The organism is Arthrobacter sp. C9C5 (assembly GCF_013359735.1).
GTDB lineage: Bacteria > Actinomycetota > Actinomycetes > Actinomycetales > Micrococcaceae > Arthrobacter.
On record NZ_JABFMX010000012.1, the window covers coordinates 57,672 to 148,423 of the forward strand.

A 90,752-nucleotide genomic window follows, 5' to 3' on the forward strand; every position below is an offset into this window, starting at 1 on the left:
GCGTCGACATATTCGCTGATCTCGGCCGCCAAGGCCGCTCCGCCCTCGACCGGGAGCGCCCCGCCCTCGCAGAAATCGTTCTGCACGTCAACGATGATCAAGGCACGTGACATTCAGTCCTCCTCGTAGATGGTGGGGATGGCTGCTTCGCCGCGCTGGAGCCGGTTGACCACGGCCGGGAGCTCCTTCATGCTGTCCGCGTGGCGCTGCCGCGCCCGCACGACGCCCTCGGGCCCGGTCCAGCCGGGCAGCAGCTCGCCGTTCTTGATGAACTGCTGCAACAGCTGCCGGTCGTTGCCGTCGTCGTCCGGGTGGTGCCCGATGCCGACGATTTCCTGGCTGGCGGTGCCGCGCTCGTTGAGCCTGCGCAGCGCGTATTTGCGCCCGCCCTTGCTGGTCTTGTTCTTGGCCGCCTTGGCTACCGGAACGAAGGCGCCGGAGTCGTCGGTGCGGCTGACCAGCTTGTAGACCATGCTCGCCGTCGGCGCGCCGGAGCCGGTCACCAGCGAGGTGCCTACGCCGTAGGAGTCCACCGGGGCCGACTGCAGTGCCGCAATGGCGAATTCATCGAGGTCCGAGGTGACGATGATCCGGGTGTTCTCGTTGCCCAGCTGGTCGAGCAGCTGCCGGACCCACTGGGCCTGCGCCACGAGGTCGCCGGAATCCAGCCGGACCGCGCCCAGCTTGTCGCCGGCCAGTTCGACGGCGGTCCGGACGGCCGCTTCGACGTCGTAGGTGTCCACGAGCAGCGCGGTGCCGGCACCCATCGAGGCGATCTGTGCCTCGAACGCCTCGCGCTCGGTGTCATGCAGCAGGGTGAAGGAGTGGGCGGCCGTGCCCACCGTCTTGATCCCGTAGCGCCGGCCGGCCTCGAGGTTGGAGGTGCTGTCGAAGCCGGCGATCACGGCGGCGCGTGCGGCCGCGACGGCGGATTCCTCCTGGGTCCGGCGGGAGCCCATCTCGACGCAGGGCCGGGCGCCAGCGGCCGTGATCATGCGGGAGGCCGCGGAAGCGATGGCGCTGTCGTGGTTGAGGATCGAGAGGATGTACGTCTCAAGGATGCAGGCTTCGGCGAAAGTGGATTCGACGATCAGGATGGGGGAGTTGGGGAAATATGCCTCGCCCTCGGCGTAGCCCCAGATGTCGCCCGAGAAGGAGAAATTGGCGAGGTACTCCAAGGTTTCCTCGTTGACCACCTTGGTCCGGCGCAGGAAGTCGATCTCGGCGTCGCCGAAGCGGAAGTCGGCGATCCCCTCCAGCAGCCGACCGGTGCCCGCCACGATACCGTAGCGCCGGCCGTCCGGCAGCCGCCGCGCGAAGGCTTCGAACACCGACTTGCGGTGGGCGGCACCGGAATGCAGCGCGGCCTGCAGCATGGTCAGCTCGTAGTGGTCGGTGTACAGGGACGTGCGGGGATGGTCCCAGCCAGCTGAGGTACTCACAAATTCACTCTAGTGCGCCTCCCCATAGAATGGACAGATGACCCTCAGCGTTGCGCTCGGCCCTGACACCCAGGAGAGCACCCAGACCGGAACAGCGTCGTCGACCGACGTCCTGACCGCCCCGGACATCCCTTGGAACCTCGTGATCTGGAATGATCCGGTAAATCTGATGAGCTATGTGAGCTACGTGTTCCGCAGCTACTTCGGCTATTCCGAGGCGAAGGCCAACAAACTAATGCTGGAGGTCCATAAGAAGGGCCGCTCCATCGTGGCGCATGGCAGCAAGGAGCAGGTGGAGCAGCATGCAGTGGCGATGCACGGCTACGGCCTGTGGGCCACCGTGGAGAAGGCCAGCAGCGGCCACGGCGGCAACGGATCAGGCAAGGGCAAGGGAAAACGTGGCTAAGGCTTTCAAATACGGGCTCAAGGGCATCACGGGCTACCTGGAGCCGGCCGAGCGGGATCTGCTGCGCAGTCTTTTCGACGACGTCATTTCCATGCTGGAGCCGGAGGAACGGGCCAACCAGGATCCGCTGGCGGCGCTGGTCGGGCTGGACACCGAGGCCCGCGAGCCGTCGGACCGCGCACTGCGCCGGCTGCTGCCCAACGTCATGAAGGACGACGACAAGGCCTCCCTGGAGTTCCGCCGGTACACCGAGCGCTCGCTGCGGGAGAGCAAGATCGGCGCGTTGAAGGCTGCAGCCCTCGGCCTGGACAAGGACGAGCTGGTGTTGACGCCCGCGGACGCCCGGCACTGGTCCACCGCGCTCAACGACGTCCGGCTGGTGCTCGCCGAGCGGCTCGACATCCGGGACGACGCCGACGCCGAGCACGTCCACCGGATGCAGGACTGGTCGCAGGCCGAGGACGTGGAAAGCTACCTGGCCCTGGTCTACAACTTCACCACCTGGCTGCAGGAGTCCCTGGTCCAGGCGATGCTGGCCTCGCTTGAGGCCTGAGGCCGGCCGGCTCCTTTAGGACGCGTGTTCGTACCCGATGAGCCAGTGAAGTCCGTGGCGATCGATGACCTGGCCGTCCGAAGCGCCCCAGGGCTTCGGCGAGAGGGGGTCGACTACTTTGCCGTCTTCCGCGAGCCGGTCGAACCACTCGTGCAGAACCGCCGGTTCGGCCGTCCCCAGCAACGAGAGCATCACGCCTTCGAGCCGGACGCTCTTCTCGCCGGTTGCCGCATCCGATCCGGCCAGAGCGACGGCGCCGTCGAGCATTCCGTGGGCGATGGCGTCAGGCGGGCCGTCGCTGCGGTTGAACTCCGCATAGGTAAACAAGGTAACCTCGCCGCCGAAGACGTCCGCGTAGAAGCCGAGTGCTTCACGTGCCGTTCCGGGGAAGCTGACATAGATCTGCAGTGCCGTCATGTGCACATCCTACGAAGTCGGATATCCGACGACCATCAGCTGATGCTGGCGCCGCGTGTGACCCATTAGACACGAGTTGCTCGACACAATGTGATGGCCGCGCCTATGGCGAAGCCCTATCCTCGAATAATCATGACTTCAGCATCGAGCACGGATCCGGCAGCGGAAGCTGCGGCGGAGACCGCAGCGGGCAGCACCGGGGATTCCCGGCCGGGGGAGCGCCCGATCGGCGTCTTCGATTCCGGCGTCGGAGGCCTCACGGTGGCACGGTCGATCATTGACCAGCTGCCCAACGAATCCATCCTGTACGTCGGCGACACCGCGCACGGGCCTTACGGTCCGCTGCCCATCGCCGAGGTCCGCGCCAATGCGCTCGGCGTGATGGACGAACTGGTCGATTCCGGCGTCAAGCTGCTCACAATCGCCTGCAACTCCGCTTCCGCCGCCGTGCTGCGCGACGCGCGCGAACGGTATACCGCCCGCTACGGCATCCCGGTGATCGAAGTGATCCAGCCGGCCGTCAGGCGTGCGGTTGCGGCCACCCGCAACGGCCGCGTCGGCGTGATCGGGACCTCCGCCACCGTGGGCTCCCGCGCCTACGAGGACACCTTTGCGGCAGCACCGGACCTGGACATCACCTCGGTGGCCTGCCCGGCCTTCGTCTCCTATGTGGAGGCCGGCATCACCACCGGGCCGGAACTGCTCGCCGTCGCCCGCGAATACCTGGCCCCGCTCACCGCGGCCGGCGTGGACACCGTGGTGCTGGGCTGCACGCACTACCCGCTGCTCACGGGTGTGATCTCCTTCGTCCTTGGTGAGGACGTCACGCTGGTGTCCAGCGCGGAAGAAACTGCCAAAGACGTGTACCGTGCGCTAGCGTCGCGGGGCCTGGAGCGCACCGGCACGACCGCCCCGGAGTACAACTTCATCGCCACCGGCGACGCCGCGCAGTTCGAGCACCTCGCCCGCCGTTTCCTCGGCCCCGAGGTCCTCAGCGTCCGCCACGTGGACCACGTGGCCGCGCAGTACCCCACCGGCAGTCTCGCCCGGATCACCCCGGAAATGATCGCCGCCGCGCAGGCCGGCGCCGGCCGGCCGCGGATCTCCAACTTCGTATCCTCCGATTTTGTCGCCTCCGATGCTTCGCCGCTGGCCGGCCTCCGGAGGTCCGGCCTGTGAAGCTGACTATCGTGGGCTGCACCGGGTCCTTTCCCGGGCCCGGCTCGCCGGCGTCGTGCTACCTGCTGACCGCGCACGACGGCGAGCGGAGCTGGAAGATCGTACTGGACCTGGGCAGCGGCGCCCTTGGCGCCATCCAGCGGTACACCGACCTGGAGGACATCGACGGGATCTTCCTGACCCACCTGCACCCCGACCACTGCATGGACCTGTGCGGGCTGCACGTCGCGGTGCGCTGGAAGCCGGGCGGCTGGGGACGCGGCCGGATCCCGGTCTGGGGACCCGCCGCCACCGCGGACCGGATGGCCACCGCCTACGGCCTGGATCTGGACCCGGGCATGCACGAGGAGTTCGATTTCAGCAACTGGTCCGAGCGCAAGCCCGTGGCCATGGGCCCCTTCACCGTGACCCCGTTCGCGGTGAACCACCCGGTCGAGGAGGCCTACGCCCTGCGGGTGGAGGTCACCGAACCGGACAAGGACGGCACCCCGGTTACCCGGGTGCTGGGCTACTCGGGAGACACCGACTCCTGCGGCGGCCTCGAGGACGCGGCCCGGGACGCGGACCTGTTCCTCTGCGAGGCGGCGTTCGAGGAAGGCCGCGACGACGGCATCAAGGACGTGCACCTGACCGGCAAACGCGCCGGCGAAGCGGCCGTGGCCGCCGGGGCGCGGCGGCTGCTGCTGACCCACATCCCGGTCTGGACATCCCCGACCAAGGTGATGGCCGAGGCCAAGGAGGTCTTCGGCCAGCACGTGGCCGTTGCCGTCGCGGGCGTGCACTACACCGTCTGAACGGCCGTTCGAGGGAAGAAGCGCACCTGCCAAGTCGATATGCTGGAAGGCATGACTTCCGAAGCCCTTACTGCCCCCGTCATCCGCGCCGATGGCCGCACGCCCGACCAGCTCCGCCCTATCAGCATCACCCGTGGCTGGTCCAAGCAGGCTGAGGGCTCCGCCCTGATCGAGTTCGGCAACACCCGGGTGCTCTGCACGGCGTCGCTGACTGAAGGCGTGCCGCGCTGGCTCAAGGGCGAGGGTCGCGGCTGGGTCACCGCCGAATACGCCATGCTGCCGCGGGCCACCAACACCCGCTCCGCCCGCGAGTCCGTCAAGGGCAAGATCGGCGGCCGCACGCACGAGATTTCCCGCCTGATCGGCCGCTCGCTGCGCTCCATCATCGACACCAAGGCCCTCGGCGAAAACACCATCGTGCTGGACTGCGACGTCCTGCAGGCCGACGGCGGCACCCGCACGGCCGCCATCACCGGCGCCTACGTCGCCCTCGCCGAAGCGATCCGCTACGCACGCGAGAACAAGCTGATCGCCCGCAACGCGCAGCCGCTGATGGACACCATCGCGGCCGTCTCGGTGGGCATCATCGACGGCGTGCCGATGCTGGACCTGCCGTACGTGGAGGATGTCCGCGCCGAGACCGACATGAACGTCGTGGTCACGGGCTCGGGCAAGTTCGTCGAGGTCCAGGGCACCGCCGAGGGCGCGCCGTTCGACCGCGACGAGCTCAACAAGCTGCTGGACCTGGCCCTGCTCGGCACGGAGCAGCTCGCCGCCATCCAGCGCGAAACCCTGGCCGAGGCCCCGTGAGCGACGCTCCGTCAAGTAACCAGCCGAACCCGCCGGTCCTGGTCCTCGCGACCCACAACCAGGGCAAACTGCGGGAACTGCGCGAGCTGCTGCGCGGCCAGCTGCCCGGACTCGACGTCGACACGCAGGTGGTAGACGCTGGCGCCGTCGGTGCCCCGGACGTCGCCGAGACCGGCGTGACCTTCGCTGAGAATTCGCTGCTTAAGGCCCGGGCGGTGGCGGAGGCCACCGGCCTCGTCGCGATCGCCGACGACTCCGGCCTGGCGGTCGACGTCCTGGGCGGCGCCCCGGGCATCTTCTCCGCCCGCTGGGCAGGCCGGCACGGGGACGACGCCGCGAACCTGCAGCTGCTGCTGGACCAGCTTGCCGACGTGCCGGACGAGTACCGTGGCGCGGCCTTTGTCTGCGCGGCGGCACTCGCCGTGCCGGGCCTGGCCGGCGAGGAAGCGCGCGAAGTGGTGGAGTACGGCCAGCTGGAAGGCACGCTGTTGCGGGAGCCGCGCGGGGCGGGCGGCTTCGGCTACGATCCGGTGCTCCAGCCGAGCGGCCTGGACCGCAGCTGCGCCGAACTCAGCCCGGCGGAGAAGAACGCGATCAGCCACCGCGGCCACGCCTTCCGGGCGCTGCTGCCGGCGATCGTGGAGGCCCTGGCCGGCAGGTAGCGTCTGCCTTGGTAAACGCAAAAAGGATGGCGCCCCACAGTGTGGGGCGCCATCCTTTTGGGCCGGACTGCTTGTCCCGTAGCGGGCGCTACGGCGTCTTGCGCTCTTCCTCGGGCTCGTGCTCCTCGATGAATTCCTCGACCAGCCCGGTGCCGTACTTTTCGGCCTGGCGCCTGGCGATGAGGCCGCGGATCACTTCAATGCCGATCGGGATGACCGAGAGCAGCACGATCGCGATGAAGATAATGTCCAGGTTGTCGCGGACCCACGGCACCTTGTCGCCCAGCAGGTAGCCCAGCAGGGTCACGCCGCCGCCCCACAGCACGGCGCCGATCACGTTGTAGATGAAGAACTTGCGCTTGCTCATCTGGGCCACGCCGACGATCACCGGGACAAAGGTCCGGATGATGGGGACGAAGCGGGCCAGGATCAGCGCCTTGCCGCCGTGCTTCTCGAAGAATGCGTGGGCGCTTTCGACGTTCTCGCGCTTGAACAGCTTGGAATCGGGCTTGTTGAAGATGGCCGGACCGGCCTTGGAACCGATCAGGTAGCCGGCCTGGTTGCCGATGATCGCGGCAACGACGATCAGCGCGGCAAACGCCCAGATATTGAACTTGATCGTGTCCGTCGCGACGAGCAGCCCGGCGGTGAACAGCATCGAGTCACCCGGCAGGAAGAAGCCGATCAGCAGCCCGGTTTCGGCGAAGATGATGCCGCAGACCAGGACCACCACCCACGGGGCGAGGGCAGGGTCGGCCAGGAAGACCTGGGGGTTGAGCCAGTCGGGCAGGAACGAGGCCAGGCGCGGCTGGACCGGTCCGGCGCCTCCGAGGGTGGTCACGGCGAAGTCGTGCAGGGTGTAAGGGTTCACCTATCTAGGGTACTTGACCGGGTGCGGCCGGTTCCGGCGCTAAAGTTGGAGCGTGGGTTTGGACTTTACAGCGATCGACTTTGAGACTGCGAACGGCTTCCGCGGTTCGCCGTGCGCCGTCGGCCTGAGCAAGGTGCGCGGCGGCGTCGTCGTCGAAGAGGCCTCCTGGCTGATGCGGCCGCCCGCGAACCACGACGCCTTCGACCACAACAACGTCCGCATCCACGGCATCCGGCCCGAGCAGGTCGCCGGCCTGCCGCGCTTCGGTGAACTGTTCCCCGAGATCGGTGCCTTCATTGGCGACGACGTGCTGGCCGCCCACAACGCCGCCTTCGACCTGGGCGTGATCCGTTCCGGCCTGGAGGTCTCCGGACTGCCCGGCCCCGCCTACGACTACGTCTGCACCGTGATGCTGTCGCGGCGCTGCTACTCGCTGGTGTCCAATTCGCTGCCGTACGCCGCCGAGGAGGCCGGCGTGCCGCTGCTCAACCACCACGACGCCGCCGAGGACGCCCGGGCGTGCGCCGGCATCCTGATCGACATCGCGGCCCGCAACGGCGCCGCCAGCATCGCGGAACTGTACCTCTCGCTGGGGCTGACCGTTTCCCGCCAGCCTGCCTTCGATCCGCGCCGCGACCCGCTCTCCAAAGCCACCCGGTCCGCCCTCGAGGCGCTCGCCGCCGGGCAAGGCCCGGCTCCGGCGGCCCGCGCGTTCCGTCCCGCCTGGCCGGACGAGGGCGCCAACCCCGTGCCCAACGCCGGGGCCGAACCGGACCACCCGCTGTTCGGGCAGACCGTGGTGTTCACCGGGGAACTGGCGATTCCGCGGCCCGAGGCGAAGCTGCGCTCCGCCGAGCTGGGAGCCCGGCCCGAGAGCCGCGTCACCGCCCGCACCACGGTGCTGGTGGTGGGGGACGGCTTCGTCGCGACCGACCTGCGTTCGGGCCGGCTGACCGGCAAGGCGCGCCGGGTCCTGGAACTGCATGACCGCGGCCAGCGGATCGAGGTCCTCTCCGAGGGGGAGTTCCTGCAGATGGTGGGCGGCCACATCGCTGCCGCGGCGGCCCAGGCCGGCTAGGAGCTCCGCTCGCCCGCAGGTCATACGGCGCAACAATCATTTCGCCCGGGGTCGGTCCGCTCATAGCCTTAATCGATGAGCAAACTGATCTCTTCACCCGCCCGCGCAGCAGAGGCTCCCGCCGCTGACCCGCACGGCCGAATCGACTGGGGCAAAGTCTTTGCCTTCCCCAATCCGGTGAACGAGTACTCCGCGCGGATTACCGCGGCGCTCGTGGTGCTGCTGTCCCTCGTGACGCTCCTGACCGGCTCCGGCTGGGGGCTGGCGGTCATCGCCGCCGGATTCTGGCTGCGGGTGCTGTTCGGGCCGCGGATTTCGCCCTTCGGTGTGCTCTCGGTCAAGGTCCTGACTCCGCTGCTGGGGAAGAAGCGGCTGGTTCCCGGGCCGCCGAAGCGCTTCGCTCAGGGCATCGGAGCTGCCCTGTCCACGGCGGCCGCCATCCTCTTCGCCGCGGGCTTGGCGCCGGTGGCCTGGATCCTGCTCGGGGCCCTGATCGCGGCCGCCTCGCTGGAGGCCTTCGCCGGCTTCTGCCTCGGCTGTGCGATCTTCGGGCTGCTGCAGCGCCGCGGACTCATCCCCGAGGATGTCTGCGAAGCCTGCAACAACATTTCGCTCAGGCGCCCGTAACCGCCGCCAGTCGTGCGGCCATGCCCCTGATAACGTCGGGGGCCTCGAGGGCCGCCAGCCAGTCCGCCGGCAGGCATTCCTCGCCATAGTGCGCCCCCAGGATGTTCCCGGCGATCGAGGCGGTCGAATCGCTGTCGCCGCTGTGGTTCACCGCCACCGCGATCGCGGCCCGGAAGTGCTCCTCCGGGCTGTCGGCAGCCGCCGTCGTCGCCGGTGCGGTGGCCAGCACGGCATAAAGGCCGACGGCGAGCGCCTCCTCGGCCACCCAGCCTTCGCCGAGTTCCCGCACCAGTTCCTCCGCGCCGAGCAGGCCCCCGGAACCCTCGCTTTCGGCCCCGGGCGCTGCTGCGGCGGCTAGGCGCAGGGACGTCGTAAAGCGGTCGACCAGGGCGGCATCCGGCTCCTCACCCTTCGGCAGCGGGCCGTCCTGCAGTTGCGAGAGCGCGGCGCCAGCCGCCTCGTGCAGGTCCTTGCCACTGACCAGCGCATGGATCAGCAGGCTGAACACGCCGGCGCTCTGCCGGGCCGCGGGGTGCCCGTGGGTCAGCGACGCGGCGTCCGCACTCATCTTGTAGACCGCGTCCGCCGGGACGTAGGGAATGAGCCCGAACGGCGCCGAGCGCATCACCGTGCCGCAACCCTTGGAGTCCGGGTTGACCGGCCGGTACACGGTCCCCATTTCCCCGGTCGCGAGGCCGCTGAGGCAGGCATTGCCCGGGGCACGGCGGTGCCGGAGCACTGCGTGGCTGTCTATCCAGCGCGGCGGCTGGAAGGGTGCGGAGTCCGGGAGTGCCTCGCCCTGGCTGCCGAGCCAGCGCAGGTAGGCAAGCCAGAGGCAGGCATTTGTGTCCGCCGCCACGCCCGAGTTGGCCCACTCGAGTGCCTCCAGCAGGCCGTCCACCGTATACAGCGTCATCTGTGTGTCGTCGGAGAAGTGGCTGCCGCCCTCGAGCCCGGTGAAGTCCCGCAGTCCTTCCGGGCCGTAGGTGGCGCGGATCTCGTCGATCTTCGCGAATTCGACGGCGTAGCCCAGCGAATCGCCCAGCGCGCCGCCCAGCAGGCAGCCGTGGATGCGGGACTCATGGGACGGTGCCGGGGCTGCCGCCGCGGTGCTGCCGGGCTCAATGCTCATGCCTTCAAATTTACCCCGGTGCCCGGCCCGGACGGGAACGCGGCGCCGGCTGGGGCGGGTAGGGTGCTGGTGGTGCCAGGTTCGTCGTGGTGCCGCAGCCCCGGACAAAGGACGGACAAGGGAGAGTGATGCGCGAACCAGCGTGGCGCAAGACCGGCAGCACGCCCGACTACAGGTTTACGCTGGCCAACGAGCGGACCTTCCTGGCCTGGGTACGGACCTCGCTGGCCCTGATTGCGGGTGCCCTCGCCATCGACCAGCTGGCCCCCAACATCGCCCCGGGCCCCGTGCGCATCGCCATCTGCGTCGTGCTGGCGGTCCTCGGTGCCGGACTGGCCGCGCTGGCCTACCACCGCTGGGGCCGGATGGAAGCCGCGATGCGCAACGACCGGGAGCTGCCCTACTCCGGGCTGATGCTGGTCATGACCGTCGGCGTCGCCATCGCCGCGCTCACCATCGCCATCCTGATCTTGATCGCACGGTGACCGCGTCGCCACGGGACCCGGGGCTGCAGCCGGAACGCACCACCCTGTCCTGGGGCCGGACCCTGCTGGCCCTCGTCGTCGCGGATTTGTTCATCTGGCGCACCTGGGCGCTGTCCGGCGCGGGGGTTCATGTCGCGGGCCGCTTCGACTACCTCGGACTGTGTGCCGCCGCGGCGCTCGGATCCACCGTGGTCGTCTTTGTCTGCGTCCGGGTGCGCTCCCGGCAGCTGCGCCGCTCCACCGACGCGGCCCCGGCGGCGCTGATGTTCAGTGCGACGGCGGCTGTCCTGGCGCTCGCCGCGAGCACGGTGGCCGCGATCGCGCTCGGGACGTAGCCGCCGCCCGGCCCGGCGGGGCTCCAGCGAACATCCAGCCTCCGCTGGCAGACTCCAAGCAGACCATGACCGCCAGCCAAAGGATCTCCGCGCCATGACCATGCCAGTGCCAGCCTCCGAGCCGGACGTCGCCCAGCCGGCCCTCGTACCCGATGGCGGACAGCCAGGCCTCATCGCTCGGCTGTCCGCCGAGGCACTGGGGACCCTGTTCGTCGCGGTGGTGGGCCTGGGCGTGCCGCTGTTCGCCGTTCCGCAGTACAACCCGATGTCCGCCTCGCTGGCGGCGGGCCTGGCCCTCACGGCGGCCATGCTGGCCTTCGGCTACCTGTCCGGCGGCCATTTCAACCCCGCCGTCACGGTGGGCAATGCGATTGCCGGCCGGACCAGGCCGCTCGACGCCGCCGCCTACCTCGGCGCACAGCTGGCGGGCGCCCTGCTCGGGGCGCTGACGCTGTTCGGCGTGCTGCGCACGGTTCCCAAGCTCAACGGCACGCAGACGGCCTTCGACACGGTCGCGGCGGGTTTTGACAGCCGCTCGGTCATCCAAGCCCCGATGGCCGGCGTGCTGCTGGTCGAGGTGCTCGGCGCCGCCCTGCTGGTGGCGGTGTATCTCGGCACCACCGCGGGACGCAACCCGGCAAAGGCCGCTGCGCCCTTCGCCGTCGGACTGAGCATGGCCGTGCTGCTGCAGCTGGGCCAGAGCATTGGGAACGCCCCGTTCAACCCGGCACGTGCCACGGCGTCCGCGCTCTTCAGCAGCCCGGACGCCCTGGGCCAGCTGTGGCTCTTCTGGGTGGCGCCGCTGGTCGGCGCCGCGGTTGCCGGACTGGTATTCCGGGGGTTCGCGAGCACCTCGGTGCGGGCCGGCGGGGTTTCCGGCGGGCCGGAGCGGGCCGGCGGGGATGCCGACGTCGACGACGACAGTCTTGACGCGGCCCGCGAGCCCGGCGGGCACAACGCCGCGCCGGACGCGCGGGACGCCGCACCGGCAGCGCCGGCGACTCCCGCGACCCCGGCCGATGAAGCCCGCGACTTCTTCGACAAGCGCACCCCGTAACGTCCGTCACCCCTGCCGCCGGGCCGGTGCGCAATAGTGTCGGTGGCAGCCGATAGCGTAGTGGCATGCGGTTATTGCACACCTCGGACTGGCACCTGGGCCGGTCGTTCCACGGCGTCGGGTTGCTCGATGCCCAGCGCGCCTTCATCGACCAACTTGTCGGCGTCGTCCGTGAAGAGTCGGTCGACGTCGTCCTCATCGCGGGCGATGTGTACGACCGTGCGCTGCCCGGCGTCGACGTCGTGGGCCTGCTCGACGACGCCCTGGTGCGGCTGAGCGGCGCCGGGGCGAAGGTGGTGCTGACCAGCGGCAACCATGACTCGGCCATCCGGCTCGGCTTTGCCTCCCGCCTGCTCGAACGCGGGGGAGTGCACCTGCGCACCCGGCTCGCCGAGCTGGACACCCCGCTGCTGCTCCCGCTCTCGAACGACGCCGGGTCGAACGACGCCGGGTCGGAAGACGAGGGCGCCGGGCCGGTGCTGGCGATCTACGGCATTCCCTGGCTGGAGCCGCGGCTGGTCGCCGGGCAGCTGGGAGTCGAGACCGCCAGCCACTTCGAAGTGACCCGCGCCGCCACCGGGCTGGTCCGCGCCGACATCGCAGCCCGGTCCAAGACCCGGACCGTTCATTCGGTGGTGCTCGCCCACACCTTCGCCAGCGGCGGGATCAGCTCCGACAGCGAACGCGACCTGAGCATCGGCGGGGTCGGCGCTGTGCCGCTGGATCTCTTCGACGGCTTCAGCTACACCGCGCTGGGCCACCTGCACGGCCGGCAGTCGCTCTCGCCCGCCGTCCGCTATTCCGGCTCACCGCTGGCCTACTCGTTCTCCGAAGCGAGGCACCAGAAGGGCGGCTGGCTGATCGACGTCGATGCCAGCGGCGTCACCGCCGTCACCGAAGTCCTGTGGGAAGCGCCCCGCCGCCTCGCCACGTTGCGCGGCAAACTGGACGAGCTGCTCACGGACGAGGAGTTCGCCTGGGCCGAGGGAGCGTACTGCCAGATCACGCTGACCGACGCGCAACGCCCGAACCAGGCCATGGAACGGCTGCGGGCGCGTTTCCCCGACACCCTCGTCCTGGGCTTCGACCCCGAGGGCGCCGAGGCTTCCGCCAAGACCAGCTACAGCAGCCGGCTGGCCCAGGCCGGGGACGATCTCTCGATCTGCTGCGGGTTCCTGGAACATGTCCGGGGCCGCGCCGCCGACGAGGCCGAGTCCGGAGTCTTGGCCGAAGCCCTCGAAGCCGTCCGACTGGAAGGGGTGTCCCGGTGAGGATCCACCGCCTGGAAATTTCCGCGTTCGGCCCCTTCGCCGGCACGGAGCACATTGACTTCGACCGGCTCAGCACGCACGGTCTCTTCCTGCTCAACGGCGCCACCGGCGCGGGAAAGACCAGCGTCCTGGATGCCATCTGCTTCGCCCTCTACGGCTCCGTGCCCGGCGCCCGGCAGGAGGGCAAGCGGCTGCGCAGCGACCACGCGGACCCCGCCGCCGAGCCGCGCGTCACCTGCGAGTTCTCCGCCCAGGGCAGGCACTTCGAAGTATCCCGGACGCCCGCCTGGAACAAGCCCAGCGCCCGGGGCAAGAACGGCTTCACCGAGCAGAAAGCCAACACCCTGCTGCGCGAGCGGGTGGACGGCGAGTGGCTGGAAAAGTCCGGCCGCAATGACGAGGCAGGTGCCGAAATCACCGCCCTGCTGGGCATGGACCGGGAGCAGTTCACCCGGGTGGTGATGCTGCCCCAGGGCGACTTCGCCGCCTTCTTGCGCTCCAAGGCCTCCGACCGGCTGGTGCTGCTCCAAAGCCTTTTCGGCACCCAGCGCTTCGAAGCGGTGGAACAGGAACTGGGCCGGCGCGCCGCTGCGGCCCGCACCGAGGTGGAAAGCCTCAACAACAAGCTCGAACTGCTGCTGGCCCAGGCCGAAGCGGAAACCGCGGGTCTGGGCCTTGAGCTGGACGGGGCCCCCGGCCGCGACGACGCCGACCAGCTGCTGGCCTGGCTTGAGGCCAGCGCCGGCTCGGCCGCCGGGGAACGCCAGGCCGCCGCGGTCGAGGCCGAGCGGCTCGGCGCCGAGTTGGCGGGCCGCCTCGAGGGCACGGCGGCGCGCGCCGCGCGGCAGGCAAAACTTGCGGCGGCCGAGCACCGCCGGGCCGCCGCCGAGGCAGCAGCCCCGGAGCTGCGGGAGAAGGCCGCACTGCTGGAACAGCACCGGAAGGCCGAAGTGCTTGGCGGCCAGCTGCAGGCGGTAGACAGTGCCGAGGCGGCCGAGGAACGCGCGGCCGTGGCCGCCGCCGGCGCGGCCGCGGAACTGCGGGCCGCGGCGCTCACCGACCCGGAGCTGGCCGCGTTGCCGGCCGCCCTTTCGGATTCCGGCGGACCGGCCGACGAGACGCTTCTCGAAGGATCCGTGCTGCGGAGCGAGCTCGGCCGGCTGCGCTCCCTCCGGGCGGTCCTGGAGGAGCGGCTGCCGGACGAGGATCGGCTTGCCGTTCTGATTGGCCGCAGCGCCGAACTGCAGCTCACCCTGGACGGGCTGCACACAGCCAGCCGATCCGGCGCCGCTGCCCTGGACGCCCTGCGCGCCGAGTCCGCCGGACTCCTTGCCGTCCTGGCCCCGCTCGAAGAGCTTGCCGCCGAAGTCCAGCTGCGCACCAAGGAAGCCGCCGCCGCGGAAGAGCTGGTCGCCATCGTGGCCCGCCATGCCTCCGCCGCGGAGAAGTGTGCACGGATCACTGACCGCCACCGCGTGGCCCGCGACAGTCACCAGGACCGCCGGCAGCGCTGGCTGGACCTCCGGGAAGAGCGGCTCGCCAATGCCGCCGCGGAACTCGCGGCCCAGCTGCTCCCGGACGAGCCGTGCCCGGTCTGCGGCAGCGCCGAGCACCCCGCTCCCGCTCCGGCCGCGGCGTCCGCCCTGGCCATCGCCGAGGCTGAAAAGGCCGCGCAGGAGGACGCCGAGGCGGCCGAGGCTGTGCTGTCGGCGCTGGAACGTGAACTTGGCGAAGCCCAGCAGGATCTTGCCGTGCTGGCCGCCCAGGGCGGCGACACCGAGCCCGACGTGGCCCGCAGTGACGCCGCACGCGCGAAAGAGCGGTCGGCCGAAGCCACCCGCGCCGCCGCGGAGTTGGCGGCCAACCGGGCCCGGCGTTCGGAGCTGGAAGAGGAGATCCTGGCCGCGGAGCAGGCCCGGACGGCGGCCGCTTCCGGGATCGCGCAGACCGAATCCACCATTAGCGAGGTCCTCGGACAGGTCGAGGGCCTTGAGGCCGCCCTGGCGGGCCTGCGCGCCGGGCACGCGAGCCTCGGCAAGCGCCTCGTCTCCGTTCGCGGAACGACGGCTCTGCTCGAACGCGCCGATGCGGCCGCCGGCAGCCTTGAACAGGCCCGGGCGCGGACCGCTGATGCGCGTGCCCAACTTGAGCGGGCGCTCCCGGACGCCGGCTTCGAGTCGGCGTCCGCGGCCCGTTCGGTGCTCCTGCCGGCACCGGATGCGGCCGGGTTGGAAGCCGCCGTCCGTGCCGGGCAGGACGAAGCCGCCCGGCTTACGGAACTCTTTGCCGGGGAGGAACTCGCCCTGGCCGCCCGGGAGCTGGCCACGGACGGCCCCGTGGACGGCGCCGTGCTCGATCAGCTCCGGGCCGAATGTGCCGCGGCGGAACGCAACGCCCGGGATGCTGTACTGGCCTCCGGGCTTGCCGGGAAGTCGGTGCGGACCCTGGGCCGGATCTCCGCCGAGTATGCGGAGCACGCGGCTGCCGGCCGGGAGCCCCGGGAACGGGCAGCGCTGTGGACCGCCGTGGCCGAGGCGGCCCGCGGCGGCGGAGACAACAGCTACCGGATGAGCCTGAACAGCTACGTGCTCGCGGCCAGGCTGGAGCAGGTGGCGGCCGCGGCCTCGGAGCGGCTGATCGGCATGAGCGACGGCCGCTACACCCTGCAGCACACCGACGCCAAGGCGGCCCGGGGGCAGAAATCCGGGTTGGGCCTCGAAGTCGTGGACCAGTGGACCGGCCAGCGCCGCGACACCGCCACGCTCTCCGGCGGCGAATCCTTCATGGCGTCGCTCGCGTTGGCCCTCGGTCTCGCGGACGTGGTGCAGATGGAATCCGGCGGCGTGGACATCGAGACGCTCTTCGTGGACGAGGGCTTCGGCAGCCTCGACGAACAGTCCCTCGAACAGGTCATGGACGCGCTCGAAGGACTCCGCGACGGCGGCCGGGTCGTGGGCCTAGTGAGCCACGTCGCGGAAATGAAGCAGCGCATCACCACCCAGCTCCAAGTGGTCAAGGGCCGCAACGGATCCACCCTGCACATCTCCGACGACACCCCGGCCTGAGGCCCGCCGGCTCGGGTACAATCGGAGGGTTACCGGGTCGCGCGCATCGGGAGGAGGGACGATGCGCACTATCGAACGAACCCGGAATCATGAACCCTTCACCGTCTTCCACGACGTCCCTGTCCGTTGCGCCCGCGGCACCCCGCAGCGGCGGCCGCTTTGCCCGGCTGCCCCTGCTCGCCGGACGGAGTTTCATCCCGCTGGGGCTTTTCGCCCGTCTCCCGCTGGCCATGCTGACCGTCGGCGCCCTCACCCTCGTCACCGCAGTCACCGACTCCTATGCCGTGGGCGGCGCCGCTGCCGGCGCCGTCGGCATCGGCTCGGCACTCGGCGCCCCGGTGCTGGGCGCCGTCGCCGACCGGCTGGGCCAACGCCCCGTCCTGCTCTTCTCCGCAGTCTTTAACACGGTCGCCGTGACCGCCCTGATCCTCGCCGCATACCTGGTCCCGAGCGGCCGGGAGCTGGCCGCGGCCGTGCCGGTGCTTGCCGCGGCTTTCGTGGCGGGCGCCAGCTGCCCGCAGGTCGGCCCGCTGGCACGGGTCCGCTGGATGGCCCTGAGCGCCCGCGGCGGCGGACACGCTGAAGACCTGGACACCGCCCTGTCCTATGAGAGCACCGCCGACGAGCTGACCTTTGTGCTCGGCCCGGCCCTGGTGGGCATCCTCGCCAGCCTCCTCAGCCCCTGGTTGCCGCTCGCGCTGGCCGCCGCGCTCACCCTCACCCTGGTTCCCGCGTTCGCCGTGCACCCGACGCACCGCGCGGTGCCGCGCACACCGGCACGGAGCCGCGCGGCCTCGGACGCCGCCCGGCAGCAACGGAGGGCCCTCACCACCGGGCAGCGCGCGGCAAGCTTCGCCGCCGTCGGGCTGCCGGTCCTGGCCATGGTCTGCATGGGCACCTTCTTCGGATCGACCCAGACCTCCCTCAGTTCCTTCTCGGCGAGCTTCGCCACCTCGGAGCTGGCCGGACTGCTCTACGCGGTGATGGGCCTGAGCTCCGCCGCCGCGGCGCTCTCCGTGGCGTACTGGCCGCGGCGGTTCAGCGTCCACGCCCGCTGGCTGGCCTGCGCGGCGCTGATGACCGGGCTCGCGGCCCTGTTGCTCTTGCCCTCGGCGGCCCTGCCGATGATCCTGGTGCTGCTGGTCCTGGGCCTGCCGGTGGGTCCGCTGATGGTCACCGTGTTCGCGATCGGCGGCGTCGTGGCCCCGGCAGGGAAACTTGGCACGGTGATGACGGCGCTGGCCAGCGGCATTGTCGCCGGCACAGCGCTGGGCTCGTCCATCGCCGGCCAGCTGGCACAGAACTCCGGCTATTCGGCCGCGTTCCTGGTTCCGGTCTGCGCCGCGGCGGCGCTGTTGCTGCTCGGAGCGGCAGCCGCCGTCGTCCTCCAGCGACGGAACAAGACGACGGCGGCCGCCGCGTAGCCAGCCGGCTAGAGCTGGGAGCCGAGTTTGAAGCCGCGCTCCTCGCCTGGTTCACGGGTGTAGGCGAAGCCGTCGGCGCCGACGGTGACGGCCATTTCGCTGCTGTCGGTGCGGATCACGAGCGGCTGCGGCTTGCCGTCGAGGTCCAGGACCAGGGAGGCCTCGGTGTACCAGCTCGGGACCACGGGGTTGCCCCACCAGTCGCGGCGCTGGTTGTCGTGCACGTCCCAGGTCACCGTGGGGTTGTCCGGATCGCCGGTGTAGTAGTCCTGGGTGTAGATCTCCACGCGGTGGCCGTCGGGGTCCAGGATGTAGAGGTAGAAGGCGTTGGACACGCCGTGCCGCCCGGGTCCGCGCTCGATCCGGTCCGAGATCCGCAGTGCGCCCATCTTGTCGCAGATCTGGATGATGTTGTGCTTCTCGTGGGTGGAGAAGGCGATGTGGTGCATCCGGGGCCCGTCGCCGCCGGTGAGGGCGGTGTCGTGCACGGTCTGCTTGCGGTGCATCCAGGCCGCGTAGGTCACGCCCGCGGAGTCCTTGATGTCCTCGGAAACCCGGAAGCCCAGGTCCTCCAGGTACTTCCGGCCGCGCGGGACGTCGGGGGTGACCTGGTTGAAGTGGTCCAGCCGCACCAGTTCGCCGGCGCTGTAGAGGTCGTAGCGCTGGGTGAGGCGCTCCACGTGCTCGACCTCGTAGAAGAACTCGTAGGGGAAGCCCAGCGGGTCCTCCACCCGGACGGCATCGCCGATCCCGCGGGCGAAGCCGTCCTTGCGCCGCTCCGTGCGGCAGCCCATTTCGGCGAAGTAGGCCTCGGCCTTGTCCACGTCTTCAGGGGTGCGGACCCGGTAGGCGAACGCGGCGGCGGCGGCCACGGGGCCCTTGCGCAGCACCAGGTTGTGGTGGATGAACTCCTCGAAGGAACGCAGGTAGATCGCGTCCTCGTCCTCGTAGGTGACGTGCAGGCCCAGCAGGTCCACATAGAACGCGCGGGATTTTTCCAAGTCGGTGACCACGAGGTCCATGTAGGCGCAGCGGACAATGTCCGGCGCGGGGACCGTGGGGGTGATGATGTCGTTGGCCATGATGTGACTCCTCTTTGAGCTGGCGGGTGCGGTGGCGGACGGCGGTAGCGTCAGTGCTGCGTCAGTTTTGCGCCGTGGCGCCGAACTTCGGGGTGTGGACGCTGCCCAGGGTGATGTGGACGGCCTGCTGGTCGGTGTAGAAATCGATCGAACGGTAGCCGCCCTCGTGGCCCAGGCCGGAGGCCTTGACCCCGCCGAAGGGGGTGCGCAGGTCCCGGACGTTGTGGCTGTTGAGCCAGACCATGCCCGCCTCGAGGTTCTGCGAGAAGGTGTGCGCCCGGGTCAGGTCGTTGGTCCAGACGTAGCCGGCCAGGCCGTACCGGGTGTTGTTCGCCAGGGCCAGCGCCTCGGCGTCGTCCTCGAACGGGGTGATCGCCACGACCGGGCCGAAGATCTCCTCCTGGAAGATCCGGGCGTCCGGCTTCACGTCGGCGAAGACCGTGGGCGCGATGTAGTTGCCGTTTTCTTGCCCTGCGGGCATGTTCTCGGGACGCCCGCCGCCGGCCAGCAGCCGGCCCTCGCCCTTCCCGATCTCGACGTACCGGGCGACCTTCTCGTAGTGCTCCGGGTGCACCAGCGCCCCGACCTCTGTTTTCGGGTCGTGCGGGTCACCGACCACGATGTTCTTCGCGCGGGCGGCGTACTTCTCGCAGAACTCCTCGTAGATGCCGCGCTGGACCAGGATCCGGGAGCCGGCCGTGCAGCGCTCGCCGTTGAGCGAGAAGACGCCGAAGAGGGTGGAGTCGATCGCGGCGTCGAGGTCGGCGTCGTCGAAGATAATCGCCGGGCTCTTGCCGCCGAGCTCCATCGACAGGCCCTTGAGGTTCTCCGCGGCGTTGCGGAAGATCGTCTTGCCGGTGGTGGTTTCGCCGGTAAAGGAAATCAGCGGCACGTCCGGGTGCTTGACCAGGGCGTCGCCGGCTTCCTCGCCGAGGCCGTTGACCAGGTTGAAGACGCCGTCGGGCAGGCCGGCGTCCTTGAAGATCTTCGCCCAGAGCGAGGCGGAGAGCGGCGTGAATTCGGCCGGCTTGAGCACCACGCAGTTGCCGGTGGCCAGCGCCGGTGCGAGCTTCCAGGACTCCAGCATGAACGGCGTGTTCCACGGCGTGATCAGGCCGGCGACGCCGATCGGCTTGCGGTTGACGTAGTTGATCTGCGCGCCGGGGACCTTCATGGCGTCGTCGAACTGGGCCACGATCAGGTCGGCGAAGAAGCGGAAGTTCTCCGCGGCCCGCAGCGCCTGGCCCTTGGCCTGGGTGATCGGCAGGCCGGTGTCGAAGGTCTCCAGCTGCGCCAGCCGGGTCTCCTGGGCCTCGACGGCGTCGGCGATCCTGTTCAGGACGCGGGCGCGTTCGCGCGGTTTCATCCTGGGCCACGGGCCCTCGGTGAAGGCGCGGCGGGCGGCGGCGACGGCGAGGTCGACGTCCTCCTGCTGCCCGGCCGCGGCGGTGGCGTACGTCTCGTTGGAGACGGGGTCCAGGACATCGAAGGTCTTGCCGCTGACGGAGTCGACGAACTCGCCGTTGATGTAGTGCTGGATGCGGGTGGGCAAATCGTCCGGGATGTAGTGCTCAGCCATGGGTCAATCCTTTGCTTCGGCGTTGAAGTTGCGGTGTGCTGCGGTGTGCTGCGGTGCAGCTGTTATTTGGCGATCCGGAAGCCGTCAACCGGGGAGAGGTAGTCCCGGCCGGCCTCCATCAGTTCGGTGATTTTCTTCAGCCCGGCGTCGGTGGGCGTGATCAGCGGCGGCCGGACGTAGTCGGAGGAGATCAGCCCGGCCTCGGCCATCAGCCATTTGCTGGGCGCCGGGTTGGTCTCGACGAACAATAGGTCCACGAGCGGGTGGACGCCGTAGTGGATTTTCCGGGCGGTCTCGAAGTCGCCTTCGACCCAGGCCTGGTACATGTCCGCGGAGGCCTTCGGGGCGATGTTTGCCAGCGCCGAGATGAAGCCGACGCCGCCGATCGCCATCAGCGGCAGGCACAGCAGTTCGATGCCGGACCAGACCAGCAGGTCCTTGCCGGCCAGGTGCATGACGCGGGAGAAGTGCTCGAAGTCCTTGGTGGTCTCCTTGATTCCGACGATGTTGTCGAAGTCGCGGAACAGCCGTGCCACGGTTTCGGGGGCCATGTCCACCGCGGTGCGGGACGGCACGTTGTAGATCACGAACGGCATCTGCGGGAACTCGGTGGCAATCGTGGCGTACCAGCGGTACAGCGCCTCCTGCGTGGGACGGGAGTAGTACGGCGTGATGATCATCGACGCGTCCGCGCCGGCGTCGACGGCGGCCTGGGTCAGCTCCAGCGTTTCGGGGAGCTTCGCCGTGCCGGTGCCGGCCATGAACGGCACACGGTCGCCGATCGCCTCGGCGGTGGCGCGGATGGCGGCGGCGCGTTCCTCGACGGACTGGGCGCTGGGCTCGCCGGTGGACCCGCCGATCGTGATGCCGGAGGAGCCGCTGGCGATCTGCCATTCGACCATGTTCCGCAGGCTGTCGTGGTCGACGTCGCCGGACGCGGTGAACGGGGTGAACATCGCGGCGAGGGAGCCTTTGAGGTGCTGCTGGGGGTCGGAACGGAACTTCATTGTTTTTCCTTATCGTTCGGGGGAGGGGCGGCCGGGCCGGCCCGCTGTGGTCAGGGGGATGGCGCCCGGTGGGCGAGGTAGGCATCGAGGGTGGCGGCGCGGTGCGCGCGGGCCGCGCGTTCGACGTCGTCCGCCGGGGCGCCCGCCTCCAGCAGCCGGAGCAGTGACTCGTGTTCCTCGACCGACTGGCGGGCGCGGCCGGGCACGTAGCTGAAGGTGGAGGAGCGCAGCGCCTGCAGCCGGTTCCAGCCGCGGTGCACTAGGTCGAGGATGTGCGGGTTGGGGCAGTGCTCGAACAAGACGCTGTGGAAGTCCCGGTTCAGGCTGGTGAAGCGCACCGGGTCGAAGTTCGCCAGGCACTCGCGCATCAGTTCGTTCACCGCGCGGGCCCGGGCGATGTCCGCGGCGGAGATCAGCGGTGCGGACAACGCCGTCGCGGCGCCTTCGACGATCCCCAGGGTCTGCATTGTGTAGAGGTATTCGGTGGGATCGATGCCGGCCACGGTGGCGCCGACATTGCGTTCGAACACCACGAGGTTTTCCGCCTCGAGCCGCCGGATGGCTTCGCGGACCGGGACGACGCTGAAGCCCAGCTCCTCGGCGATCTTGGCCAGCACCAGCCGGTAGCCGGGGGAGTACTCGCCGCTGAGGATGCTGGCCTTGACCGCCGCGTACGCCTGCTCCGACTTGCTCGAGGTGGCGCCAGCCGGGCCAGCCGTGCCAGCCGGGCCAGCCGTGCCAGCCGTGCTCACGGTGCTGGTCATGGCTGGGACGGTCCGCGGTCCGCGGCCCACGCCTGGTATTTTTCCTGCCACTGCGCGTTCATCGGGTACAGGCCGTCCACGCTGTGCCCGGCGGCGACCATCTCGGCGATGAACGTCTCCTCGGCCTCCTGGACCAGGGCGTCGTCGGCCACTTCCTCGGCGAGTGCCGGCGGGATCACAAGGATGCCGTCCGCGTCACCCACGATGATGTCCCCGGGCTGCACCGTGGCGCCGCCGCAGGAAATGGTGAGGTCCACGTCCCACGGGATGTGACGCCGGCCCAGGACGGCGGGGTGCGCGTTCGCGAAGAACGTGGGCATGTCCAGGGCGCCGACGGCGGTGACGTCGCGGACGCCGCCGTCGGTGATGACGGCCACGGCACCGTTGACCTGGGCGCGCAGGGCCAGGATGTCCCCGACCGTCCCGGTGCCCTTTTCGCCGCGGGCCTCCATGACGAGGATCTCGCCTTCCCGGAGCGAGTCGATGGCGCGTTTCTGGGCGTTGAAGCCGCCGCCGTGGCTCTTGAACAGGTCCTCGCGGTTGGGCACGTAGCGCAGGGTCCGGGCCACCCCGACGACGGTGCGGTCCGGCCGGGTCGAATGCAGGCCGTCGATGCTGACGTTGTTCAGCCCGCGCTTGCGCAGTTGGGAGCTCAGGGTTGCGGTGGCGACGGACTCGAGCTTGGCCTTCAGCTCGGGGGTCAGCGCACTCTTCGGTGCAGTCGGTGCGGCCGCTGCGGCCGGTTCGGCGGCCGCCGCCGGCGTGCCGTACGCCTCGGCGCGCTGGGCCTCGTCGCTGCGCGGCTGCGCGCCGTAGCCGGCGAGCGGCACGGTGCCCTGGACCGCCGTCGTCGTCAGCCGGCCGGTGGTGAGACCCGACGCCGGGGCGTCCACCTCGACCTCCATCACGTCGCCCGGCTGGGCCACGGAGGCGCCGGCGGGCGTCCCGGTCAGGATGATGTCGCCCGGTTCCAGGGTGAGGAGCTGGGAGAGGTCCGCGACGAGCCGGGCGAAGGGGAACAGCAGCGTGCCGGTGCTGTCCTCCTGCACCAGTTCGCCGTTGAGCCAGGTGCGGACGCGGAGGGCCGCCGGGTCGACCTCGGCGGCCGGGAGGAGGCCCGGCCCCACGGGGGTGAAGCCGTCCCCGCCCTTGGAACGCAGGTTGGAGCCCTTGTCCGCATAGCGCAGGTCGTAGACGCCGAGGTCGTTGGAGGCGGTGACGAAGCCGACGTGGCGCCAGGCTTCGTCCGGGGAAACGCGGCGGGCCCGGCTGCCGATCACCAGCGCCACCTCGCCCTCAAAGGCCAGGAGTTCGCAGCCGGCGGGGCGTTCGACCGTGCCGCCGGAGAGGCTCAGCGAGGAGGACGGCTTCAGGAAGTAGGAGGGCTGCTCCGGGGTGCGCCCGCGCTGGGCGGCGCGGCTGGGGTAGTTGATGTGCACCGCGATGACCTTGCCGGCGGCGGCCAGGGCGTCCTGCGAAAGCTGCTCCATCGCATCTCCTCATTGAGTATGAAATCGTATACGATACAAAACTGCCCGAACCGGGGCGGCTTGTCAAGGGAAGGACCCCGGCCGGACCTCAGGCCAGCTGCGCCTCGATGCGGGCGGCGCTCGCCGACAGGGCGGCCGCAACCTCCTCCGGGTCCTGTGCGGCGCGGATGTAGACCACCGCCAGGGCGGCGGGGCGCCCGCCGGGGACCCTAACCGGCACGGCCAGCGAGGAGACGCCGGGAATGACCTCGTCATGGCTGGCCGCGAAGCCGCGGCGGCGCGCCTCGGCTGCCTCCGGCCGGTAGGGGATGCCGGGGGCGAGGTGGTGCCATTCCTGCTCCGAAAGCGCGGACTGGATCGCGATGCCGGGCGCGCCGGCACTGACCGGGTGTCGGGAGCCCGGGTGCTGGACCACGGCCGCCCCCGTGTGGCGCGGATCGACGGTGACGAGGGTGACGCAGTCCTCGCGGTCCCAGACGGCCACGAAGGCGCTCATGGTCAGGGCGTTGGCCAGCTGGGTGAGCTCAGGCAGCGCGGCGGTCTGCAGATTGCGGGCCACGCCCCGGGCGAGGACGGCCAGGCCCGGGCCGGGCTGGACCCTGCCGGCGTCGTCCCGGACCAGCAGCGAGTGGTCCTCGAGGGTGCGCAGGATGCGGTAGGCGACCGAGCGGTGGACGCCCATGGCGTCGGCGAGTTCGGCGATGGTGAGCGGCTCCGGGGCGTCGGCCAGGATCTCGAGGGCCCGGATGCCCCGGGACAGCGTCTGGGACGGCGGGGCCTGGGTGCTGCCGGCATTCGGGGTCATGGAGTCCATCCTAGGTCGGGTGGGAGAGTCTTGTGTTCCGGCTCACAGTGCAGTAGCGTTCTGGCACGACGTTCTATATAAGAACGGTGTGTTCGATTATAGAACTCTTAGTGAGAGCCAACAAGGGCCCCGGCCTGCCGGCATTTCCCGGGCGGGGCAACCCCTTCGGACACGCACCGGATGCAATGTGTGCTTTATCACAGTTTCCGTAGTAGTATCACAGTTACTAACTGACCGTTCGATCAGTAATTCACGAGGCATTAGTTTTCACTTCGCACCCACCCGGGCAGTACCTCTGCCCCCAGCAACGGAGTTCCAATGACCGCAACTTCAACCGTCGATTCAGAGGCGGGCCCCAGCAGCAAACATGAGGAACGCAAGGTCCTCGCCGGGACGCTGGTCGGTACCACTATCGAGTGGTACGACTTCTTCATCTTCGCCCAGTTGACAGCAACGCTGCTGTCCCCGCTCTTCCTCGCGCCCCTGAACGCCTCCAACCCGGGCCTGGCGCAGATCCTGTCCTTCGCCCTGATCGGCATCAGCTTCCTGTTCCGCCCGCTGGGCGCCATCGTTGCGGGCCACCTTGGCGACCGCCTGGGCCGCAAGGCCATGCTCGTCTTCACCCTCGTGATGATGGGCGCCGCAACGGCACTGATCGGCATGCTGCCGACCTACGCCCAGATCGGCGTCTGGGCCCCGATCCTCCTGATCCTGCTCCGCATCATCCAGGGCTTCTCCGCCGGCGGTGAATGGGGCGGCGCTGCCCTGATGGCCGTCGAGCACGCACCGATGAGCAAGCGCGGCCTGTTCGGCGCCTACCCGCAGATCGGCGTCCCGGTGGGCATGATCCTCGCCACCGGCCTGCTCTTCTTCCTCAACACGTCCATGTCCAAGGAAGACTTCGGCACCTGGGGCTGGCGGGTGCCGTTCCTGCTCTCGATCGTCCTGATCGTGGTCGGTTACCTCATCCGCCGCGCCGTGGCGGAGAGCCCGGTCTTCAAGGAAATGCAGGAGCGCAAGGAAGAAAGCAAGGCGCCCCTGGGCGAGCTGATCCGCAAGCACAAGAAGGCTGTCCTCTACTCGACGATGATCTTCATCGGCAACAACGCTGCCGGCTACCTGCTGATCGCCTTCTTCATCTCCTACGCCACCAAGACGCTGAAGATGCCTACCCCGCAGATCCTGCTGGCCACCACGTTGGCATCCTTCGGCTGGCTCATCTTCACCCTGGTCGGCGGCTGGCTCTCGGACAAGATCGGCCGCGTCAAGACCTTCCTGATCGGCTACGGGATCGTCTTTGCCTGGATGATCCCGATGTTCGCCCTGATCGACACCAAGGACATCGTTCTCTACGGCACGGCGCTGTTCGTCCTGACCATCGGCCTGGGCCTGTCCTACGGCCCGATGTCCGCGATGTACGCCGAGATGTTCCCGGCGAATGTCCGCTACTCGGGCATCTCCATCGGGTACGCCTTCGGCGCCATCCTGGGCGGCGCCTTCGCGGCGACTATTGCCGAGGCCCTGCTGCAGGGCACGCACTGGACCGGCTCCATCGGCATCTACATTATGATCCTCTGCGTCATCTCCGCCGTCGGCGTCATCCTGGCCAAGGAAACCCGCGGCCGTCCGCTGGGCGTCAGCCGCCACCACTAGGCTGCGGACCCGGTAGGGAAAGCACAACACAAGAGAGGCACGGACCGCGGTCCGTGCCTCTCTTGTGTTGTGCTGCGTTGCTGAGCAGCCCTGCCGCTTAGACGCCCAGGAAGCTGATGGCACCCTGCTTGAAGGCCCGGCTCGTCACGGCGTTCGTGTGGTTCCGCGCCGGCAGGATGAGCTGTTCCACCATCGCCCCGGCCTTGGCGCCGAGAGCGGCGAGCTCGGGCATGGACGCGGCCCGTTCGTCCTTCTCGCCGGCCACCAGCAGCACCGGCATCTGCGGGACCGCCTCGGCGGGGTCGAACGGCTCGTCCTTGATCGCCTCGATCAGGGACAGCAGGGCAAAGATATTGTTGCTGGGCAGCAGTTGCGCCATCTTCAGCAGCCCGGCAGTGGACGCGTCCGCGATCGGCGTTCCGTCCGCCAGGTAGCGCTGCGCGGCGACCAGGTCGAACTCCGCCAGCGGGTCTGCCACGTTGGGCCCGCCCAGCACCAGCCGGTGGACCAGCTCGTGCTGCGTGGCGCCGAATTCCCAGGCCAGCCGGGACCCCAGCGAGTAGCCGATCACGTCCAGGCCGCTGGCCGGATCGCCGTCGCGCAGCGGACGTGCGCCGGCGTCGAACGCGATCTGCAGCAGATCCGCGCGGATCCGGCTGGGGGAGTAGGAATCCCGGTCCTCCGGGGCGCCGCTGCGGCCGTGGCCGGGCAGGTCCACGGTGATGACGCGGCGGCCGGCCTCGGTGAGGGCCGCAATCCAGCCGGTGTCCTCCCAGTTGAGCTTGGAGGAGGAGGAGAAGCCGTGCAGCAGCAGGACCGGACGCAGCCCGGCGTCGTCCTTCGGATCATGCACCCCGACGTAAAGCTGGGGGTCGGTGCCCTCGACCGTGTGGGAATGCTGCTCGCCGGTGTGCCTGCCGCTCATGGTGTCAGTCCTCATCAAGTACGGCGCTCAGGCGGACCCGGCGCTTCGGTGCCTCTTCCTTCGGGACCGTGCCCACGATGCCGGCGGTGTTGTCCGGAACCTCGAACTCGATCAGGGGCTCGCCGACGTTGATCTTGTCGCCGGGCCCGCCGTAGATACGCACTACCTTACCTGCCTGCGGGCTGGGCAATTCGACGGCCGACTTGGTGGTTTCTACCTCCACGAGCGGCTGGTTCCGCTCCACCTGCTCGCCCGGTGAGACCAGCCATTCCAGCACGGTCGCCTCGATCAGGCCCTCGCCAAGATCCGGCAGCGGGAAGGAAATTTCAGCCACGTTTGTACTCCAATACTCGCTGGATGCCAAAGAGGATCCGGTCAATGTTCGGGATGTATTCATCTTCGAGGTCACCGGAGGGGTACGGGACGTCGAAGCCGGTCACGCGCTCCACCGGCGCCTTGAGCGTGTCGAAGCAGCTTTGCGTGATCAGCTGCGCCACCTCGGCGCCCAGCCCGGAGGTCAGCGGTGCCTCATGGACGACGACGGCGCGGCGCGTCTTGCGCACGGAAGCGGCCAGCGCCGCGGTGTCGATCGGCTTGAGCCAGCGCAGGTCCAGGACCTCGATCTCGATCCCGTCCTCGGCGGCGAGCTCGGCCACCTGGAGGCAGCGGGCCACCATGGCGCCCCAGGCCACGAGCGTCAGGTGCCTGCCCTCGCGCATGACCTTGGCGCCCTCGGGCGCGCCGCCGGAGGGATCGGCATTGCCGGGATCGACCTCGCCCTTCTGCCAGTACCGGGACTTCGGCTCCATGAAGATCACCGGGTCCGGCCGCGTGGCGGCGTACTTGAGCAGGTGGTACGCCTCGTGCGGGTTCGACGGCGAGACCACCTTGAGCCCGGGCACGTGGGCGAAGAGCGCCTCGAGGCTTTCGCCGTGGTGTTCGGGGGCCCGGATGCCGCCGAAGCTGGGCACGCGGAGCGTGATCGGCATCGGCATGGTGCCGCGGCTGCGGTAATTCATCCGGGCGATCTGGCAGACGATCTGGTTGATGGCAGGGTAGGCGAAGCCGTCGAACTGGACCTCGGGGATGGGGTGGAAGCCGGCCATCGCCAGGCCCACGGACATGCCGAGGATGCCGGACTCCGCCAGCGGGGTGTCGAAGACCCGCTGCGTGCCGTGCTTGGCCTGCAGTCCGTCGGTGATCCGGAAGACGCCGCCGAGCCGGCCGCAGTCCTCGCCAAAGATCACAGCCTTGGGGTTTTCCGCGAGCACCTCGTCGAGGGCGCGGTTGAGCGCCTGCTGCATGGACATCACCGTGGTGGCCGGGCTTTCTGCGTTCTTGGCAGTGCCCTTGACAGTGCTGTCGGCAGTGCTGTCGGCAGTGCTGTCGGCAGTGCTGTCGCCTTCGGCGTCCACGCCTTCAAGGATCGAGTTAGACATGTTCGGACTCCTCGCGCCAGTTGGCGGCCTGGGCCTGCAGGGCAGGGGTGGTTTCCTGGAAGACCAGGTCAAACATTTCGGTACCGGGACGGGATCCCAGGGCTTGGATGCCGGTGCGGATCTGCTCCTCTTCCGCCTTGGCGGCAGCCAGCGCGTCGGCGAAGAACGCCTCGTCCGCGGCTCCGTCCGCCAGCAGCCGCTGCTTGAGCCGCTCCAGCGGATCCGCGCCGGCGCCGTCGCGCTCCTCGTCGAGGGAGCGGTAGCGGCCGGGGTCATCGGAGGTCGAGTGCGGCCCGCGCCGGTAGGTCATGGCCTCGATCAGCACGGGGCCGTTGCCGGAGCGGGCGTGCCCGAAGGCGCGGCGGGTCGCCTCGACGACGGCGACGACGTCGTTGCCGTCGATCTGCAGCGCCGGCATGCCGTAGCCGGCCGCGCGGGCGGCGACGGAGCCGCCGGCCACCTGGCGGTCGGTGGGGACCGAGATGGCCCAGCCGTTGTTCTGTACGAAGAAGACCACGGGTGCCTTCATCACAGCGGCGAAGTTCATCGCCTCGTGGACGTCGCCCTGCGAGGAGGCTCCGTCGCCGAAGTACGTCAGCGCCACGCCGTCTTTTTGTTCCAGGGTCTGGCCATGGGCCCAGCCGACCGCGTGCAGCACGGATCCGGCGACGACGGCCTGGATCGGCGCGAGCCGGGACTCCACCGGGTCGTAGAGGCCGCCGTGCCAGGTGGCCTTGTGGGTGGACATGTAGCCCACCATGTCCACGCCCATGGTCCGGGCGACGCCCATCTCGCGGTAGGTGGGGAAGACAAAATCGCGGGTGGTGTCGACGGCGTAGCCGCTGCCCACCTGGGCAGCTTCCTGGCCGAGCTCCGGGGCGTAGCCGGGGATGATGCCCTGCCGCTGCCAGGCGATCGCGGAGGTGTCGAGGTGCCGGACCGCGACCATCAGCGAGTAGAGCTCACGCAGCTGGGCGGGGGTGAGCGGACCGGCGTCGTCGCCGGTAACCGCGAGGGGGAGTGTGTCCATGCCTGTGACCCTAGTCACGGGCCGAGCCCTAGGCAATCAGCTCAGGAAGCACTGACCATTCTGCCAAAAGCTGCCGGTCCTGGCGTCGTCATGCGTGGCAGTTTGTACAGCCCCGGCGGTCCCGGCGACTCGCCTACCCGGCGGTCCCGGCTACTCGGCGGCGCGGCGGCGGCTGAGCCGGGCGCCGATCCAGCAGGCGGCGGCGATGCCGGCGATCAGCGCCATGGTGCTGAAGAGCTGTTTGCTGCTGTCCGGGCTGCTGAAGCCCACGGCGAAGATCAGGGCCAGGAGCACCAGCCCGAAAATCGTGAGCCCCGGGAAGCCCTTCATCCGCAACGGCAGCGCGGTGCCCGTGCGGTCCGCCCGGCGGCGCAGGATCAGCTGGGACACCAGGGCCGAGCCCCACACCACGAGGCAGGTCGAGCCCACCAGCTGGAAGAGCGCCGGGAGGATCTTTTCCGGGAACAGCAGTTCGAGCACGGCGGCCAGGAAGCCGAACGCCACCGAGATGCTGACGGCGATGACCGGGACGCGGGCCGTGTTGAGCCGCGACAGGAAGCCGGGAGCTTCGCCGCGCACGGACAGCGAGTACGCCATCCGGGAGGCGCCGTACAGGTTGGCGTTGAGGGCCGAGAGCAGGGCAACGACGGCGACCAGGGTGATCGCCGCGCCGGCGCCGGGGATGCGGGCCAGGTCCAGGACGCCCGCGAACGGCGACTTGAGCGCTGCCGACGTCGAAGGCAGCACGGCGGCGATGACGAACACGGAGCCGATGTAGAACACCAGGATGCGCCAGACGACGGTGCGGATCGCGTGGCCCACGCTGCGTTCGGGGTTCTCCGTCTCGGCCGCGGCGACGCTGACGATTTCCGTGCCGCCGAAGGCGAAGATAACCACGAACAAGGCCGCCGCGATGCCGCCCAGGCCCGCCGGGGCGAAGTTGGAGGTGATGTTGCTCAGTCCCGGGCTGGGAACCTCCGGCAGCAAGCCGAACAGCAGGGCGGCGCCGATGGCCAGGAACAGCAGGATGGCGGCAACCTTGAGGATTGCGAACCAGAATTCGAACTCGCCGAAGTTCTTCACCCCGGCAAGGTTGATGGCCGTGAAGACGGCCATGAAGATCAGCGCGAGGCCCCACACCGGAACAACCGGCCAGATCGTGAACAGCAACCCGGCCGCACCGAGCGCCTCGGCTGCGATGACGACGACGAGCTGCAGCCACCAGAGCCAGCCCACGGTGGCGCCGGCGGTCTTTCCCATGGCTTTCTCGGCGTAGACGGAGAACGCGCCGCTGTTCGGGTTGGCGGCGGCCATCTCGCCGAGGGCCCACATCACGATGATGATCAGAGTGCCTGCGACCAGGTAGGAGATCAGCACGGCCGGGCCGGCGGCCTGGATTCCGGCCCCCGATCCGAGGAACAGGCCGGCGCCGATGGCGCTGCCGAGTCCCATCATGGTGAGCTGGCGGGGCTTCATACTGTGGCCGAGTTTCAGGGCCGGGCGCTCCGCGGTGGACTTCGTTGTCATGCTGGCGAACCTTCTTACGCTGGTGGATGCGTCCTTTTGGGACCATTCGAATTTACCGCCCCCGGAGTGCCCTAGCGCGCGGGCGGCGTGAGAGCATGGATGCAGTTTGTTGAATGGCCGGCCCGAATCGCGACGATTTGTGCGGTTGAATCCCTGCAGGCAAGGAAACTGACGTGAACCTGGACCCGCTGGACGCAAAGATTGTCCGATTCTTCACGGACTCCCCGCGGGCCTCCGTCCTGGAGGCGTCCCGGGTGCTGAAGGTCGCCCGGGCCACCGTGCAGTCGCGGCTGGACCGGATGCAGGACAGCGGCGTCATCGGTTCCTGGGTGCCGCAACCGGATCCCGCCCGCTTCGGCTACCCGGTGGTCGCGTTCTGCTCCCTGACCATCAACCAGGACCTCGGCCATGACGCCGTCGTGGAGGCCCTGGCGCGCATTCCCGAGCTGATCGAGATCCACACCGTGTCCGGCAGTTCCGATCTGATGGCCCGGATTGCGGCCCGCTCCAACCCGGACCTGCAGCGGGTGCTGGACGCGATGATCGCCACCCGGACCGTGCTCCGTTCCTCCTCGGTGATCGTGCTCAACACCCATTTCGAGGGCCGGACCCTGCCGCTGCTGGAAGCTGCCGCACAGGGGGAGTAGGCCGTTCCGCCGGCCCTGGGCCGCAACATTTTGCGCCGGACCGGCGTCGTCGTAGAATTAGTTCTAGTCAATTTGACTATAACTACTCCGGCGGTAGGGCCGGAACCGTCCGGGCAGTGTCCACAGGACCGGTCCGGACCCCGGAACGCGGGGGTCGATCACCGTCTACACCTCTCCAGCCAACGTCTCGGAGCGCCAGCTCGCGCCGCCGTCGCTGGCCATTTCCACGGTGATCTTCGCCTTGCGCCCGAGTGAGCGCTCCGGCCGCCCCACGCTGTGGATCCCGCTGGTGCGCCGGATCAGGGAGCCCTTCAAGGGCCTGTGGGCGCTGCCCGGCGGGCCGCTGACGCATGCGGAATCGCTGCAGGACGCCGCCTCCCGGAACCTGCGCGAAACCACCGGGCTGGCGCCAAGCTACCTCGAGCAGCTCTACGCCTTCGGCGGCCTGCACCGCTCGCCCACCCAGCGGGTGGTCTCGATCGTCTACTGGGCCCTGGTCCAGCCCACCGAGGCCGCGCTCGCGGACGAATCCGAAAACGTCCGCTGGTTCCGGGCCGACCGGCTCGGCGAGCTGGCGTTCGACCACAACACGATCATCGAGTACGCGCTCTGGCGGCTGCGGAACAAGATGGCCTACGGCTCCATCGCCTACCACCTGCTGGGCGAGTACTTCACCCTCGCGCAGGTCCGGGAGGTCTACGAGGCAGTCCTGGACCGTGAGCTGGATCCGGCCAACTTCCGCCGCCAGATCAAAGCCGCCCCGGAGATCCAAGAAACCGACGAATACCTCCAAGGCGGCAAGCACCGCCCGCCCCGCCTCTACCGCTTTACCGGCCGCCCCGGCCTCGATCCAGACAACAGGAGCACACCATGAGCAGCGTCAACACGGCGATCCAGCTGATCACGCGCGAGGCGGCCACAAGCCAGGCAACAGCCAACGCCACGGGCATTGCAGCGGCGGGTTCCACCTGCAGTCCGGCGCTCGCCCGGGGCCCCTGGGACTACGACCTCGCCGAGGCCCTTGCCGGTGTGCCCGCCTACGGCCCCGGAGCTTCCGCGACCGACGTCGCCCCGCCGTCCACGCCCCGCCAGGGCCAGCTCCCGGAGGAGTACCGCCTGGCCGGCGACGCCGAACTGGACGCCCGGATCAGGGCCGCCAAGGCGGCGCTGGGGGACCGGGCCGTCATCCTGGGCCATTTCTACCAGCGCGATGAGGTGGTGGAATACGCCGACTTCGTGGGCGACTCCTTCCAGCTCGCCAACGCGGCCCTGACCCGGCCCGACGCCGAGGCGATCATTTTCTGCGGCGTGCACTTCATGGCCGAAACCGCGGACATCCTGTCCCGGCCGGAGCAGGCCGTGATCCTGCCCAACCTCGCCGCGGGCTGCTCGATGGCGGACATGGCCGACATTGACTCGGTCACCGAGTGCTGGGAACAGCTGGAGGAGCTGTTCGGCACCGAACCCGACGCCGACGGCCGGGTGCCCGTCATCCCGGTCACCTACATGAACTCCTCGGCAGCGCTCAAGGGTTTCTGCGGCGAGCACGGCGGCATTGTCTGCACTTCCTCGAACGCCGCCACCGTGCTGGAGTGGGCGTTCGAGCGGGGCCAGCGCGTGCTGTTCTTCCCGGACCAGCACCTGGGCCGCAATACCGCCAAAGCCATGGGGGTGCCGCTGGAGCAGATGCCGATGTGGAATCCGCGCAAGGACCTCGGCGGCAACGACGAACAGGCCCTGCAGGATTCCCGCGTGATCCTCTGGCACGGCTTCTGCTCGGTCCACAAGCGCTTCAACGTGGCCCAGATCGAGAAGGCGCGCGCCGAGTTCCCGGGCGTGCAGGTCATCGTGCACCCGGAGTGCCCCATGGAGGTGGTCGACGCCGCCGATGCTGCCGGATCCACCGACTTCATCCGCAAGGCTATTGTCGCCGCCACCGAGCCCACCGTCTTCGCGGTCGGCACCGAGATCAACCTGGTCAACCGGCTGGCCGCCGAATACCCGCAGCACACCATTTTCTGCCTCGACCCGGTGATCTGCCCCTGCTCCACGATGTACCGCATCCACCCCGGCTACCTCGCCTGGGTGCTGGAGTCCCTGGTACGCGGCGAGGTGGTCAACCGCATCACGGTGGCGGACGACGTCGCGGCCCCCGCCCGCGTGGCGCTCGAACGCATGCTGGCGGCCCGGCCGTGACCAGGCGGCTCGTCGTCGTCGGCAGCGGGATCGCCGGGCTGTACGCGGCACTGCTGGCCTCGGAAGCGCCCGCCTCTGAGGTGGTGCTCCTGGCCAAGGGCGCGCTCGAGGAGAGCAACACTTTTTACGCCCAGGGCGGCGTGTCCGCTGTGCTGGCGCCGGGGGAGGCCGCACCGGGTGACTCCGTGGCGGCGCACATCGCCGATACCCTCGCCGCCGGGGCGGGGCTGAACAATCCGGAGGCGGTGCGGATCCTGTGCACGGAGGCCGTCCGGGACATCGCCGGGCTGCGCCGCTTTGGTGTGGACTTCGACGTCCGTGCCGACGGCGGCCCGGCGCTGGGGCTGGAGGCGGCGCATTCCGCCGCCCGCATCCTGCACGCCGGCGGCGACGCGACCGGGGCCCGCATCGCGCGTGCGCTCGGGGCCGCCGTGTTCCACCGCGCCGTCCAGGGCAGACTCCGGGTCGAAACCGGCGCCTTCGTGACCGAGCTCCTCACCGAGGGCGGCAACCCGGCGACCGGCGCCACGCCGGCAGCCGTCACCGGCGTCGCTTACCTGGCCGGCGGAGAGCCGAAGCGACTCGACGCCGACGCCGTGCTGCTCGCCACCGGCGGCGCCGGGCGGCTGTTCGCCCGCACCAGCAACCCCTCCGTCGCCACCGCCGACGGCCTCGCCCTGGCCTGGCGCGCCGGGGCCGCCGTCCGCGACCTGGAGTTCTTCCAGTTCCACCCGACCACGCTGGCCGCGGCCGAGGTGCCCGGCGGGCCGCCCGCGCTGCTGATTTCCGAGGCGGTCCGCGGCGAGGGCGCTGTGCTGCTGGACGCCGCCGGCTACCGCTTCATGCCCGACTACCACCCGGACGCGGAGCTGGCCCCGCGCGACGTCGTCTCCCGCAGTATCGCGCTGCACCTGGCGGCCGCCGGGCTCCCGGCGGACAGCCCGGTCTACCTGGATGCCCGGGGAATTGAAGCCAGCCGCGGGACGGGCTTCCTGGCCCGGCGGTTCCCCTCCATCACGGCAGCTACGCGCGCCGCGGGCTACGACTGGACCGCCGAACCGCTGCCCGTGTCCCCGGCGGCGCACTACTGGATGGGCGGGGTCGCCACCGACCTTCACGGGCGCACCTCGGTACCGGGGCTCTACGCAGCAGGGGAGGTCGCGCGCACCGGGGTCCAGGGCGCCAACCGGCTTGCCAGCAACTCGCTGCTCGAAGGGCTGGTGTTCGGGCGACGGGCCGTGGAGGACTTCCTCGGTGCTGAGGGGTCTTGGAACACCGCTGCTCCGCGTGCTGTCTCGGCCGCGAGCGGCCTCCCCTTGACGCACGCTTCCGCAGCGCTGTCCCGCGACATCACTGACGAAGGAACCTCCGCGGCGGCCCCCGAAGGTGTTGTGAAGTCAGGTCCTATTCCCGGGTCGTTTTGTCGGGATGCTCTTGGGCGGTTGATGACCGCGCACGCTGGGGTGTTGCGTAACGGCGGGCAGTTAGCGGAGGCAGAGGCCACCCTTGCTGCCTGGGCCGGCGTTGTGCGGCCCGAGATCGTCGCGGACGGAAGCCTGGATCAGTCCGAGCACGAGGACCGGAACCTGCTGCTGGCCGCACGCCTGCTGGTGGAAGCCGCGCGGGCCAGGACCGGCTCGGTGGGCGCCCACTTCCGTGCGGACGCAGACACCGCCTCCCGTGACGGCGCCGCCGTCGTCCCCGCAATGCTCGCAGCCCCGGCCCGCTCCACCCCGGCCGCCCCAACGTACGGGCACCGGCATGCCGCAGTATCCCGTCCGAAACAAAGGATTTCGTCATGACAGCACCCGCCACCGCCCGTCCGAGCGCCCTCCCGGTGACCGCCCTCGCCGGCACCCTCCCCGCGGCCGCCGTCGACGCCGTGCTGCGTGCCGCCCTGCAGGAGGACTCCCCGTACGGCGACATCACCTCGCAGACCCTCATCCCCGCCGACGCCCCCGCCACCGCGGTGCTGGCAGCCCGGGTGCCGGGGGTGCTCAGCGGCGGCGAGGTGTTCGCCGCGGCAATGAAGCTGGCGGACCCGGCCGCCGTCGTCGAGCTGCTCGTGGCCGACGGGGAGTCCTTCGGGGCCGGCGCGGCGCTGGCCCGGGTGACCGGTAACGCCCGCGGCGTGCTGCTGGCCGAACGGGTGGCGCTGAACCTGGTGCAGCGGATGAGCGCGATCGCCACCCGGACCGCGGAGTTCGTCGCGCTGGTCGCCGGCACCCGCGCGCGGATCACCGATACCCGGAAGACGACGCCGGGGCTTCGCGTGCTGGAGCGTTACGCGGTGCGCTGCGGCGGCGGAGCAAACCACCGCTTCAGCCTCTCCGACGCGGTCCTGGCCAAGGACAACCACCTTGCGGTGCTCACCGGGGGAGACCCGGCAAAGCTCACCGCGGTGCTGCGCGACGCCAAGGCACGGCTGGGGCACACCACGCATTTCGAGGTGGAGGTGGACAGGATGGAGCAGATTGAGCCCGTGCTGGCCGCCGGCGTGGACACCATCATGCTGGACAACTTCTCACTGATCGAACTCGCCGACGGCGTCGAACTCGTCGCGGGGCGGGCACGGGTCGAGGCCAGCGGCAACGTCAGCCTCGCGACCGTGGCCGGCATCGCCGCCACCGGGGTGGACGTCATCTCGATCGGTGCGCTCACCCACAGCGTCACCGCCCTGGACCTGGGCCTCGACATCGAATTGGAACCTGCCGCCGGGCCCATGGCCCAGGCCGCCGGGCCGGCGCTCGACTGAGGAATGCCGTGATCTTCCTGGACGCCGCCGCCACTACGCCGGTCCGCCGCGAGGTGCTCGAGGCCATGTGGCCGTACCTCAGCGGGGACTTCGGCAACCCCTCAAGCCACCATTCGCTCGGCGACGCCGCCGCTGCGGCGCTCGCAGGAGCCCGGGAAACGACGGCGAAGGCCTTGGGCTGCCGGCCGGGCGAGGTCGTCTTCACCTCCGGCGGCACGGAAGCGGACAACATCGCCGTCAAGGGCATCGCCCTGGCCCGCCGCGCTGCGGACCCGCGCCTGGACCGGGTGGCGATCAGCGCCGTCGAACATCCCGCGGTGGAGGAATCCGCCCGGTACCTCGAACGTGTCCACGGCTTCGTGGTCGACGTGATCCCGGTGGACCGCTACGGGCAGGTGACGGAGGAAGCGTTCGCGGCCGTGCTCCGGCCGGAAACCGCGCTGGCCAGCGTCATGTACGCCAACAACGAGGTCGGGACAATCCAGCCCGTAGCCCGGCTGGCGGCCCTGGCCCGCGGTCTCGGAATCCCGTTCCACAGCGACGCCGTGCAGGCCGCTGGCTGGCTGCCCCTCGACACGCGTGGCCTGGGCGTCGATGCGCTGAGCATTTCCGGCCACAAGCTGGGCGCCCCGAAGGGCTGCGGAGCGTTGTTCGTGCGCGGCCGGACCCGGCTGGAGCCGCTGGTCCACGGCGGCGGCCAGGAACGCGGCCGCCGCTCGGGCACCGAGAACGTTGCCGGCGCGGTGGCCCTGGCAACGGCGCTGAGCCTGGCCGGGACCTCGCAGCAGGCGGCCTCCGCCCGGGTCGCTGCACTGCGTGATGACTTCATCGGCGCCGTCCTGGCTGGAGTGCCCGGCGCCGTGCTGACCGGCCATCCGGACGAGCGGCTGCCCTCGGTGGCGTCGTTCTGCTTCCCGGGAACCAGCGGCGAGTCTGTGCTGCTGGAGCTGGAACGGCAGGGCGTGGTCTGCTCGAGCGGTTCGGCCTGCGCCGCGGGCTCCGACGAGCCATCGCCCGTGCTGCTCGCGATGGGAATCAGCGCCGAAGTGGCCCAGACCGCCGTGCGCTTCAGCTTCGATTCGTCCATCACCGCAACCGAGCTGCGGGAAGCGGCGGCCGCGGTGCGCACCGCCGTCGGCAGCATCCGCGCGCTCGGGTAGCCGGCAGCCCGCTGGATGCTAGCGGTGCCGGGCGCGGCGGAAGATCCAGTGCCGCAGCATCGTGAACCTTACGGCCGTGGCCAGGAAGCCGGACAGGGTGGTGGTCCAGAGCTCGTCGGCCACGGTGGCGTCCGGGTTGATCCAGTGCAGGATGCCGAGGCTGCCGCCGGTGATCAGCAGGGCGACGGCGATCACGATCAGCCCGTTGAGATGGTCGCGCTTCATCCGGTGGCGCTCGGTGATTTTGAACGTCAGCCGCCGGTTCAGCGCGGTGTTCATCAGCGAGGTGATGATCAGCGCGGCCGCGTTGGCCGGCTGGGGCCCGATCCACGGCCGCAGGAAGGCATACAGCGCCAGCGAAGACACGGTGCAAACGACGCCGACGCCGGTGAAGCGCAGGAGCTGGCGGACCACCGGATAGCGGAGTACGCCCCGGTGGCGGCGGCGCGGCGAAGCCGAGGGGGAAGAAGCCGGGGAGGCCGCTGTGGTATCCGGCGGGAACTGCCGGGAGGGCTGCGCTTGTTGTAGCTGCGACTCCATCCGTCTAGTACAGCTCGCCGACCGGAATGTCCACGGCGAGGCGGTTCGACGGCCCGGCGAGCGGGCAGGCCCACGCCTCGTTGTAGGCGCAGGACGGGTTGTAGGCGAAGTTGAAGTCCAGCACGAACTCGGCGTCGGGCCCCGAGCCCGTCACACCGTGGAAGGCGCCCTTGATGGTGTCCAGCAGGTAGCGGCCCGCGCCGTAGCTGCCGCCGGGCTGGCCGGCGGTGGCGTCGCGGAACGGCACGAAGATGCCGCCGCCGTAGCCGTTGAGCTTCCAAACCGCCAGCTGGCCCATTTCCGGCAGGTCGAAGGTGCCCAGCCGGACAAAACGGACGACGCCGTCGGTTCCGGTTTCGACGTTCATCTCCCGTCCGGCGCCCTCCTTCGTGATGGGGACGTGGAAGCGGTAGATCGGGTCGTAGTCCGCGGTCTTGAGGCCGCCGAAGCTCGCCTTGGCGTCGTCGGTCAGGGGCGAGGCGGGGTGCGTAGCGAACATCCGGTCGCGCTCCTGCCGCCAGTAGGAGTGGGCCTCGGCCGGGCTATCCGCGGCGATCTTACGCACGGTGGCGTAGAGCGCAAAGGTCCGGAGCCGCCAGTCCGCGATGTCGACGGCGGACATCCCTGACACGCCGTCCGGGCCGTCAATGTCCGCTCCATCAAAATGCTGTTCAGCCATCCCCCCAGCCTAGCCTTGTTTCGCTGCCGGAAACGCGGCGGGCCGTGCCCTCGGAGCGCCGTTGGGGGACCGTAGACTTCGCGCATGCACAACTTCGCCCCCGGGTCCGCCAGCCGCGCCGCCGCCTCGCTGGCCGAAGTCGTCCGGTTCCGCACCGTCTCCTCCCGGCTTCCGGCCGAGGTGGACGCCGAGGAGTTCGAGGCCTTCCTGGCGGCCCTGCCCCGGCTCTACCCCTCGGTCCACGCCGCCCTTGAGGTGGAACGCGTCAACGGGGCGGCCCTGCTGTTCCGGTGGCCCGGCACCTCGGGGGATCCCGGCAGCCGCCCTACGGTGTTGATGGCCCACTACGACGTCGTCCCGGCGGGGGACGAACAGGCGTGGACCCATCCGCCGTTCTCCGGCCACAGCGACGCAACCCATCTCTGGGGCCGCGGCACGCTGGACGACAAGGGCCAGCTGGTCGCCATCCTGGAGGCCGCGGAAGCCCTGCTGGACGAGGGCTTTGCCCCGGCGCACGACGTCTACTTCTCCTTCGGCAACAACGAGGAGACTGCCGGCGACAGTGCCGCAGCGGCCGTGGAGCTCCTGGCCGGCAGGGGAGTGCGGCCCTGGCTTGTGCTGGACGAGGGCGGAGCCGTGGCGCGCGGAGCGTTCCCCGGCGTGAGCCGGCCGGCCGCCGTCGTCGGCGTGGCCGAAAAGGGGATCCTTGACGTGGAGCTGCTGACCCGGGACCCGGGCGGACACGCCTCGACGCCGCCCCGGATGGGAGCGACGGCGCGGCTGGCGCGGGCGATCACCCGGATCGAGCAAAATCCCTTCCCGCAGCGCCTCCCGGAGGTGACCGCGGAGATGCTCCGGCGCTTCGGACCGCACGCGCCGGCCCCGCTGCGTGTTGCCTTCGCGAACCTGTCGCTGCTCAGGGTCCCGATGACGTGGCTCTTCGGCCGGCTGGGGAACGAAACCAACGCGATGACCCGCACCACCGTGGCCATCACCACCCTGGAGGGCAGTGCGGGCGCCAACGTGCTCGCCGCCACGGCCAAGGCGAACGCCAACATCCGGGTGGCCGTCGGAGACACGGTGGCCGGAACCGTGGAGCGGCTGCGGAAGGTCATCCGCGATCCGAAGGTGGAACTGCGGGTGGTGGAGGGCAACGAGCCCACGCCGGTGTCCGCCTCCACCGGTCCGCAGTGGCAGTTGCTGGAGGACTGCATCTCCGCGACCTTCCCGGAGGCGATCATCACGCCGTACATCATGATGGGCGGGACGGATTCGCGCCGTTTCATCGGGATCTGTGACTCCGTGTACCGGTTCGCTCCCTTCGCCATGGACGCGGCGGACCGCGGCTCGATCCACGCCGTCGACGAAAGAATCTCGCTCGAGACCCTGGGCCGCGGCGTCCGCTTCTACGAAACGCTGCTCCGGAGGCTCTGAACCGGACGGGGCCCCGGCTACGCTGGCACCATGACTGGCACGGTTCTTTCCCGCGGACTCCGGATTGCCGCCGCGCTGGCGCTCACCGCCGGGGCGCTCGCCGGTTGCAGCAGCGAAGGCAAGGGCGCGCCGGCCTGGACGGCGGGGAGCCCGGGCGGAAGCACGACGGCGGCTCCCTCCGCCGGTGCGTCGTCCCCGGCGGCCGCGGCGGGCGGCTCGGCCTCCGCGGGCGCCTCTGTTTCCGCAACCGCCTCCGCGACGTCGGGTGCAACGGCGGCGGCCTGGAAAACGTACTCCGATCCCGGCAAGAACGTGAGTTTCGACCTGCCGCAGGAGTGGATTGCCCAGTCCGTCACCCCGGCGCAGGGCTCACTTCCGCGGGCGCTCAAGATCGAGGTCAAGGATCCGGACGGCCGGTACCTGGCCACGCTGCAGACCGGACTCCGGCCGCAGGCGGCGGGCGTCTGCAAGGCGGGGGCGGCCAAGCCGTACGTGGTGGTCAGCAGCGTTCCGGTGGAACTGCCGCACCTCGGCGGGGAAGGAACCATCGACCCGCATGTGGTGTTCCGCGTGATCCAGGGCTACAAGTACTTCGGCTCCTATGGCATCACCAACGTGGTCGGCGGGGCGGGCGGCAAATCCTGCGCCCTGCGAAACGTCGTGCGCGGGCCCGAAGGCAAGGGCGACTACGCCTTCGGCGATCTGATTGAGCTCAAGGCGTTTGCTCCGGACCAGAAAGTCGCCCCGGCCCAATCCTTCGACACGCTGGGCGAGGCGGACAAATACGTCAACGAGGGCTCGGAATTCGCCAATGTCCAGCGGATGCTAATGTCGCTGAAGATCAAAAACTAGTCCCGCCCGCCGGCACCATGGCGGCCCGGGGACATTGCCCTCCCGCTGACAATCCAGCGGCTTCGCTCGCACCCTCCGGAGATTCATGGAACGCATCGTGTCCGCACGCCTGGCCTTCAAGACCGTGGCCGATACCAAGGTAGCGATGGCGGTGGCCGTCGCCCGCAACCCCGGCTACAGCGGGTTCGAGGAGTCGCTGTCCGTGACGGCCGGCGGCGAAGACGTGCCCCTGACCGAACTCTCGGACCACCACGGCGGTCGCTTCCACTACATGGAGTTCGCCGAACCCACAGAGGTGCTGGTGGAGTACGGCGCCACCGTCACCGGGTTTGCCCTTCCGGAGGAACCCGGACTGATGGAGCTCATCCGTTACGTCCGGCCCAGCCGCTACGCCGAATCCGACCGGCTGCTCCCGACGGCGTACGCCGAGTTCGGCGGCCTGGACGGCGGGGAGCTCCTGCACGCCGTGCGGAACTGGGTCTTCAGCGAACTGCGCTACGTCAGCGGGTCCTCGCGCGGGACGGACGGCGCCGTCGAGACGCTGCTGCACCGGCGCGGCGTTTGCCGGGACTTTGCCCACCTGGCCATCTCGCTGCTGCGATCCAAGAACGTCCCGGCGCGGCTGGCCGCCGTCTATGCGCCGGGGCTGAGCCCGATGGACTTCCATGCCGTGGCCGAAGCCCATGTCAACGGCGCCTGGCACGTCATCGATCCGACCGGCCTGGCGCCGCGGGAGAGCATGCTCCGGATTACGGCCGGCCGGGATTCCTCGGACACCGCCTTCCTGTCCACCGTGGGCGGCAGCCTCCTGCTGAAGGAACTGAAGGTCACCGCCACCGTCACCGGCGAGCTGCCGGTCGAGGACCCGGCGGCGCTGCTCGCCATCCGCTAAGGACCGTGCGCGGGGCACATCCACTCGGCCGACGGCGGAGCAGAACAGCTAGCGCGACGCCACCGAGGCCCGCAGCTTCTCCGTCAGGCGCAGTAGCTCGCGCTGTTCCTCGGCAGTGAGCGCCGGGCCCACCAGGGCGGCGATGTCGCGGACATGCTCCCGCCCGATCGTCTTCTGCAGTTCCCGCCCGGCGTCGGTGAGCCGGATGAGGACGCCGCGGCCGTCGTCGGGGGCGGGCCTGCGCTCCACGAGGCCGCGCTTTTCCAGCCGCTCCACCAGCCGGCTCAGGCTCGACTGGCTCAAGAGCACGTGGTCGTTGAGCTCATTCTGGCGGAGCCAGCCGGACGGGCAGCCGGAGAGCGTGAACAGCACGTCGTACTCGTTGAGGGCCAGGGACTTGAAGGCCGGGCCGGCCTGCAGCCGTCGCATCACGGCTACTTGGGCCCGGAACAGGGCCTCCCAGGTTTCCGCGGCCAGGCGGACCGGCGATTCGATCTTCGCAGACATCAGGCGTCCTGCGGGGCGGCCTCACGGGCCGCCAGCGAGGCGGCCACGCGACCGGCGTGGGTCGGCGGTTCGGGAACGTGGGCCGGAGTCTTCTCGGCGTATTCCTTGCGGAGCACCGGCAGGACTTCCTCGCCGAACAGGTCCAGCTGCTCCAGGACGGTCTTCAGCGGCAGGCCGGCGTGGTCGATCAGGAACAGCTGGCGCTGGTAGTCGCCGAAGTACTCACGGAAGGTCAGGGTCTTCTCGATGACTTCCTGCGGGCTGCCGACCGTCAGCGGGGTCTGCGAGGTGAAGTCCTCAAGCGAGGGGCCGTGGCCGTAGACCGGGGCGTTGTCGAAGTACGGGCGGAACTCCTTCACGGCGTCCTGCGAGTTCTTCCGCATGAAGAACTGGCCGCCGAGGCCCACGATGGCCTGGTCCGCCTTGCCGTGGCCGTAGTGCTCGTAGCGTTCGCGGTAGAGGCCGATCAGCTGCTGGTAGTGCTCCTTGGGCCAGAAGATGTTGTTGGCGAAGAAGCCGTCGCCGTAGTACGCGGCCACTTCGGCGATCTGCGGGGTGCGGATGGAGCCGTGCCAGACAAAGGGGGCAACGCCGTCGAGCGGCCGCGGCGTGGAGGTGAAGTTCTGCAGCGGGGTGCGGTGCTTGCCGGACCAGTTGACCGTGTCCTCGTCCCAGAGCCGGCGCAGCAGGGAGTAGTTCTCGATCGCGAGTTCGATCCCGTCCTGGATGTTCTTGCCGAACCAAGGGTAGACCGGGGCGGTGTTGCCGCGGCCCAGGACCAGGTCCACCCGGCCGTCGGCGAGGTGCTGGAGCATCGCGAAGTCCTCGGCGATCTTCACCGGGTCATTGGTGGTGATCAGCGTGGTGGCCGTGGAGAGGATGATCCGCTCGGTCTGCGCCGCGATGTAGGCGAGCGTGGTGGTGGGGGAGGAGGAGAAGAACGGCCGGTTGTGGTGCTCGCCGATGGCGTAGACATCCATTCCGATTTCTTCGACCTTCTTGGCAATGGCAACCGAGGCCTTGATGCGCTCGTGTTCCGTGGGGGTGCGGCCCGTGGTGGGGTCGGTAGTGATGTCGCTGACGCTGAATACGCCGATCTGCATGGTGTTCCTTTCCGGGGCCGGAGACTTCCGGGTGCTGCTTCTACTATAACCGATTTACATGCATTTGCATCTATCACCCTCTATAACGTCCGCCACGCCGGGATATTCCACCTCCTGCGGGGAGCCTGCGGGGCCCGGCCCTAGGATGCAATCAATCGGCTGGCCGCCAGATGCCCAGCCCGCCCGGAAGGTCGCCATGCGCCGCGTTGTCGCTTTTCTGTGCCTGGTGGAACTTACCAGCGGGATCCTGCAGGGCTACTACACTCCCATCCTCACCGACATCGCCCGGCACCTGGGGATTCACGACGCCGACGTCAACTGGTTCGAGGCCGCCCAGCTGACAGTCAGCGCCTTGGCCGTGCCGGTGCTCGCGAAACTGGGGGACCTGTACGGACACCGCAGGATCCTGCTCGTCTCCACCGTGCTCACCGCCGCCGCCTCATGGGGCGTGGCGCTGGCGCCGGATTTCTGGACGTTCCTCGCGGCGTGGTCGTTGCAGGGCTTCTATGTGGTCTGGCTGCCGCTGGAAATCGCCCTAATCTTCAGCCGGGTGCACGGGCTGCCCGACGGCGCCGCCCGCACCCGCCGCGCGGCCGGCGCCCTCGTGGGCGCGCTGGAATTCGGCGTCATCGCCGGTGCCCTCGCGGCCGGGGCCCTCGTGGAAGTCTTCGCCGGGCAACTGCAACTGGTGCTGATGCTTCCCGCCCTGGCCGTGACGGCGTGCTGGTTCGCCATCCGCTTCGGGGTGCCGGAGTCCACCGAACGCAGCGGCGGCAGGGTGGACACCCGCGGCTTCGCGCTGCTCGCCGTCGGGCTCCTGCTGATCACCTCCGGACTGACCTTCATGCGGCTGGGCGGCCCCGGAGCCTGGTGGGCATGGGCGCCGGTCGCGGCCGGCCTGCTGGTCTTCGTCCCGTTCACCCGCGTCGAGCTGGGCCGCGAGGATCCGCTGGTGGACATCCGGATGCTGCGGTCCAAGTCCATGTGGCCGGTGCAGCTGACCGCGGGGCTGTTCGGAGTATCCGTGCTGGGCGCCCAGGCCCCGCTCTCCACCTTTGCCCGGACCGATCCTGCACTGCATGGCTACGGCCTGGGGCTGCGCGCCGGCCAGGTCTCGATCATCATCGGCGTATACGTGCTGGCGCTGCTGGTGGGGGCCTTGCTGTACCCCGTGGTGACGCGCCGGCTGACCCCGCGCTGGACCCTGGTGGGCGCCGCCGCCCTCGTCGGGCTCGGCTACCTGCTCTTCCTGCCCTTCCACGGCAGCCTGGCCGAGGCGCTGGTCAACATGGCGGTGGCCGGCGTCGGCTCCGGGGCGCTCGTGGCGGCGCTGCCCTCGGCGGCGGCCGCCGCGGCGCCGCTGAACCGGACGGCGATGGCGACGGGCCTGACCAACACGACCAAGACCATCGGCGGGGCCTTCGCGTCGGCGGTGTTCGGCATTGCCCTGCTCAACCACGTCCTGGCCGACGCCGGCGCTGCGGCCGCCGCCGGGCAGACCGCGGCGCCGTTGGCGGGCTACCTCACGGTGTGGAGCATCTGCGGGGTCACCGGAGTGGCCGCGGCCGCAGCCTTGGTCCTGGTGCCGAGGCTGGCGTTCTCCGACCCCGCCCCGGCTGCAACCCCCGAAAGCACCGAGCCCGCTTCCGCCCCCAACTAGCTCGCAGTAGTTGGGGGAGGGAAGGCGCTAGTTGCGGAGCGCCGGGGCCTCATCCGGTTCGTCGGCCTCGTCCTGCTCATCGAGCCGGTCGACGTCGGCCGCGGCGTCAGTGGGCGCCGGCTGGGCCCGGCGGCCGTGGGCGGGCCTGCCGCCCTGGGCCAGTGCCTTGCGTTCGCGCCGGCCCTCCACCAAGCGGTACAGCACGGGCACCAGGATCAGCGTCAGGGCGGTGGAGGAAATGAGGCCGCCGATCACCACAATGGCCAGCGGCTGCGAGATGAAGCCGCCGCCGCCGGTCAGTCCCAGTGCCATCGGGGTCAGCGCGAACACGGTGGCCAGCGCGGTCATCAGGATGGGCCGGAGGCGCTGGCGTGCGCCGTGCGTGATCGCTTCCGCCACACTCATGCCGGGCTCGCCGCCCCGCGGCTGGCGGTATTGGTTGATCAAGTCGATCAGCACGATCGCATTGGTCACCACGATGCCCACCAGCATCAGCATGCCGATCAGCGAAGGCAGCCCCAGCGGAACGCCCGTCACCAGCAGCAGGGCAATGGCGCCGGTGGCCGCGAACGGGATCGAGACCAGTAGGATCAGCGGCTGCACGAGGGATTTGAACGCGGCGACCATGATCACGTAAACAATCGCGATGGCGGCCAGCAGTGCCAGTCCCAGCTGGCCGAAGGACTCTGCCTGCTGCGTGGTGGCCCCGCCGATCTCTGCCGTGACACCCGGCGGCAGCTGGACCGACTTGAGCCGGGCCTGCACCTCGGTGCTTACCGCACCGAGGTTTCCGCCCGACGGCGTGACGGAGACGCGTGCGGTCCGCTGGCCGTTGCTGGCGGTAATGGAGACCGGAACCTCCACCTGTTCCACCGAGGCGATCGAGGACAGCGGGACCGGGCCCCGCGCCGTCGGTAGCGGAAGGTCGCGCACGGCGCCGATGCTGGTGAAACGGGTGCCCTCGCCGATCCGGACCGGGAAGTCGTTCGTGCCGATGCGGACGGTGCCGGCCGGGACCGGGCTGATCGTGGAGGCCAGCACGCCGGCGACCTGCTGTTCGTTCAGGCCGGCCGCAACGGCCTTGGCGCGGTCCACCTTGACCTGGACCACGGGCTGGCTCGCGGCCAGGTTGGTGCTGACCTCGGACGAGCCGGGGACCCCGTCCATGGCCTTGACCATGGCGTCGCTGGCGGTCTTGAGGTCGGCGGAACTGGCGGCCTTGAGCGTGATGTCGACAGTCGATGTCGTGCCGAATCCGCCCTGCTGCGAACCGACGGTGATCTTGCCGGCGTCGGAGATCTTGGCGAGCTCCTTGCGGACGGCGTCCTGCAGCTTGCCCTGGTTGGCCTTCTCCTCGGTCACGACGGTGAAGCTGGAGTTCGCCGCCCCGGTGGACTGCAACGCGGAGAAGCCCGTCTGGGCGTTGCCGGTGGTGACCTGGACATCCTTGATCCCGTCGATGCCGCGCAGGGCCTTCTCGACCTTGACGGCCGCGGCGCTGCCCTCGGCCAGGCTGGTGCCGGCCGGAAGGGCCTGCCGCACGGTCATGCTGTTTTCGCCGGAACGGCCCAGCAGGTCGGTGGCGAGCAACGGCGACATCGCCGCGGTGCCGCCCAGGACCAGGACGGCCGCCACCAGGGTGATGACGGGGTGCCGCTGGGTCTTGGTGAGGATCGGGAGGTAGCCGCGCTGCAGGAAGCTGCGCTGCTCGGCCGCGTGGGCCTTCGCGGCGGTCTCGCGGGCTGAGGCTTCGGAGACGTAGCCGCCGGCCTTGTCCGCGGGGGTCCGCAGGAACCAGTACGCCAGCACCGGAACGATGGTCAGCGAGACCAACAGCGAGGAGACCAGGGCGATCGTGACCGTGAGGGCGAAGGGCCGGAACAGCTCACCGGCGAGTCCGGCCACGAACGCGATCGGCAGGAAGACCGCCACCGTGGTGAGGGTGGACGCGGTGATTGCGCCGGCGACCTCACGGATGGAGGTCAGGATGGCGGTGATTTTCTGCTCGCCGTAACTGAGGTGGCGCTTGATGTTCTCGATCACCACGATCGAGTCGTCCACCACGCGGCCGATAGCGATCGTCAGCGCGCCGAGGGTCAGGATGTTCAGCGAGTATCCGGTCGCGGAGAGCCCGATGAAGGTGATCAGCAGGGACAGCGGGATGGACACGGCCGTGACCAGCGTGGAGCGCACCGAGAGCAGGAACAGCAGGATGACGGCGACGGCGAAGCCCAGACCCAGCAGGCCCTCCGTGGTGAGGTCCTTGATGGACTTCTCGATGAACGGCGCCTGGTCGAACACCGGGGTGAACTTGGCGTTGGACCCCAGCTCGGCCTCAAGCTGCGGGATGGCGTCCTTGACCGCGTGGGAGATGCCCACCGTGTCGCCCTCGGGCTTCTTGGTGACCGAGACGGCCAGGGTTTCCTTGCCGTTGGTGCGGGTGATCGAGGTGCGGGCGTCCTCGGCGATGCTGACGTCCGCCACGCTGCCGATTGTCGCGGCGTCGCGGGCACCTCCCAGCGGCAGGGCCTTGACCGCGTCGAGGGAATCCACCGGGCTGCCGATCTGCAGCGAGAGCGTCTTGCCCTGTTCCTCGATGCTGCCGGCCGGGACCAGCGTGCCGTTGTTCTTTAGCGCGTCGGAAATCGACTGGATGGTCACGCCGGAGGCAGCCATGGCCGCCGGCCGCGGCAGGATCTTGATGTGCTGGGTGGCCCCGCCGGTCACTTCGGCGCCGCGCACGCCGTCGAGCTTCTGCAGCCGCGGCACGCTCAGGCGGGCGAGGTCCGCGTTGAGCTCGCTCAACGGCTTGTCCGAGGACACCGCAAGATAGACGATCGGGAAGTCACTGATGCTGCCGGCGATCGCCTGTGGCTGGACGTCCTTCGGCAGCGCCTGCTTCGCGTTGGAAATTGCGCGGTCGATCTGGTTCCGGGCGCGGTCCAGGTTGGAGCCGTAGGTGAACGCCAGGGTGATCTGCGAAACGCCGTTGCGTGACGTCGACGACGTCGACTCCAGCCCCTCGACGCCGTTGAGCGCCGTCTCCAGCGGCCCGCTGACCTGCTTGTCTACGACTTCCGGCGAGGCCCCGGGCATCGAGGTGATGACGGTGATCTGCGGGAACTCGATGGACGGGATGAGCTCCTGCTTGAGCGAGGTCATCGTGATCACGCCGAAGACCGACGCGAAGACGGTGATCAGCGCGATCAGCGCCCGGTTTCCTAGCGAAAGCTTGGCCAGCCGGAACATCTCATGGTCTCCTGATGGGTCGACGGACGTACGTCACAGCGTGACGTCACAGGGATTGAACGTACCGCAGCCCGGAAGGGTTTCAGCGGGTGGCGGTGACCGGCTCCAGCTGGAGTGCCGCGGCCGTCTCCGCCTCGAGCTTGGCGGCAAGGTCCGGGTTCTCGTTGAGCTTGACGCCGTAGCCGGGCATCATCTCCTTGAGCTTGGACTGCCAGCCCTTGAAGTTCTTGGGGAAGGACTTCTGGAGCAGTTCGATCATGATCGGCACGGCGGTGGAGGCCCCCGGGGAGGCGCCAAGCAGGGCGCCGATGGTGCCGTCGCGGCCGGCGATGACCTCGGTGCCGAACTGCAGCACGCCGCCCTTCTTCGGATCCTTCTTGATGATCTGGACCCGCTGGCCGGCGGTGATGAGCTCCCAGTCGCCGTCCTTGGCCTCCGGGTAGTACTCCCGCAGGGCCTCGACCTTGGCGCCGTGCCGCTTGGCGACTTCCTTGACCAGGTACGCGGTGAGATCCATGTTGTCCTTAGCCACGGCCAGCATCGGGATGATGTTGGAGGGCCGGATGGACAGCGGCAGGTCCAGGTAGGAGCCGTTCTTCAGGAAGTTGGTGGAGAAGCCGGCGTACGGGCCGAACAGCAGTGAGCGCTTGCCGTTGACGTACCGGGTGTCCAGGTGCGGGACGGACATGGGCGGGGCGCCCACGGAGGCCTGGCCGTAAACCTTGGCGCTGTGCTGGCCGGCGAGGGTTTCATCCGTGCAGCGGAAGAACTGGCCCGAGACCGGGAAGCCGCCGAAGCCCTTGCTTTCCGGGATGCCGGAGGCCTGCAACAGGTGCAGCGCCCCGCCGCCGGCGCCGACAAAGACGAACTTCGCGTGGATCGAGCCGTGCTCGCCGGAGCGCGGGTGCTTGAGTGCAAGGTCCCAGCCGCCGTCGGAGGCACGCTTGATGCCGGTGACATCGTGGCCGTAGTTGATTTCCACGCCGTTGTTGCCGAGGTAGCCGGTCAGTTCGCGGGTCAGGGCGCCGAAGTCGACGTCGGTGCCTTCGGCGGCGCGGGTGGCGGCGATGTGCTGCTTCGGATCGCGGCCCTTGACGATCAACGGCGCCCACTTGGCGATCTGGGCGTGGTCCTCGGAGTACTCCATCGAGCGGAACAGGGGGTTCGGCTTGAGCGCCTCGTAGCGGGTGCGCAGGAACTTGACGTTGGCGTCGCCCACCACGAAGCTCATGTGCGGCACGGTGTTGATGAAGCCCTTGGGGGAACCGATCAGGTTGTTGGTGACCAGGTGGGACCAGAACTGGCGGGAAAGCTGGAACTGCTCGTTGATGTGCAGGGCCTTTGCCGGGTCCACCGAGCCGTCTTTGGCTGCGGGGGAGTAGTTAAGCTCACACAGTGCGGCGTGGCCGGTGCCGGCGTTGTTCCACGGATCGGAGCTTTCCAGGCCCGGCTGGTCCAGGCGCTCGAAGAGCGAAATGGTCCAGTTCGGCTCAAGCTGCTTCAGGAAGGCGCCCAGCGTGGCGCTCATGATGCCGCCGCCAATCAGGACGACGTCGGCATGTTGGGTCTTGGAAATGAAAGTCACAATCAGTCTCCGATAGCAGCGGCTCTGGCTGTCACAGAATATCCCCGCACGGCCCACTAACTGAAATTGGGCCGTCCCGTCAAGGCTTTAGTTCGACGTTCGTGAAAACTTCGTTCAGGACCGGCGACGCCGGGTACTTCAGCACCCGGTCGGACAGAGCCAGTGCCGAGATTGGGAACGCAATCGGCACAGCGGGCACGGTCGCGGCAATCTGCGCATTGATGGTCTGGTACTGCTCGGTCCGGTCCTTGCCGTCCGGCAGGCCCCGGGCGCGGGAGATTTTCGAGAACACCTGGGGGTCCTGGTAGCCGAACTCGCCGGTGTTTTCACCGAAGAGCGGGCCCACGAAGTTGTCCGGATCCGCGTAGGACCCGTTCCAGCCGAGCAGATGCAGGGCGTGGTCGCCGGGGGAGGTGACCTTCTGGAGGTAGCCGTCGGACCATTCGACCGGAACGGGTTTGATGTTGAGCCCGACGGCGGTGAGCTGGCGGCTGATTTCCGCGTAGACCTTTTCCGGGGTCGGAAGGTAGGGGCGTGCGACATTGAGCGGGTAGTAGAACTTCAGTTCCTCGCCCTTGTAGCCGGCCTCGGCGAGCAGCTCCTTGGCCTTGTTCTGGTCGTAGCCCAGCGAGGGGGCATTGTTGTTGAAGCCGCTCAGCTTCGGCGGGACGAACTGCGAGGCCGCCGCGGTGTTGTCAATGAAGAACTTCCGGATCAGGGTGTCCTTGTCCAGGGCCATCTCGATCGCCTGCCGGACCTTGAGCTTGCGCAGCACCGGTACTTCCTGGTTCATGCCCAGGTACATGACGGAGAAGGGATCGCGCTGGATGATCTGTTTGCCGCGCTTGACCAGCTGGTCGAAGTTGCCCACTGTCACGGAATCGTAGGCATCGATTTTCCCGTCAAGCAGGGCCTGAAGCCGGGCCTGCGGGTGGTCGTAGGTGACGAAGTTGATGGTTCTGATCTGTCCCTTGTCGCCCCAATAGCCCTTGTTGCTGTTCAGGGTGACGGTGTTGTTGTCCCAGGAGTCGAAGACGTAGGGGCCGGTGCCCACAGGGTGCAGGGCGTAGGCGGACACCGGCTGGCCCTCGCGCTCCTGGTTAAGCACGTCGGCAGACTGTGCGGCCAGGGCGTGCGGCGAGGAGATCGCGAAGGCGGGCAAGGTGAGCGCCTGGAGGAACCCGGTGAAGGGCTGGGTGAGATCGACCCGGACGCTGTTTGCCGCCAGTGCGGTGCAGCCCTTGTAGATGGACAGCGAGGCCTGGTCCGCGTGCGCCATGAACACGCCCTTGAACGTACTGCCGGGTGCCTGCTTGCGGAGGGCGGCGGAGAAATTGAACCAGCGCTTGAAATTGGTGCACACGGCCGCCGCATTGAACGCAGTGCCGTCCTGGAATTTCACGTTCTCGCGGAGCTTGAAGGTGTAGGCGCGGCCATCGTCGCTGGTCGTCCATTCGGTAGCCAGCAGGGGTGTGGGCTTGCCGCTGGTCTGGTCGACGCCGATCAGGCCTTCGAGGATCTGGCGTGTGATGCGGTAGGAGTCGACGTCGGACACGAGGGCCGGATCCAGGCCGAGCGGACGCGAGGCCGTGCCAAAGGTGAAGGTGGCGGTGGGCCCGGCGTCGGAAGCGCTGGCGGAGGAGGGCGACGGTGCGGGGCCCGGTGTTCCGGTGCACGAGGCCAGCGGCAGCAGGAGCAGGACTGCGCCAAGGCCGGCTGCGATGCGGCGCAACGCCTTTCGGGGGCCGGCACTGATAGGCGCGGTACTGCTGGGCACTGAAGGAATCACCTCTGGGAACTTGTTGGCCGCCGGCTGCGGAACAGCCCCAGTCTAGTTGACCGTCACAGGGGTTTCCCGGTAGCCCGCAACAGGTGAAGGCCCGCACCATCCGGTGCGGGCCTTCATTTCTCCAGGTGGATCCAGGGAGTCAGGCTGGATCCGGGTGAGGAGGTCTTGGTGATGCTTACTTGGGCATCAGGACCGAGTCGACCATGTAGACCGTGGCGTTGGCGGTCTTGACGCCACCGCAAACCACGTTGGCGCCGTCGACCTTGAGCGCGTCCTTGCTGCCGGTGACGGTCACGGAACCGCCCTGGACGGTCTTGTGGGTGCCCACGATCTCAGACGGGCTGATCTTGCCGGGAACAACGTGGTAGGTCAGGATCTTGCTCAGCAGGGCATCGTCCGTCTTGAGCTTGTTGATGGTGGCGGCGTCGATCTTCTTGAACGCGTCATCCGTCGGAGCGAAGACAGTGAATTCGCTGCCGTTCAGGGTGTCCACCAGGTTGACCTTGGGGTTGAGCTTGCCCGAGACGGCGGCCGTCAGGGTGGTCAGGATCGGGTTGTTGGAGGCGGCTACGGCCACCGGGTCCAGCGCCATGCCGGCGACGGAACCCTTACCGTCGGGAACCTGCGAGGCGTAGGCGGCGCAGCCGGAGCCGACGAGGTCTGCCGCCGGGTCCATCGCTGCGGCGGAGGAGCTCATGGACGGTGACGGGGCCATGCTGGAAGACATGGCGGACTCCGACGGCGTGGAAGCGGGAGCCGAGGAGCTGGATGTCGTGCTGGAACCGCCGCAGGCAGTGAGGCTGAGCATGGCTGCAGCAGCGATACCTGCAACGGCGAAAGTCGTGCGCTTGATGGTCTGCATTTCGATTCTCCTTTGTTGTGCCGATTTCATTGCCTGCAGCGAACATCTTTGCCGCTGTGGCCTTTCTCCGACTGTCGGGCACCGACCCTTGGTTGGTGTCTCAATGGGTATTCGCGGGCTCGGCGGAAAGGGATGGGTGGGAATCGAAATTCTTTTTTTTGGGCCCGGTTTAAGTCGGCGGGAGGGGCGTGCGGTTGGGCCGGGATTCCCGGCGTTTTGGCGGGTGCGGGTGGTTCGGTCCTCGGGCTAAAATGCGAAACCCCGGTCCGAAGACCGGGGTTTCGCATTGTGCGCAAGGGGGGACTTGAACCCCCACGCCCGAAGGCACAGGAACCTAAATCCTGCGTGTCTGCCAATTTCACCACTCGCGCGCGGCGCCGTCGTTCGCGGGGCCGAAAGGCCCTCGACGGCGGATGCCAGGCACCAGTCTACAGTTCTGGCCCGCAGCCCGGCGTCGGAGATGCGGGATGCCGGGGGCTCCGTCGCTGCCGGCGCCTGCCCGCAGGACAGTTAGGCGTCCAGCTTCAGGTCGCGGAGCAGCTTGGCGACGTGGCCGGTGGCGCGCACGTTGTATTGGGCCAGGGTGACTTTGCCGTCCGGACCGACCACCACGGTGGAACGGATAAGGCCCTCATAGGTGCGGCCGTAGTTCTTCTTCTCACCCCATGCCGCGTACGCCTCGGCCACCGCGTGGTCCGGATCGGAGAGCAGCGGGAAGCTGAGTCCCTCGGCCGCCGCGAAGCCCGCGAGCTTCGCCACCGGGTCCGGGGAGATGCCGACGACGTCATAGCCCGCACCCTGCAGGGCCGCCAGTGAGTCGCGGAAGTCGCAGGCCTGCTTGGTGCAGCCCGGCGTGGCAGCCGCCGGATAGAAGTAGACCACCGCGTTCCGGCCGCGGAAGTCCTGCAGGCCGACCTCGCGTCCGGCCGAGTCCAACAGCTGGAAGTCCGGCGCGTCGTCTCCGGGAACGAGTCGTTCAGGCATGTTTATCTCCTTGACAAATTTAGGGAATTCCAGCCTAGTGAGCACGGGCGCGGCCCACGAATCGGACAATCGCTATACTCTTTGGTATGCCTGATATGGATCGCTGGCCCACGGGCCGCCTATTGTCCACGGCAGCACGCCTTGTAGAACACTCCTGGAACGAGAAGCTGGGGGCCATTGGCCTGACCCATGCCGGGGTCATTGCGATGGAAGTGCTCTCCGCTCAAGGACCCATGACCCAAGCGCAATTGGCGCAATTGGTCCGCGTCCAGGCCCAGACCATGGGCAAAACCCTGAGCCGGCTTGAAGCCCACGGTCACATCTCCAGGGAGCGCAGCGCCTCCGACCGCCGCAGCCACGTCGTCACCCTGACCGACCGCGGCCGCGAAGCCGTCGTTGCGGCCGCGGACATGGAGCGCTCGGTGCTCGCTGCCGCTTCGATCGATCCCGACTCCCTGCGGCACGAGTTGCAGTCCGTGGTCCGGGAACTGGCCAACCGCATGTCCACGACGGAAGCGAAATCGATCGTCACAGCGGTAGAGCCTATTGTGTCCGCCGAGGCCAACTAGGCCGCCGGCGCCAACTAGGTAGGGCACTGCCGGTGCTTGCACCGGACTGCGCTAGCCCGGCCCGGCAAACGAGTACCCACTACTGGGTTCAAGCCGACCCTGCTGGGCGAGCATGGGGCCATGACTAGGTACGTTCTCGAAGCCAGGTCCTTGGAGCATCACTGCCAGTGTTGCGGCGAATATGCCGCAACGGTGTTCTGCGAAGACTGCGACCCCCACGTAGAAGCGCCGGCGAAACCCTAGCTGCCCTTCGCCAGCACCCGTCCCGCCACGGTCCGAGGCCGGCTTTTTGACGCGGGGCTGGACACGGCTGTTCCCTGATCCGGCCGGGCCCGTGTCCATCACCCAAGCGGGAGCCGGCCGGACATAGGATCAAGGAATGGATGCGCACCTGACTGAGGAGCTGGAAGGGCAGACCTCGATCAACGAGCTGCTCGACGAGCCGCTGGGCACCAAACCGATTCAGCTCGCGTTGCCCATCCATTTCCAGCTGGCTGAGGCCGGGCGGCGCTAGCACCGGGCCAGCCCCGGAAGGGTGGGAGGGCCCTCCGGAAAACCCCTCGGCGCCTGCCCAGGGAACGTAGGATGTCTAGGATGAGAACGCGTAGGAGTGCCTCTTGGGCTGTCACGGCCATGGCCATCCTTGCCTTGACTGCCTCCACCGCCCTCGCCCTCGCCGCCCCGGCCGACGCCGAACCCTGCGGTCCGGTCGTTTTGGTACCCCTGGGCCGATGCGAGCCCTCAGCCACGCCCGCCCCGAAGCCTTCGAGCACCGTCAAGCCCTCGGCTACGGCTCCGGCCGCACCGTCGGCTCCGCCGGCCGCTCCGGCACCATCCTCCGCGGCACCCTCCAGCCCCGCACCGGCCCCGTCCGCGAAAACCGCCGTCCGGGCGGCGCCCTCCAAGGCGCCGGTCCACGCATCGGTTCCTGCCTCGGTCCCGGCCAGGGCCACTGCCGCGCCCTCGACGGCGGGTGGGACGCCGTCGTCGGTGCCAGCCGCCGTTTCGGAGGCAGCCGCGGTCGTTGCCCAGGTTTCACAGGGTAGCGGCACTGCCCTGCGGGCGGGGGCGTTCCTGCTGGCGGTCGGAGGCCTGCTCCTGTCAGCGTGGGCACTTTTGGGGCTCAGCCGCCGCGGGGACCGGGCTCCCTAAGAAGGCCCGGACAGCGATGCGCGCCCCGCTCCAGGTTAGGAAGTTGCCGTCTGCACCGGCAGGAAACGCGCAGGAAGCGCCAAGGGCTCCCGCAATTTGCGGCTAGACCCGATTGTTCCGGGTTAAAGTTCTTTCGGACCCGGGGCTGGCCGAGCACGAGCGTTTCCCGCTCTCGCCCGTCCGCCGGCCGACGTGGCGCGCCAGTACCAATGCTGGGCGGAACGTGGCCTGCCGGCGGGGTACAGCGCCCGCGTCCCGTAGCACCCGTCGCAGAAGAAATGCAGAAAACGGCGCCCGAATCCCGCACAGGCTGCACCCCCGCCTGTTTACTGGTAGCGGGGGCGGTGAGTTGTGTGCTGGCTCCGAACGGATCGTCAGCCCCCCAGACTCGCCGAGAAGAAAGCTGGACCATGATCGAGGCATTCGGCCTTACCAAGACCTACGGGAAGCGCACCGCCGTCGACGGCGTCACGTTCACCGTCCAGCCGGGGCAGGTGACCGGCTTCCTGGGCCCCAACGGGGCCGGCAAGACCACCACCATGCGCATGATCCTGGGACTGGACCGGCCCACCTCGGGGCGGGTGCTGGTGAACGGGCGGCCGTATGCCAGGCATGCTGCGCCGCTGACCGAGGTCGGTGCCCTCCTGGATGCCAAATCTGTGCACCCGGCCCGCAGCGCCTTCAAGCACCTGTCCGTTCTGGCAGCCACCCACGGAATACGCCGCAGCCGTGTCGAGGAAGTCATGGCGATGACCGGGATCACGGAGACGGCGCGCAAGCGCGTCAAAGGGTTCTCGCTCGGGATGGGCCAGCGCCTGGGCATTGCTGCCGCGCTGCTGGGGGATCCCAGGACGGTCATCTTCGACGAGCCCGTGAACGGACTCGATCCGGAAGGCGTCCAGTGGGTCCGGAACCTGGCCAAGGGCCTCGCCGCCGAGGGCCGGACGGTTTTCCTGTCCTCGCACCTGATGAGCGAGATGGCGCAGACCGCCGACCACCTGATCGTCATCGGCCGGGGCCGGATCATCGCGGACGCGCCCGTAGCCGAGATCCTTGCCCAGGGGCAGGACAGGGCGCTGGTGCGCAGCGACCAATCAACCCAGTTGCAGGCGGGGCTGGCAGCCGGCGGGATCCTCTTTCGTGAACTCGAACCGGGCCTCCTGGAAGTCTCTGGGGCCGAACCGCGGAAGATCGCCTGGATAGCGCGGGAATGCGATGCACTGATTCACGAGCTGACCCCGGTCCGGGCGACGCTCGAAGAGGCCTTCATGGAACTGACCCGCGACGACGTCGAATACCGCTCTGCCGCATTGGCCGGGGCCGGAGAGGGAACCCGATGACCACCTCAGTAACCGCGAGCAACAGTGCCACCGCCGTCCGCCGCCGCGACAGCGGGACCAGGCTCACCTTCCTACGGGCGGTGCGTGCCGAGTGGATCAAGCTGGCGTCGCTGCGTTCCAGCTACGTCATCCTCGCCATCGCCCTGCTCGGCATGGTGGGGGTCGGCATGCTAAAGGCTTTCTCCGTGGCAGACATGGCTGCCGGGTTCGCCGTCTACGGCGGGCCCGCTGGAGCTGAGCAGGAGGGCATCCTGAAGGAATTCGGCATATTTGCCCGCGAAGTCCCCGCAACCGGGATCATGGTCGCCCAGTTCCTGATCGCCTCCCTGGCCGTGATACAGATCGGGTCCGAATACAGCACCCGCATGATCACCACGACGCTCACCGCCGTGCCACGCCGGATGACCGCCGTGCTGTCGAAAACGCTCGTCATCGCCGCAGCCGCCTTCGCCACCGGCATCCTCGGAGCTCTCATCTCGTACGCGGTGGCCCAGCCGATATTGCAGCCACAGGGTCTGGGCTACGCACTCACCGCCGACGGTGTGGTCCCGAGCATCCTCAACGCGGCCGTCTTCCTGGCTCTGATCGCCGTCCTGGGCCTTGGCATTGGTGCCGTGCTGCGCAACAGCGCCGGCGGCATTGTCGCCACTCTGGGCATCCTGATGATTCTTCCGATCATCGTTGCCATCTTGTCGGGCCTGGGGGACGCTTTCAAGGACGTCGGCCTGTTCCTGCCCGCGTCTGCCGGGGGCGACATGGTCGCAATCCGGACCTCACCCGGGCGGTTGACCCCGGTCCAGGGCGGTCTTGTTGTGCTTGCTTGGGCGGCAGCCGCAGTGGGCGGCGGACTCGCGTCGGTGAAGTACCGCGATGCCTGACAGCTAGGCCTGGCCTGGCCGCCGCCGGCGTCGCGTCTGTTGACGCTCCCGGCGGCCCTTGATGTCAGGCCCCGCCGCTCCAGGCAAAACAAAAAACCCCGTCTTTTCGGTTAGACCGAAAAGACGGGGTTTTCGCTGGTGCACCCCCCGGGACTCGAACCCGGAACCCATTGATTAAGAGTCAATTGCTCTGCCAGTTGAGCTAGAGGTGCAGCTGTTGTTTTCGTTCCCCCGGGCTTTTTATTTCCCGCGGTGTTCTCCGCAACGACATGAAACTCTACACGAGTTTTAGTGCAGTGTGAAATCGAGCGGCCGACGGCGCTCCCCGGCTAGTTGGGCAGCGCCAAAACCAGCACAAAATCAGGGTTTTGGCCGTTGCTGAGCGCCCATAGGCGGCCGTCCGGGGCAAGTGAAACGTCGCGGATCCGGCCGTATGTGCCTGTGAAATAGGCCACAGGGTCGCCGGCAACTTCGCCGCGCAGCGGCACCGCCCAAAGCCGCTGGCCCCGCAAGGCGCCGAGGTAGGCCGTGTCGCCAACGATTTCGAGCCCGCTAGGCGAGGAATCCGCCGTCGAGGGCCACACCACTTTGGCGTCAAGGAACCCTTCGCGGTGCGGGGCGCCCGTCACCTCGGGCCAGCCGTAGTTGCCGCCGGGGACGATCAGGTTCAGTTCATCGTCTCTGTCCGGACCGAATTCGCTCGCCCACAGCCGGCCCGCGCTGTCCCAGTCGAGCCCCTGGACGTTCCGGTGCCCGAGGCTGTAGACGGGGTTCGAGCCGAAGGGGTTGCCGGGAGCGGGCCTCCCGTCCGGGGTGAGGCGGAGGATCTTGCCGCCGAGGGCGTTGCGGTCCTGTGGCTGGTCGCGGCGCCGGGAGTCTCCGGTTCCGACGTAGAGGTACCCGTCGGGGCCGAACCGGATGCGGCCGCCGTTGTGCGTGGAGGCCTTGGGAATTCCGGTGAAGATGACTTCGGGCGCGCCCAGATCCGGGAGGCCGTCCTTAGCGAGCCGGAAGCGGGCGATCCGGTTGTCCGCCTCGGCCGTGACGTACGCGTACAGATACCGGCCGGACGCAAGGTCCGGAGAAAGGGCCAGCCCCAGCAGTCCGCCCTCGCCGCCGGGGGCGACGCCGGGCACCTTGCCGACCGTCGCTGCGGGACCGCCGCCCGGCGGCACGGACTTTAGCAGCGCGCTGTCCCGTTCCGAGACAAGGGCAGTGCCGTCCGGCAGGAATACCACCGACCAGGGCAGCGTCAGCCCGGCGTCGATGCGGCCGGCAACTCTCAGGACGTCCGCAGCGGGCTGGCTGCTGCTGGCCGGGCTGCTCGTGGCCGCGGGAGCGGTGGGGCTGCCGGTGCAGCCGACCGCGGCCAGGGATGCAGCCAGAACCGCCACCGCCACCACCGCTGCCCGGGCCGCGCGCCGCGGCGACCGCCGCTGCATTGCTACAGCCGGGAACGGCGTGGCGGCCGGAAGCCCGCCGCTTCCGCATGGGCGGCAGAAAGGAACCAGACCTCGGCCCGGGTCTCCTCATAGGAGGGGCTGGTTTCGTCGTGGTAGATCATCGAGGAGGCGTTGCCCTTGACGGTGAAGCCCTCCGGTCCGCTTCCATCCGGGGCCGGCGCGGCAGATCCCTCGCCGTACGGCTGCTCAACGGCCAGATGCCCGGCGGGCGCCGCGGTGTGGCTGGCCGAGCCCTCGGTGAGTGCGGCCGACGATGCTGCCTGTGCCGTCTCCAGGTCGGCAGCCTCGGCCGCTGCGGACTCCGCGCCGGGGAGGGTGGGGGCGTGCGGCTCGGTGTATTCGGCGTGGTGCACGGGGGCGTGCGCTTCCGGCGCTTCGGCGTGGGCGCCGTGGGCCACATGATCGCCGTGGGCCCCGTGCGGAAGGTCGTGGTGCGTGGCGGCATGCGCCTCGGCCGGCGGTGTCTCCGACCACTGGGTCTCCCACTCGGCGCTGCCCGCCGCTGCGCCTGCTGCGGTGCTGCTCTCGGCGAGGGCGCCCTCCTTAGGCGTGCTCTCAGCGATGGTGCTCCCCGCCTGCGTAGCCGCCACGTCGTCGGCAGTGGTCGGCGGCTCTGGCTCGGCGTTGCTGAAGCCGGCGGCGGACGGCATTCCCGTCGTGGCGGCCGCGGCGGCCGACGCGGCGGCTGTCCCGCCGGACAGGGCGCCGTCGTGGCCTGCCCGGTCCCCGGCAGCCCGCGGGGAGGCGGTTCCGGCCGCGGTGGACGTCGGGGTTCCACCGCCACCGCGGGCGTTGTTGCGGTTCAACTGCCACCACACGACGCCGACAATCACCACGATGACGATGAGCCAGATAATCCAATCCATAGCCGAATCCTTCTGTCCAGGCGGCAAGGTTGCCGCTGTTTGACGTTACGTCCGGCCCGACGCGGCTGTCCAGCGTTCCGGACCCGCCCCGTGTAGCCTCGCTTCATGGATTTCAAGAGACTGCGGATTCTTCGCGAGCTGGCGGACCGCGGCACCGTGGGGGCCACCGCCGAGGCCATGCGGGTAACGCCGTCCGCAGTCTCACAACAGCTCAAGACCCTGCAGGACGAGCTCGGCGTGGTGCTTGTTGAGAAGTCCGGCAGGGGAGTGCGGCTGACCGAGGCGGGGCTGGCCATGGCCGGTGCCGCCGCGGAGGTCTCCACGGCCATGGCCCGCGCCGAGGCAACCATCGACACGTACCGGCTCGGCTGGCAGACGCACATCAAGGCGGCGTTCTTTCCGAGTGCCGCGGAAATGTTCCTGCCGGGACTGCTGCACCGCGTGAAGGAGATCGACGGACTCCGCTTCGAGGCACATTTCGAGGACCCCGGCGTCGCCGGCTTCGCTGCCCTGGCCGCCGACTACGACATTGTCCTGGCCCACAGCGTCGACGGACCCGAGGTCTTCGCCCGCCAGGGCCTCCAGGTGATCCCCCTGATAGACGAGCCGCTGGACGTGGCGGTGCCGGCGGGCCACGAACTGGCCGGCAAGGCGACGCTCAGCGCCGAGGACGTCGTCGGGTTCCCCTGGATGGGCGTGCCCGACGGTTTTCCCTTTGATACCGTCCTGCGGCAGATCGAGATGCAGGCCGATTCCCCGGCCCTGCGGGCGCAGCTCTTCCCGGACCTGCGGGTGCTGGAGGCCCTGGTCAGTGCCGGGCACGGGCTCAGCCTCCTGCCTCGCTACACCGCATTGAAGAACCAAGGGCGGGGCTTCTTGCTCCGCCCGCTCCGCGGCGTCAAGGCCAGCCGAAGCATCGTGGCCCTGGCCCGGCCCGAGGCCGCCGCCCGGACCACCATCCAGCAGGTGCTGGCGCTGCTCAAGGCGGAGGCCCAGGCGGTCGCCGAAGCCCCCGAGCTGCGTGACGCGGCTCACAGTATTTGAGCCTGGACGGCCACGAGGTCCAAGGGATGAGACAGGCGTCCACTATTTGGGCGAAATATTCCCGGTTTTGCGCTTAATGAGCCAATCCGGCTCGTTGCTGCCGACGACGGAGCCCTAGACTTTGAGCCATGAGTGAGGACACCGAAACAGCGACAGAGACCAAGCCGGACATCAAGCCCCGCAGCCGGGTCGTTACCGACGGAATCCACGCCGCCCCCGCGCGCGGCATGTTCCGGGCGGTCGGCATGGGCGACGACGACTTCGCAAAGCCCCAGGTGGGCGTGGCGAGTTCGTGGAATGAAATCACTCCCTGCAACCTTTCGCTGAACCGGCTCGCCCAGGGCGCCAAGGAAGGCGTCTTCGCTGGCGGCGGGTTCCCGATGCAGTTCGGCACCATCTCCGTCTCCGACGGCATCTCCATGGGCCACGAAGGCATGCACTTCTCCTTGGTGTCCCGCGAGGTCATTGCGGACTCGGTCGAGACCGTCATGCAGGCCGAGCGGATCGACGGCTCGGTGCTGCTGGCCGGCTGCGACAAGTCCCTGCCGGGCATGCTGATGGCGGCCGCCCGCCTGGACCTGTCCAGCGTTTTCCTGTACGCCGGCTCGATCATGCCCGGCTGGGTCAAGCTCGAAGACGGCTCGGAGAAGGAAGTCACGCTGATTGACGCCTTCGAGGCCGTGGGCGCCTGCGCCGCGGGCAAGATGAGCCGCGAGGACCTGGACCGCATCGAAAAGGCCATCTGCCCGGGCGAAGGCGCCTGTGGCGGCATGTACACCGCCAACACCATGGCCTGCATCGGCGAGGCCCTCGGCATGTCCCTTCCGGGTTCGGCCGCCCCGCCCTCGGCCGACCGCCGCCGCGACGTCTTTGCGCACAAGTCCGGCGAGGCCGTCGTCAACCTGTTGCGCCTTGGCATCACCGCCCGCGACATCATGACCAAGAAGGCGTTCGAGAACGCGATCGCCGTAACCATGGCCTTCGGCGGCTCCACCAACGCGGTGCTGCACCTGCTGGCCATCGCCCGCGAGGCCGAGGTGGAGCTGACCCTCGAGGACTTCAACCGGATCGGCGACAGGATCCCGCACCTGGGCGACCTCAAGCCGTTCGGCCGCTACGTGATGACCGACGTCGACAAGATCGGCGGCGTCCCGGTCATCATGAAAGCACTGCTCGACGCCGGCCTGCTGCACGGCGATTGCCTCACCGTGACCGGCAAGACGGTGGCCGAGAATCTCGCCTCGATCAACCCGCCGGACCCGGACGGCAAGGTGCTCCGCGCCATGGACAACCCGATCCACAAGACCGGCGGCATCACCATCCTGCACGGCTCGATGGCTCCGGAAGGCGCCGTCGTGAAGAGCGCCGGCTTCGACGCCGACGTCTTCGAGGGCACCGCCCGCGTTTTCGAGCGCGAACAGGGCGCCCTGGACGCGCTGGACAACGGCGAGATCAAGGCCGGCGACGTCGTCGTCATCCGCTACGAAGGCCCCAAGGGCGGCCCGGGCATGCGCGAAATGCTCGCGATCACCGGCGCGATCAAGGGCGCCGGCCTCGGCAAGGATGTCCTGCTGCTCACGGACGGCCGCTTCTCAGGCGGAACCACCGGCCTGTGCATCGGCCACGTTGCACCCGAAGCGGTCGACGGCGGCCCCATCGCCTTCGTCAAGGACGGCGACCGGATCAGGGTGGACATCGGGGCCCGGACGTTCGACCTGCTGGTGGACGACGCCGAGCTCGAGGCACGCAAGGTGGGCTGGGAGCCGCTGCCGGCCAAGTTCACCAAGGGCGTGCTCGCCAAGTACGCCAAGCTCGTCCACAGCGCCTCCACCGGTGCCTACTGCGGGTAATACCTTCCCCAAGGATGCGGCGCGAGCGCCGCATCCTTGGGGCCCCTCGGTATTCCCCTTATTAAGCCCTGCCGCCGAAAGCTGCCGGGTCACCAAGGTAGAGTCGAGGATCCCAGCTGGTGGACGGCGTAGTCCACATAGTGAGACACGGCGCATGCTCGTTGACACCTGTCTTACTAAGAGGGAAAACTGAACGCATGATCGAGATCGTTACCGGCGGCGCCCGCGCAGCTGCAGTCGTCGTACTTACCAAGCGCGTGGCTCCATAGCCCGACTGGTAACGAACCGTCACGCGCAAACCCCTCGAAGAGCCGCCAAGGCTGAGGGGTTTTTTTATTACCCGTAGTTCCACGATCACAGAAGATCCACCAAAGGAAGAGTCCGATGAGCAAAGGATCGCCGATCAGCCCCTCGCTGATGGCCACAAAGTCCGCTGGAGCCCACAAGGCTCCGGAACGCATCGAACGCCCGGCAGACGCCGGCGTCGAGCATGCTGCTGCCTCTCCCGTCCTTGGGCCGAACAACGTCGTACCCCCGACGGTGATGACCGGCTCGCAAGCAATCGTCCGCTCGCTCGAAGAACTCGGCGTCCAGGACATTTTCGGTTTGCCCGGTGGCGCGATCCTGCCCACCTATGACCCCTTGATGGCCTCCAAAATGAACCACATTCTGGTCCGTCACGAACAGGGAGCCGGCCACGCCGCGCAAGGCTATGCCATGGTCACCGGGCGGGTTGGCGTCTGCATCGCCACCTCGGGCCCCGGTGCCACCAACCTCGTTACCGCCATCATGGATGCCCACATGGACTCCGTGCCGATGGTGGCCATCACCGGACAGGTCGCCAGCGGAGTCATCGGCACCGATGCCTTCCAGGAGGCGGACATCGTCGGCATCACCATGCCGATCACCAAGCACTCCTTCCTGGTTACCGACCCCAACGACATCCCGCACGTGATGGCCGAGGCGTTCCACCTAGCCTCGACCGGCCGTCCCGGCCCCGTCCTCGTGGACGTGGCCAAGGACGCCCAGCAGGGCCAGATGACCTTCTCCTGGCCGCCCAAGATCGACCTGCCTGGCTACCGGCCGGTGGTCCGCGGCCACAGCAAGCAGGTCCGCGAAGCCGCCAGGCTGATCGCGGCCGCCAGCAAGCCTGTGCTGTACGTCGGCGGCGGCGTCGTCAAGGCCCACGCGTCCGCTGAACTGCTGGAACTTGCCGAACTCTCCGGCGCCCCCGTGGTGACGACGCTGATGGCCAGGGGCGTCTTCCCGGACTCGCACCCGCAGCACGTCGGCATGCCAGGCATGCACGGCACGGTGTCCGCCGTGACCGCGCTGCAGCAATCCGATCTGCTGATCACGCTCGGTGCGCGCTTCGATGACCGGGTCACCGGCATCCTGAAGTCCTTCGCCCCGAACGCCAAGGTCATCCACGCGGACATCGACCCGGCGGAGATCTCCAAGAACCGCACCGCCGACGTGCCGATCGTGGGCTCGGTCAAGGAGATCATCCCGGAGCTCAGCGATGCCCTGCGCCTCCAGTTCGAAGCCTCCGGCACCCCGGATCTCAGCAACTGGTGGGCCTTCCTGAACAACCTGAAGGAGACCTACCCGCTCGGCTGGACCGAACCGGAGGACGGCCTCAGCGCGCCGCAGCGCGTGATCGAACGGATCGGTGCCCTCACCGGCCCCGAGGGCGTCTACGTCGCCGGCGTCGGCCAGCACCAGATGTGGGCCTCGCAGTTCATCAAGTACGAACGCCCGCACGCCTGGCTGAACTCCGGCGGCGCCGGCACCATGGGCTACGCCGTGCCGGCCGCCATGGGCGCCAAGGTGGGGGAGCCGGACCGCGTGGTCTGGGCGATTGACGGCGACGGCTGCTTCCAGATGACCAACCAGGAACTCGCCACCTGCGCCATCAACAAGATCCCGATCAAGGTGGCGGTCATCAACAACTCCTCGCTGGGCATGGTGCGCCAGTGGCAGACCCTCTTCTACGAGGGCCGCTACTCCAACACCGACCTCAACACCGGCCATGACACCGTCCGGATCCCGGACTTCGTCAAGCTGGCGGATGCCTACGGCTGCGCCTCCTTCCGCTGCGAACGCGACGAGGACATCGACGCCACTATCCAGAAGGCACTGGCAATCAACGACCGCCCCGTCGTGATCGACTTCGTCGTCAGCCCCAACTCCATGGTGTGGCCGATGGTCCCCGCCGGAGTCAGCAACGACCAGATCCAGGTTGCCCGCAACATGACCCCGGACTGGGAAGAAGAGGACTGAACATGACCCGCCACACACTCTCCGTTCTGGTCGAAGACAAACCCGGTGTGCTGACCCGCGTGGCCAGCCTCTTCGCCCGGCGCGCCTTCAACATCAACTCCCTGGCCGTCGGCCCGACCGAGGTTCCGGGCATCTCCCGGATGACGGTCGTCGTCGACGCCGACGGCGAGCTGATCGAACAGGTCACCAAGCAGCTGAACAAGCTGATCAACGTGATCAAGATCGTCGAGCTCACCCCCGAATCTTCCGTACAGCGCGACCACATCCTGGTCAAGGTACGTGCGGATGCCGCAACCCGGCTGCAGGTAACCCAGGCAGCCGACCTGTTCCGCGCTTCAGTGGTCGACGTCTCCACAGAGTCGGTGGTCATTGAGGCCACGGGCCACCCCGACAAGCTCACCGCACTGCTTTCGGTGCTGGAGCCCTTCGGCGTCCGCGAAATCGTGCAGTCCGGCACCCTGGCCGTCGGCCGCGGGTCCCGCTCCATGAGCGACCGGGCCTTGCGCTCCGCCTAAGCGGCCGTGCCAGGCCTGCAGCAACCCAGCTCCACTCCCGAATTTCCCCAGACAACACCAAAGAATCCACTCAAAGGAGACACCCCAGTGACTGAAATGTTCTACGACGACGACGCCGACCTGTCGATCATCCAGGGCCGCACCGTCGCCGTTATCGGTTACGGCTCCCAGGGCCACGCCCACGCCCTCAGCCTGCGCGATTCCGGTGTTGACGTCCGCGTTGGCCTGAAGGAAGACTCCAAGTCCCGCGCCAAGGCCGAGGCCGAGGGCCTGCGCGTTCTCAACGTCGCCGACGCCGTCGCCGAAGCAGACCTCATCATGATCCTCACCCCGGACCAGGTCCAGCGCCACGTCTACGCCGAGGACATCGCCCCGAACCTGCAGGCCGGCGACGCCCTGTTCTTCGGACACGGCTTCAACATCCGCTACGGCTACATCAAGCCGCCGGCCGACGTCGACGTCGCCCTCGTCGCACCCAAGGGACCGGGCCACATCGTGCGCCGCGAGTTCGAAGCCGGCCGCGGCGTGCCGGACCTGATCGCCGTCGAGCAGAACGCGTCCGGCAAGGCCAAGGAACTGGCCCTGTCCTACGCCAAGGCGATCGGCGGCACCCGCGCCGGCGTCATCGAGACCACCTTCACCGAAGAGACCGAAACCGACCTCTTCGGTGAGCAGGCTGTGCTCTGCGGCGGCGCCTCGCAGCTGATCATGTACGGCTTCGAGACCCTCACCGAGGCCGGCTACAAGCCCGAGGTTGCCTACTTCGAGGTGCTGCACGAGCTCAAGCTGATCGTCGACCTGATGGTCGAGGGCGGCATCGCCAAGCAGCGCTGGAGCGTCTCTGACACCGCGGAATACGGCGACTACGTCTCCGGCCCGCGCGTCATCACCCCCGAGGTGAAGGAAAACATGAAGGCCGTCCTCAAGGACATCCAGGACGGCACCTTCGCCAAGCGCTTCGTCGACGACCAGGACGCCGGAGCCCCCGAGTTCAAGGCACTGCGCAAGAAGGGCGAGGACCACCCGATCGAGGCCACCGGCCGCGAACTGCGCAAGCTGTTCTCCTGGATCAAGAACGAAGACGACTACACCGAAGGATCAGTGGCCCGCTAGATCCCGGTGGTGGTGGGCGGCGGTGTCCTTGAAGGCTGCGTTGTTGCGTGAGGAACGAGCGCAGCAGCCGAAAGAACACCGCCGTTCACCACCCAACGTTCCAAAATCCCCACCTGAATACAAGAGAGCTAAAGAGGTCACCGGTGACTAGCACCAAACCTGTCGTACTCCTCGCTGAGGAACTTTCGCCCGCCACAGTCGAGGCCCTCGGGCCGGACTTTGAAATCCGCCAGACCGACGGAGCCGACCGTTCCCAGCTGCTCTCCGCGATCGCCGACGTCGACGCGATCCTGATCCGCTCCGCCACCCAGGTGGACGCCGAGGCCATCGCCGCCGCGAAGAACCTCAAGGTGATCGCCCGCGCCGGCGTGGGCCTGGACAACGTCGACATCAAGGCCGCCACCCAGGCCGGCGTCATGGTGGTCAACGCCCCGACGTCGAACATCGTCTCCGCCGCCGAACTCACCGTCGGCCACATCCTCAGCCTCGCCCGCCACATCCCGCAGGCCTCCGCCGCGCTCAAGGACGGCGAGTGGAAGCGCTCCAAGTACACCGGCACGGAGCTCTTCGAGAAGAAGATCGGCATCATCGGCCTCGGCCGGATCGGCGCCCTCGTCGCGGCCCGCCTGAAGGGCTTCGACACGAAGATCCTCGCGTACGACCCCTACATCACCTCCGCCCGCGCCGCCCAGCTTGGCGTGCAACTGGTGACCCTGGACGAGCTCCTGGCCCAGTCGGACTTCATCACCATCCACATGCCCAAGACTCCCGAGACCGTCGGCATGCTCGGCGCGGAAGCCTTCAAGAAGATGAAGACCAGCGCCTACGTCGTCAACGTCGCCCGCGGCGGCCTGGTGGATGAGGAAGCCCTGTACGCGGCACTGGAGTCGGGCGAGATCGCCGGCGCCGGCGTCGACGTGTTCGTCAAGGAGCCTAGTACCGACCTGCCGTTCTTCAAGCTTGACAACGTCGTGGTGACCCCGCACCTGGGCGCTTCCACCGATGAAGCCCAGGAAAAGGCCGGCGTCTCCGTCGCCAGGTCCGTCCGCCAGGCCCTCGCCGGCGAACTGGTGCCCGACGCCGTGAACGTAGCTGGCGGCGTCATTGCCCCGGACGTGCGCCCCGGAATCCCGCTGATCGAGAAGCTGGGCCGGATCTTCACCGCGATGACCCACGCGTCGCTGACCCAGTTCGACGTGGAGGTGGCCGGCGAGATCTCCTCGCTGGACGTCAAGGTCCTCGAACTCGCGGCCCTCAAGGGCATCTTCGCCGACGTCGTGACCGAACAGGTCTCCTACGTCAACGCGCCCGTGATCGCCGAGCAGCGGGGGATCAACGTCCGGCTTATCACCACCCCGGACACGGAGTCCTACCGCAACGTCCTGACCCTGCGGGGGGCCCTGAGCGACGGCAGCCAGATCTCGGTGGCCGGCACGTTGACCGGACCCAAGCAGATCCAGAAGCTCGTCGGAATCAACGGGTTCGAGGTCGAAATCCCGATCAGCGAACACCTCGTGGTGGTGGCTTATTCGGACCGCCCGGGCGTGATCGGTACGATCGGCCACATTCTCGGCATGAACAACATCAACATCGCCGGCATGCAGGTGGCGCGGCAGGCGGAGGGCGGCCAGGTGCTCGCGCTGCTGACCATCGACAGCTCCGTGCCGCAGCAGGTACTGGAAGCGATTAAGGCCGGAATCGGCGCCGATATGGTCCGCGAGGTCGACCTCGAGGACTAGGTCCCCAGCGTGGGCGCCTGCGGCGGCAACACCGTCGCAGGCGGGCCACGAATGAGCGGCCGGTCTGCGTACAATGGCAAGGTCCGAATTTCGGATTTGGCCGGCAGACCGGCCTTTACTTTTGCACACCCGGCCGGGGACGCCTTCATTTCCGAGCGGAATGAACAGCGGTGTGCGCACGCAATCCAGCTTTCAGGAGCCCAATGAACGCCGTCCAGAGGTTCATCAGAAGCAGAGTGCTTTTGCTGACCGCGTCCATTTTGATCGTGGCCATGTGCCTGTCCGTGCTGGTGCAGGGCCAGTCGCAGGCCGCGCTGAACCGCACCGTTGACCAGAACTCCCGGGGGCTTTACGACGTCCTCGTCCAGGCCAAGTCCGACGACAACGGCGGCCTCATGCAGCCGGAAATCGCCACCGGCCAGGGCGGCATCAGCTTCGAACAGCTGGACTCCATCCGCAAGCTTTCCGGCACCTCGGTCGCGGCTCCGATCAGCCTCGTTTCCCGGGTTTCGCAGAACCTCGAAACCCCGCGCCTCGACGCTACCGACTACCTCGGCTACAACGCCGGCCTCGCCGGCACCGCCGGTGACCCCAGCGCCACCGATCCGTCCAAGTGGCCCGCCGCCGAGTCTGTCCTGAGCGACACGGCTAAGAAATACCGCCTCACCGCCAGTGCGGTGAAATCGGACGGCAAATCCGAGCAGACCCTGTTCAAGACGACCGCCGAGGGCTCCCTCGGCAAGGCCAAGCTCATCGAAGAGGAAGTGGCCGGCGGCAAGAACGTCCGGATCGCGGGACCGGACGGCGAGACCGGAATTAAGTTCCCCGCGCCGGCCGGCGGCTCGGAGCACAACCTGTTCAACCTCTCGGTTTCGTTGCCGCTGGCCCCGCAGGTGACCGAGTCCGTCGTCGCCGTCGATCCGGTCTCGGAGCGCGCGCTCCTGGGCGGCTCCGGCGACTTCCTCGCGCCGCTGGAGAAGGCGCCCCCGGCTGACGCCCGCAACGCCGGCGCGATCGGCCGCCACTTCGAGAGCCTCTTCACCAGCGGCATCAGCATGGAACAGCTCAAGGAAGGCCCCGACTTCCTCGGCGTCAAGCTGAAGTACTGGGCGCCGCTGATGACGCAGTACCAGCAGGCCAAGCGCGCCGGTCAACTGACCGAGGATTCGCAGGCGATTCCGCTGATTGTCCGATCCGGCACCTCCCTTGACCTCAAGTACTTCGTCAAGATCGAGGAAATCGACGACGCCGGCAACGTCACCAAAGACGTCGGGACCGTGACCCGCTCGCTGGACAAGGACTACCTGCCGTTCGTCTCCAAGTCCCCGTTCGCCCTCGAGTGGCCCGGGTCCAAGGACCTGTCCAAGCTGCTCGGCGACACCGGCAGCTTCGGCCAGGGACTCTACAACCCCGCGACCTGGAGCACCGATTTCGCCGCCGCGCCCAAGTACAAGGACGGGCAGACAGCCGGCAACGGCGCCGTCGACAAGTCCGCGGTCCCGGGCGACTGGGTCACCGTCAACCGGCTGCCGGAGAAGGGTGCCAACGACGCCCCGGTGGACCAGACGCAGCGCACACCGGTCGACGAACGGTCCTACCGCGACAACCTCGCGACCGGGAAGAAGCCGGCCACCCCGCTGGCCATGGTCTACGGCACCTTCGACCCAGCCAAGGTCCAGGAAGCGGCCGGCGACGTCAACCGGCTTCCGCTTGGCGGCTACGACCCGACGCCGTTCACCCTGACCAAGGACGCCGACGGCAAGGACGTCGAAAAGACCGCGCTCAAGCCTTCGCTCAGCGGTACCGGCCTGGTCAGCCAGTCGGCCGGCGCCATCACCGACTACTACGGCCTGGCCGCGGCCCGCGGCTATGAGAAGAACGCCTCCGTGATCGACGCCGTGCGCGTCCGTGCCAAGGTCGGCGGCAGCTGGAAGCAGGCCCAGCCCGAGGTCGAAAAGCTCGCCAGCGAGATCCGCGACATGGGCCTGCAGGCGACCGTGGTTGCTGGCTCGGCCCGCGAAGATGCCAGCATCTTCGTGCCCGGCTACTCCAAGGACGACGCCGGCAAGGAATCGCCGCTGGGCACCGTGCAGCAGTCCTGGGTGCGCCAGGACGCCGCCGACGCAGTTTCCGGCTCGCTGACTGGCACCAACCTCACCCTGCTCTTCCTGACCCTGTGCGGGGCCGCCCTGCTCACCGGTGCCTCGACCGTCAGCTATGTCCGCAAGCGCCGCCGGGAGGCCGGAACGCTCCGTGCCATGGGCTGGACGCAGCGCAAGATCCGGTCCTGGGTGCTCGCCGAGTTCGGCGTCGGCGCGGCATTGCTGGCCGTGGCCGGGATCGCCCTGAGCCTGCTCAGCTGGAACCCTGCCACCGCGATCGTCTCCGCGTCGGTCCTGGTCCTGTACTGCGGCGCCGCCTACTTCGCCGCCCAGCAGCTGCGGCACCGGGAGGTCATCGACCAGGAACCGCAGCACGATGAGCGGCTCATCCCCGTCGATTCGCCGCTGACTTTCGCCAGCAGGCAGCTGAGCACCAACAAGTTCAACACCGGCTCCCTGGCCGTCGCCGTCGGCGTCTTCGGTGCCGCGGTGGGCGGACTCGCCGCGTTGCTGATCGACATTCCGCGTGCCGCCGGCGCCAGCGCCCTCAGCGGACTGGCCGCGGCCAGCATCGCGATGCCGAGCATCATTCTTGGTGTCTCCGGAGTCGCCGTGGGCCTGCTGCTGACCATGGTCACCGGCCGCTTCGAACTGGGAGCGAAGCGCCAGTACCTCGGCATCCTTCAGGCGATGGGCTGGAACCCGGACATGCTGGGCCAGGTCCGCTTCTTCGAAAATGCCATGGTGGGAGCCATCGCACTGCCGCTGGGTGTCATTGGTGCCCTGGGCATTGGCTTGCTCCTCGCCCCCTATGCCGCACTCTGGGCCGGAATCGCCGGACTCGTGGCTGTACTTTGCTGGATTCCGATTGCAACGAAAGTGGTCCAATGACTAACGAGCTGAACCTGACCAGGGCGGCCCGGAACCGGATGCCGGAGAGCACCGGGACCGGCGGCCACCAGACCCGCGCCAACACGATCGTGAAGGCCACAGACCACGCCACGCCACTGGAACTGAGTAACATCACCATCCACTACGGCGGCGGCAAGGGCGGCGCGGAGGCGGTCAACGTCGTCGACGACTTCAACATGACGCTGCACGCCGGCGAAATGCACTGCGTCGCCGGCCGCTCCGGCTCGGGCAAGACCAGCATCCTGACCGTCGGAGCGGGCCTGACACTGCCGACGTCGGGCCGGGTGTTCTGGGAAGGCGACTCGCTCGAAACCATGGGCGACGACGAAATCGCCGACCGCCGCCGGGCGCTGATCGGGTACGTCGACCAGGGCGGCGCCCTGATTGACGGCATGAGCGCGCTTGAGAACGTACTGCTTCCGGCTGTGCCCGACGGCGAGGTGGAACAGCGCCGCGACATGGCCAAGGACCTCCTGGACCTCGTCGGCCTGGGCCGGCGCATGCGCCACCGTCCCGCCCAGCTCTCCGGCGGCGAACGCCAGCGCGTCGCGATCGCCCGGGCCCTCATCCTCGGCACCCGCGTGCTGGTGGTCGACGAGCCCACCGCGAGCCTGGACCGCACCTCGGCCAACCGCATCATCAGCATCCTCAAGGACACGACGTCGGATGGCATCGCCGTCCTGGTCGCTTCACACGACCACGAACTTGTCCGCCAGAGCGATACCCTGACCGAACTGATCTAGGTTAATAACGTGACGCCTTCCGAAAAAACCCCGTTCTACATCACCACGGCCATCAGCTACCCCAACGGCGTGCCGCACATCGGCCACGCCTATGAGGTCATTGCCACCGACGCGATGGCGCGGTTCAAGCGGCTGGACGGCTACGACGTCTTCTTCATGACCGGCACCGACGAGCACGGCCTGAAGATGCAGCAGACGGCGGAAAAGGAAGGCATCCCGGTCAAGGAGCTTGCCGACCGCAACTCGGCCGCGTTCCGCCAGATGAGCGATGACCTGGGCATCTCGCTCAGCCGCTTCATCCGCACCACGGACCCGGACCACTACGAGGCGGCCAAGGCGCTCTGGCAGCGGATGGAAGCCAACGGAGACATCTACCTCTCCAAGTACGCCGGCTGGTATTCGGTCCGCGACGAGCGCTACTTCGTCGAGGACGAGACCGAGGTCCGTGACGACGGGCTCCGCTACGCCTCCGAAACCGGCACCGAGGTGACCTGGACCGAGGAGGAGAGCTACTTCTTCAAGCTCTCGGCCTACCAGGACAGGCTGCTGGCCCTCTACGCGGACCAGCCGGAGTTCGGCGCCCCGCACAGCCGCTTCAACGAGGTCATCAGCTTCGTCAAGGGTGGCCTCGAGGACCTTTCGATCAGCCGCACCTCCTTCGACTGGGGTGTGCCGGTACCGGGCAACCCGGACCACGTGATGTACGTCTGGGTCGATGCGCTAACTAACTACCTGACCGGCGTTGGCTTCCCGGACACGGACTCGGAGAGCTTCCGGAAGTACTGGCCCGCCGATGTCCACGTGATCGGCAAGGACATCTCCCGGTTCCACGCGGTCTACTGGCCGGCGTTCCTGATGTCCGCCGGGCTGGAACTGCCGAAGCGTGTGATGATCCACGGCCACCTGCACAACCAGGGCATCAAGATGTCCAAATCGCTGGGAAACGTGGTGGCGCCGGCTGACTGGGTGGCGCAGTACGGACTGGACCAGGTCCGCTTCTTCCTGCTCCGCGAGGTGCCGTTCGGCGCAGACGGCAACTACAGCCACGCCGCGATTGTCGGCCGGATGAACTCGGATTTGGCGAACAACTTCGGCAACCTGGCGCAGCGCTCCCTGTCCATGGTGGCCAAGAACTGCGAGGGCCGCGTTCCGGTCCCGGCCGGCTTCAGCGCAGAAGACGCCGCGCTGCTGGGCCAGGCCATGGGCCTGCTGGGCATCGCCCGCGCAGCGTTCGAGAAGCAGGAATTCAGCCGCGCGCTCGAGGCCATCTGGAACGTGCTTGGCGACACCAACGCCTACTTCGCCGAACAGGCTCCGTGGGTGCTGCGGAAGACCGACGTCGAACGCATGAACACCGTTCTGTACGTCACCCTCGAGGTGCTGCGGATCGTCGCCATCCTCACCCAGCCGGTCATGCCGGCGGCGACCGCGGCCATCCTTGACAGCCTGGGCCAGCCTGAAGGGCAAGCCCGCGACTTCGCGGCGCTGGACACCCCGATCGAGGCCGGGACGCCGTTGCCCGCCCCGGCCCCGGTGTTCCCCAAGTACGAGGAGCCCGCAGAGGCGTAGCCCTAGCCACGGATTCACGTTCCACCGTCGAGGTGACAGTTCGTGGCAATGTTCCCGCCGAATATTGCCACGAACTGTCACCACGCCTTGATTACGCGGGCACGCTTCCGGATATTGAGACAATTTGACCAGCATGTGGATGCCTTGGCTACCCTGAAAACATGAGCGCATCCACGATTGATCTGGCAGTCATCCCCGGCGACGGCATCGGCCCGGAAGTTACCGCCGAGGCACTAAAGGTCCTGGAGAAGGCCGCCGCCGCCGAAGGCATCGACCTGAAGCAGACCCACTACAAGCTCGGCGCCCAGCACTGGCTGGAGACGGGCGAGACGCTGCCGGCAGAAACCCTCGCCGACCTCCGTACCCGGGACGCCATTCTCTTTGGCGCGGTGGGTGCCGCCCCCGGCGACACCCGGATCCCTTCCGGGATCATCGAACGCGAACTGCTGCTCAAGCTGCGCTTCAGCCTGGACCACTTCGTGAATCTGCGCCCCTCCCGGCTGTACGCCGGCGTCGGCAGCCCGCTTGCCAACCCGGGCGACATCGACTTCATCGTGGTCCGCGAAGGCACCGAGGGCCCCTACGTCGGCAACGGCGGCACTCTCCGGGCCGGCACCCCGCACGAGGTGGCCACCGAGGTCTCGCTGAACACCGCCCACGGCGTGGAGCGTGTGGTCCGTGATGCCTTCCGCCGTGCCAACGAGCGCCCGCGCAAGAAGCTGACCCTGGTGCACAAGCACAACGTCCTGGTCTTCGCCGGGCACCTCTGGAAGCGGACCGTGGAAGCAGTGGCGCAGGAATTCCCCGAGGTCAGCCACGACTACCTGCACGTGGATGCCGCCACGATCTTCATGGTCACCGACCCGGCGCGCTTCGACGTCATCGTCACGGACAACCTCTTCGGCGACATCCTTACCGACCTTGCGGCCGCTATAACCGGCGGCATCGGCCTCGCAGCCTCGGGCAACATCAACATGGACCGCACCGCGCCGTCCATGTTCGAGCCGGTCCACGGATCGGCCCCGGACATTGCCGGCCAGCAGAAGGCCGATCCGAGCGCGGCCATCCTGTCCGCAGCGCTGTTGCTGGACCACCTGGGCTACGCCACCGCGGCTCGCAAGATCGAGGCGGCCGTCGCCGCCGACGTCGAAAGTCGGGACGGCAGCTTCCGGAGCACCGCCGCCATCGGCGACGCGATCGCCGCCGCCCTCTAGCAGCCAGAACCACAGGGCGCCGCTGCCGACGATGCGGCGCCCTGCGGCTCCGGTATCGGCCCCGGGATCGGGCGTAAGCTTGTTGCGAATCACCAAAATGCTGCCGTGGTCCGAGGATGAACCACGTTCATACACCAGGCAGCCGACCGTGGAGGAACCATGACCCAGACTGCCCATGGCGTCGAATTCAGCCAGCGGCTCTCGGCAACCCCGAAGTCCGCTGAAGAACGTGCCGCCATCCTGGCCAACCCGGGATTCGGCGACTATTTCACCGACCACACCGCGATCGTCGACTACAGCGTCGATGCCGAGGGCAAAGGCGGCTGGCACGATGCGCGGATCGAACCCTACGGTCCCATCACGCTTGATCCCTCCGCAGCGGTCCTCCACTACGGCCAGGAGATCTTCGAAGGGCTCAAGGCCTACCGCCATGCCGACGGCTCCATCTGGACGTTCCGGCCCGAAGCCAACGCCGCGCGCCTGAACAAGTCTGCGCGCCGGCTCGCCCTCCCGGAGCTTCCGGAGGAATACTTCCTGACGGCCATCCGCGAACTCGTGTCCGTGGACCGGGAATGGGTTCCGTCCGGCGACGGCGAAGCCCTCTACCTGCGCCCCTTCATGATCGCTACCGAGGCCTTCCTAGGCGTCCGAGCTGCGCGCGAAGTGTCGTTCCGCGTCATCGCCTCGCCGGCCGGCAACTACTTCGGCGGAGAGCTCAAGCCCGTGTCGATCTGGATCTCCCGCGAATACGCCCGCGCCGGCCGCGGCGGCACCGGCGCCGCGAAGTGCGGCGGCAACTATGCCGCTTCCCTCATCGCGCAGCAGGAAGCTGAGGCCCACGGCTGCAAGCAGGTCCTGTTCCTGGACCAATTCAACGACAACGCCGTCGAGGAACTCGGCGGAATGAACGTCTTCTTCGTGATGAAGGACGGCTCGTTGGTCACCCCCGCGCTGTCCGGGACCATCCTGGAGGGCGTCACCCGCTCCTCCGTGATCCAGGTCGCCCGGGACATGGGCCGCGAGGTCACCGAGCGCAAAATCACCCTGGATGAGTGGCGCGACGGCGTCGCCTCCGGCGAGATCACCGAGGTCTTCGCCTGCGGTACCGCGGCCGTCATCACCCCGATCGGCGTGCTCAAGGACGATACCGAGTTCATCGGTTCCGAGGACGCGAAGGCCGGCGAGACCACCATGGCTATCCGCCAGCAACTGCTCGGCATCCAGACCGGCACCGTCGAGGACACCCACGGCTGGCTGACCCGCCTGGCGTAGCCTGCACCAACCAGAACGACGGCGGTCCGCACCCTCAGGGTGCGGGCCGCCGTCGTCGTCAGCGCGATCGCCGAGGCGCTGTTGCCCGCCGTGATTGTCGTCCTGCTGCTCCTTTGAGCGTCCCCGGTGGGAAGATGGAAGGGTGATTCCCGATGATGCCCGCGCCCTGGTCCGCAGCACCGAGCTGACGCGGTTCCGCCTTGCCCCGAACCCGGGCCCGATGAGCCTGCACGGCACCAACTCCTACGTGGTGGCGGCCCCCGGGTCGGCCGGCGTCGTGGTGGTGGATCCGGGTCCCCTCGACGAAGACCACCTCCGCGAACTGACCCAGTACGGCGCCGTCGAACTGATCCTCATTACACACCGCCACGCCGACCACACCGCGGCCGCGGCACGCTTCGCCGAACTCACCGGCGCCCCCGTCCGCGCTGCAGACCCCGCACACTGCCACGGGGGAGAGCCGCTTCGGGAGAGGGAGGTGCTACACGCCGCCGGGGTGGAAATCCGCGTGCTGGCGACACCTGGCCACACCTCCGACTCGGTCTGCTTCCACCTCCCCCAGGACGGTGCCCACGGCGCCGTCCTCACCGGGGACACGATCTTAGGTCTAGGCACCACCGTCCTGGACTACCCAGACGGCAAGTTGGGGGATTACCTCGATTCCCTGGACCGGCTGGAAAGCCTGGGCCCGGCCACCGTCCTGCCCGCTCACGGCCCCATGCTTCCGGCGCTGGACAGCATCGTCCGCGCCTACCGGGACCACCGGCAGGACCGCCTGGCCCAGATCCGCAACGCCATCGCCGAGCTCGGAGCGGAGGCTGGCGTCGAAGAAGTGGCCGACGCCGTCTACGCCGCCGTCGACCCGGCTGTCCGGCGCGCGGCGGAACTGTCCGTCGCCGCTCAACTGGATTACCTGCGTTCACGTGGCCCCGCCTGAAACACGCGTCCGGGGGCTTGCCGCCTGAGACGGTACGCTTGGAACCATGCGTATCGCCCGGTTTGTAGTCGATTCTGATCCCATGTACGGCATTGTTGAGGGCCAGCCCGGCAGTGAGGAAATCACTGTCATCAATGGCGACCCCTTCTTCCACGGTGTGGAGCGGACTGCCGTCAAGCACAAGCTGGAGGACGTCCGCCTCCTCGCCCCGATCATCCCGCGCAGCAAGGTCGTCGGCGTCGGGCGCAACTTCGTGGAACACGCCCACGAGCTCGGCAACGAGGTGCCGGCGCAGCCGCTGCTCTTCCTCAAGCCCAACACCTCGGTGATCGGGCCCAACGACCCGATCATCCTGCCGGAGTTCTCCGACGAGGTCTCCTTCGAGGCCGAGCTGTGCGTCGTGATCGGCCGGATCTGCAAGGACGTCCCGGAGGAGCGCGTCGACGACGTCGTCTTCGGCTACACCTGCGGCAACGACCTCACCGCCCGGGACGTCCAGAAGACCGATCTGCAGTGGGCACGGGCGAAGGGCTTTGACACCTCGGCGCCGCTGGGCCCGTGGATCGAGACCGAACTGGACACCGAGGACCTGCAGATCCAGGGCCGGCTCAACGGCGAGCTCCGCCAGGACGGCAGCACCAGCCAGATGATCCGCGGCGTCCGCGAACTCGTTTCCATCGTCTCGCAGGCCTTCACCCTGCTGCCCGGCGACGTCATCATGACCGGCACCCCGGCCGGCGTCGGCCTGGTCAAGGCCGGAGACCGGTTCGAGGTCGAGATCGAGGGCATCGGCCGCCTCTCCAACCCGGTGGTCCGCCGCTAACTGCTCCACGCGGAAGAAACCGCGCCGATTTCGGACAGCCGCACCGTGGATCCACGGTGCGGCTGTCCGTTTGTGTAGCGGAATCCGACGCCGGGCACGCGGTAAAGTTGGTACCACTATGACTACTCCCACCGCGCCCGACGCCGTCTCCAGCACCGCCACCACGGAATTGACCCGTGAAGTCACCGCCGAAACCCCGGTCCGCGTCCGGTTCTGCCCGTCGCCGACCGGCACCCCGCACGTCGGCCTGATCCGCACGGCCCTGTTCAACTGGGCCCACGCGAAGCACACCAGGGGCACCTTCGTGTTCCGAATTGAGGACACGGACGCGGCGCGCGACTCGGAGGAGAGCTACCAGCAGCTGCTCGAGGCGCTCAAGTGGCTCGGCATCAGCTGGGAGGAAGGCGTGGAAGTGGGCGGCCCACACGAGCCGTACCGCCAGTCGCAGCGCCTGGACCTCTACAAGGACGTCGTCGCCAAGCTCCTTGAGGCCGGCTACGCCTATGAGTGCTACTCGTCTCCGGAGGAAGTCGAAGCCCGGCACCGCGCCGCCGGCCGCGACCCCAAGCTGGGCTACGACAACTTCGACCGCAACCTGTCCGAGGAACAGCTCGCCGCGTTCAAGGCCGAGGGCCGTAAGCCGGTGCTGCGCGTGCGGATGCCGGATGAGGACGTCACCTTCACCGACATGGTCCGTGGCGAGATCACCTTCAAGGCCGGCAGCATCCCCGACTACGTGATCGTCCGTGCCGACGGCTCGCCGCTCTACACCCTGGTCAACCCGGTCGACGACGCCCTGATGGGCATCACGCACGTGCTGCGCGGCGAGGACCTGCTCTCCTCCACGCCCCGCCAGGTGGTGCTGATCCGCGCGCTCATGGAGATCGGCGTCGCCAGCTACATGCCGGTATTCGGGCACCTGCCGTACGTCATGGGGGAGGGCAACAAGAAGCTCTCCAAGCGTGACCCACAGTCCAACCTCTTCCTGCTCCGGGACCGCGGCTTCATCCCGGAAGGCCTGCTGAACTACCTGTCCCTGCTGGGCTGGAGCCTGTCCGCGGACGAGGACATCTTCACCGTGGAACAGCTGATCGAAAACTTCGACGTCAACGACGTGCTCGCCAACCCCGCCCGCTTCGACATCAAGAAGGCCGAAGCGATCAACGGCACGCACATCCGCATGCTGGACCCGGAGGACTTCCGCGGCCGTTTGGTTCCCTACCTGCAGTCCGCGGGCCTGGTCGGGGAGAAGCTGACGGCCCGTGACGAGGAGATCCTCGCGGAAGCAGCGCCGCTGATCCAGGAGCGCATCTCGCTGCTCGGCGAAGCGCCCGAGATGCTGGCCTTCCTGTTCAAGGGCGACGACGCGATCGACGTCGCCGACGACGCACGCAAGGGCCTGCCGGAGAACCTGGCTGAAGTCCTCGACGCGGCCTTGGCGGCGCTGGAACCCGTGGCCGACTGGACCGCGGAAAACATCCAGGCCGCCCTGAAGGAGGCCCTGGTGGAAGGCCTGGGCGTCAAACCGCGCCTGGCGTTCGGCCCCGTCCGCACTGCCATCTCCGGGCGCCGTATCTCGCCGCCGCTGTTCGAGTCCATGGTCATCCTGGGCAAAGATTCGTCCCTGGGCCGCCTGCGCGCGTTCCGCGGCTGATGAACGGCGGGTCCGGGTCCGGGAGCGGGATCCTCGCCGCCGGGCTGGACGGCATCCGCGGGGTGCTGTTCGACATCGACGACACCCTCGTGGACCTCGAGTTCGCGATGACGACCGCCCTGCGCGATGTCAGCGAGCACCTCCTTCCCGGTCTCGACGAGGCCGGCTGGGAGCGGTTCGGACGGATCTTCACGCGGGAGACGACCCATTTCTACGACCGCTACCTGGCCGGCGAACTGAGCTTCAACGAACAACGGCTACTGCGCGGCCGGGCCGCGCTGGGGCACTTCGGCGTCGAACTCGAGGAGGGGGAGCAGGCCCACCACTGGGTGAGCTCCTACGCCAGCCGCCAGCACAGCTACGTCCGTGCCTTTGACGACGTGGCACCGCTGCTGGACGCGCTCGACGCCGCCGGCGTTCCGTACGGAGCGGTGAGCAACAATGTGCACGACTACCAGCGGGTGAAGCTGGACGCCGCCGGGCTTGGCCGCATCGGCGTCCTCGTGGGCACGGACACGGTCGGCGTGCCCAAGCCGGATCCCGCGATCTTCCTCGAAGGAGTGCGCCGGCTCGGAACCGGCGCCGGCGAAACGCTGTACGTCGGCGACAACCGGCTTCTCGACGCGGAAGGCTCGACGGCGGCGGGCCTGCTGGGCGTGTGGCTGAACCGCGGCGGAGAGCCCGCCGCTGGCTTTTCCGGGCGCGAGGTCGGTTCGCTGCTGGAACTGCTGGCCTGAGCTTGGCGGCGCCTGTCGCCACAACAAAACGGCCCCGCCGGAGGATCCATTCCTCCGGCGGGGCCGTTTGCGTGGCGGGCTAAGCCGTTTCCTGCCCGAGACGCCGTTCCTGTGCCAGTCGCCGGTGCCGCAGGGCCAGGTAGGCGCCGACGGCACCCAGCCCCAGGAGCGCCACGAGACCCAGGGCCACTGCCACGTCAGCCTTGATCATGTTCGACGGGGACACCGCAGCTGCGCTGGAGTACAGCGTTCCGGTGCCGGCAGCCAGCCGGGCGTTCCCGTCGGCGAGCTTGCCGGCGCCGGTGGATAGCTGGGTGGAGCCCGAGGCCAGCTTGGTGCTGCCCGCGGAGAGCTGCGATGCGCCGCTGGCGAGGGCCGTGGAGCCCTTCAGCAGCCCGGGGTTGGACGGATCAGCAGGGTCTCCCGCAATTCCGGCGTTCAGTGCCAGGGTGCCGTCGGCCAGCCGAGAGCTTCCGTCGGTCATTTTGGCGGTGGCCTTCAGCAGTCCGGGGTGTTCGGGGTCGCCCGGAACCCCGTCCATGCCAACGCGGATCTTCGCGGTACCGGCCGCCAGCAGTTCGGTGCCCAGGACGACGCCGGGGCTGTTGGGGTCGCGGCTGTTGAGCTTACCGGCCAGGGTGGCGAAACCGGCGGTGAGCTTTCCCGTTCCGGCATGGAGCTGGCCCGCGCCGGTGTTCAACTGGGCGCTCCCGTCCTGCAGCTGGCCCGCGCCGGCCTGGAGCTGGCCCGCGCCGCCCTGGAGCTGGGACGCCCCGGCATCCAGCCGCTGGGCGCCGGCGAGAATCTTCGCAATCTTGTCCTTGACCACGGCCAGCGGGACGAGGCCTTGGACGGGGTCGTTGGCGGCCGCCTGCAGCAGTTCCAGGGCCTGGGCCAGAGCGGCGGTTCCGGTGCCGGCTTCGGGGTTGTTGTTGGCTCCGCGGTAGCCCTTCAGCTGATCGGTGCCGGCCTTCAGCTGGTCGGTCCCGGCTTTCAACTGGGTGGCGCCCGCAGCGAGTCGGCCGGTACCGTCGGCCAGTTTGGCCGCTCCGGTGTCGAGCTGGGTGGCACCATCGGCCAGGTTGTTCGGGGCCGCACTGGAAGCGGTGGGGGTCAGGGCGGCGGAGAGCTGCACCGCCCCGGCGGCGAGCTTCTGCGCGCCGTCGTCAACCTTGTAAACGCCGGGTGCCAGCTTGTTGTTGACGTCGGTTTGGATCTTGACGGCACCCGTGGCCAGCCGGCTGGCTCCGGCCTCCAGCTTCTCCGCTCCGGGGGCGAGCTTTTCGGCAATCCCCGCCTGGATCTTCGCGGCGCCGTCCGAGAGTTTGCCTGCGCCAACGTCGGCCTGTCCAGCGCCGGTGGCAAGCTTGCCTGCGCCGTCCTTCAGCTGCTGTGCCCCCGCAGAGGCCAGTCCGGCACCGTCATTGAGCCTCGCGGATCCGTCCGTGATGCGTCCGGTGACCAGGGTGTAGAACCCCAGTAGGGCGATCAGCAGGAGGGCCAGGATGGCGATGGCGATTTGTTGCGCCCGGGTGCGGGTTGGGGCGGTGGCGGCACGGCTCTGTGACACGGGTTGTTCCTCTCGACGATCTCGCCGGCGGCGGCTCTGCTACCGGCCCCCCGCAACTGTGATGCAGCTAACATCCAAAATTGGCCGTTGTTCTGCCCGCAACTGAGTGGGGGAGGGGTTTGTTACTCGTTGGTAACTTACCGAGCGTAAACTTGGCGGGGCCGGATTGGCAAGGGTTTTTGCGGGTGAATCCCAACAAGCGATGCCTGGAGGGCCGGGAGTGGCGTGCCGGCCGGGGCGCTGGCCGAGGTGGCGGCGCCGATTTGTGCAAGGGAAAACTCTCGGGTAAAGTAATTACTCGTGCTGAGGCGCTGGGAGCGCGGGTTTGGACCTGCGAAAACGGCCCGAAAGTTCCATTGGGATATGGTGTAATTGGCAACACTACGGTTTCTGGTACCGTCATTCTAGGTTCGAGTCCTGGTATCCCAGCTCTGAATAAGCCGCGGATTTCTGCGGTGAATCAGGGGTTTCGAAGCGGCCTGGCCGATTTGGAACACACGCCGAGTTTATGAAATACTGACTTGGCTTGAATGGCAGAGATGCTGTTTGGAAAGTACAGGGCCCCATCGTATAGCGGCCTAGTACGCTGCCCTCTCACGGCGGTAACGCGGGTTCGAATCCCGCTGGGGTCACCATCGAAACGGTCCCGGGCATCAGCCCGGGGCCGTTTTTCGTTGTCGCGGCCAACGGCCCGGACGCCGGCGGCCCTGCCCGGGCCGGCCCAACTGGCATGATGATGCAGTGAGCTCCAACGAAAGCACCGGCCTCCCCGGACAGCAGACCCCCGCCGCACGCCAGGTTGCCGCCGTCGAGCTGCTCGAGGCGGTCCGGCGGGAACTGTCCGCGGTGTCGTTGCCACTGGCGCTGCCCGGGGCCGATACCGCGCGGCTCGACATCCGCCAGGTCCTGGCCCAGCTGGATGACTACATCCTGCCCCGCTACCGCAGCCTGGACGCGCCGTTGCTCGCCGTCGTCGGCGGTTCAACCGGCGCGGGCAAGTCCACGCTGGTCAACGGCCTGGTGGGCCACCCGGTGACCCGGGCAGGGGCGATCCGCCCGACCACCCGCCAGCCCATTCTGTTGCACCACCCCGGCGACGCCGAATGGTTCGAGGACCAGCGGGTACTGCCGAGCCTGAGCCGAATCCGCGGAACGGTGGTCGCCGCGCCCCTGCCCGCACACCAGGCAGGCCCCACCCCGGACGCCGCCGCCGTCACCTCCCTGGTGCTCGCAGCGGACCCGGCCGTGCCGCAGGGCATCGCTCTGTTGGATGCCCCCGACGTCGACTCCATCTCGGATGACAACCGCCGGCTCGCCGGCCAGCTCCTCGCGGCCGCCGACTTGTGGGTGTTCGTCACCACCGCCAACCGCTACGCCGACGCCGTACCTTGGCGCCTGCTGCTGGACGCCGCCTCGCGCGACATCATGGTGGCCGTGGTGCTTGACCGCGTGCCGGCGGCGGCAGAGGAGGAGGTCAGCGCGGACCTCCAGGCCATGCTCAGCCGCGAAGGACTGGGCGCCGCGCGGCTCTTCGTCGTGCCCGAGGTGGCGCTGGACGCCATGGGGATGCTGCCCGTTGACGCCGTGGCGCCGCTGCGCAGCTGGCTTCAGGAACTTGCCGCCGACGCGGCCGGCCGCGCGGCGATTGCCCGCCGGACGCTCAACGGCACGGTCAAGGCGCTGGGCGGCCGGGTCGACGCCGTCGCAGACGCTGTGGCCGCCCAGCACCGCGCTGCCGGGCTGCTGGCCAAGGACGCCAGCGGCGCCTACGAGGACGCCGTCGGCCGGATCCTCGACGCAACCCGCGACGGCGCCCTGCTGCGCGGGGAAGTACTGGCGCGCTGGCAGGACTTCGTGGGAACGGGCGAGTTCTTCCGCGTCATGGAGCAGAACATCGGCCGGCTGCGGGACCGGATGGGCGCCTTCTTCCGGGGCGAACCCACCCCGGCCGTGCGGGTGGAGACTGCGATCGAGACAGGCCTGCAGGCTGTCATCCTGGACGAGGCCGCCAACGCCGCCGAAGACGCCGACCAGCGCTGGCGCTCCGACCCGGCCGGCCGCCAACTGCTGGGCACCGATGACCTCTCCGGCACCAGCGAGGGCTTCGCCGACGCCGTGGCCGCCGAGATCCGGGCCTGGCAGGGCAGCCTGATGGAGCTGATCCGGACCGAAGGCCAAGGCAAACGCAGCCAGGCCCGCTGGCTCTCCTTCGGCATCAACGGCCTTGGTGCGGCACTGATGATCGTGGTCTTCTCGATGACCGCGGGCCTGACCGGGCTGGAGATCGGGGTGGCCGGCGGCACCGCCGTCGTAGGCCAGCGCGTGCTCGAAGCCGTCTTCGGCGAGGACGCCGTGCGCCGGCTGGCCAAGACGGCGCGCGAAGACCTGCAGGTACGCTGTGCGCGGCTGTTGCAGGCAGAGCAGCAGCGTTTCCTGGCGCGCCTGGAGGTGCCTGACAGTGTGCCTCCGGCGATCCTCGCGGAGCAGGCCGCTGCGCTCGGCCGGCTGGCGGCCTCGGCATGAACCGCCACACTGCCGCCAAGCAGGCCTCGCAGTTGCACCGCCGGCTGGATGCCCTGAATGAAGCCCGGGAACTGGCCGCGGGCGCCCTGCCCGAGGAGACCCTGGCCGAGGTGCTCGAGGTCCTGGAACGGGCGAGTTCCCGGCGCTCGCTCTCGGCGGATCACACCGTGGTGGGCTTCTTCGGCGCGACCGGCAGCGGAAAATCATCGCTCTTCAACGCCGTCAGCGGCGAGGAAATCGCCACCGCGGCCGCCCGGCGTCCCACCACCTCCGAACCCCTGGCCGGCATCTGGGGTGCCGAGGGCAGCGACGGACTGCTCGATTGGCTGGACGTCCGTACCCGGCACCACGCCGCGGCAGTCCCCGGATTCGCCGACGAGACCACCGGGCTGATTCTGCTGGACCTGCCGGACTTCGACTCGACCCGCGCCGAAAACCGGGAGATCGTGCAGCGCATGGTGGGCCTCGTGGACGTCCTGGTGTGGGTGCTGGATCCGCAAAAGTACGCCGACGCCGCGGTGCACAATGACTTCCTCACCCCGTTGGCCTCGCACGCGGCCGTCACACTCGTGGTACTCAACCAGGTGGACCGCCTGCCCGAACATGAAATCCGGCCGGTGCTGGAGTCACTGAAGGGCATCCTGGCGCGGGACGGCCTGGGCAAAGTGCAGGTGCTGGGCGCCTCGGCCGTTGTCGGGACCGGCGTGGACAAGGTCCGGGCCGCCATCCGCCAGGTGGTCATGCAGCGGCTGGCGCTCTCGCAGCGGCTCGCTGCGGATGTCGACCGGGCCTCGGCGCGGCTTGCCGAGGCCTCCGGTGCGGGCGAGGCTGCGGGCGTCAAGGGCGGCACCCGGGACCGGCTGGCCGGGGAGTTGGCCGTCGCCGCGAATGTGCCGGTGGTGGTCGAAGCCGTCGCGAGGTCCTACCGGCAGGAAGCCACGCGCCGCACCGGTTGGCCGGTGACGCGCTGGCTGGTCAGGTTCCGGCCCGATCCGCTGCGGCGGCTGAACCTGCGACGGACCCAGGCGCGGCCGGAACTGAACCGTACCTCGCTGCCGCCGGCCGGGGCCCCGGAGCGGGCCCGCACCGACGCCGCCGTGCGGGAGTTTGCGGACGCCGCGTCCGACGGCGCCCCGGGGCCCTGGCGCGCGGTCATCCGCGGCGCCGCCCGTGAGGGCAGGGAGCAGCTCCCGGACGCACTGGACCAGGCGATTGCCGGCACCGATCTCAAAGCCGGGCGCAGCTCCTGGTGGTGGACCGCCTTCAACGTGGTCCAGTGGCTGGGGCTGCTCGTCGCGCTCGGTGGCCTGGGCTGGCTGGGGGTACTTGCCGCGCTGGGCTACTTCCAGCTACCGGTGCCGGAGATTCCGCGGATAGAGGGCTGGCCGGTCCCCACCGTCATGGTGGCCGGGGGAGTGCTGCTGGGCATCGTGCTCGCCCTCGCGGCGAAATTCATTGCCGGCGCCGCGGCGCGGGCCCGTGCGGCGGCCGCCAGGAGGCGGCTCCAGGCCGCGGTCGCCGCCGTCGCGGAGGAACTGGTGGTGGATCCGGTGGAACTGGAGATCAGCAGGCTCAAGTCCTTCAACGCCGCCTTGAAATCCGCGGCAGGCTGACGAACCTCAGCCGGTCGCCAGGAGTTCCGCGGCATCGCGGACCTTGACCAGGGTCCGCAGGTTACGCGTGGTGGTGCTGGCCTTGTACTTGGCCTTGGCGGAGAGCTTGCTGAAGGGGCTGTCGAGGGTGCCGCCGGCGGGAGCCAGCCAGGCCACGGCTTCGGGCCCCAGCCGCGTCAGCTCCACCCCGTCCAGGGCACTGCCGGCGACGTAAAGCTCGGAAAGTATCCCGGTATCCGAGGAGAGGGTGACGTAGCTGTGCGTCACGGTGTCGTCCGCCGGATAGGGGCAGGCGTCGACGAGTTCGGCAACGCGGCCGGCGGCCAGCACCACCACCCAGGCGTCGTAGCCGAAGGTTGCCCGCAGGCAGGCCTCGAACTCGGCCTTCACCCCGGCCGCCGGAAGCTCACTGGCCAGCACCACGTTGCCGCTGGCCAGGAGCGTTTTCACGGCCGAAAACGGACGAGACTTGAGGGCCTCTTTGAGCTCGGCCATCTTGATGTTGACCCCGCCCACGTTGACGCCGCGCAGAAAGACCGCATAGCTGTTCATGGCCACAGCCTAGCTGTGTTGTCCAGCATTCCCCCGCGCAGGGGGCGTCAGTCGTTGGTCTTGCGCAGCGCCTCGGTTAGGACCCGGGCGGCGTTGCAGACCACTTCCGCGTGCAGGCGGCCGGGCTGGCGGGTCAGGCGTTCGATCGGGCCGGAAATGGAGACGGCGGCGATCACGCGGCCGGACGGGCCGCGGACGGGCGCGGAAACGGAGGCGACCCCCGGCTCGCGTTCCCCGAGGCTCTGGGCCCAGCCCCGGCGTCGTACTCCGGCCAGGACGGTGGGCGTAAAGCGGGCGGCCTGAAGGCCTTCGAGCAGGCGGTCGTGGTCTTCCCAGGCCAGCAGCACCTGGGCGGCGGAGCCCGCCTTCATGGAGAGCTGGGTGCCCACCGGGATGGTGTCCCGGAGGCCGATGGGCCGCTCGGCGGAGGCGACGCAGACGCGCCAGTCGCCCTGGCGGCGGAAGATCTGTGCACTCTCGCCGGTGGCGTCGCGCAGCTGCATCAGCACCGGGCCGGCGGAGGCGATCAGCCGGTCTTCGCCGGCTGCGGAGGCGAGTTCGACCAGGCGGCTGCCGAGCACGAACCGGCCCTGGATGTCGCGGCTCACCAGGCGGTGGTGGACGAGCGCCAGCGCGAGGCGGTGCACCGTTGGCCGCGCGAGGCCGGTGGCGGCAACGAGCTGCGCCAGGGTGGTGGGGCCAGCCTCGAGCGCGTCGAGTACATGGGCCGCTTTATCGATGACGCCGACGCCACTAGAATTGTCCATGTAATGATATTGCCGTCTCAATATCTGAGATGCAAATCATTGCGCTGGCATATTCGGCGGCAGTGCTGATTCAGTGGAGATCAACAAACCAGCCGGAACGGGACGCGTCGCGAAGCAGCATAGACGGTCACGCGGCGAAACAGCAGTGAAGGGAGCAGGCCGTGGCAAAGACATTGGCCGAGAAAGTCTGGGACGCACATGTGGTGCGCAAGGGGGACGGCGAAGGCGCCAACGCCCAGCCCGATCTCCTCTTCATTGACCTTCACCTCGTGCATGAGGTGACGTCCCCGCAGGCTTTCGAGGGCCTGCGCCTCGCCGGACGCAAGCTGCGCCGGCCCGACCTCACGATCGCCACCGAGGACCACAACACTCCCACGCTGGCCATCGACAAGCCAATCGCGGACCTCACCAGCCGGACCCAGATCGAGACCCTGCGCAACAACTGCAAGGAGTTCGGCGTCCGCCTGCACTCCCTGGGTGACGCCGAGCAGGGCATCGTGCACGTGGTCGGCCCGCAGCTGGGCCTCACCCAGCCCGGCATGACCGTCGTCTGCGGCGACTCGCACACGTCCACGCATGGGGCTTTCGGGGCGCTCGCCATGGGCATCGGCACCTCCGAGGTGGAGCACGTCATGGCCACCCAGACGCTCTCGCTCAAGCCCTTCAAGACCATGGCGATCAACGTTGAGGGAACGCTGCGCCCCGGCGTGAGCGCCAAGGACATCATCCTGGCCGTCATCGCCAAGATCGGCACCGGCGGCGGGCAGGGCTATGTGCTGGAGTACCGCGGTTCCGCCATCCGGGCGCTGTCCATGGAAGCCCGGATGACCATCTGCAACATGTCCATCGAAGCCGGCGCCCGCGCCGGACTGGTCGCCCCGGACCAGACCACCTATGACTACATGCACGGCCGCCCGCACGCGCCCCAGGGCGCTGACTGGGACGCCGCCGTCGAATACTGGAACACGCTGCGCACCGACGACGACGCGACGTTCGACGCCGAGGTGGACCTCGACGCCGACACGCTGGAACCGTTCGTGACGTGGGGGACCAACCCGGGTCAGGGCGTGTCCCTGTCCGCCAAGGTGCCCTCGCCCGCTGACTTCGGCGACGAGAACGCCAAGGCCGCCGCGGAACGCGCGCTGCAGTACATGGGCCTTGAAGCAGGCACGCCGATGAAGGACATCCGGGTCGACACCGTGTTCCTGGGCTCCTGCACCAACTCCCGGATGGAGGACCTCCGGGCGGCGGCGGACATCATCCGCGGCCGAACCAAGGACCCGGACATCCGGATGCTGGTGGTGCCCGGCTCCGCCCGCGTCCGGCTCGAGGCCGAGGCCGAGGGCCTGGACAAGGTCTTCACCGACTTCGGTGCGGAGTGGCGCTTTGCCGGCTGCTCGATGTGCCTGGGCATGAACCCGGACCAGCTGGAAGTGGGGGAGCGCTGCGCCTCCACATCCAACCGCAACTTCGAAGGACGCCAGGGCAAGGGCGGCCGCACCCACCTCGTTTCGCCCGTCGTGGCGGCGGCGACGGCGGTGCGCGGCACGCTGAGCTCTCCGTCGGACCTGGACCCCGTGCCCGAGGCCGTCAGCCGCCGCACCGCCGCGGTGTAGCGCCCACCCTGACCGCACCGATCCACACAGCCACGAAGGATCCGCCATGGAAAAGTTCACCACCCACACCGGAATTGGTGTCCCGCTGCGCCAGAGCAACGTGGACACCGACCAGATCATCCCCGCCGTCTACCTCAAGCGCATCACCCGGACAGGGTTCGAGGACGCGCTCTTCTCGGCCTGGCGCAAGGACCCGGCGTTCATTCTCAACCAGGAACCGTTCAGCGCCGGCTCCGTGCTGGTCGCCGGACCCGACTTCGGCACGGGCTCCTCACGCGAGCACGCCGTCTGGGCGCTGAAGGACTACGGCTTCAAGGCTGTGCTGTCCTCCCGCTTCGCGGACATCTTCCGTGGCAATTCCGGCAAGCAGGGATTGCTGGCCGCCGAACTGGCCCAGGACGACATCGAACTCATCTGGAAGGTGCTGGAAAACGCTCCCGGCACAGAGGTCAAGGTTGACCTGGTCTCCAAAACGGTCGAATGCGGCAATGTGGTCGCGCCGTTCGAGATTGACGACTACACGCGCTGGCGCCTGCTCGAGGGACTGGACGACATCGGCCTGACCCTGCAGCACGAGGAAGACATCACCGCCTACGAGGCCACGAGGCCGGCGTTCAAGCCCACGACGCTGCCAGCCAAGCTGTCCTAGGGCGGTTCCTGCAGTTATAAGAGTGCCGCCGTCGGGTTTGTGACCCGACGGCGGCACTCTCGCGTGGGTGTCTGCGGCCCAGGGCTAACTCCTGATTCCTAGTCTTCGACGTCCTGGACGGTTCTGGATAGCAGGCAGAACTCGTTGCCCTCGGGATCAGCCAGTACCACCCAGCTCACGTCCGGGCCTTGGCCCACGTCTGTGCGCCGCGCCCCGAGGGCGAGCAGGCGTTCCAGCTCCTCAGCGGTGGATACACGGTCAGCCCGCAGGTCGAAGTGCAGCCGGTTCTTGACCGTCTTGCCCTCGGGCACCGCGATCACATCGATGGAAGGCCAGGACTTGTCCTGGGGCGCGATGCTGATGACGTCGCTATCCTCTTCGACAACATGCCAGTCGAGGACGGCGCACCAGAAGTCGGCCACTACCTTTGGCCGGACGGCGTCGATTGCAATAGTAGCTAACTGGCTTGGCATGGCCCCACGATAGCCCAGGGGATGAAGCCAGAGGCCGTTCTCCCTCATTTCGCGCGTGACTTCATCCCTTGTATGCGCGGCTGACGTACGTGCGGTGGTGAACGGGTACCGCGCCCCCAGCTGGCAGTAACCGCCGTCCGGACTGGCCCCGCAGATCGGCTTTCGTTGTTCAGCATCTGAAGTAGTGGTTTCTTCGGGGTGTTTGGCATGGGTCGAGGTGGGGTGGCGGGATGAACCAGGGGATCCCGGCGCGGATCTGGATGGTCCATTGTTCCTTGTGGGTCAGGTGGTGATGGCGGGAGCAGAGGAGTGTTCCGTTCTCGGCGGACGTGGTGCCGCCTCTGGACCAGTAGGTGATGTGGTGGGCTTCGCACCAGGGTGCCGGGATGGTGCAGCCGGGGAAGGCGCAGC

81 protein-coding genes and 4 tRNA genes (1 of these 85 only partly in view) are annotated in these 90,752 nt (G+C 68.6%); 51 read left to right on the plus strand and 34 right to left on the minus strand.

The genetic code is table 11. The annotated features are described in order from the left end of the window. Positions 1-113, minus strand: the start of a protein-coding gene (locus HNO80_RS10965; RefSeq protein WP_175322892.1) for an isochorismatase family protein. Its footprint begins 541 nt before the window's first position; the window shows 113 of its 654 coding nt (coding positions 1-113); its start codon is at positions 111-113; the stop codon falls past the left edge of the window. Next, a complete protein-coding gene (locus tag HNO80_RS10970) occupies positions 114-1,442 on the minus strand; it encodes a nicotinate phosphoribosyltransferase (RefSeq protein WP_349627336.1) in 1,329 nt (442 codons plus the stop codon). A 37-nt stretch (positions 1,443-1,479) separates the two neighbouring features. On the opposite strand from HNO80_RS10970, the gene clpS reads away from it, so the two are divergent. After that, on the plus strand, positions 1,480-1,848 hold the full coding sequence (clpS, locus tag HNO80_RS10975; RefSeq protein ID WP_175322893.1) for an ATP-dependent Clp protease adapter ClpS: 369 nt from the start codon (positions 1,480-1,482) through the stop codon (positions 1,846-1,848). Further along, the gene (locus HNO80_RS10980; RefSeq protein WP_175322894.1) at positions 1,841-2,401 is read left to right on the plus strand and encodes a DUF2017 domain-containing protein; all 561 of its coding nucleotides are present in this window, start codon (positions 1,841-1,843) and stop codon (positions 2,399-2,401) included. Before clpS ends, HNO80_RS10980 begins: the two co-directional genes overlap by 8 nt. Positions 2,402-2,416: 15 nt before the next feature. Here the strand turns inward: HNO80_RS10980 and HNO80_RS10985 are convergent, their stop codons facing one another. Further along, the gene (locus HNO80_RS10985) at positions 2,417-2,818 is read right to left on the minus strand and encodes a VOC family protein (protein WP_175322895.1); all 402 of its coding nucleotides are present in this window, start codon (positions 2,816-2,818) and stop codon (positions 2,417-2,419) included. Positions 2,819-2,911: 93 nt separating this feature from the next. On the opposite strand from HNO80_RS10985, the gene murI reads away from it, so the two are divergent. From murI to rdgB, 4 genes are read left to right on the plus strand one after another with little or no spacing between them, the layout of a single operon-like run. Continuing rightward, complete coding sequence (gene murI / locus HNO80_RS10990) at positions 2,912-3,997, plus strand: glutamate racemase (RefSeq protein ID WP_249777297.1); 1,086 nt, start codon at positions 2,912-2,914, stop codon at positions 3,995-3,997. Further along, positions 3,994-4,791, plus strand: coding sequence for an MBL fold metallo-hydrolase (locus tag HNO80_RS10995; protein ID WP_175322896.1), 798 nt, complete (start codon positions 3,994-3,996; stop codon positions 4,789-4,791). The genes murI and HNO80_RS10995 overlap by 4 nt, the downstream gene beginning before the upstream one ends. Before the next feature lie 51 nt (positions 4,792-4,842). After that, complete coding sequence (rph, locus tag HNO80_RS11000; RefSeq protein ID WP_217500816.1) at positions 4,843-5,601, plus strand: ribonuclease PH; 759 nt, start codon at positions 4,843-4,845, stop codon at positions 5,599-5,601. After that, positions 5,598-6,263: an RdgB/HAM1 family non-canonical purine NTP pyrophosphatase gene (rdgB, locus tag HNO80_RS11005; RefSeq protein WP_175322897.1), complete on the plus strand. Its 666-nt coding sequence runs from the start codon at positions 5,598-5,600 to the stop codon at positions 6,261-6,263. The genes rph and rdgB overlap by 4 nt, the downstream gene beginning before the upstream one ends. Before the next feature lie 88 nt (positions 6,264-6,351). Here the strand turns inward: rdgB and HNO80_RS11010 are convergent, their stop codons facing one another. Then, complete coding sequence (locus HNO80_RS11010; RefSeq protein WP_175322967.1) at positions 6,352-7,119, minus strand: VTT domain-containing protein; 768 nt, start codon at positions 7,117-7,119, stop codon at positions 6,352-6,354. A gap of 67 nt (positions 7,120-7,186) precedes the next feature. On the opposite strand from HNO80_RS11010, the gene HNO80_RS11015 reads away from it, so the two are divergent. Further along, the gene (locus HNO80_RS11015) at positions 7,187-8,212 is read left to right on the plus strand and encodes a 3'-5' exonuclease (RefSeq protein ID WP_175322898.1); all 1,026 of its coding nucleotides are present in this window, start codon (positions 7,187-7,189) and stop codon (positions 8,210-8,212) included. A 75-nt stretch (positions 8,213-8,287) separates the two neighbouring features. After that, entirely contained in the window at positions 8,288-8,839 is a 552-nt protein-coding gene (locus HNO80_RS11020; RefSeq protein WP_175322899.1) for a DUF4395 domain-containing protein, read from the plus strand. Here HNO80_RS11020 and HNO80_RS11025 read toward each other — a convergent pair. Further along, complete coding sequence (locus tag HNO80_RS11025) at positions 8,826-9,971, minus strand: ADP-ribosylglycohydrolase family protein (protein ID WP_175322900.1); 1,146 nt, start codon at positions 9,969-9,971, stop codon at positions 8,826-8,828. The two genes, HNO80_RS11020 and HNO80_RS11025, sit on opposite strands and share 14 nt — an antisense overlap. A 128-nt stretch (positions 9,972-10,099) precedes the next feature. Between HNO80_RS11025 and HNO80_RS11030 the strand changes: the two genes are divergently transcribed. The 6 genes from HNO80_RS11030 (at position 10,100) to HNO80_RS11055 (ending at position 17,608) form a co-directional block, all read left to right on the plus strand. Continuing rightward, positions 10,100-10,456: a YidH family protein gene (locus HNO80_RS11030; protein ID WP_175322901.1), complete on the plus strand. Its 357-nt coding sequence runs from the start codon at positions 10,100-10,102 to the stop codon at positions 10,454-10,456. Next, on the plus strand, positions 10,453-10,791 hold the full coding sequence (locus tag HNO80_RS11035; RefSeq protein ID WP_175322902.1) for a DUF202 domain-containing protein: 339 nt from the start codon (positions 10,453-10,455) through the stop codon (positions 10,789-10,791). Before HNO80_RS11030 ends, HNO80_RS11035 begins: the two co-directional genes overlap by 4 nt. Before the next feature lie 94 nt (positions 10,792-10,885). After that, positions 10,886-11,848 carry an MIP/aquaporin family protein gene (locus HNO80_RS11040; RefSeq protein ID WP_175322903.1) on the plus strand — a complete coding sequence of 321 codons (963 nt, stop codon included), beginning with the start codon at positions 10,886-10,888 and terminating at the stop codon, positions 11,846-11,848. A gap of 65 nt (positions 11,849-11,913) precedes the next feature. Next, positions 11,914-13,119: an exonuclease SbcCD subunit D gene (locus HNO80_RS11045; protein ID WP_175322904.1), complete on the plus strand. Its 1,206-nt coding sequence runs from the start codon at positions 11,914-11,916 to the stop codon at positions 13,117-13,119. Beyond that, positions 13,116-16,184, plus strand: coding sequence for an AAA family ATPase (locus HNO80_RS11050; protein WP_175322905.1), 3,069 nt, complete (start codon positions 13,116-13,118; stop codon positions 16,182-16,184). The genes HNO80_RS11045 and HNO80_RS11050 overlap by 4 nt, the downstream gene beginning before the upstream one ends. An 89-nt stretch (positions 16,185-16,273) precedes the next feature. Further along, complete coding sequence (locus tag HNO80_RS11055) at positions 16,274-17,608, plus strand: MFS transporter (protein ID WP_175322906.1); 1,335 nt, start codon at positions 16,274-16,276, stop codon at positions 17,606-17,608. Positions 17,609-17,616: 8 nt separating this feature from the next. Here the strand turns inward: HNO80_RS11055 and hpaD are convergent, their stop codons facing one another. From hpaD to HNO80_RS11085, 6 genes are all read right to left on the minus strand, one after another. Beyond that, positions 17,617-18,690: a 3,4-dihydroxyphenylacetate 2,3-dioxygenase gene (gene hpaD, locus HNO80_RS11060; protein WP_175322907.1), complete on the minus strand. Its 1,074-nt coding sequence runs from the start codon at positions 18,688-18,690 to the stop codon at positions 17,617-17,619. A gap of 61 nt (positions 18,691-18,751) precedes the next feature. After that, on the minus strand, positions 18,752-20,269 hold the full coding sequence (hpaE, locus tag HNO80_RS11065; RefSeq protein WP_175322908.1) for a 5-carboxymethyl-2-hydroxymuconate semialdehyde dehydrogenase: 1,518 nt from the start codon (positions 20,267-20,269) through the stop codon (positions 18,752-18,754). A gap of 62 nt (positions 20,270-20,331) precedes the next feature. Beyond that, on the minus strand, positions 20,332-21,276 hold the full coding sequence (gene dapA / locus HNO80_RS11070; RefSeq protein WP_175322909.1) for a 4-hydroxy-tetrahydrodipicolinate synthase: 945 nt from the start codon (positions 21,274-21,276) through the stop codon (positions 20,332-20,334). A gap of 50 nt (positions 21,277-21,326) precedes the next feature. Beyond that, positions 21,327-22,040 carry a GntR family transcriptional regulator gene (locus HNO80_RS11075; protein WP_175322910.1) on the minus strand — a complete coding sequence of 238 codons (714 nt, stop codon included), beginning with the start codon at positions 22,038-22,040 and terminating at the stop codon, positions 21,327-21,329. After that, a complete protein-coding gene (locus HNO80_RS11080) occupies positions 22,037-23,530 on the minus strand; it encodes a fumarylacetoacetate hydrolase family protein (protein WP_175322911.1) in 1,494 nt (497 codons plus the stop codon). The genes HNO80_RS11075 and HNO80_RS11080 overlap by 4 nt, the downstream gene beginning before the upstream one ends. 88 nt (positions 23,531-23,618) lie before the next feature. Further along, a complete protein-coding gene (locus HNO80_RS11085) occupies positions 23,619-24,335 on the minus strand; it encodes an IclR family transcriptional regulator (RefSeq protein ID WP_175322912.1) in 717 nt (238 codons plus the stop codon). Positions 24,336-24,653: 318 nt separating this feature from the next. Here HNO80_RS11085 and HNO80_RS11090 point away from each other — a divergent pair, with 318 nt between their 5' ends. Continuing rightward, positions 24,654-25,988 carry an MFS transporter gene (locus tag HNO80_RS11090; RefSeq protein ID WP_175322913.1) on the plus strand — a complete coding sequence of 445 codons (1,335 nt, stop codon included), beginning with the start codon at positions 24,654-24,656 and terminating at the stop codon, positions 25,986-25,988. 97 nt (positions 25,989-26,085) lie between these two features. Here the strand turns inward: HNO80_RS11090 and HNO80_RS11095 are convergent, their stop codons facing one another. From HNO80_RS11095 to HNO80_RS11115, 5 genes are all read right to left on the minus strand, one after another. Continuing rightward, positions 26,086-26,913, minus strand: coding sequence for an alpha/beta fold hydrolase (locus tag HNO80_RS11095; RefSeq protein ID WP_175322914.1), 828 nt, complete (start codon positions 26,911-26,913; stop codon positions 26,086-26,088). A gap of 4 nt (positions 26,914-26,917) precedes the next feature. After that, positions 26,918-27,247, minus strand: a complete 330-nt coding sequence (locus tag HNO80_RS11100; protein WP_175322915.1) for a biotin/lipoyl-containing protein — start codon at positions 27,245-27,247, stop codon at positions 26,918-26,920. Next, complete coding sequence (locus HNO80_RS11105) at positions 27,240-28,223, minus strand: alpha-ketoacid dehydrogenase subunit beta (RefSeq protein ID WP_249777302.1); 984 nt, start codon at positions 28,221-28,223, stop codon at positions 27,240-27,242. The genes HNO80_RS11100 and HNO80_RS11105 overlap by 8 nt, the downstream gene beginning before the upstream one ends. A gap of 121 nt (positions 28,224-28,344) precedes the next feature. Further along, the gene (locus tag HNO80_RS11110; RefSeq protein WP_175322917.1) at positions 28,345-29,382 is read right to left on the minus strand and encodes a thiamine pyrophosphate-dependent enzyme; all 1,038 of its coding nucleotides are present in this window, start codon (positions 29,380-29,382) and stop codon (positions 28,345-28,347) included. A gap of 150 nt (positions 29,383-29,532) precedes the next feature. Further along, positions 29,533-30,909: an amino acid permease gene (locus HNO80_RS11115; RefSeq protein ID WP_175322918.1), complete on the minus strand. Its 1,377-nt coding sequence runs from the start codon at positions 30,907-30,909 to the stop codon at positions 29,533-29,535. A 173-nt stretch (positions 30,910-31,082) separates the two neighbouring features. Between HNO80_RS11115 and HNO80_RS11120 the strand changes: the two genes are divergently transcribed. The 6 genes from HNO80_RS11120 (at position 31,083) to HNO80_RS11145 (ending at position 37,667) form a co-directional block, all read left to right on the plus strand. Continuing rightward, positions 31,083-31,556 carry an Lrp/AsnC family transcriptional regulator gene (locus HNO80_RS11120; RefSeq protein ID WP_175322919.1) on the plus strand — a complete coding sequence of 158 codons (474 nt, stop codon included), beginning with the start codon at positions 31,083-31,085 and terminating at the stop codon, positions 31,554-31,556. 157 nt (positions 31,557-31,713) lie between these two features. Beyond that, positions 31,714-32,430, plus strand: a complete 717-nt coding sequence (locus tag HNO80_RS11125) for an NUDIX hydrolase (protein WP_175322968.1) — start codon at positions 31,714-31,716, stop codon at positions 32,428-32,430. Next, complete coding sequence (nadA, locus tag HNO80_RS11130) at positions 32,427-33,752, plus strand: quinolinate synthase NadA (RefSeq protein ID WP_175322920.1); 1,326 nt, start codon at positions 32,427-32,429, stop codon at positions 33,750-33,752. The genes HNO80_RS11125 and nadA overlap by 4 nt, the downstream gene beginning before the upstream one ends. After that, the gene (locus HNO80_RS11135; RefSeq protein WP_175322921.1) at positions 33,749-35,554 is read left to right on the plus strand and encodes an L-aspartate oxidase; all 1,806 of its coding nucleotides are present in this window, start codon (positions 33,749-33,751) and stop codon (positions 35,552-35,554) included. Before nadA ends, HNO80_RS11135 begins: the two co-directional genes overlap by 4 nt. Then, complete coding sequence (gene nadC, locus HNO80_RS11140) at positions 35,551-36,507, plus strand: carboxylating nicotinate-nucleotide diphosphorylase (protein WP_175322922.1); 957 nt, start codon at positions 35,551-35,553, stop codon at positions 36,505-36,507. Before HNO80_RS11135 ends, nadC begins: the two co-directional genes overlap by 4 nt. 8 nt (positions 36,508-36,515) lie before the next feature. Then, positions 36,516-37,667 (plus strand): cysteine desulfurase family protein, encoded by a 1,152-nt coding sequence (locus HNO80_RS11145; protein WP_175322923.1) that lies wholly within the window; start codon positions 36,516-36,518, stop codon positions 37,665-37,667. 18 nt (positions 37,668-37,685) lie between these two features. On the opposite strand, the gene HNO80_RS11150 is transcribed toward HNO80_RS11145, so the two are convergent. Then, the gene (locus HNO80_RS11150) at positions 37,686-38,207 is read right to left on the minus strand and encodes a GtrA family protein (protein WP_175322924.1); all 522 of its coding nucleotides are present in this window, start codon (positions 38,205-38,207) and stop codon (positions 37,686-37,688) included. Positions 38,208-38,211: 4 nt separating this feature from the next. Beyond that, on the minus strand, positions 38,212-38,886 hold the full coding sequence (locus HNO80_RS11155) for a DUF1684 domain-containing protein (RefSeq protein WP_175322925.1): 675 nt from the start codon (positions 38,884-38,886) through the stop codon (positions 38,212-38,214). An 84-nt stretch (positions 38,887-38,970) separates the two neighbouring features. Between HNO80_RS11155 and HNO80_RS11160 the strand changes: the two genes are divergently transcribed. The 3 genes from HNO80_RS11160 to HNO80_RS11170 all read left to right on the plus strand — a co-directional run bounded on the left by HNO80_RS11160 (position 38,971) and on the right by HNO80_RS11170 (position 42,064). After that, positions 38,971-40,320: a M20/M25/M40 family metallo-hydrolase gene (locus HNO80_RS11160; protein WP_175322926.1), complete on the plus strand. Its 1,350-nt coding sequence runs from the start codon at positions 38,971-38,973 to the stop codon at positions 40,318-40,320. 30 nt (positions 40,321-40,350) lie between these two features. Then, positions 40,351-41,172 carry a hypothetical protein gene (locus HNO80_RS11165; RefSeq protein WP_175322927.1) on the plus strand — a complete coding sequence of 274 codons (822 nt, stop codon included), beginning with the start codon at positions 40,351-40,353 and terminating at the stop codon, positions 41,170-41,172. An 85-nt stretch (positions 41,173-41,257) separates the two neighbouring features. Continuing rightward, a complete protein-coding gene (locus HNO80_RS11170) occupies positions 41,258-42,064 on the plus strand; it encodes a transglutaminase-like domain-containing protein (RefSeq protein ID WP_175322928.1) in 807 nt (268 codons plus the stop codon). 48 nt (positions 42,065-42,112) lie between these two features. Here HNO80_RS11170 and HNO80_RS11175 read toward each other — a convergent pair whose 3' ends face one another. Next, positions 42,113-42,571, minus strand: a complete 459-nt coding sequence (locus HNO80_RS11175) for a MarR family winged helix-turn-helix transcriptional regulator (protein ID WP_175322929.1) — start codon at positions 42,569-42,571, stop codon at positions 42,113-42,115. Next, positions 42,571-43,674, minus strand: coding sequence for an LLM class flavin-dependent oxidoreductase (locus tag HNO80_RS11180; protein WP_175322930.1), 1,104 nt, complete (start codon positions 43,672-43,674; stop codon positions 42,571-42,573). Before HNO80_RS11180 ends, HNO80_RS11175 begins: the two co-directional genes overlap by 1 nt. A gap of 196 nt (positions 43,675-43,870) precedes the next feature. On the opposite strand from HNO80_RS11180, the gene HNO80_RS11185 reads away from it, so the two are divergent. Next, positions 43,871-45,334, plus strand: coding sequence for an MFS transporter (locus tag HNO80_RS11185; protein ID WP_175322931.1), 1,464 nt, complete (start codon positions 43,871-43,873; stop codon positions 45,332-45,334). Positions 45,335-45,361: 27 nt separating this feature from the next. Here the strand turns inward: HNO80_RS11185 and HNO80_RS11190 are convergent, their stop codons facing one another. The 6 genes from HNO80_RS11190 to bcp all read right to left on the minus strand — a co-directional run bounded on the left by HNO80_RS11190 (position 45,362) and on the right by bcp (position 53,803). Beyond that, on the minus strand, positions 45,362-48,583 hold the full coding sequence (locus tag HNO80_RS11190) for an efflux RND transporter permease subunit (protein ID WP_175322932.1): 3,222 nt from the start codon (positions 48,581-48,583) through the stop codon (positions 45,362-45,364). A gap of 82 nt (positions 48,584-48,665) precedes the next feature. Beyond that, the gene (locus HNO80_RS11195) at positions 48,666-50,168 is read right to left on the minus strand and encodes a malate:quinone oxidoreductase (protein ID WP_175322933.1); all 1,503 of its coding nucleotides are present in this window, start codon (positions 50,166-50,168) and stop codon (positions 48,666-48,668) included. 79 nt (positions 50,169-50,247) lie between these two features. Then, a complete protein-coding gene (locus tag HNO80_RS11200) occupies positions 50,248-51,900 on the minus strand; it encodes an ABC transporter substrate-binding protein (protein WP_502707845.1) in 1,653 nt (550 codons plus the stop codon). A gap of 232 nt (positions 51,901-52,132) precedes the next feature. Beyond that, positions 52,133-52,819, minus strand: coding sequence for a fasciclin domain-containing protein (locus HNO80_RS11205; protein ID WP_175322934.1), 687 nt, complete (start codon positions 52,817-52,819; stop codon positions 52,133-52,135). Positions 52,820-53,108: 289 nt separating this feature from the next. Beyond that, positions 53,109-53,190: transfer RNA gene (locus HNO80_RS11210), tRNA-Leu, on the minus strand. 139 nt (positions 53,191-53,329) lie between these two features. Next, positions 53,330-53,803 (minus strand): thioredoxin-dependent thiol peroxidase, encoded by a 474-nt coding sequence (bcp, locus tag HNO80_RS11215; protein WP_175322935.1) that lies wholly within the window; start codon positions 53,801-53,803, stop codon positions 53,330-53,332. A 95-nt stretch (positions 53,804-53,898) separates the two neighbouring features. Between bcp and HNO80_RS11220 the strand changes: the two genes are divergently transcribed. The 5 genes from HNO80_RS11220 (at position 53,899) to HNO80_RS11235 (ending at position 57,742) form a co-directional block, all read left to right on the plus strand. Next, entirely contained in the window at positions 53,899-54,372 is a 474-nt protein-coding gene (locus tag HNO80_RS11220; RefSeq protein WP_175322970.1) for a MarR family winged helix-turn-helix transcriptional regulator, read from the plus strand. A 379-nt stretch (positions 54,373-54,751) separates the two neighbouring features. Continuing rightward, positions 54,752-54,886, plus strand: a complete 135-nt coding sequence (locus tag HNO80_RS18090; protein ID WP_283810492.1) for a hypothetical protein — start codon at positions 54,752-54,754, stop codon at positions 54,884-54,886. A gap of 217 nt (positions 54,887-55,103) precedes the next feature. Continuing rightward, positions 55,104-55,418 carry a hypothetical protein gene (locus HNO80_RS11225; protein ID WP_175322936.1) on the plus strand — a complete coding sequence of 105 codons (315 nt, stop codon included), beginning with the start codon at positions 55,104-55,106 and terminating at the stop codon, positions 55,416-55,418. Between the two features lie 516 nt (positions 55,419-55,934). Further along, entirely contained in the window at positions 55,935-56,864 is a 930-nt protein-coding gene (locus HNO80_RS11230; RefSeq protein ID WP_175322937.1) for an ABC transporter ATP-binding protein, read from the plus strand. After that, positions 56,861-57,742 (plus strand): ABC transporter permease, encoded by an 882-nt coding sequence (locus HNO80_RS11235; protein ID WP_175322938.1) that lies wholly within the window; start codon positions 56,861-56,863, stop codon positions 57,740-57,742. The genes HNO80_RS11230 and HNO80_RS11235 overlap by 4 nt, the downstream gene beginning before the upstream one ends. A gap of 136 nt (positions 57,743-57,878) precedes the next feature. Here the strand turns inward: HNO80_RS11235 and HNO80_RS11240 are convergent. The 3 genes from HNO80_RS11240 to HNO80_RS11250 all read right to left on the minus strand — a co-directional run bounded on the left by HNO80_RS11240 (position 57,879) and on the right by HNO80_RS11250 (position 60,071). Continuing rightward, positions 57,879-57,954: transfer RNA gene (locus HNO80_RS11240), tRNA-Lys, on the minus strand. A gap of 117 nt (positions 57,955-58,071) precedes the next feature. Continuing rightward, entirely contained in the window at positions 58,072-59,184 is a 1,113-nt protein-coding gene (locus HNO80_RS11245; protein ID WP_175322939.1) for a PQQ-dependent sugar dehydrogenase, read from the minus strand. A gap of 2 nt (positions 59,185-59,186) precedes the next feature. Continuing rightward, on the minus strand, positions 59,187-60,071 hold the full coding sequence (locus tag HNO80_RS11250; RefSeq protein WP_175322940.1) for a sunset domain-containing protein: 885 nt from the start codon (positions 60,069-60,071) through the stop codon (positions 59,187-59,189). Between the two features lie 105 nt (positions 60,072-60,176). Between HNO80_RS11250 and HNO80_RS11255 the strand changes: the two genes are divergently transcribed. The 15 genes from HNO80_RS11255 (at position 60,177) to HNO80_RS11325 (ending at position 80,578) form a co-directional block, all read left to right on the plus strand. Beyond that, entirely contained in the window at positions 60,177-61,115 is a 939-nt protein-coding gene (locus HNO80_RS11255) for a LysR family transcriptional regulator (RefSeq protein ID WP_175322941.1), read from the plus strand. Between the two features lie 128 nt (positions 61,116-61,243). Then, on the plus strand, positions 61,244-62,965 hold the full coding sequence (gene ilvD / locus HNO80_RS11260) for a dihydroxy-acid dehydratase (RefSeq protein ID WP_175322942.1): 1,722 nt from the start codon (positions 61,244-61,246) through the stop codon (positions 62,963-62,965). A 384-nt stretch (positions 62,966-63,349) separates the two neighbouring features. Beyond that, positions 63,350-65,248 carry an acetolactate synthase large subunit gene (locus HNO80_RS11265; protein ID WP_175322943.1) on the plus strand — a complete coding sequence of 633 codons (1,899 nt, stop codon included), beginning with the start codon at positions 63,350-63,352 and terminating at the stop codon, positions 65,246-65,248. A gap of 2 nt (positions 65,249-65,250) precedes the next feature. Then, positions 65,251-65,763: an acetolactate synthase small subunit gene (gene ilvN / locus HNO80_RS11270; protein ID WP_138768975.1), complete on the plus strand. Its 513-nt coding sequence runs from the start codon at positions 65,251-65,253 to the stop codon at positions 65,761-65,763. A gap of 87 nt (positions 65,764-65,850) precedes the next feature. Further along, on the plus strand, positions 65,851-66,876 hold the full coding sequence (gene ilvC, locus HNO80_RS11275) for a ketol-acid reductoisomerase (RefSeq protein ID WP_175322944.1): 1,026 nt from the start codon (positions 65,851-65,853) through the stop codon (positions 66,874-66,876). A gap of 143 nt (positions 66,877-67,019) precedes the next feature. Then, entirely contained in the window at positions 67,020-68,615 is a 1,596-nt protein-coding gene (serA, locus tag HNO80_RS11280; protein ID WP_175322945.1) for a phosphoglycerate dehydrogenase, read from the plus strand. A gap of 203 nt (positions 68,616-68,818) precedes the next feature. Next, positions 68,819-71,608: an ABC transporter permease gene (locus tag HNO80_RS11285; RefSeq protein WP_175322946.1), complete on the plus strand. Its 2,790-nt coding sequence runs from the start codon at positions 68,819-68,821 to the stop codon at positions 71,606-71,608. After that, positions 71,605-72,372: an ABC transporter ATP-binding protein gene (locus HNO80_RS11290; protein ID WP_175322947.1), complete on the plus strand. Its 768-nt coding sequence runs from the start codon at positions 71,605-71,607 to the stop codon at positions 72,370-72,372. The genes HNO80_RS11285 and HNO80_RS11290 overlap by 4 nt, the downstream gene beginning before the upstream one ends. Positions 72,373-72,381: 9 nt before the next feature. Next, positions 72,382-73,941: a methionine--tRNA ligase gene (metG, locus tag HNO80_RS11295; protein ID WP_175322948.1), complete on the plus strand. Its 1,560-nt coding sequence runs from the start codon at positions 72,382-72,384 to the stop codon at positions 73,939-73,941. A 161-nt stretch (positions 73,942-74,102) separates the two neighbouring features. Then, the gene (locus tag HNO80_RS11300; protein WP_175322949.1) at positions 74,103-75,155 is read left to right on the plus strand and encodes a 3-isopropylmalate dehydrogenase; all 1,053 of its coding nucleotides are present in this window, start codon (positions 74,103-74,105) and stop codon (positions 75,153-75,155) included. A 159-nt stretch (positions 75,156-75,314) separates the two neighbouring features. Continuing rightward, positions 75,315-76,427, plus strand: a complete 1,113-nt coding sequence (locus HNO80_RS11305) for a branched-chain amino acid aminotransferase (RefSeq protein WP_175322950.1) — start codon at positions 75,315-75,317, stop codon at positions 76,425-76,427. Between the two features lie 142 nt (positions 76,428-76,569). After that, a complete protein-coding gene (locus HNO80_RS11310) occupies positions 76,570-77,364 on the plus strand; it encodes an MBL fold metallo-hydrolase (RefSeq protein WP_349627338.1) in 795 nt (264 codons plus the stop codon). A gap of 46 nt (positions 77,365-77,410) precedes the next feature. After that, positions 77,411-78,187 carry a fumarylacetoacetate hydrolase family protein gene (locus tag HNO80_RS11315; protein WP_175322951.1) on the plus strand — a complete coding sequence of 259 codons (777 nt, stop codon included), beginning with the start codon at positions 77,411-77,413 and terminating at the stop codon, positions 78,185-78,187. 118 nt (positions 78,188-78,305) lie between these two features. Continuing rightward, a complete protein-coding gene (gltX, locus tag HNO80_RS11320; protein WP_175322952.1) occupies positions 78,306-79,841 on the plus strand; it encodes a glutamate--tRNA ligase in 1,536 nt (511 codons plus the stop codon). Beyond that, positions 79,841-80,578, plus strand: coding sequence for an HAD family hydrolase (locus HNO80_RS11325; protein ID WP_175322953.1), 738 nt, complete (start codon positions 79,841-79,843; stop codon positions 80,576-80,578). Before gltX ends, HNO80_RS11325 begins: the two co-directional genes overlap by 1 nt. Positions 80,579-80,657: 79 nt before the next feature. Here HNO80_RS11325 and HNO80_RS11330 read toward each other — a convergent pair whose 3' ends face one another. Beyond that, entirely contained in the window at positions 80,658-82,148 is a 1,491-nt protein-coding gene (locus HNO80_RS11330; protein ID WP_175322954.1) for a hypothetical protein, read from the minus strand. 357 nt (positions 82,149-82,505) lie between these two features. Between HNO80_RS11330 and HNO80_RS11335 the strand changes: the two genes are divergently transcribed. From HNO80_RS11335 to HNO80_RS11350, 4 genes are all read left to right on the plus strand, one after another. Further along, positions 82,506-82,577 (plus strand) — tRNA-Gln (locus HNO80_RS11335). A gap of 130 nt (positions 82,578-82,707) precedes the next feature. Continuing rightward, a tRNA-Glu gene (locus HNO80_RS11340) sits at positions 82,708-82,783 on the plus strand. Between the two features lie 106 nt (positions 82,784-82,889). Continuing rightward, on the plus strand, positions 82,890-84,671 hold the full coding sequence (locus HNO80_RS11345; protein WP_175322955.1) for a dynamin family protein: 1,782 nt from the start codon (positions 82,890-82,892) through the stop codon (positions 84,669-84,671). Further along, on the plus strand, positions 84,668-86,284 hold the full coding sequence (locus tag HNO80_RS11350) for a GTPase (RefSeq protein ID WP_175322956.1): 1,617 nt from the start codon (positions 84,668-84,670) through the stop codon (positions 86,282-86,284). Before HNO80_RS11345 ends, HNO80_RS11350 begins: the two co-directional genes overlap by 4 nt. Positions 86,285-86,290: 6 nt before the next feature. Here the strand turns inward: HNO80_RS11350 and HNO80_RS11355 are convergent, their stop codons facing one another. Together HNO80_RS11355 and HNO80_RS11360 are read right to left on the minus strand one after the other, a co-directional pair. Beyond that, entirely contained in the window at positions 86,291-86,836 is a 546-nt protein-coding gene (locus tag HNO80_RS11355) for a DUF1697 domain-containing protein (protein ID WP_175322957.1), read from the minus strand. Between the two features lie 47 nt (positions 86,837-86,883). Beyond that, positions 86,884-87,603, minus strand: coding sequence for an IclR family transcriptional regulator (locus HNO80_RS11360; protein ID WP_175322958.1), 720 nt, complete (start codon positions 87,601-87,603; stop codon positions 86,884-86,886). Between the two features lie 161 nt (positions 87,604-87,764). Here HNO80_RS11360 and leuC point away from each other — a divergent pair, with 161 nt between their 5' ends. Both leuC and leuD read left to right on the plus strand, forming a co-directional pair. Further along, positions 87,765-89,219 (plus strand): 3-isopropylmalate dehydratase large subunit, encoded by a 1,455-nt coding sequence (leuC, locus tag HNO80_RS11365; protein WP_175322959.1) that lies wholly within the window; start codon positions 87,765-87,767, stop codon positions 89,217-89,219. Between the two features lie 46 nt (positions 89,220-89,265). Next, the gene (gene leuD, locus HNO80_RS11370) at positions 89,266-89,868 is read left to right on the plus strand and encodes a 3-isopropylmalate dehydratase small subunit (RefSeq protein WP_175322960.1); all 603 of its coding nucleotides are present in this window, start codon (positions 89,266-89,268) and stop codon (positions 89,866-89,868) included. A 98-nt stretch (positions 89,869-89,966) separates the two neighbouring features. Here leuD and HNO80_RS11375 read toward each other — a convergent pair whose 3' ends face one another. Both HNO80_RS11375 and HNO80_RS11380 read right to left on the minus strand, forming a co-directional pair. Beyond that, positions 89,967-90,341, minus strand: coding sequence for a VOC family protein (locus HNO80_RS11375; protein ID WP_175322961.1), 375 nt, complete (start codon positions 90,339-90,341; stop codon positions 89,967-89,969). 169 nt (positions 90,342-90,510) lie between these two features. After that, a partial coding sequence (locus HNO80_RS11380) for an HNH endonuclease signature motif containing protein (protein WP_175322962.1) occupies positions 90,511-90,752 on the minus strand: 242 nt, incomplete at its 5' end.

What these genes read in the sequence shown, in the direction of transcription:
- clpS (WP_175322893.1), top strand. Translation starts at nt 1,480, where the DNA reads ATGACCCTCAGCGTTGCGCTCGGCCCTGACACCCAGGAGAGCACCCAG.
- HNO80_RS10985 (WP_175322895.1), bottom strand. Translation starts at nt 2,818, where the DNA reads ATGACGGCACTGCAGATCTATGTCAGCTTCCCCGGAACGGCACGTGAA.
- murI (WP_249777297.1), top strand. Translation starts at nt 2,912, where the DNA reads ATGGCCGCGCCTATGGCGAAGCCCTATCCTCGAATAATCATGACTTCA.
- rph (WP_217500816.1), top strand. Translation starts at nt 4,843, where the DNA reads ATGACTTCCGAAGCCCTTACTGCCCCCGTCATCCGCGCCGATGGCCGC.
- HNO80_RS11020 (WP_175322899.1), top strand. Translation starts at nt 8,288, where the DNA reads ATGAGCAAACTGATCTCTTCACCCGCCCGCGCAGCAGAGGCTCCCGCC.
- HNO80_RS11025 (WP_175322900.1), bottom strand. Translation starts at nt 9,971, where the DNA reads ATGAGCATTGAGCCCGGCAGCACCGCGGCGGCAGCCCCGGCACCGTCC.
- HNO80_RS11030 (WP_175322901.1), top strand. Translation starts at nt 10,100, where the DNA reads ATGCGCGAACCAGCGTGGCGCAAGACCGGCAGCACGCCCGACTACAGG.
- HNO80_RS11040 (WP_175322903.1), top strand. Translation starts at nt 10,886, where the DNA reads ATGACCATGCCAGTGCCAGCCTCCGAGCCGGACGTCGCCCAGCCGGCC.
- HNO80_RS11045 (WP_175322904.1), top strand. Translation starts at nt 11,914, where the DNA reads ATGCGGTTATTGCACACCTCGGACTGGCACCTGGGCCGGTCGTTCCAC.
- HNO80_RS11055 (WP_175322906.1), top strand. Translation starts at nt 16,274, where the DNA reads ATGAACCCTTCACCGTCTTCCACGACGTCCCTGTCCGTTGCGCCCGCG.
- hpaD (WP_175322907.1), bottom strand. Translation starts at nt 18,690, where the DNA reads ATGGCCAACGACATCATCACCCCCACGGTCCCCGCGCCGGACATTGTC.
- hpaE (WP_175322908.1), bottom strand. Translation starts at nt 20,269, where the DNA reads ATGGCTGAGCACTACATCCCGGACGATTTGCCCACCCGCATCCAGCAC.
- dapA (WP_175322909.1), bottom strand. Translation starts at nt 21,276, where the DNA reads ATGAAGTTCCGTTCCGACCCCCAGCAGCACCTCAAAGGCTCCCTCGCC.
- HNO80_RS11075 (WP_175322910.1), bottom strand. Translation starts at nt 22,040, where the DNA reads ATGACCAGCACCGTGAGCACGGCTGGCACGGCTGGCCCGGCTGGCACG.
- HNO80_RS11080 (WP_175322911.1), bottom strand. Translation starts at nt 23,530, where the DNA reads ATGGAGCAGCTTTCGCAGGACGCCCTGGCCGCCGCCGGCAAGGTCATC.
- HNO80_RS11085 (WP_175322912.1), bottom strand. Translation starts at nt 24,335, where the DNA reads ATGACCCCGAATGCCGGCAGCACCCAGGCCCCGCCGTCCCAGACGCTG.
- HNO80_RS11090 (WP_175322913.1), top strand. Translation starts at nt 24,654, where the DNA reads ATGACCGCAACTTCAACCGTCGATTCAGAGGCGGGCCCCAGCAGCAAA.
- HNO80_RS11095 (WP_175322914.1), bottom strand. Translation starts at nt 26,913, where the DNA reads ATGAGCGGCAGGCACACCGGCGAGCAGCATTCCCACACGGTCGAGGGC.
- HNO80_RS11105 (WP_249777302.1), bottom strand. Translation starts at nt 28,223, where the DNA reads ATGTCCATGCAGCAGGCGCTCAACCGCGCCCTCGACGAGGTGCTCGCG.
- HNO80_RS11110 (WP_175322917.1), bottom strand. Translation starts at nt 29,382, where the DNA reads ATGGACACACTCCCCCTCGCGGTTACCGGCGACGACGCCGGTCCGCTC.
- HNO80_RS11115 (WP_175322918.1), bottom strand. Translation starts at nt 30,909, where the DNA reads ATGACAACGAAGTCCACCGCGGAGCGCCCGGCCCTGAAACTCGGCCAC.
- nadA (WP_175322920.1), top strand. Translation starts at nt 32,427, where the DNA reads ATGAGCAGCGTCAACACGGCGATCCAGCTGATCACGCGCGAGGCGGCC.
- nadC (WP_175322922.1), top strand. Translation starts at nt 35,551, where the DNA reads ATGACAGCACCCGCCACCGCCCGTCCGAGCGCCCTCCCGGTGACCGCC.
- HNO80_RS11150 (WP_175322924.1), bottom strand. Translation starts at nt 38,207, where the DNA reads ATGGAGTCGCAGCTACAACAAGCGCAGCCCTCCCGGCAGTTCCCGCCG.
- HNO80_RS11155 (WP_175322925.1), bottom strand. Translation starts at nt 38,886, where the DNA reads ATGGCTGAACAGCATTTTGATGGAGCGGACATTGACGGCCCGGACGGC.
- HNO80_RS11160 (WP_175322926.1), top strand. Translation starts at nt 38,971, where the DNA reads ATGCACAACTTCGCCCCCGGGTCCGCCAGCCGCGCCGCCGCCTCGCTG.
- HNO80_RS11165 (WP_175322927.1), top strand. Translation starts at nt 40,351, where the DNA reads ATGACTGGCACGGTTCTTTCCCGCGGACTCCGGATTGCCGCCGCGCTG.
- HNO80_RS11170 (WP_175322928.1), top strand. Translation starts at nt 41,258, where the DNA reads ATGGAACGCATCGTGTCCGCACGCCTGGCCTTCAAGACCGTGGCCGAT.
- HNO80_RS11175 (WP_175322929.1), bottom strand. Translation starts at nt 42,571, where the DNA reads ATGTCTGCGAAGATCGAATCGCCGGTCCGCCTGGCCGCGGAAACCTGG.
- HNO80_RS11180 (WP_175322930.1), bottom strand. Translation starts at nt 43,674, where the DNA reads ATGCAGATCGGCGTATTCAGCGTCAGCGACATCACTACCGACCCCACC.
- HNO80_RS11185 (WP_175322931.1), top strand. Translation starts at nt 43,871, where the DNA reads ATGCGCCGCGTTGTCGCTTTTCTGTGCCTGGTGGAACTTACCAGCGGG.
- HNO80_RS11190 (WP_175322932.1), bottom strand. Translation starts at nt 48,583, where the DNA reads ATGTTCCGGCTGGCCAAGCTTTCGCTAGGAAACCGGGCGCTGATCGCG.
- HNO80_RS11205 (WP_175322934.1), bottom strand. Translation starts at nt 52,819, where the DNA reads ATGCAGACCATCAAGCGCACGACTTTCGCCGTTGCAGGTATCGCTGCT.
- bcp (WP_175322935.1), bottom strand. Translation starts at nt 53,803, where the DNA reads ATGCCTGAACGACTCGTTCCCGGAGACGACGCGCCGGACTTCCAGCTG.
- HNO80_RS11220 (WP_175322970.1), top strand. Translation starts at nt 53,899, where the DNA reads ATGGATCGCTGGCCCACGGGCCGCCTATTGTCCACGGCAGCACGCCTT.
- HNO80_RS18090 (WP_283810492.1), top strand. Translation starts at nt 54,752, where the DNA reads ATGGATGCGCACCTGACTGAGGAGCTGGAAGGGCAGACCTCGATCAAC.
- HNO80_RS11225 (WP_175322936.1), top strand. Translation starts at nt 55,104, where the DNA reads ATGCGAGCCCTCAGCCACGCCCGCCCCGAAGCCTTCGAGCACCGTCAA.
- HNO80_RS11230 (WP_175322937.1), top strand. Translation starts at nt 55,935, where the DNA reads ATGATCGAGGCATTCGGCCTTACCAAGACCTACGGGAAGCGCACCGCC.
- HNO80_RS11235 (WP_175322938.1), top strand. Translation starts at nt 56,861, where the DNA reads ATGACCACCTCAGTAACCGCGAGCAACAGTGCCACCGCCGTCCGCCGC.
- HNO80_RS11245 (WP_175322939.1), bottom strand. Translation starts at nt 59,184, where the DNA reads ATGCAGCGGCGGTCGCCGCGGCGCGCGGCCCGGGCAGCGGTGGTGGCG.
- HNO80_RS11250 (WP_175322940.1), bottom strand. Translation starts at nt 60,071, where the DNA reads ATGGATTGGATTATCTGGCTCATCGTCATCGTGGTGATTGTCGGCGTC.
- HNO80_RS11255 (WP_175322941.1), top strand. Translation starts at nt 60,177, where the DNA reads ATGGATTTCAAGAGACTGCGGATTCTTCGCGAGCTGGCGGACCGCGGC.
- ilvD (WP_175322942.1), top strand. Translation starts at nt 61,244, where the DNA reads ATGAGTGAGGACACCGAAACAGCGACAGAGACCAAGCCGGACATCAAG.
- HNO80_RS11265 (WP_175322943.1), top strand. Translation starts at nt 63,350, where the DNA reads ATGAGCAAAGGATCGCCGATCAGCCCCTCGCTGATGGCCACAAAGTCC.
- ilvN (WP_138768975.1), top strand. Translation starts at nt 65,251, where the DNA reads ATGACCCGCCACACACTCTCCGTTCTGGTCGAAGACAAACCCGGTGTG.
- HNO80_RS11285 (WP_175322946.1), top strand. Translation starts at nt 68,819, where the DNA reads ATGAACGCCGTCCAGAGGTTCATCAGAAGCAGAGTGCTTTTGCTGACC.
- HNO80_RS11290 (WP_175322947.1), top strand. Translation starts at nt 71,605, where the DNA reads ATGACTAACGAGCTGAACCTGACCAGGGCGGCCCGGAACCGGATGCCG.
- HNO80_RS11300 (WP_175322949.1), top strand. Translation starts at nt 74,103, where the DNA reads ATGAGCGCATCCACGATTGATCTGGCAGTCATCCCCGGCGACGGCATC.
- HNO80_RS11305 (WP_175322950.1), top strand. Translation starts at nt 75,315, where the DNA reads ATGACCCAGACTGCCCATGGCGTCGAATTCAGCCAGCGGCTCTCGGCA.
- HNO80_RS11315 (WP_175322951.1), top strand. Translation starts at nt 77,411, where the DNA reads ATGCGTATCGCCCGGTTTGTAGTCGATTCTGATCCCATGTACGGCATT.
- gltX (WP_175322952.1), top strand. Translation starts at nt 78,306, where the DNA reads ATGACTACTCCCACCGCGCCCGACGCCGTCTCCAGCACCGCCACCACG.
- HNO80_RS11325 (WP_175322953.1), top strand. Translation starts at nt 79,841, where the DNA reads ATGAACGGCGGGTCCGGGTCCGGGAGCGGGATCCTCGCCGCCGGGCTG.
- HNO80_RS11350 (WP_175322956.1), top strand. Translation starts at nt 84,668, where the DNA reads ATGAACCGCCACACTGCCGCCAAGCAGGCCTCGCAGTTGCACCGCCGG.
- HNO80_RS11355 (WP_175322957.1), bottom strand. Translation starts at nt 86,836, where the DNA reads ATGAACAGCTATGCGGTCTTTCTGCGCGGCGTCAACGTGGGCGGGGTC.
- HNO80_RS11360 (WP_175322958.1), bottom strand. Translation starts at nt 87,603, where the DNA reads ATGGACAATTCTAGTGGCGTCGGCGTCATCGATAAAGCGGCCCATGTA.
- leuD (WP_175322960.1), top strand. Translation starts at nt 89,266, where the DNA reads ATGGAAAAGTTCACCACCCACACCGGAATTGGTGTCCCGCTGCGCCAG.
- HNO80_RS11375 (WP_175322961.1), bottom strand. Translation starts at nt 90,341, where the DNA reads ATGCCAAGCCAGTTAGCTACTATTGCAATCGACGCCGTCCGGCCAAAG.